The organism is Paenibacillus sp. JJ-100, assembly GCF_948329825.1.
Classification (GTDB): domain Bacteria; phylum Bacillota; class Bacilli; order Paenibacillales; family Paenibacillaceae; genus Paenibacillus.
Genome location: NZ_CAOJCM010000001.1, coordinates 862136 through 977478 on the forward strand (window position 1 = coordinate 862136; position 115343 = coordinate 977478).

General features: G+C 45.0%; 94 protein-coding genes (2 of these 94 running past the window's edge). 76 read left to right on the forward strand and 18 right to left on the reverse strand.

Annotated features, from left to right (window positions below):
* The 11 genes from PQG66_RS04285 to PQG66_RS04335 form a co-directional block, all read left to right on the forward strand.
* A protein-coding gene (locus PQG66_RS04285) for a GNAT family N-acetyltransferase (protein ID WP_272035482.1) crosses the window boundary here: on the forward strand, positions 1-548 show its 3' portion. It extends 4 nt beyond the left edge of the window; the window shows 548 of its 552 coding nt (coding positions 5-552); its start codon lies off the left edge, out of view; it ends in the stop codon at positions 546-548.
* Positions 549-603: 55 nt separating this feature from the next.
* The gene (locus PQG66_RS04290) at positions 604-1641 is read left to right on the forward strand and encodes an alpha/beta fold hydrolase (protein ID WP_272035484.1); all 1038 of its coding nucleotides are present in this window, start codon (positions 604-606) and stop codon (positions 1639-1641) included.
* A gap of 115 nt (positions 1642-1756) precedes the next feature.
* Entirely contained in the window at positions 1757-2959 is a 1203-nt protein-coding gene (locus PQG66_RS04295; RefSeq protein ID WP_272035485.1) for a glycoside hydrolase family 5 protein, read from the forward strand.
* A 148-nt stretch (positions 2960-3107) separates the two neighbouring features.
* Positions 3108-3647, forward strand: a complete 540-nt coding sequence (locus PQG66_RS04300; RefSeq protein WP_272035487.1) for a GNAT family N-acetyltransferase — start codon at positions 3108-3110, stop codon at positions 3645-3647.
* 227 nt (positions 3648-3874) lie between these two features.
* Positions 3875-4150 (forward strand): hypothetical protein, encoded by a 276-nt coding sequence (locus PQG66_RS04305; protein WP_272035489.1) that lies wholly within the window; start codon positions 3875-3877, stop codon positions 4148-4150.
* Positions 4151-4161: 11 nt separating this feature from the next.
* A complete protein-coding gene (locus PQG66_RS04310; protein WP_272035491.1) occupies positions 4162-5013 on the forward strand; it encodes an aminoglycoside phosphotransferase family protein in 852 nt (283 codons plus the stop codon).
* A gap of 115 nt (positions 5014-5128) precedes the next feature.
* Positions 5129-6121, forward strand: coding sequence for an AraC family transcriptional regulator (locus PQG66_RS04315; RefSeq protein WP_272035493.1), 993 nt, complete (start codon positions 5129-5131; stop codon positions 6119-6121).
* A gap of 266 nt (positions 6122-6387) precedes the next feature.
* Entirely contained in the window at positions 6388-6606 is a 219-nt protein-coding gene (locus PQG66_RS04320; protein ID WP_272035495.1) for a hypothetical protein, read from the forward strand.
* A gap of 235 nt (positions 6607-6841) precedes the next feature.
* Positions 6842-7441 carry a nitroreductase family protein gene (locus tag PQG66_RS04325; protein WP_272035497.1) on the forward strand — a complete coding sequence of 200 codons (600 nt, stop codon included), beginning with the start codon at positions 6842-6844 and terminating at the stop codon, positions 7439-7441.
* A gap of 92 nt (positions 7442-7533) precedes the next feature.
* A complete protein-coding gene (locus tag PQG66_RS04330) occupies positions 7534-9168 on the forward strand; it encodes an S-layer homology domain-containing protein (RefSeq protein ID WP_272035499.1) in 1635 nt (544 codons plus the stop codon).
* A 220-nt stretch (positions 9169-9388) separates the two neighbouring features.
* Positions 9389-10303 (forward strand): NAD(P)/FAD-dependent oxidoreductase, encoded by a 915-nt coding sequence (locus PQG66_RS04335; protein ID WP_272035501.1) that lies wholly within the window; start codon positions 9389-9391, stop codon positions 10301-10303.
* A gap of 118 nt (positions 10304-10421) precedes the next feature.
* On the opposite strand, the gene PQG66_RS04340 is transcribed toward PQG66_RS04335, so the two are convergent.
* Positions 10422-10631 (reverse strand): hypothetical protein, encoded by a 210-nt coding sequence (locus PQG66_RS04340; RefSeq protein WP_272035503.1) that lies wholly within the window; start codon positions 10629-10631, stop codon positions 10422-10424.
* 271 nt (positions 10632-10902) lie between these two features.
* Between PQG66_RS04340 and PQG66_RS04345 the strand changes: the two genes are divergently transcribed.
* The 9 genes from PQG66_RS04345 (at position 10903) to PQG66_RS04385 (ending at position 20938) form a co-directional block, all read left to right on the forward strand.
* Positions 10903-11256 carry a DUF3243 domain-containing protein gene (locus tag PQG66_RS04345; protein ID WP_272035504.1) on the forward strand — a complete coding sequence of 118 codons (354 nt, stop codon included), beginning with the start codon at positions 10903-10905 and terminating at the stop codon, positions 11254-11256.
* Positions 11257-11571: 315 nt separating this feature from the next.
* On the forward strand, positions 11572-12141 hold the full coding sequence (locus tag PQG66_RS04350) for a hypothetical protein (protein WP_272035506.1): 570 nt from the start codon (positions 11572-11574) through the stop codon (positions 12139-12141).
* Between the two features lie 182 nt (positions 12142-12323).
* A complete protein-coding gene (gene cyoE / locus PQG66_RS04355; RefSeq protein WP_272035508.1) occupies positions 12324-13184 on the forward strand; it encodes a heme o synthase in 861 nt (286 codons plus the stop codon).
* A gap of 61 nt (positions 13185-13245) precedes the next feature.
* Positions 13246-14310 (forward strand): LacI family DNA-binding transcriptional regulator, encoded by a 1065-nt coding sequence (locus PQG66_RS04360; RefSeq protein WP_334220752.1) that lies wholly within the window; start codon positions 13246-13248, stop codon positions 14308-14310.
* A gap of 271 nt (positions 14311-14581) precedes the next feature.
* A complete protein-coding gene (locus PQG66_RS04365) occupies positions 14582-17131 on the forward strand; it encodes a beta-mannosidase (protein WP_272035510.1) in 2550 nt (849 codons plus the stop codon).
* Positions 17132-17403: 272 nt separating this feature from the next.
* Complete coding sequence (locus tag PQG66_RS04370; protein WP_272035512.1) at positions 17404-18081, forward strand: SOS response-associated peptidase; 678 nt, start codon at positions 17404-17406, stop codon at positions 18079-18081.
* Positions 18082-18362: 281 nt separating this feature from the next.
* Positions 18363-19493 carry an NADH-dependent flavin oxidoreductase gene (locus PQG66_RS04375; RefSeq protein ID WP_272035515.1) on the forward strand — a complete coding sequence of 377 codons (1131 nt, stop codon included), beginning with the start codon at positions 18363-18365 and terminating at the stop codon, positions 19491-19493.
* 155 nt (positions 19494-19648) lie between these two features.
* Positions 19649-20416: a DeoR/GlpR family DNA-binding transcription regulator gene (locus PQG66_RS04380; protein WP_272035516.1), complete on the forward strand. Its 768-nt coding sequence runs from the start codon at positions 19649-19651 to the stop codon at positions 20414-20416.
* Positions 20417-20464: 48 nt separating this feature from the next.
* The gene (locus tag PQG66_RS04385; RefSeq protein ID WP_272035518.1) at positions 20465-20938 is read left to right on the forward strand and encodes an OsmC family protein; all 474 of its coding nucleotides are present in this window, start codon (positions 20465-20467) and stop codon (positions 20936-20938) included.
* 107 nt (positions 20939-21045) lie between these two features.
* Here PQG66_RS04385 and PQG66_RS04390 read toward each other — a convergent pair whose 3' ends face one another.
* A complete protein-coding gene (locus PQG66_RS04390; protein WP_272035520.1) occupies positions 21046-21975 on the reverse strand; it encodes an AEC family transporter in 930 nt (309 codons plus the stop codon).
* A 222-nt stretch (positions 21976-22197) separates the two neighbouring features.
* On the opposite strand from PQG66_RS04390, the gene PQG66_RS04395 reads away from it, so the two are divergent.
* The 12 genes from PQG66_RS04395 to PQG66_RS04450 all read left to right on the forward strand — a co-directional run bounded on the left by PQG66_RS04395 (position 22198) and on the right by PQG66_RS04450 (position 37278).
* Positions 22198-23280, forward strand: coding sequence for a lactonase family protein (locus tag PQG66_RS04395; protein ID WP_272035522.1), 1083 nt, complete (start codon positions 22198-22200; stop codon positions 23278-23280).
* A 442-nt stretch (positions 23281-23722) separates the two neighbouring features.
* A complete protein-coding gene (gene hxlA / locus PQG66_RS04400; RefSeq protein WP_272035524.1) occupies positions 23723-24355 on the forward strand; it encodes a 3-hexulose-6-phosphate synthase in 633 nt (210 codons plus the stop codon).
* Between the two features lie 4 nt (positions 24356-24359).
* Entirely contained in the window at positions 24360-24923 is a 564-nt protein-coding gene (gene hxlB, locus PQG66_RS04405) for a 6-phospho-3-hexuloisomerase (RefSeq protein ID WP_272035525.1), read from the forward strand.
* 231 nt (positions 24924-25154) lie between these two features.
* Complete coding sequence (locus PQG66_RS04410; protein ID WP_272035527.1) at positions 25155-25514, forward strand: winged helix-turn-helix transcriptional regulator; 360 nt, start codon at positions 25155-25157, stop codon at positions 25512-25514.
* A gap of 194 nt (positions 25515-25708) precedes the next feature.
* Positions 25709-27511, forward strand: coding sequence for an oligoendopeptidase F (gene pepF / locus PQG66_RS04415; RefSeq protein ID WP_272035529.1), 1803 nt, complete (start codon positions 25709-25711; stop codon positions 27509-27511).
* 115 nt (positions 27512-27626) lie between these two features.
* On the forward strand, positions 27627-28151 hold the full coding sequence (locus PQG66_RS04420) for a DUF2500 domain-containing protein (RefSeq protein WP_272035531.1): 525 nt from the start codon (positions 27627-27629) through the stop codon (positions 28149-28151).
* Positions 28152-28363: 212 nt separating this feature from the next.
* Positions 28364-29860: a rhamnulokinase gene (locus tag PQG66_RS04425; RefSeq protein ID WP_272035533.1), complete on the forward strand. Its 1497-nt coding sequence runs from the start codon at positions 28364-28366 to the stop codon at positions 29858-29860.
* A 2-nt stretch (positions 29861-29862) separates the two neighbouring features.
* On the forward strand, positions 29863-30624 hold the full coding sequence (locus PQG66_RS04430; RefSeq protein WP_272035534.1) for a DeoR/GlpR family DNA-binding transcription regulator: 762 nt from the start codon (positions 29863-29865) through the stop codon (positions 30622-30624).
* Between the two features lie 126 nt (positions 30625-30750).
* Positions 30751-31479 (forward strand): (Fe-S)-binding protein, encoded by a 729-nt coding sequence (locus tag PQG66_RS04435; protein ID WP_272035536.1) that lies wholly within the window; start codon positions 30751-30753, stop codon positions 31477-31479.
* A gap of 14 nt (positions 31480-31493) precedes the next feature.
* Positions 31494-32978: a LutB/LldF family L-lactate oxidation iron-sulfur protein gene (locus tag PQG66_RS04440; protein ID WP_272036462.1), complete on the forward strand. Its 1485-nt coding sequence runs from the start codon at positions 31494-31496 to the stop codon at positions 32976-32978.
* A gap of 3 nt (positions 32979-32981) precedes the next feature.
* Entirely contained in the window at positions 32982-33707 is a 726-nt protein-coding gene (locus tag PQG66_RS04445) for a LutC/YkgG family protein (RefSeq protein ID WP_272035538.1), read from the forward strand.
* A gap of 397 nt (positions 33708-34104) precedes the next feature.
* Positions 34105-37278: a bifunctional cytochrome P450/NADPH--P450 reductase gene (locus PQG66_RS04450; RefSeq protein WP_272035539.1), complete on the forward strand. Its 3174-nt coding sequence runs from the start codon at positions 34105-34107 to the stop codon at positions 37276-37278.
* Positions 37279-37393: 115 nt separating this feature from the next.
* Here the strand turns inward: PQG66_RS04450 and PQG66_RS04455 are convergent, their stop codons facing one another.
* Both PQG66_RS04455 and PQG66_RS04460 read right to left on the reverse strand, forming a co-directional pair.
* Positions 37394-37819, reverse strand: coding sequence for a hypothetical protein (locus PQG66_RS04455; RefSeq protein ID WP_272035541.1), 426 nt, complete (start codon positions 37817-37819; stop codon positions 37394-37396).
* A gap of 190 nt (positions 37820-38009) precedes the next feature.
* Positions 38010-39299 carry a Gfo/Idh/MocA family oxidoreductase gene (locus PQG66_RS04460; RefSeq protein WP_272035543.1) on the reverse strand — a complete coding sequence of 430 codons (1290 nt, stop codon included), beginning with the start codon at positions 39297-39299 and terminating at the stop codon, positions 38010-38012.
* 125 nt (positions 39300-39424) lie between these two features.
* Between PQG66_RS04460 and PQG66_RS04465 the strand changes: the two genes are divergently transcribed.
* The 12 genes from PQG66_RS04465 (at position 39425) to infC (ending at position 53304) form a co-directional block, all read left to right on the forward strand.
* Positions 39425-40321 (forward strand): AraC family transcriptional regulator, encoded by an 897-nt coding sequence (locus tag PQG66_RS04465; protein ID WP_272035545.1) that lies wholly within the window; start codon positions 39425-39427, stop codon positions 40319-40321.
* A gap of 160 nt (positions 40322-40481) precedes the next feature.
* Positions 40482-40934, forward strand: coding sequence for a RidA family protein (locus tag PQG66_RS04470; protein WP_272035547.1), 453 nt, complete (start codon positions 40482-40484; stop codon positions 40932-40934).
* A 5-nt stretch (positions 40935-40939) separates the two neighbouring features.
* Positions 40940-41542 (forward strand): GNAT family N-acetyltransferase, encoded by a 603-nt coding sequence (locus PQG66_RS04475; RefSeq protein ID WP_272035549.1) that lies wholly within the window; start codon positions 40940-40942, stop codon positions 41540-41542.
* 44 nt (positions 41543-41586) lie between these two features.
* On the forward strand, positions 41587-42408 hold the full coding sequence (locus PQG66_RS04480) for a phosphotransferase family protein (RefSeq protein WP_272035551.1): 822 nt from the start codon (positions 41587-41589) through the stop codon (positions 42406-42408).
* 34 nt (positions 42409-42442) lie between these two features.
* The gene (locus PQG66_RS04485; protein WP_272036464.1) at positions 42443-44587 is read left to right on the forward strand and encodes a class I SAM-dependent methyltransferase; all 2145 of its coding nucleotides are present in this window, start codon (positions 42443-42445) and stop codon (positions 44585-44587) included.
* On the forward strand, positions 44584-45165 hold the full coding sequence (locus PQG66_RS04490; RefSeq protein WP_272035554.1) for a histidine phosphatase family protein: 582 nt from the start codon (positions 44584-44586) through the stop codon (positions 45163-45165). Before PQG66_RS04485 ends, PQG66_RS04490 begins: the two co-directional genes overlap by 4 nt.
* A gap of 85 nt (positions 45166-45250) precedes the next feature.
* On the forward strand, positions 45251-45622 hold the full coding sequence (locus PQG66_RS04495) for a hypothetical protein (protein WP_272035556.1): 372 nt from the start codon (positions 45251-45253) through the stop codon (positions 45620-45622).
* Between the two features lie 293 nt (positions 45623-45915).
* Entirely contained in the window at positions 45916-48057 is a 2142-nt protein-coding gene (locus tag PQG66_RS04500; protein ID WP_272035558.1) for a putative PEP-binding protein, read from the forward strand.
* 104 nt (positions 48058-48161) lie between these two features.
* Complete coding sequence (locus tag PQG66_RS04505; protein WP_272035560.1) at positions 48162-50105, forward strand: LTA synthase family protein; 1944 nt, start codon at positions 48162-48164, stop codon at positions 50103-50105.
* A gap of 190 nt (positions 50106-50295) precedes the next feature.
* Positions 50296-51303 carry an LLM class flavin-dependent oxidoreductase gene (locus PQG66_RS04510; protein ID WP_272035562.1) on the forward strand — a complete coding sequence of 336 codons (1008 nt, stop codon included), beginning with the start codon at positions 50296-50298 and terminating at the stop codon, positions 51301-51303.
* A 398-nt stretch (positions 51304-51701) separates the two neighbouring features.
* Positions 51702-52634 carry a manganese-dependent inorganic pyrophosphatase gene (locus tag PQG66_RS04515; protein ID WP_272035564.1) on the forward strand — a complete coding sequence of 311 codons (933 nt, stop codon included), beginning with the start codon at positions 51702-51704 and terminating at the stop codon, positions 52632-52634.
* Between the two features lie 178 nt (positions 52635-52812).
* A complete protein-coding gene (gene infC / locus PQG66_RS04520) occupies positions 52813-53304 on the forward strand; it encodes a translation initiation factor IF-3 (RefSeq protein ID WP_272036466.1) in 492 nt (163 codons plus the stop codon).
* A 105-nt stretch (positions 53305-53409) separates the two neighbouring features.
* Here infC and PQG66_RS04525 read toward each other — a convergent pair whose 3' ends face one another.
* The gene (locus tag PQG66_RS04525) at positions 53410-54234 is read right to left on the reverse strand and encodes a protein-glutamine gamma-glutamyltransferase (protein WP_272035566.1); all 825 of its coding nucleotides are present in this window, start codon (positions 54232-54234) and stop codon (positions 53410-53412) included.
* Between the two features lie 245 nt (positions 54235-54479).
* Between PQG66_RS04525 and PQG66_RS04530 the strand changes: the two genes are divergently transcribed.
* On the forward strand, positions 54480-57236 hold the full coding sequence (locus PQG66_RS04530) for a PAS domain-containing hybrid sensor histidine kinase/response regulator (RefSeq protein ID WP_272035568.1): 2757 nt from the start codon (positions 54480-54482) through the stop codon (positions 57234-57236).
* Between the two features lie 200 nt (positions 57237-57436).
* On the opposite strand, the gene PQG66_RS04535 is transcribed toward PQG66_RS04530, so the two are convergent.
* Positions 57437-58177, reverse strand: a complete 741-nt coding sequence (locus PQG66_RS04535; RefSeq protein ID WP_272035570.1) for a hypothetical protein — start codon at positions 58175-58177, stop codon at positions 57437-57439.
* Positions 58178-58809: 632 nt separating this feature from the next.
* Between PQG66_RS04535 and PQG66_RS04540 the strand changes: the two genes are divergently transcribed.
* The 4 genes from PQG66_RS04540 (at position 58810) to PQG66_RS04555 (ending at position 64151) form a co-directional block, all read left to right on the forward strand.
* Complete coding sequence (locus tag PQG66_RS04540) at positions 58810-60504, forward strand: M3 family oligoendopeptidase (protein ID WP_272035571.1); 1695 nt, start codon at positions 58810-58812, stop codon at positions 60502-60504.
* Between the two features lie 249 nt (positions 60505-60753).
* Positions 60754-61905, forward strand: a complete 1152-nt coding sequence (locus tag PQG66_RS04545; RefSeq protein WP_272035573.1) for an iron-containing alcohol dehydrogenase — start codon at positions 60754-60756, stop codon at positions 61903-61905.
* Positions 61906-62188: 283 nt separating this feature from the next.
* Complete coding sequence (locus PQG66_RS04550) at positions 62189-63127, forward strand: tyrosine-type recombinase/integrase (protein WP_272035580.1); 939 nt, start codon at positions 62189-62191, stop codon at positions 63125-63127.
* Between the two features lie 43 nt (positions 63128-63170).
* Positions 63171-64151, forward strand: a complete 981-nt coding sequence (locus PQG66_RS04555) for an ATP-binding protein (RefSeq protein ID WP_272035582.1) — start codon at positions 63171-63173, stop codon at positions 64149-64151.
* Here PQG66_RS04555 and PQG66_RS04560 read toward each other — a convergent pair.
* The gene (locus tag PQG66_RS04560) at positions 64126-66426 is read right to left on the reverse strand and encodes a tetratricopeptide repeat protein (RefSeq protein WP_272035584.1); all 2301 of its coding nucleotides are present in this window, start codon (positions 66424-66426) and stop codon (positions 64126-64128) included. The two genes, PQG66_RS04555 and PQG66_RS04560, sit on opposite strands and share 26 nt — an antisense overlap.
* A gap of 744 nt (positions 66427-67170) precedes the next feature.
* Here PQG66_RS04560 and PQG66_RS04565 point away from each other — a divergent pair.
* The 11 genes from PQG66_RS04565 (at position 67171) to PQG66_RS04615 (ending at position 81990) form a co-directional block, all read left to right on the forward strand.
* The gene (locus PQG66_RS04565) at positions 67171-68334 is read left to right on the forward strand and encodes a glucose-1-phosphate adenylyltransferase (protein ID WP_272036469.1); all 1164 of its coding nucleotides are present in this window, start codon (positions 67171-67173) and stop codon (positions 68332-68334) included.
* A 55-nt stretch (positions 68335-68389) separates the two neighbouring features.
* Positions 68390-69493 carry a glucose-1-phosphate adenylyltransferase subunit GlgD gene (gene glgD / locus PQG66_RS04570; RefSeq protein ID WP_272035586.1) on the forward strand — a complete coding sequence of 368 codons (1104 nt, stop codon included), beginning with the start codon at positions 68390-68392 and terminating at the stop codon, positions 69491-69493.
* Between the two features lie 332 nt (positions 69494-69825).
* Positions 69826-72258 carry a glycogen/starch/alpha-glucan phosphorylase gene (locus PQG66_RS04575; protein WP_272035588.1) on the forward strand — a complete coding sequence of 811 codons (2433 nt, stop codon included), beginning with the start codon at positions 69826-69828 and terminating at the stop codon, positions 72256-72258.
* Positions 72259-72682: 424 nt separating this feature from the next.
* Entirely contained in the window at positions 72683-73552 is an 870-nt protein-coding gene (locus tag PQG66_RS04580; RefSeq protein WP_272035591.1) for an AraC family transcriptional regulator, read from the forward strand.
* A 159-nt stretch (positions 73553-73711) separates the two neighbouring features.
* A complete protein-coding gene (locus PQG66_RS04585; protein WP_272035593.1) occupies positions 73712-75412 on the forward strand; it encodes a glycoside hydrolase family 13 protein in 1701 nt (566 codons plus the stop codon).
* A gap of 163 nt (positions 75413-75575) precedes the next feature.
* A complete protein-coding gene (locus PQG66_RS04590; RefSeq protein ID WP_272035595.1) occupies positions 75576-76268 on the forward strand; it encodes a metal-dependent hydrolase in 693 nt (230 codons plus the stop codon).
* 347 nt (positions 76269-76615) lie between these two features.
* Positions 76616-78331: an alpha,alpha-phosphotrehalase gene (gene treC / locus PQG66_RS04595; RefSeq protein WP_272036471.1), complete on the forward strand. Its 1716-nt coding sequence runs from the start codon at positions 76616-76618 to the stop codon at positions 78329-78331.
* Positions 78332-78369: 38 nt separating this feature from the next.
* Positions 78370-80325 carry a PTS system trehalose-specific EIIBC component gene (gene treP, locus PQG66_RS04600; protein ID WP_272035597.1) on the forward strand — a complete coding sequence of 652 codons (1956 nt, stop codon included), beginning with the start codon at positions 78370-78372 and terminating at the stop codon, positions 80323-80325.
* 241 nt (positions 80326-80566) lie between these two features.
* Positions 80567-81421 (forward strand): chemotaxis protein, encoded by an 855-nt coding sequence (locus PQG66_RS04605; protein WP_272035599.1) that lies wholly within the window; start codon positions 80567-80569, stop codon positions 81419-81421.
* Positions 81422-81443: 22 nt separating this feature from the next.
* A complete protein-coding gene (locus PQG66_RS04610; protein ID WP_272035602.1) occupies positions 81444-81713 on the forward strand; it encodes a YkgJ family cysteine cluster protein in 270 nt (89 codons plus the stop codon).
* Positions 81714-81786: 73 nt separating this feature from the next.
* Positions 81787-81990 (forward strand): hypothetical protein, encoded by a 204-nt coding sequence (locus PQG66_RS04615; RefSeq protein ID WP_272035605.1) that lies wholly within the window; start codon positions 81787-81789, stop codon positions 81988-81990.
* A 103-nt stretch (positions 81991-82093) separates the two neighbouring features.
* Here the strand turns inward: PQG66_RS04615 and PQG66_RS04620 are convergent, their stop codons facing one another.
* Positions 82094-83434, reverse strand: a complete 1341-nt coding sequence (locus tag PQG66_RS04620; protein ID WP_272035607.1) for an MFS transporter — start codon at positions 83432-83434, stop codon at positions 82094-82096.
* A gap of 99 nt (positions 83435-83533) precedes the next feature.
* The gene (locus tag PQG66_RS04625) at positions 83534-84259 is read right to left on the reverse strand and encodes a YoaK family protein (RefSeq protein WP_272035609.1); all 726 of its coding nucleotides are present in this window, start codon (positions 84257-84259) and stop codon (positions 83534-83536) included.
* A 209-nt stretch (positions 84260-84468) separates the two neighbouring features.
* On the opposite strand from PQG66_RS04625, the gene PQG66_RS04630 reads away from it, so the two are divergent.
* A complete protein-coding gene (locus tag PQG66_RS04630; protein ID WP_272036473.1) occupies positions 84469-85215 on the forward strand; it encodes a GTP pyrophosphokinase in 747 nt (248 codons plus the stop codon).
* A gap of 44 nt (positions 85216-85259) precedes the next feature.
* Positions 85260-86495: a multidrug effflux MFS transporter gene (locus tag PQG66_RS04635; protein ID WP_272035611.1), complete on the forward strand. Its 1236-nt coding sequence runs from the start codon at positions 85260-85262 to the stop codon at positions 86493-86495.
* A gap of 106 nt (positions 86496-86601) precedes the next feature.
* Here PQG66_RS04635 and PQG66_RS04640 read toward each other — a convergent pair whose 3' ends face one another.
* Together PQG66_RS04640 and PQG66_RS04645 are read right to left on the reverse strand one after the other, a co-directional pair.
* Entirely contained in the window at positions 86602-86832 is a 231-nt protein-coding gene (locus tag PQG66_RS04640; RefSeq protein WP_272035613.1) for a hypothetical protein, read from the reverse strand.
* Positions 86833-86949: 117 nt separating this feature from the next.
* Positions 86950-87270: a hypothetical protein gene (locus PQG66_RS04645; RefSeq protein WP_272035615.1), complete on the reverse strand. Its 321-nt coding sequence runs from the start codon at positions 87268-87270 to the stop codon at positions 86950-86952.
* Between the two features lie 146 nt (positions 87271-87416).
* On the opposite strand from PQG66_RS04645, the gene PQG66_RS04650 reads away from it, so the two are divergent.
* The 6 genes from PQG66_RS04650 to PQG66_RS04675 all read left to right on the forward strand — a co-directional run bounded on the left by PQG66_RS04650 (position 87417) and on the right by PQG66_RS04675 (position 94907).
* Positions 87417-88037: a flavin reductase family protein gene (locus tag PQG66_RS04650; RefSeq protein ID WP_272035617.1), complete on the forward strand. Its 621-nt coding sequence runs from the start codon at positions 87417-87419 to the stop codon at positions 88035-88037.
* A 186-nt stretch (positions 88038-88223) separates the two neighbouring features.
* Complete coding sequence (locus tag PQG66_RS04655; protein WP_272035619.1) at positions 88224-90380, forward strand: MMPL family transporter; 2157 nt, start codon at positions 88224-88226, stop codon at positions 90378-90380.
* A gap of 358 nt (positions 90381-90738) precedes the next feature.
* Positions 90739-91659 (forward strand): ABC transporter ATP-binding protein, encoded by a 921-nt coding sequence (locus PQG66_RS04660; RefSeq protein ID WP_272035621.1) that lies wholly within the window; start codon positions 90739-90741, stop codon positions 91657-91659.
* A 108-nt stretch (positions 91660-91767) separates the two neighbouring features.
* Complete coding sequence (locus PQG66_RS04665) at positions 91768-92451, forward strand: hypothetical protein (RefSeq protein WP_272035623.1); 684 nt, start codon at positions 91768-91770, stop codon at positions 92449-92451.
* Between the two features lie 185 nt (positions 92452-92636).
* Entirely contained in the window at positions 92637-93656 is a 1020-nt protein-coding gene (locus tag PQG66_RS04670; protein ID WP_442955003.1) for a dienelactone hydrolase family protein, read from the forward strand.
* Between the two features lie 78 nt (positions 93657-93734).
* Complete coding sequence (locus tag PQG66_RS04675) at positions 93735-94907, forward strand: rhamnogalacturonan acetylesterase (protein ID WP_442955034.1); 1173 nt, start codon at positions 93735-93737, stop codon at positions 94905-94907.
* A gap of 121 nt (positions 94908-95028) precedes the next feature.
* On the opposite strand, the gene mnhG is transcribed toward PQG66_RS04675, so the two are convergent.
* The 6 genes from mnhG to PQG66_RS04705 are packed head-to-tail and all read right to left on the reverse strand — an operon-like array spanning position 95029 to position 100934.
* A complete protein-coding gene (gene mnhG, locus PQG66_RS04680; protein WP_272035631.1) occupies positions 95029-95421 on the reverse strand; it encodes a monovalent cation/H(+) antiporter subunit G in 393 nt (130 codons plus the stop codon).
* Positions 95405-95689, reverse strand: coding sequence for a Na(+)/H(+) antiporter subunit F1 (locus PQG66_RS04685; protein WP_272035633.1), 285 nt, complete (start codon positions 95687-95689; stop codon positions 95405-95407). The genes mnhG and PQG66_RS04685 overlap by 17 nt, the downstream gene beginning before the upstream one ends.
* Positions 95689-96165, reverse strand: coding sequence for a Na+/H+ antiporter subunit E (locus PQG66_RS04690; RefSeq protein ID WP_272035635.1), 477 nt, complete (start codon positions 96163-96165; stop codon positions 95689-95691). Before PQG66_RS04690 ends, PQG66_RS04685 begins: the two co-directional genes overlap by 1 nt.
* A gap of 6 nt (positions 96166-96171) precedes the next feature.
* Positions 96172-97650, reverse strand: coding sequence for a Na+/H+ antiporter subunit D (locus PQG66_RS04695; protein ID WP_272035637.1), 1479 nt, complete (start codon positions 97648-97650; stop codon positions 96172-96174).
* On the reverse strand, positions 97643-97981 hold the full coding sequence (locus tag PQG66_RS04700; protein WP_272035639.1) for a Na(+)/H(+) antiporter subunit C: 339 nt from the start codon (positions 97979-97981) through the stop codon (positions 97643-97645). Before PQG66_RS04700 ends, PQG66_RS04695 begins: the two co-directional genes overlap by 8 nt.
* A 1-nt stretch (position 97982) precedes the next feature.
* Entirely contained in the window at positions 97983-100934 is a 2952-nt protein-coding gene (locus tag PQG66_RS04705) for a Na+/H+ antiporter subunit A (RefSeq protein ID WP_442955035.1), read from the reverse strand.
* A gap of 307 nt (positions 100935-101241) precedes the next feature.
* On the opposite strand from PQG66_RS04705, the gene PQG66_RS04710 reads away from it, so the two are divergent.
* Together PQG66_RS04710 and PQG66_RS04715 are read left to right on the forward strand one after the other, a co-directional pair.
* Positions 101242-102885, forward strand: coding sequence for a sensor domain-containing diguanylate cyclase (locus tag PQG66_RS04710; protein ID WP_272035642.1), 1644 nt, complete (start codon positions 101242-101244; stop codon positions 102883-102885).
* A 77-nt stretch (positions 102886-102962) separates the two neighbouring features.
* Positions 102963-103493: a hypothetical protein gene (locus PQG66_RS04715; protein ID WP_272035644.1), complete on the forward strand. Its 531-nt coding sequence runs from the start codon at positions 102963-102965 to the stop codon at positions 103491-103493.
* Positions 103494-103591: 98 nt separating this feature from the next.
* On the opposite strand, the gene PQG66_RS04720 is transcribed toward PQG66_RS04715, so the two are convergent.
* Positions 103592-104440 (reverse strand): GGDEF domain-containing protein, encoded by an 849-nt coding sequence (locus tag PQG66_RS04720; protein ID WP_334220753.1) that lies wholly within the window; start codon positions 104438-104440, stop codon positions 103592-103594.
* A gap of 502 nt (positions 104441-104942) precedes the next feature.
* Here PQG66_RS04720 and PQG66_RS04725 point away from each other — a divergent pair.
* The 6 genes from PQG66_RS04725 to PQG66_RS04750 all read left to right on the forward strand — a co-directional run.
* Positions 104943-111656 carry a DUF7507 domain-containing protein gene (locus PQG66_RS04725; protein WP_272035646.1) on the forward strand — a complete coding sequence of 2238 codons (6714 nt, stop codon included), beginning with the start codon at positions 104943-104945 and terminating at the stop codon, positions 111654-111656.
* On the forward strand, positions 111653-113356 hold the full coding sequence (locus tag PQG66_RS04730; RefSeq protein WP_272035647.1) for a DUF11 domain-containing protein: 1704 nt from the start codon (positions 111653-111655) through the stop codon (positions 113354-113356). Before PQG66_RS04725 ends, PQG66_RS04730 begins: the two co-directional genes overlap by 4 nt.
* Positions 113357-113502: 146 nt before the next feature.
* Positions 113503-113760 carry a YolD-like family protein gene (locus PQG66_RS04735; RefSeq protein ID WP_272036477.1) on the forward strand — a complete coding sequence of 86 codons (258 nt, stop codon included), beginning with the start codon at positions 113503-113505 and terminating at the stop codon, positions 113758-113760.
* A 104-nt stretch (positions 113761-113864) separates the two neighbouring features.
* Entirely contained in the window at positions 113865-113984 is a 120-nt protein-coding gene (locus tag PQG66_RS04740; RefSeq protein ID WP_272035649.1) for a YjcZ family sporulation protein, read from the forward strand.
* A 168-nt stretch (positions 113985-114152) separates the two neighbouring features.
* The gene (locus PQG66_RS04745; RefSeq protein WP_272035652.1) at positions 114153-114656 is read left to right on the forward strand and encodes a ferritin; all 504 of its coding nucleotides are present in this window, start codon (positions 114153-114155) and stop codon (positions 114654-114656) included.
* A gap of 470 nt (positions 114657-115126) precedes the next feature.
* Positions 115127-115343, forward strand: partial view of a polysaccharide deacetylase family protein gene (locus PQG66_RS04750; protein WP_272035654.1) — the start only. The gene runs 527 nt beyond the window's last position; 217 of the gene's 744 nt are visible here — the first part of the coding sequence; it begins with the start codon at positions 115127-115129; its stop codon lies off the right edge, out of view.

The window sequence follows — 115343 nt, forward strand, 5'->3', positions numbered from 1 at the left end:
TTACTTACAGAATCATGAATTTGCATGATGTGAAGCAGCTGCATGAAGTTGACCGTTCTGAGTATATTGATCTTATTTATGAGGTAACTGATGAGGGCTTAGTCGAGCATAAACAAAATCACGAGTGTGCGAATTGGGATCAGCAACAGTTACAAGAGATGCAGGATCGTTACATCTATGAATTACAGCAAGGTGGTATGGCGTATGGCGCTTTTGACGGTTTGCAATTGGTTGGTTTCGGTGTGCTTGCTCATCAATTTAGGGGAAAAGAACAAAACCAGTTGCAGTTGGATCTTATGTATGTCTCCAGAGCATATAGACGACAGGGAATTGGAACACGAATTCTAACGTTTATAAGCGAAGAGGCGAAAAAGCGTGGGGCGCAGTTCTTGTATATCTCGTCCACAGAAACGAGGTCTGCTGTATCGTTTTACCAAAGCCAGGGAAGTGAAATGACGGGAGAGGTAGACGAAGAATTGTATACCAAGGAGCCCAAAGATGTCCATATGATAAAGGAGCTTAACGGAAGACTACGGTTGGATTGTTAGGGACGATTCATAATGCAGAATGATTGGCTATATCCGTTAAGTAGAAGGAGAACGTATGCGAAAGAAGATCGTCAAAGTCTGTAGATATACGCTGTTTACCCTTTTAGGCATTATAGTGGTTTTTCTCATTTTCCCTACCTGGACACCAAGGATCGAAGGAGAGAATAGCATTAGCCGACTAGAGCGAATGGTCGTTAACGGCGAGAAGCATGAAGTGATGATCAGAGGCATGGACCTGACGAACCCAGTACTGCTTTTTGTTCATGGTGGACCGGGGTATTCTGAAATTCCTTATGTAAGGAAATATCAGCGTGAGCTGGAGCAACATTTTACAATTGTACATTATGATCAACGCGGGAGCGGAAAGTCATTTCATTTTCAAGGGGATTATTCAAACCTGACTACAGATGTACTCGTTGAGGATCTAATTGCTATAACCAAGCAAATCACAGAGAAACTGCATCAAGAGCAGGTGATTTTGGTGGGTCATTCTTTTGGTACCTATATCGGGATGAAGGCGGCAGCTCAAGCACCAGAACTGTTTCAGGCGTACATCGGGATAGGCCAGATGGCTGATACTATTCAGAGTGAAGTGGAGACATTAGAGTATACAATGCAGAAGGCGAGCGCGGCAGGAAACACAGCAGACGTGCGGAAGTTGGAGCTTTTGCGAGAATCTATTGAACGCGGAGAAGGGTTGACACCTCGAACTTACGTGCAAAAGTATGGCGGATCGGCCAGACTGATTAACGAGAACTTGGATTATGTTACAGGATTTCTGTTCAATTCGGAGTACAATGGACTGGATGTTATTCGTTTTTATGCGGGGATTCTTCAATCGCAAGATCGTCTTGTAGGAGAATCATTAGATAATCCGTTGCCTGAAGTGGTAGATGAGACTCGGATTCCGACTTATTTTTTAATGGGCCAGTATGATTATATGACAACATTAAATGCAGCTAGCGATTATTTGGATACGTTAAAAGCACCAGAGAAAGAACTCGTAGTATTTCAACAATCCGCACATTATCCTCAGTTCGAAGAGAAAGAAAGGTTCGCAGCATGGCTAGTTGAACATTTCAAATCGAATTAAATAATGTTGTAAAATCAGCTCAAAACAAGAAAATTTTGGACTATATTTTCCATAAATGTGTTATTATGTTGTTGTCAGACGGCTAGTCCAAAATATAATAAGCGGAGGTTGAGTGATGATGAGAAAATGGAAGAAAATTGGAATCGCTAGTTTGGCATTGCTCTTCATGGCTACAGCGGCATTTACTGGATGGAGCTCTAAAGCATCGGCAGCAGATATGAGATCGTTAACAGCTGCGCAGATCACAGCGGAGATGGGTGCAGGCTGGAATCTGGGTAACCAACTGGAAGCTACCGTAAATGGGACACCGAATGAAACGTCATGGGGCAATCCAACGATTACACCTGAGCTGATCAAAAAGGTAAAAGCGGCAGGATTCAAAACGATTCGCATTCCGGTTTCTTATCTGAACTATATTGGAAGCGCTCCCAATTATACTGTGAATACGGCGTGGCTCAATCGGTTACAGCAAGTTGTAGATTACGCGTACAATGAAGGGCTGTATGTAGTGATCAATATGCATGGAGATGGGTTCCACTCCATACCGGGTTCGTGGTTACATGTGGACAGCAGCAATCAGAATGTGATCCGCGAAAAGTATCAAAAGGTATGGCAACAAGTGGCTACTAAGTTTAGCAACTATAATGAACGTCTTATTTTTGAATCAATGAACGAAGTATTTGATGGAAATTATAACAATCCGAATACTGCATACTATAGCAATTTGAACGCATATAATCAGATATTCGTCGATACTGTTCGCAAAACAGGCGGTAACAACAGTGCGAGATGGTTGCTCGTTCCAGGCTGGAACACAAACATAGATTACACAGTGGGCAACTATGGTTTTGTTGTTCCAAGTGATAATTTCAGATCTTCCTCCATTCCAAGCTCTCAGAAACGAATTATGATCTCGGCACATTACTATTCTCCATGGGACTTTGCGGGGGAAGAGAACGGAAACATTACACAATGGGGAGCAACATCGACGAATCCATCCAAAAAGTCGACATGGGGACAGGAGGATTATTTGGACTCCCAATTCAAATCGATGCACGATAAATTTGTAACCCAGGGTTACCCAGTTGTGATCGGTGAGTTCGGCTCCATCGACAAATCCTCTTATGATTCTAGCAATAGTACGTATCGTGCGGTGTATGCAAAGGCAGTGACAGCAACAGCTAAGAAGTATAAACTGGTTCCAGTCTACTGGGACAACGGGTTTAATGGTCAACATGGATTCGCGCTGTTCAATCGGTCGAACAACACCGTAACACAACAGAATATCATTAATGCGATCATGCAAGGCATACAATAATGAAGGCCCGTATCTAGGTGGATCATTCCCCTGTGATTGCTCGAATTTTACACAAGCTGCAAACAGAATTCATCGAACACCACACATCCTTGGTTATACTTAATTTTGCTTTGATATAGCGAACTTGAAGGATTGGGTGGTAGACACAATGTTGAAGAAGCGTGAGCTGCATGAATGTCAATCTCTGCATAGCTTAATGATGGATCCCGCAGTTTTCCCTTATGTTCGTTATGCATGTCAGTCACAAGAAGAATTCATGTTTTTAACCAGGCAGTTAATCGCAGAAGAAGAGCAGGGGGCCCTCATTTCGCGCACAATTCTAAGTGAAACCGGAACCGCGATCGGCACCATTGATCTATATCACATCGTCAACCACACTGGATTTTTGGCGACTTGGATTGGAGTCCCTTATTTCGGACAGGGGTACAGTCAGCGAGCCAAATCGGCTTTTCTGACAGAACTGTTTCTGGAACACGACATCCAGACAGTTTTTATGAAAATACGAAAGCAAAATGTACGTTCACGTAAAGCGGTGGAAAAATTGCCGTACGTCTTCTTTTCTAACGATCTGTACCCAGAGATGACGCAGGCCATTAATGTAGAGCAACCGATATACGATCTGTACCATGTTGAGCGTTCTGTTTTTCTCGAATGTCACATGGATGTACATCATAGTTTAGCTACATAGTGGTTGATGTCTGTCATCATGGATCGTTTAAAATGTAGTGAAGTCTTTTTTTCTAAAGTGCTTTTTTCAAAATTCTTATGGTCCAAGCGCCGTCGTGATGACGACGCTTTTTTGATGTGTTTACCTAATATTCCCTAATGGAAGGACATGGATTATACTGGTAATGAACGCTATTAACGAGTTCCATGGGAACAACCGGCTTGAATATGTACAGAGGAGGTTTTGTTTTGCATCAGATGAACAAAGTTTTAGGTGTTGTTTTAATGATTGCGAGTGTGTTCATATCTACCCTTGAGCGAATATCCATTCGATTATCGGCTGCCCTGGTTGAGGCGGGGAGTGGCTCGGAGCAAAGTCTGCGAGAGGTAACCCGAACGGTGGATGTGCCCACAGGGTTGCTCGTATATTTCATGTTTTTTGTTGGATTCATCCTCTTGGCCTCCGGTTTCCCAGGGACGTACAAGAACAAAAATAAACGTAATGGAATTTCAGGCGATTTATAAATAAAGGAGGAATGGATCTGTCTGAACAACAGGAAGAGAAGTTAACAGGTGGTAATGTGAATGAAGTAGTGCGTGTTGGGGAGACGGTTCGCCGGAGTGCTAGCCCAAATCGTTATGTACAGGAACTGCTATTACATTTGGAAAAAAAGGGATTCCATCAGGCGCCGCGGTATCTGGGCATCGATGAAACGGGCAGGGAAATCCTTTCTTACCTTCACGGTATTGTTCCCAGTAATGATTATCCAGAGATCGAGAGTTACATGTGGTCAGACGAATCATTAATTGCAGTCGCTAGCCTGTTGAGAAGCTATCACGATGCAACCCTTCATTTTAACAGTGTGGAACAGCCGACGAACTATTATCCAGGTAGAGATGTACTATTGGAACGTTCAATAGGGGGACGGCAAGAGGAAGAGGAAGTGGAAGTCGTATGTCATAATGATTTTGCTCTATACAATATTGTGTTCAGGGAAGGTGTGCCACAGGGTATAATTGATTTTGATCTGGTCTGTCCGGGTCCGCGAATGTGGGACATTGCCTATACCTTATACACCTGTGTTCCTCTAGCGAATTTTTCCCCTCCAGCTGGAGGTCAAGGGAAATTAGTTACCTCATATGATAGAGAAACACACGGAGCCATTCGCAAGAAACGGATCGAAATGTTTATGGCGAACTACGGACTAAGCATTCCGTCTGACCTGAAGAGTTGGGTAGTATCTCGTATTCGATTTATGTGCAAAACGTTGGAGGAACGTGCTGCTGCAGGAGATGCAGCGTTTGTGAAAATGGTTGACGAAGGACATCTGGCTCATTATGAGAGAGAAGTGATCTTTCTGGAGCAGCATTGGCAGGAATGGTCGTAATTTTTTCTGAATTAAGACTTTGGAATAGCAGAGGTGCAACAATTTTACACAGTACAACCGAACTGACTTCGTATATAATGATAGATAATAACTAACGAAATAACTACATAACTATTTGCGAGGTACATCGGACTTACTCGATGTGAATGGAGAGAACGCGCATCCGAGAGCTGATATAACAAACGATGAATTGGTCAGCAGGTCAGCGAAGCGTGAAGGTCTGATGCTGCTTTCGTTCTGGACAGGAGGTAGTGACGTGCCTAGCATGATGCAGTTTAATGCTCCACTGGCCTATACGTATAGAGCTACAAGTCTGTTTGACCCGGGTAACTCAGATGGTTTCCATTCCCATCCGCACTATGAGATTTATTATTTTCATGAAGGGGAATGCACTTATATTATTGGAGATCGGGTATATGCCTTGCAGCCGGGCGATCTGGTGTTAATGCATGGACTGACTTTGCATCGGCCGCATCCCAAAGTGGGCAAACCGTACGTTCGTACTACACTTCATTTCGATCCATCTGCTATTCGTAACAGTCTGCATCCTGAACGTATCCATGAAGTTCTGAAGCCGTTCGACGAACTGGGTAATTGCCGAGTCAACCTTACAGCTGGGATTCGTGACGAATTCGAAGAACTGTTGCATGATCTGCACCAATTATCCAATCAACCGTCCAGGTTCAGGCAGGAACGCATGAATATCAGAGTCTGTGATCTGTTATATTGTGTGGCGGACATCTGCCAGGGGCATGTGGAGGAACAACGTTCTTCATCGGAAAAAGAAAGACATGTTCAGCATATCATTCGGTATGTTGATACTCACTATATGCATGATATTGGTCTGGATGATCTCGCTCAAGAGCTGCATCTGTCGAAGCCTTATTTGGCAGGCATGTTCAAAGAGATGACTGGGCTGACTATATTCAAGTATCTGTATGACCGGCGCATCAATCAGGCCAAACTACTATTTCAGTTTCAGCCAGAGATGAGTGTGACAGAAGCAGGTCGGTTGTCTGGTTTCAAACGTCTATCCCATTTCAGCCGAATTTTTAAACAAAGTGTGGGCTGTTCACCCGATCTGTATCGAAGTCAACTTCGTCGGTAGATGTTAGACGGGGCAAGACCACAGCGCGAAGCTTAACAGCAAAGTTAAATCGTATTATTCAGAAGTCGACCTGTAGATCACATGGTCGACTTTTTTAATTGTTTTTATACACTGTCGATCTCAAGATGCCAAGAATCATCTGTGGTTCAGAAACAACTGATGTTTAGAATACGAAGCGAACAGGTAAAGAAATGGTAAAGATGAATGGAGAGCATTTACACAAGAACTTACTAAATAATATCAATTAAAAGTACAGGAGGCGAAGAATGATGGATAAGAATAGATCAGCACAGCAACGTAAAAATGAGGGAACAACGGAGCATGAAAGAAAACTGGAGCAACATGAGCAGCAACAGACTGTAGATCCCATTCCAATGCAGGATCTGAATATGGAAGCGAAGGAAGAGAAACTTAAGGATCAGACCAAAAGTAATTCGTCAACAGAAGAGAAGTACCGTGCTGATTACCGGAAGAGGAATGAATGAAATAAGGTAGATGTGGAAGCATAAGTAGTGGGATGTGAAGGAAAACTAGACCTGGCGTGATGCGAGAGATCAACACGGCGAACATAGTGCATTGTGTAATATACGGCCCAAAGTATGTCGTATCACGTATTTATTAACGCTGTGTAAATAAAACAGTTTATTGACTATTGTATGTTACTATATTATAGTTACTTTGTTGGCTTAAACAAACCAATATTTTAGGAGGCGTATACGAATGTCTACTTTTTTGGATGCATTGAAGAACAGAAGATCCTATTACGGAATCAGCAAGGAATCTACAATTTCGGATGCGAAAATTCAGGAAATCGTCGAAGAAGCAGTGAAGTATACACCAACAGCTTTTAACTCTCAAACTTCCCGTGCTGTTGTATTGCTTGGTGAACAGCATGACCGTTTGTGGAACCACACCGAAGAAATTCTGCGTGAAGTTGTGGGCAATGAAGAGGCATTTCAGTCTACAGCAGAGAAGATGGCAAGCTTCCGCAACGGCTATGGTACGGTATTGTTCTTCGAGGACAATAATGTGATTGCACAGCTCCAACAAAACTTTGCCGCATATGCAGATAACTTCCCGATTTGGGCTAACCAATCCAATGGTATGTTGCAATTGGTTATTTGGACAGCTCTGGAACAAGAGGGTCTTGGTGCATCCCTGCAACACTATAACCCGTTAATTGATGAGAAAGTGAAGCAAGAATGGAACATCCCGGAGAACTGGAGACTGATCGCTCAGATGCCATTTGGTAAACCGACAGCAACACCAGGCGAGAAGGAGTTCCAGCCGATCGAAGAGCGCGTTAAGGTACACAAGTAAATCTCGTAATTACCAACATTTAAGCACATACGGCCTCGCTTTAATTTGATACGATGATAAATATCGTAATCTATTAAAGTGAGGCCTTTTCTGTGAAAAAAATAGTTGAAAAAAAATCTGATCACCCTATATGGAAACTGCTCCTAAGCGGAGTGATGATACTGGGTGTCGTGTACGGACATAGCAATCAAATTCAAGCGGCAGCAGTTCAGAAGCCTGCTTTTCAGGATACAAAGGAAAGTTATGCGAGAGAAGCCATCGACCGTCTGGCGTACAAAGGCATTGTTGCGGGAACAACACAGCATACATTTGAGCCTAAAAAAGCGGTCACACGCGCCGAATTCGCCTCTTTCGCGGTTCGATTGCTCGGATTAAAACCGGTTAAGAATAATATTAACCCTTACGTGGATACGCCAATGAATGCTTGGTTTTATGCCGATGTTGGCGCAATGACCAATCTATCCATTATGGAGGGAAAGGGTCAGGGTATGTTCAAGCCCAACGCTTCCATTACACGTGAAGAGGCCGCGGCTATGCTCGTTCGGATGTTAAAGAAAACGCCTTACACAAATAATGGAATATCCAGTACATATACGGACTCAGGAGATATCTCGACCTGGGCTCGTTCGTATGTGCAGCAGGCGTACCAGCTTGGCTTGATGCGCGGAAGCAATGGAAAGTTCCGCCCGGGTGATCAGATCACACGTGAAGAGACTGCTACCGTTTTGGATGCAATTCTGCAGAACAAAGCTTGGGCTGCGCAAATCAACCGAAAGCAGGACTATGGGATTCAATTAGGGTGGCAGTACAACTCATCGACAACAGAATTTATTAAACAAGTGGAACAGTCACCTGTGAACACAGTGGTACCTCGCTGGTTTTTTCTAGACAAAGATATGACAATATCCAATCATGCCAATACGTCACTCATGTCGTGGGCATCCGCTACGAACCGACAACTCTGGCCCATGCTCGGGAATCGTTTTAACAAAGAGTTGACACATCAGATGTTGTCTAGTTCAGCGAACCGAGAAGCGGTCGTCAAACAAGTCAGTGCATTGGTGGAAAAATATAATCTTGACGGCATTAATGTGGATTTTGAAAATGTGGACCCTGTTGACCGTGAAGGGTTTACGGCTTTTGTGACATCACTAACTAAATCTTTGCACGCACTCGGGGCGGTCGTATCCGTAGATGTCTCCCCAAATTTGGGCACAGATTGGACGGAAGCTTTTGATTACGTGCGATTAGGTGCAATTTCGGATTATATGGTACTCATGAATTATGAAGAACACTGGAACGGCAGCCGCACACCTGGCTCTGTGGCATCCCTTCCATGGGTGCAAAGCGCCTTGACCAAGATGTTATCTGAGGTAGAACGATCTAAAATTATTATGGCACTGCCGTTATACACACGGGATTGGTCCACTGTGAATCCAGAGACGGGTTCATGGGATATTACGCTTGGAGTTCAAGGGATTCGGGCAGCCTCATCCGGATCTATCAAACACTGGGATACACGGATTCATCAATATATCATTAACTATAATTCCAACCACACGCCAAGAGCGATCTGGGCAGAGGAAAGCCGCTCACTGTCAGCTAAAGTACAGATGAGCAGTAGACAACATATTGCAGGGCTAGCCTATTGGTACATGGGCGGAGAGACGGCTGATGTATGGGACGCTATAACCAATGCTGTGCAATTTGAATCCTATCAGTTCTAACGATACCTGATCGGTATTAATTTCGTAATGACTTTCAAATGGACCTGAACTTTGCGGAGATGAAGCCGGAGGTTTGGGTCTTTTGTTTTTGGTTTAAGCTATGAGATAAGTCAGCCCGTTTAAGCCTGTTCGTACGGTTTAATGTATAGAAGGACAACTATAGTCCGGGGAATATACCATAAAATTGATGAAGTATGAAATATACAGGAGGAGGAGAAGCATGCGAGAGATGGATTGTATTATTGTGGGTGGAGGGCTCGCAGGGCTTCAGGCAGCCATTCAGCTTGGACGTTATTCTGCACATCAGGTGCTGGTAATCGATGCCGGAGAAGGGCGATCAACCCTGTGTCGAACTTACCATAATATTCTTGGATATCCGGATGGAGTGTCTGGACAAGAGCTCCGAGCTATAGGCAGGATGCAGGCCGAACAGACGGGTGTTATTTTTGAACAGGATCGTATTATAGAAGCAATACGTGTGCCAGATGAAAAAATCAGGCTAAGGGGTTCATCCGGAACTGTGTACCAGGCCAAGACAGTGTTGCTGGCAACCGGGTTATCGGATCGAGTGCCCGATATTCCCGGGCTGAAACCAACCCTTGGCAGAACCGTTTACGTATGTCCAGATTGCGACGGGTATGAAATACAGGGAAGGCGGACCATTCTGTTGGGGGCTGGTGAAGCTGGAGCTAATATGGCAATGACTCTGATTGAACGTACAGCGGAATTGTTATACATCAATCATGAACAAACTGAAATTTCGGCTGATCTTCATCGCCAGATGAAGCAAGCAGGAGTTCGTTATCTGGAAGCGGCCGTACAGGAAGTACAGCAGATCGAAGACGGGCGTATAACAGGTGTGCTGACTGAAGATGGACAGGTATACGAATCGGAGCGTGGTTTTATCGCTTTTGGCGGTAACCGAGTTCACTATGAACTGGCAGAACAGCTGGGAGCTGTCATCGCAGACAATAAACATGTGGAAGCGAATCCTCGCAGCATGCAGGCGGCACCTCAGGTATGGATAGCAGGGGACCTGGGTCTTCATGCAGAACAGGCTACAGTCGCTATGGGAGAAGGTTCGATTGCTGCGATCTGGATTCATAAGGAATTACAACAAATAGTGAGAAAATAACTGTACTGTATGGTTGAAAATAAAAAGAAGAAAGTCCTCCTTAGCGATTAAGCCATAGGGAGGACTTGTTCTGATGCCTTTATTTTTATAAGGAGAGCTGTGCTCCAGTTGGAACTCTTCATTGATCAGACTTGTCTGTTACATTTTGATCTGAAGAATGATCATCCGATTTATGTGTGAAGTCTTTGCGGATGTTATCGATGATGTCACCGACCACACCTTCGATCATATCTGTAGGTCCAGGATTTCTTTTGTCGGGTTCGATAACGGTATTCGTGCCTGGTTCAAGTTCATCATTTGTTTTTTCGTGTTTAGGATTGTTATTCATGTAAACTCCTCCTTATATTCCGTAGTAATCGATGTTTACTAACATAACCAACCATCTGCTTGTATATGTAAAACGATTAACCCAAAGATCATTTTTGAAACGGTTATTTAGCATATGATCTTGAAAAGGGGTTAAAATGCTCTCTCGCTGATTAAACTTCAGCAGGACGTTTATATTATAAGGGACACATGCTTGTGAAAGTATGGGCAAGCTCAACACTCAACATTAGTGAAGTAGATGAGTCAGCACTTAAACTGAGGAGGGAATAATTATGAATGAACAAAATCATGTGATCCACAAAAACGGACAGGTTTCCACAGATCAGGTAGACAACGCGATTGAAAAGATTGCACCAGAGGAAAGAGACCAGATTTTACAAAATTTTGATGCATTCAAAGAATACCTCGGTAAACGAATTGCCATGGGTGAATCCATCGGATTAAGTGAAGAGCAAATGGCTAAAATTGCACAGAAAGTTGCGGATCATCTGGCGGCTAACGAAGAACCGCGTAACCGTGAAGAGAAGCTCTTGCAGGAGCTATGGAACGTAGGTAAAGAAGAGGAGCGCCACATGCTCGCACATATGCTGGTTCGTTTGGCGCAAGATACTAGAACGAGTCACTAAACTTTTTTGGTATAAAGTGTGTGTACAAGCATAGATTAATATAGATGCAGGAGAAACCCCAAATGCAGCTGATTTGGGGTTTCTGCATGATCTTTCCATAGATTAAGTAGTGGACAAGCTTAAGAGATGACGTATATTGTAACTAATTTTAATCTCGATGATACTTTTGAGGAACCGGTATGGATTATGATGAGTACATAGTAAACGAACCGTTGTTCCAAGATGTGCTCGTTTGAGAAGATCAGCATACGTTTAATGATGGATAAGAAGACTTTTATAGTATTGACTAGTAACGTGAATGAAGGAGAGATGAGCATGAAGAACGCGGCGAAACGATGGAGATTACAGATGGTTGGTGCAGTAGTTGCTCTGCTTGGTATCATCGTGCTCACTACGTATTTGCTTACCCCTGCGAATGCAGCGGATCGTACGGATGTTCCGTCCTCTTCTGCCGCGAGTATGGCACAACCGGCGAATTCAGAAGTATACACTGCATATATAGATGAAATGAATGTTGTAGACGGAAAACTAATGTTAACGGTAGACAAGATCGGCTGGTATCAAGGCGAAGAAGCCGATACGATTTTCAATCAACGCAATCCCGATGCTGGCTTAGATGGAGCACCAGACGGGTACTATATTATCAATGACAATGAAGAGCATGAACAAGTTGAGGTTCATACAGACGCTAAAGTTCTAATGCAACTGTATGACCGCGATGGTACCGTTCAGGGAACAGAGATTCAGTGGAATGAACCTGTGACATTATCTAAATTTCAATCTCTGTACGGAGATAAACGGATTATGGATTTGTCCGTTTTTCCATATCATCTGACCATTCAAGATGGGAAAGTAGTTCAAATTGTACAACAGTACATTCCATAATTAGTGTCGATGTTGATGAAGATATGAGAATGAACAATATAGCAGAAAAGCATTCTTTCCGTTCGAATGAGCGGTGAAGAATGCTTTTTATTTTAACAAATAGATGAAAGCGATTGTAATTCGTTGGTGCTGCATGTATCATTATAGGAATGGCGTTTTTACATCGTTCAGGAGGCTTTCTGATGCTTAAAGACATGATTGCATTAACTAAACCCGGACTGCTAAGGCTGAATGTGTTTGCAGTAGCTGCAGGGTTCTGGGTTGCTTCAAAGTGGGATATTTCATGGGGATTGTTGCTACTGGTTGTGCTTGGCTCCACTCTGGTGATTGCTTCGGCATGTGTCATGAACAACTATTGGGATCGTGAACTGGATCAAAAGATGGAACGAACCAAAAAACGGATGGATTACATTAATCATCTGAAGCCCGGATTTGTTCTTGGGTATAGCCTGGTTCTTGGAATCGCTGGTTTAGCGGTGCTGTTTCTACTCGTGAATCCGTTATCAGGCTGGATGGCTTTGCTGGGCTGGTTTGCTTATATTGTCATCTACACGATGTGGTTGAAACGCACCTCGACGTGGAGTACGTCGTTAGGCGGGATTGCAGGAGCAATGCCACCAGTTATCGGCTATACTGCGGTAACCAATGAGATTGATGCAGGAGCTTGGTTATTATTTGCGTTCTTATTTTTGTGGCAGCCTCCACACTTCTGGTCGCTAGGTATTCGGCGCGTAGAGGAGTATCGTGCTGCAGGATTCCCGTTGCTGCCGGTGGTCAAAGGAGTGAAACGTACCAAGATTCAGATGATTCCTTATGTTTTTTTACTAATTCCCTCGGTATTCTTGTTGTACTACTTTGATTACGTTGGCCTTGTATTTCTTATTATATCTCTGATTAGCAGCATCATCTGGTTTGTACATACACTTCTTGGGTTAAAAACACAAGATGATGAGAAGTGGGCGAAGGTTAACTTTTTGATCTCTGTTAATTATCTAATGCTTGTATTCATCGTGATGGTTGCCAATACAACTTGGTCAAGTTAACCTAACAAACCCGGGATAAACAAAACATGTTTTGTTCATCCCGGGTTTTATGCTACACTGGATGGAAAATCAAGAAAATCGGGTGAGCAAGATGGGGAAAAGAGTGACCATGCAGCAGATTGCAGATGCTGCGGGCGTATCCAAGTTCGCGGTTTCCCGTGCACTTACGGGGAAGCCGGGTGTAAGTGAGTACACACGTGACATGATTGTCAGAACGGCAGGGCAATTGGGTTATTTCAAAATAGAACCAAAATATAATGCTATGGAGCCTCAGGCGTCATCAGGTATAAAACGAGGGAAAAAGAACGAAGGCACGGTTCTGATATTGTTTCCGAATATACGGTCCCAAAATTGTTCCTCCTTGTACTGGGGACCTGTATTTGAGGGGATTTCAGCGAGGTTGAATGAGAAAGGAATGGATATTTTAACGCTGACGGAGCCTTCTTCCGATCATATGTTTTCGGTACTCAATCCCGATGCGATTCGGGGTGTTATTACAGTGGGCACGATCTCCACGTCGGTATTGCTCGAAATATACCGCTTACGCATCCCACTCGTCATGGTGGATCATGAGGATTCGGCTATTCATACGGATACGGTGTTTACAGATAATGTGAAAGGGACAAAAGAATTAGTCCTTATGCTGGCTGCGAAGGGATACAAGCGATTTCAGTTTGCTGGGCAATTGCCGGATGCTGTCAGTTTCAGAGAACGATGGCTAGGATACCGGATGGGACTAGAAGAAATGCAAATACAGGTTAATCAGCATGCAGGGTTGTTGGTAGAGGAGTATGAGGAGATGCAGCAATCCATCAGAGATATGAAATTGGAAGATATTCCTGAAGTGATCGTATGTGCGAACGATCATACAGCAGTTATGATCATTGAGGCATTACGAAGTCGCGAAGTGATGGTGCCTGAACAATGTGCCGTGACTGGGTTTGATAATACGCGGATAGATGATCCGATTTTGGCTACAGCACATATTCACAAAGAACATCTCGGAGAACGGGCTGTTGATCAGCTAATCTGGCGGATGGACCATCGGGAAGCTCCATATGAACGCAAGTTAATCAATGCAGAACTCATTATGCGGGACGAGTATCATTCGTTGCGAGCGACGTAATCGACCGAAGTCTGTCAATCTTCAATGGAGCTGTTTAACTAAGGAAGAGCAATCGGTTTTTCAACATATGGAAGAGACATGGGGAAGTCATTCTCTATGTCTTTTTTTTGTAATATGAGAAAAGGATGAATTTAATTGACTAAATACATTGACTGATACGTAGCTAACATGTTATTTTTGTTTTGTAAATTGTTTGCCAATATGATAACAAAACATAACATACCATAACAAAACAAAATGCTTGAAGTACTTTAACACATGGGAGGCTGTCATGAGCATAATCCAATCGAAACTTTTGGAAAACTGGACGTTCAAGGCTTGTGAAGATCAGGAGTGGATGCCGGCTCAAGTGCCTGGATGCGTACATACTGATCTGTTGAGACTAGGTAAGATTCCGGACCCGTTCTACGGCACGAATGAGAGAGAAGTACAGTGGATCGACAAGAAAGACTGGGAATATCGTACAACGTTTGAGGTTGAGGATTCACTCTATGCACAGGAACAGCTGGAACTTGTTTTTGACGGGTTGGATACCTATGCGGATGTCTATGTGAATGATAACCATGTGTTGTCTGCGGACAACATGTTTCGAGTGTGGAAGGCAGATGTGAAAGCGCTTATCAAGAAAAAGGATAATGTACTTCGCATTCATTTTCGTTCTCCTATTCAGGAAGATGTGCCGAAGCTTGAAAAGCTGGGATATGCCTTGCCTGCAACCAATGACCAATCAGATGTAGGTGGTCTCGGGGATAAACGAGTAAGTATCTTTGCTCGTAAAGCGCCATATCACTATGGTTGGGATTGGGGGCCGCGTTTTGTCACAAGTGGCATATGGCGGGAAGTGCGGCTTGAAGGTTGGACTAATGTAAAAATCAATGACCTATTTATCCGGCAAAATGAAGTGAATACAGATTTGGCTGAGCTTACCGCCCTGGTTGAAGTAGAAACTTCGCAACCCATCGATACCGTCATTCGTATCGGTGCAGATGGTCAGCGCTGGGAGAAAACCGTATCATTGATGCCGGGTTCACATACCGTAGAGATCCCGGTGTCGATTCAAAATCCAAAGCTCTGGTGGAGCCGGGGGTTGGGCGAACCTCACCGATACACCTTTGCTGCTGAAGTGCTTCAGGGTGAGCGTGCTGTTGCAGAGTATGAGGTTAGAACAGGACTGCGTTCCATCCGCCTCGTGCGTGATCAGGACGAAGCAGGGGCTTCCTTTTATTTTGAACTGAACGGAGTTGCGGTGTTCGCCAAGGGAGCCAATCATATTCCGAATGATAGCTTTATTACTGAAGTGACAAGAGAGAGATATCTGCATGAGATTGTATCAGCTGCCCAGTCGAACATGAATATGCTGCGTGTATGGGGCGGTGGGTTCTATGAAGAAGATGTATTTTACGATCTGTGTGATGAATACGGTATCATGGTGTGGCAAGATTTTATGTTTGCATGCAGCATGTATCCGGGCGATGAGGCTTTCCTGAATAGTGTAAGACATGAAGCGATTGACAACGTGAAACGTTTGCGTAACCATCCGAGCATTGTACTGTGGTGTGGCAACAACGAGATTGATTCGGCTTGGGCGCATTATATCGAGGATGGGGGCTGGGGTTGGAAAAAGGATTACAATGCCGAACAGCGTGAACGGATCTGGGCAGATTATGAAGCCATCTTCCATGACCTTCTGCCAGAAGTAGTCGAAGCTTATGCACCAGGGATTGACTACTGGCCGTCTTCACCTCTTGTATCGCTGACAGGAGACGAGAAGCAACATGCACATCCGTCTACATCAGAAGGTGATATCCACTACTGGGGGGTCTGGCATAACGTTGAACCTTTTGAAAACTACAACGTGTATGTCGGCCGTTTCATGAGTGAATACGGATTCCAGTCATTCCCGGAATATAAGACGGTGCGCACATATGCGGAAGAAGAGGACCTGGCGCTGGAGTCAGAAGTTATGCTCGCACATCAAAAGAACGGAGCAGGCAATCGACTCATCAAGCAATACATGGATATGGTTTTACATGAACCGAAGGACTTTCCTTCTTTCCTCTATATGAGTCAGGTGTTACAAGCGGAAGCGATGAAAACAGCAATTGAAGCTCACCGCCGGCGCAAGCCATATTGTATGGGTACGCTCTATTGGCAGATGAACGACTGCTGGCCTGTAGCTTCGTGGGCAGGTATGGATTACCTTGGTCGCTGGAAGGCATTGCAATATTATGCGAAACGCAGTTTCAATGATGTATTGGTCTCTGTGGACGGTACACAGAAAGATTCAACCGACATATATGTGATCTCGGATCAGTTGAACAAGGTGCAGGGTCAGCTCCAGATTCGGATGATCGGATTCGATGGAATGGTGCACCGGAATGAGACATTGGACGTAAACGTGGCGCCAAATTCAGGAGAGAAGCTGTTGTCCTTACGTAATTCCGACTGGCTTGAGGGACTTGATCCTGCCAAGACGCTGCTTCGTTTGGATCTGCGGCAAGCCGGTGTACCGGATATTGTGCAGGAACATTATTTTGTGGCGACTAACCAATTGGCCCTGCAGCCCGCGAATATCAAAGTAAGCGGAGGATCTGATGAAGACGGTGTGCATCTGTTGCTGGAGAGCAATGTGCTTGCCAAGCAGGTCTGGCTGTCTTCAGAAGCTGAAGGCGTATTCTCGGATAACTTTTTTGACCTGATTCCGGGTCTGCCAGTGAAGGTGAAGTTTATTTCAAGAGAAGCTCTGCAACTTCCAGATGTGATCTCGAATCCAGGATCTGTTGAGGTGCGGTCTATGGTCGATTTTATACGTATGGTCTGAATGAAACGCCGTATAGGCAAGAGCATCTAAATCCAATGGGAACCGGATAATATCAACTATAATTCAAACGAATGAAACGGTCGAATTCTCTTAATAAAGGGAATATTGACCGTTTTTTTATTCCAAAACGTTCTGGCTGACATGCGACGAATTCAATGTGAACGGCTATGCAGAAGTATATTCATAGGTACATCTCGGATTGAAGTATGCATAATTTCCCTTTCATTACAAACAATACACTCAACCTTACTAGGAAAAAGGAGTGTATGACAATGTGCGAACGCTTTTCACTTGCGGCCGATCTGGACGAGGTTCGGGATCATTTCAAGATACAACGAGTCATGTATTACTATAAAAACCGCTATAATATCAGTCCGACGCAACATACGCCGATTATTCTGCATCAGGACGGAGAGCGTGTTTTGGATGAGTTTCGGTGGGGATTTATTCCGTTCTGGGGACGGGATGCGGTAAATGCGAATTTGATGACGGTGCATGAAAATCCGGCGTACTACAAACTTGTAGAGACCAAACGTTGTGTTATTCCCTGTAATGGGCTGTTCTACTGGCGTCAAGAAGGCAAGAAGCGTTATGCGGTACGTGTGGTGATGCCGGATCGCGGTCTCTTTGGCATTGCAGGATTATATGAGATATGGAGAGACACACGCAAACAACCGCTTCGAACCTGTACGATGCTCATGGCTAGTGCCAATCTGGTGACCCGTGAATTTGGCAGTAAAATGCCGGCGATTCTGATGGATGATGAGATTACGACCTGGCTTGACCCAGCCAATACACGCGTGACACAGCTGCTGCCACTGCTCAAAACGTATAACCGGACAGAAATGAATCTGTATCCCGTCACACCAATGGTGGCGAATGACGAACATGATTGTTATGAATGTGTGGAAGAAATGGATCAGAAGTTGGCGTACGTTCGCAGTTACTGAGGATATAGTTTGGAATAAATGTCGTTATGTAAGTGTAAACATGTAACGATGTATCGCTGTTTCTTGTTTTTGAACCTTAGATATGGTTAAAAGCAGGATAGAGAGTCCTAGGACTCTCTATCCTTTTCTACATTCGCTGATGATTTTTGATTCGGGGGATCGAGGAAAGAAAAAAAAGGAAATGTTGCAATTGAGCTGAAACGTAACTATAATAATTACAGTAACAGATGTATATATCCATATATCTATTTAAAGAGATATAATATCAGGAGGGAATCCAGATGAATCCAAAGTACTCGAAAATGTTTGAACAAGTTTCACTGCCTAGCGGCATTACACTGAAAAACCGGATCGTACTTGCTCCTATGACTCATATGTCTTCTAATCCAGATGGTACAGTATCCGATGCTGAGCTTGCGTACTACGCACGTCGCACAGGCGGAGCAGGGATGTCAGTGACCGCAGTAACTCATGTTACACCAAACGGCATTGGATTTCCTGCTCAATTCGGCTCCTATGATGACAGCTTCATCCCCGGACTGAAACGTTTGGCTGAGACTATTAAACAGCAAGGCTCCGTTGCTGTCCTGCAGATGTTCCATGCGGGTCGATTGACTCCGGAACAAGCTGTTCCTGCGGGCCAAGTGGTTGCACCAAGTGCCGTTGCAAGTGAACGTCCTGGTTCTCCGGAGCCAAGAGAAATGACGGATGAAGAGATCACATCAGTTATCCGTGATTTTGGTGAGGCGACTCGCCGGGCGATTGAAGCGGGTTTCGACGGTGTTGAAATTCATGGTGCTAACGGATATCTGATCCAGCAGTTTTTCTCTCCACATTCTAACCGCCGTGAAGATCGCTGGGGCGGCAGTGTTGAGAAACGTTTGACGTTCCCGCTTGCGGTAGTAGATGAAGTGCAACGCGTCGTTGCCGAACATACGAAACTTCCGTTCATTGTGGGTTATCGGTTCTCACCGGAAGAGCCTGAAACACCAGGGCTGACAATGGAAGATACGTATGCACTTATTGATGCGCTAAAAGAAAAAAATCTGGATTATCTGCATGTATCCTTGAATGAGTTCTGGTCGAAGCCAAGACGTGGCGAAGAAGATACACGATCCCGAATCGAATACATTCTGGACCGTGTTGGCGGTAAGTTGCCAGTGATCGGTGTGGGAGCGATCCACACTGCAGATGATGCTGCAAAAGCACTGGAGACTGGCGTGCCATTGCTTGCGATCGGACGTGAACTGATTGTCGAGCCGGACTGGGTCGAGAAGATCGAAAGCGGACGTGAAGAGGATATTGAGACAGTACTGACCAAATCCGATCAGGAGCGTCTGGTCATCCCTGACGGTTTGTGGAATGCGATTATTCACACACCAGGTTGGTTCCCTTTGGCAGATGATAAATAATAAATCATAGACGAGATGGAGGAGGCGAAAGCCTCCTCTTTTTCATATACGCCTATCCAAGGATTCTGCTGTCAAGGAAATTCTCCTTCCAACTGCTCTATGGTATGATGAGATGACAGGATGACTGGTATATTAACGGTTTGGAGTGAATGTACATGCTTGTTGCGGAACGTTATGAAAAAATTGTGGAATGGGTCGATGCGCAGGGAAGCATGCGTGTGACGGAACTTAGTGAGCGCTGCGGGGTGACGGAAGAAACCATACGCCGTGACCTGGACAAGCTGGAACAGGCGGGCAGGCTCAGGCGCTCGCATGGCGGAGCGGTAAGTGTGAAATATAAGGATGAACTGCAATCTGAGATTCCTTATCCCGAGCGAGCTGTAGCACATGCTGACGAGAAACGCCGTATTGCGGGAGAAGCAGTGAAGCTGGTTGAATCTGGCGACCGAATTGCATTAGATGCGAGCACAACGGCTTGGTATATGGCGGCCGGACTGCCGAATATTCCTCTTACCGTCCTGACCAACTCGATCAAGGTTGCGGCAGAGCTCAGTGCGAAGGAACAGATTCGTGTTATTGCTACAGGTGGACAGCTTGCTTCGAAGTCATTGTCTTTTGTCGGGCCGCTCGCCGAGCGTTCACTGGATGCGTATCATGTGGATAAGGTGTTTTTGTCTTGCAAGGGGGTCCATCTGACCAAAGGCATCAGTGAATCAAATGAATTGCAAGCGCTGGTGAAGCAAAAAATGATCCATATCTCGGATGAAGTGATTTTGCTTGCTGATTCAAGCAAGTTTAATATTCAGGCCTTCACAAGAGTCGCAGGCATAGAGAGCGTCGGGAGGGTTATTACCGATAAGGGTGTCCAAGATGAGCATGTTAACGCGCTGAATGAGCTTCAAATCACGTGTATACGTGTGTAAGCGACACAGTCGTAACGATATTACAATGATTAGAAGGGAATGATGACAATGAAACACCCGTTTCACTTAAAAGCGGTATGGAATGGCGGACGTAATAGTGAGGGTACGATTGATGCAGGAGGGTTGAAAACGGTCATTTCCATCCCGAAGGAGATGGGCGGTCCTGGTACAGGGACGAACCCGGACGAGATGTTGCTCGGGGCAGCAGCAACCTGTTACTTAATCACTCTTGCTGCCATGCTGGAGCGTTCAGATATCACGCCTGACGAGCTGACGCTGGAGTCAGAAGCGACGGTAGATGTAACGAATAACGTATTTACATATGAACGAATTGTGCATCGACCGCGAATTGTTCTTCCACACGATGCATCCGAGTCCGATCTGGATAAGGCTGAGCGGCTTGCGCATAAGGCTGAGGCATCCTGCATGATATCCCGTGCAGTTGCAGGTAATGTGACGATGGAGACACGTCCTGTAATTGTAACCAATGGAGCTGACAGGAATCGATCGGATTTGCATTAGGGTTCGGTCTTGAAGCGGCAGAGCCCTTCATCGGCGGCACGAATGCCGGGTGGAGAAGCGCCGCCAAGCGGCAAACGCTTCTGGTGTTCGCACGGCACCTGACCTGATCAGGAAAACATCACAATCATAATCGGCAAGAAGACCATAGACGCAGCGGTGGTCCAAAGAATGCACCGGGATACAAATTGCGGGGATGCGTTAAACTGTTCAGCTAAAATCACGGCGTTTACTGCCGTAGGCATTGAGGCAAGGATCAGCAGAACAGGGAACAATGTTCCTTCAACTTGCAGTGCTTTTAAAATAATCCAAGCTAGGACGGGGGCTCCGACAAGCCGTACGACAGTCCCTGCCCAGAAGGCCTTATGAACGTTGGGTGCCCACGGTTCTGCATCTCCTTTGGAACGAAGCATCTGTGCGCCGAGAATAGCAAGTACAATCGGAGAATATCCGGCAGCCATCATGGAGACGCCTTCATCCAGTGCTTCAGGCAGTTGAATGCCAGAACTGCGCAGGATTATAGCAACTACTGCAGCGTAGATGGTGGGCATCCGGAAAACGGACAGCAGCGCGTTTTTCACAGTGAACTCGGATCTCGCGGCAAAGAAAATACCTACCGTATTGACGATGATCATCTGTCCAATAACGTATACAGAAGCCTTGTCCAATCCAAGTTGACCAAAGGCGAGTAGTACAAGCGGGAGCCCGTAGTTCACACAGTTGGTGAATGTGGAGACGAGGGTAAGTCCTGCTTTTTCAGGTGCGCCCAGACCAAATACCCTGCTTACCAGCTCAGCTAATGCCCAGAGGGCGATCAGGTTCAGGAGGGAGAACCAGAAGGTGCTCGTTACATCCGACCAAGTGATCTCTGCATGCAGCAAAGTGTGGAAGATGAGCGCTGGACTCAAAATATAGAGTGAGAACGCAGACAGCGGCCGTGTATCCCAATCTCTGAAACGTTTTAACAGAATTCCGCCAATGACTGGCAAGGATATGGGTAAAAACACATGGTACAGCGTAATGAAAAACGAGGTAAACAATCTGTTCAGTCCTTTCTAGATGAAAAACCTATCTTATCATAGCAGGAAATACATATGAGTTGAATGTGCAACGGCATAATGACTGAGAATATACGTTAAATTGCTATAAGCAGCACTCTTTTTGGTAAAGAGTGGACAGGGGTTAGATTGCTATTTTGATATGGCAGATTTATTATAGAAGGAGTGCAACAAGACTACATACACATAGAGGAGGAAACTGTAATGAGTGAATCTAAACGCTTGCTCGTAATGGTCGGCTCTTATGCCGAAGCGGAAAATGAGGGCATTTATGCATATGAATTAAATGAGGATACAGGCAGTCTTGCGAAGCTGGACGGCATCGCAGGTGTGAAAAATCCAACATTCGTAAATGTGGATGCGCAAGCTAACAAGCTGTATGCCATTGGAGAAACGGCATCTGCTGAAGGCAATAAAATGTCAGAAGCGGTGGCGTTAAGCGTTGATCCTTCCACAGGGAAATTGACAATGCTCAATCGCCAAGACTCCATCTCTGCTCCACCATGTCACATTCAGCGTGACCCTTCCGGTAAATATTTGATCCTGTCCAGTTATCACGGCGGACTGGTAGGGCTTCAAGCGATCACAGACAATGGTGAAGTTGGAGCGCTTCTGGATGAGAAGAAACATGAAGGCCAAGGGGCACATCCTGAGCGCCAGGACAAGCCACATGTGCACTCCGCATTCTTTAGCCCGGACGGTAAATATATGATGGTACAGGATCTGGGTGCAGATAAAATCGCCATCTACTCGATTAACGAGGGCACGAATGAACTGGTGCTCCACAGTGAAACGAAAACGCATCCGGGTGCAGGACCGCGACACTTGGCGTTCCATCCGAATGGTCAGTTTGCATATGTGATTAATGAAGTGGATTCATCTATCACCTCCTACAAATATGATGCCGCTGCAGGCACACTGACGGAAATCTCCAACGTTTCAACTTTGCCTGACGGCTATGACGGCAGTGAGAACACAACCGCAGAGATTACGGTTTCGAATGATGGCCGGTTCGTGTATGGTTCTAACCGTGGACACGATAGCATTGTGGTATTCGCGGTAGATACAGACACGGGCACATTAAGCCTTGTGGAGCACGTCTCTACGGAAGGGCAGCACCCGCGTCATTTCGCATTGACGCCTAATGGTAAAATGCTGATTGTAGCCAACCGTGATACGAATAACATGGTTACCTTCACGGTGGATCAAGAGAGCGGTCGCCTGAAATATACAGGACACAGTACAGGTGTATCCAAGCCGGTATGTGTGAAACCTGTATATCTGTAATGCCATGTATGTGAATAGTTAGTGTGATCAACATCCAGCATACGCTGGGATAAAGATGGAGAAGAACCCTGCCGGAGAAGGCAGGGTTTTTCCTTTCTAATAAAAGAGAAAATGAGCCTTGAATTGAAGGGGAGCAGGGGAGGGGCGGCGGATAGAAAGATGCGTTCAGTAGGTGGTAGTGAATTTGATCTAGAGAGTGATGATGCAGTATCTCCGAAATGAAATTCAGATAACAACGAAATGATATCATTAGTTTCTTCGAAGTAACTACCAAACTTCAAAGTGCGTACTTCCTGAAAGGATAGTCAGGGCCTACAATGAACGTACAGCCAAGATACAAGAAACTCGGATACAGGAGTAAGGAACTTTGGCTGAAGAAATACAAGCAATCCTAATTTACATTCATTAACTCATAACTCAACAAGAAAAGGAGACATAAAACATGAAATTACAACTCGCACTTGATTTGGTTAACATTCCTGAAGGGATCGCACTGGTAAAAGAGGTTGAATCATACATTGATATCGTAGAGATTGGCACACCGATTATCATTAATGAAGGTTTGCATGCCGTAAAAGCAATGAAGGAAGCTTATCCTAACTTGCAAGTACTTGCAGACCTGAAAATTATGGACGCTGGTGGATATGAGATTATGAAAGCAGCTGAAGCTGGCGCAGACTTGATCACTGTTCTGGGCGCAAGCAACGATATGACCATTAAAGGCGCTGTAGAAGAGGCGAAAAAACAAAACAAAGAGGTTCTTGTAGACATGATCAACGTGCCTAACCTTGAACAACGTGCACGTGAAGTTGATGCGCTGGGCGTGGATTACATCTGTGTTCACACTGGTTATGACCTGCAAGCCGTGGGACAAAGCCCGTTTGAAGACCTGAAAACAATCAAAGCTGCCGTGAAAAATGCAAAAACCGCAGTTGCTGGTGGTATCAAACTAGACACACTACCAGAAGTAATCAAAGCACAACCTGACCTGGTTATTGTTGGCGGCGGTATTACAGGGCAAGCGGATAAAGCAGCGGTAGCATCCGAAATGCAGCGCCTTGTAAAACAAGGGTAAGCTGATGAGCAGCAGACAATACGCGGCAGACATCCTGAAGGAATTGGAACGGACGTTAAGTCAGATTAACGATGACGAGATGCAGGTTATGGCAGACCAGTTGCTAGCTGCGGAACGCATTTTTGTTGCCGGGGCTGGACGTTCAGGTCTGATGGGAAAAGCATTTGCAATGCGGTTGATGCAGATGGGACTTGTCGTTTACGTCGTGGGTGAGACGGTGACTCCGGGGATCAGCTCAGCGGATTACCTGCTGTTATGCTCCGGTTCCGGGGAGACAGGCAGTTTGGCCGCTATGGCACAAAAAGCCAATCAGGCAGGAGCACCTGTAGGCTTAATCACCATTAAGCCGGAGTCTACAATTGCGCAAATGGCACAAGCGGTTGTGCGTCTGCCTGCCTCGGCGAAAGAGGATACAGCAGCAGCCGGTGCTGATGTCACCATCCAACCTATGGGCTCCTTGTTTGAGCAAAGCCTGTTGTTATGTATGGATGCACTGATCCTCACGATGATGGAAATGAAAGGGATGACGGGTGCTGACATGTTTAGCCGGCACGCTAACCTGGAATAGATCTATCGTATCGTATGATTGTGTAAAATAAGTAATAGAAGAAGTAGACCGGAGTCCTGTGCATGTGCCAGGATTGCGGTCTTTTCTGTCAACAAGGATGAGGAACCTTGCATTCAGCCCATGCTATAGTAAAATGAAGTATTAAGGTTTGATTACGTGGCTATATTGACTTGCGGGGATGCGGCCCGGCGTCAAGATGTACCACTAACGAGATAAAGGGGGCTTGCAGCGATGGCGGCCGAAGTCAAGGAACGCATTAATTTGAAAGAAATCAACTGTGAGAAGGAACTAACGCTAGCGGTAATCGGAGGTAAGTGGAAGCTGATTATATTGTGGCATCTGGGTCTGGAGGGCACCAAACGATTCAGTGAATTGAAACGGTTGATCCCCCATATTACACAAAAAATGTTGACGAACCAGCTGCGGGAGCTCGAGGAAGATAAATTGGTGGAGCGGAAGGTGTACGCCGAGGTTCCGCCCCGAGTTGAATATTCACTGACCGATCATGGTCAGAGTCTGATGCCGGTACTACACGCGATGTACAACTGGGGCAAAAATTATGGTGAAAATGTAATCTGGCAAGCCGATTAAATGATTAAGTGAATAGATGAATCAGACGCCAAATGAGCTGGATATGTCCGGCATTTGGCGTTTTTTGTGCGTTCAAGTCCTATTGAATATGTACAATTAAACCAAAAGTCTCATAATAAGGATATGTCATGTATCGATTGGCAGATTATGATACGATGAGAGATATTGGAAATGCGAGGAGGATGACAAGCTAGATGGAAAAGATACTTACACGTGCCGAGGTTAATGTGGAATCGACTTGGGATCTAAGGGATTTGTTTGCCACCGATGTGGAATGGGAACAGGAGCTTACCTCCCTGCCCGCTGCTGCTGCGGATATCGAAACCTTTAAAGGTACACTGGGTCAAAGTGCAGAGCAATTGCTTGCTTGTCTGGATGCTCGTGAAGCTATGCAGGAACGGATTGGTAAAACGGCTGCTTATGCACGTTTGAAGCAGTCGGAGGACAGTACGAACCCGGTAAATATCGAGAACGCTGCTAAAACAGGTGAACTTCTGTCCAGACTGTCGTCCAGTCTGTCTTTCGTCAATTCCGAGATCGTTTCTCTGCCGGAAGGTAAGATCGAACAATATTTGAGAGAGCTCCCGGGTCTGGAACCTTACAAACGAAGTCTGGAGAGGCTGATCGAGGAAAAAGCTCATCGACTCACGCCTGAAACGGAGAAAGTACTTGCTTCCCTCGGTGAAGTGCTAGATTCACCTTATCGAATCTATCAGCGTGGCAAACTGGCGGATATGACTTTTGATGAAGTTCTGGATGGTGAGAATCAATCACGCCCTCTATCATGGTCTTTTTACGAAAATAATTACGAGATGTCGTCAGATACCCGATTACGTCGGTCTGCTTATGCATCCTTTAGTGAAACATTGAATAAATACAAGAATACATTTGCTGAAGGATATGCTGCTGAGGTCAAGAAACAGGTGGTGTTATCCCGCCTGCGCGGATATGAAGATGTGACGGACATGCTGCTGGCTTCGCAGGAAGTGAGCAAGGAGATGTACCATAACGTTTTGGATATTATTCAGAAGGAGCTTGCTCCGCACATGCGCAGACTGGCTGCGCTGAAAAAGCGTGAGCTTGGACTCGACAAGCTGATGTACTGTGATCTCAAGGCTCCACTTGATCCCGAGTTCAGTCCTTCCATAACATACGATGAAGCCTGCACATTGATTCGTGAGGCGCTGGAAGTACTGGGACCTGAGTATGGCGAGATTGTCGAACGTGCATTTAGTGAGCGTTGGGTTGATTACGCCGACAATGCAGGCAAATCCACAGGAGCGTTCTGTTCTTCAATCTATGGCTCGCATTCGTACATCCTAATCTCTTGGGCGAATAATATGCGCGGAGCGTTCACACTGGCTCATGAGGTGGGACATGCAGGCCACTTTATGTTGGCTGGTAAATATCAGCGAATAACGAACACGCGGCCTTCTCTCTATTTTATTGAAGCTCCCTCTACAATGAATGAAATGTTGTTGGCAGATCATTTGCTACAGCGTTCCGATCATCCGAGGATGCGGCGTTGGGTTATTTTACAGTTGCTTAATACGTATTATCACAACTTCGTTACACATCTGCTGGAGGGTGAGTTGCAGCGCAGGGTGTATGCTCTTGCCACTGACGATAAGCCGATCACGGCAAAGACGTTAAGTGAGTTGAAAGGGATGATCCTTTCCGAGTTCTGGGGTCCTGAACTAGTGGTGGACGATGGTGCTAAGCTGACGTGGATGAGACAGCCGCATTATTATATGGGTCTATATCCGTATACGTATGCAGCAGGTTTGACCGCATCCACAGCCGCAGCGCAGAAAATTAGAGAGGAAGGCCAGCCTGCGGTGGAGCGATGGCTTGAGGCGCTTAAATCTGGAGGCAGTCTAGCACCGCAAGAACTGATGAATCTTGCAGGTGTAGATATGTCCGGACCCGAGCCGATTCGTACTGCAGTTGCTTACGTTGGCGGTCTGATCGACGAACTTGAACGTCTGTATTCCTGATCCGGTTCATATAGTATAAGGACAAGGCAGAGCAGGTTGTCTACTCTGCATGAACCATCTGTTGAATAGGTGAGAGGTGAACTGTTATTTTTAGAGGGGAAAGGATCGATGTGTTATGGCGGTTACGAGCATATTCTCGTCAGAAACCCCATTCAGTTTGGATGGGTTCGGTGATATTGATGATACGAGCAGCGTACCAGGATTTGAAGGGAATCAAAGTGGTTTTTTTTCCGGATTCAATGAGTTAGGAGCAATGGGGACGATTGTCCCTGTTTTGGTTGGCATCGTGTTTCTGATTGTGGCGGGTGGCATTGTATATGCGATCTTCTCAGGAGTACGAACCTGGTCATCCAATAATGCTTCCCCAGTATTAACGCTGCATGCAAGAATCATTACAAAACGAACGGAAGTTAGGGGTGGAAGTGGGGATAGCAGAGCCACAACCAGTTATTATGCCACTTTTGAGTTCGATAATGGGGAACGGCTGGAACTACAGGTTAACGGTCAGACGTATGGCATGTTAGTGGAGCAGGATCGGGGGATGCTGACGTATCAGGGTACACGATTCAAACATTTTGAACGAGATATCCAACCGCAGCCTGGGCAATTCGGTGCGAAGAATGAACAGTTTTATACGTAAAAAATGAAACCGCGGCTTCTCCCGAAAGGGAAAAGTCGTTTTTTTATGGGATAGGAAAACCATTTAACGGGTATTCAAACGCTTACATTGGTGTTATACTCGTAAAATAAAACAAAACAGTATAAAACAAACACAAACAAACATATTTAATAAACTGAATTAAAGATTGAAAGGGTATTTCATGAATAACTTGCTGAAAAGGTGGGAGAACAGTGAGTGTACTGGCATATGATCTGGGGGCAGGCAGTGGTAGGGCTATACTGGGGCATTTGACTGATCGAGAGATTCAAATCCGTGAAATTCATCGATTCAAAAATGAACCAGTAAAAGCCGGTGAACGAATGCACTGGGATATTCTAAGGCTCCACCATGAAATCATTCAAGGTCTGTTACTCGTAAAACAACAAGGTGAATCACCGGTTAGTCTGGGAATCGATTCTTGGGGTGTTGATTTCGGGTTGCTCGGCAGCAACGGTGAACTGCTCGGTAATCCATATCATTATCGTGATACACAGTTCAACGGTGTGATGGATCGGATATGTCAGGAATTATCCAGGAAGAAGATCTTCGAACGAACAGGTATACAGTTTCTGCCGTTCAATACATTGTATCAACTGGCTGCACTGACTCATCGTGCTTCTCCTCTGTTGCGTGAAGCTGAACGTTTCCTGATGATACCTGATCTGCTGAGGTATTTTCTGACCGGTGAAGCAGTGAATGAGTTCACCAATGCAACAACCACCCAAATATACAATCCGGTGTTAGGACAATGGGATCACGAATTGCTTGCCCATATCGGTGCGTCTAATCATTGGTTCGGGGAGGTCGTGCTGCCGGGAACGGCTGTTGGACAGCTGCGCAGCAGCGTAAGTCAAGAACTTGGTCTTGCGTCTATTCCCGTCATCGCAGTAGCCGAGCATGATACAGGTTCAGCTGTGGTGGCAGTTCCAGCGACGGAGCGATCGTTTGCTTATCTAAGTTGCGGTACATGGTCCCTAATGGGCACGGAACTAGAGCAGCCTGTTATTAACGCGGAGAGTCTGGAGCTGAATTTTACAAATGAAGGCGGAGTCGGAGGCACGTATCGTCTGCTTAAGAACATTATGGGACTCTGGATTCTGCAAGAATGTATGCGGCAATGGGAACGTGACGGACAAGGGATCAGCTATGAGGCTTTACTAGCGGAGGCAGAGACAGCACCACCTTTTGTCAGCCTCTTTGACCCGGATGACGATTTGTTTTTGCCTGCAGGAGACATGGTGGATCGTATCCGCCAATACTGCCGCAAGACAGGTCAGCGTGTGCCTGAGGATCAGGGCAGTGTGGCCCGTGCGATTCTCGAGAGTCTCGTTTTGAAATATCGAAGGGTTCTGGAGTGGACAGAACAGCTGTCAGGGCAGTCATTCAGCGGTCTGCATATGGTAGGCGGCGGTATACAGAATCACTTGTTATGTCAGTGGACAGCGAACTCCATCGGCAGACCCGTGTGGGCTGGACCAGCGGAAGGAAGTGCGATTGGAAATATGGCTGTGCAATGGATGGCGAGCGGAACGTTCAAGGATATATGGGAGGCACGAAACGCTATTCGTCATTCATTTCCAGTGAAAGAATATGAGCCGCAAGACAGGTCTGTGTGGGCAGAAGCATATGGTCGATTTTTGCAAATTATTGCTTCTGCACCGAGTTTACACTCTGGAAGTGAGGTGTAAATATGCTTGCGGCAGAACGATATGACCGCATTATAGAGCTTGTGAACATCAAGGGGAGTATACGTGTATCTGAGCTTAGCGAACATTGCCGGGTTACGGAGGAAACGATTCGCCGTGATCTGGACCGATTGGAGCAAGCTGGCCAGTTGCGCCGGTCGCACGGCGGAGCTGTTAGCGTGAAGGAAGTTCAGCCTGAGATTCCTTATCGAATTCGTGAAACATCACAGGCGTTGGAGAAAAAACGAATTGCTGAAGCGGCGCTTGCGTTAATCGAAGCCGGAGACCGGATTTTGCTGGATGCCAGCACAACAGCAGGTTATATGGCAGTGAATATGCCGGATATGCCGCTAACCATATTAACGAATTCGATTCAGGTTGCTACCGAGTTGAGTACACGGGAACAAATAGAGGTTATCTCCACCGGAGGACATCTGGCATCTCGTTCTCTTTCCTTTGTAGGCCCTCTCGCGGAGCGTTCATTAGAAACATATCATGTCGACAAATTGTTTCTATCCTGCAAGGGAGTTCATCTAGAAAGCGGCACCATTAGTGAAACGAATGAACTGCAAGCCAGATTAAAACAAAAGATGGTAGGGATTGCAGATCAAGTAATCCTACTGGCCGATAGCAGCAAGTTCGGCATACGAGCTTTTGCTCGTGTAACCGGTCTGGAGGCAGTACACACTATTATTACTGATCAACCATGCAGTGAAGAACAATCATTCCTGTACAGCACCTATCACTTGAAGATTCAGACGGTGTAACAAGTGCTGGGTTATAAGTTGAAGAGAACTTTCATATTAAGACTTGCATCCGATGGAAGTTTCAAGAATCGAAGAGAAGAACATTTTTTCATGATAAGGTACTTTGTAAAATAGGAGCGTGTAGTGATGAAGGTCTCCTTGTTCATAACTTGTCTCAGTGATGCCATCTATCCCCGAGTGGGAGAGGCTATGGTTCGATTACTGGCCGTTCACGGTGTTCGCTTGGAATTCCCGCAGGTTCAGACCTGCTGTGGTCAGCCCTCCTACAACAGTGGTTACTGGGATGAGACCCGCACAGCGGCCAAGACGATCCTGACAGCATTCGATGACAGTGATTTTGTGGTCTGTCCCTCGGGTTCTTGCACCTATATGATTCATCATTATCCTGAACTGTTTGCAGATGAGCCGATCTGGTTGGAAAAAGCGAAACGTCTTGAAGCGAAAGCTTATGAGTTCACGCAATTTCTTGTACAGGTGCTGGGTATAACGGATATCGGCGCACATTTTCCGCATAAAGTAACGTACCACCCTTCCTGTCACGGGAGCCGCCTGCTTGGAGTGAAGGATGAACCCTTGGCCTTGCTCTCCAATGTCAAAGGATTGGAATTGATTCCGCTACCCCATGCAGAAGACTGTTGCGGGTTTGGAGGTACGTTTGCGATTAAAATGTCCGAGATCTCCGGGGCTATGGTGACCGAGAAGGTGGATCATGTCAAGGAAACACAAGCCGAGGTACTTGTTGGGCTGGACATGGCTTGTCTGATGAATATTGCTGGCAACCTTCGGTACAGAAATGAACCTGTGCGAGTGATGCATCTGGCTGAACTGTTATATGAGGGGGTGCAGACAGGGTGAGTCAACCTGGTGTTATGGCTGAAACAGTCAAATCTCGTGCGAATTTGGCATTGAATGATGATTTCCTTCGTAAAGCCGTGAAGTTCACGACAGAACGATTACGTAATGGCAAGAAAGCAGCCTCGGAAGAACATGGCAACTGGGAAGAGTGGCGAGAGCGTGGACGTCAGATTCGTCTACATACCATCGCACATCTCGATTACTACTTGAATGAGTTCGTGAACAACGCCCGTGCAAACGGAGTGCATATCCATTTTGCAGATACTTCAGCGGAAGCAGCATCCATCGCACTGGATATTGCGGTCCACAAAGAGGCTGCAACTGTGGTGAAATCCAAATCCATGGTGTCAGAGGAAGTCCATCTGAACCAGGTGCTAGAATCGGCAGGTATTGAAGCAATCGAAACGGATCTTGGCGAATATATCATACAGCTTGCGGGTGAAGCACCATCGCACATTGTCATTCCGGCCATTCACAAGAACAGGTATCAGATTGCCGAATTGTTATCTGAGGAAGCTGGAGAGGTGTTGGAGCCGGATACGACGGTGCTGGCCGGGTTTGTCCGGAAGAAGCTGCGCGAGAAATTTCTAGAAGCAGACATTGGTTTGACAGGATGCAATTTTGCCATTGCCGAGACAGGTTCGATGGTATTATTTGAAAATGAAGGGAATGCCCGAATGGTATCTACCGTTCCAAAAACACAGATTACACTCATGGGCATGGAACGGATCATCCCGTCATGGGCAGATCTGGAGGTCATGGCGACCTTGCTACCGCGTTCGGCTACCGGACAAAAGCTCACGATGTATATGTCGGGCATAACGGGTCCTCGCCGTCAGGCAGATGTCGATGGACCAGAGGAGATGCATATCATTATCGTAGATAACGGCAGGTCTTTGCAACTGGGTGATCCCGAGTTTCAGGAACTGCTGAACTGCATCCGCTGCGGAGCATGTCTGAACGCCTGTCCGGTATACAGACACATTGGGGGCCATGCTTACGGAGGAACTTACAGCGGTCCCATTGGAGCGGTGCTGACACCAGCATTAAACGGCAACATTGATGAATGGAATGATATTGCAAGTGCTTCGAGCCTGTGCGGGGCCTGTTATGAAGCGTGCCCGGTCAAAATTCCACTGCATGACATGCTGGTATACTTGCGTAGACGTAAGGTGGAGGAAGGACATGGCAACCGCTTTGAAACTATGGGCATGAAAGGTTTCGCAGCCGTTGTGGCAAGCTCCAAACGTTTTACAACTGCACTCAGGCTCGGGCAGATTGGACAGAAAGCAGTTGTACGGAACAATGGCATCTCGTTAAAGCTCGGGCCACTTAAAGGCTGGAATGCTTACAGAGTGGCTCCAGGTCTGGCCAAGAAATCTTTCCGGCAGCAATGGGAGAGCTTGGATCATGAGGTGAGCCAGCAGCATGCCGTTATGGATTCTTCCATACGTGAGCGTATGCAGCAGATTATTCGTGAGCGAGAGGAAGGGGATTGAAGCATGGCAACGCAACATCAGCAATGGCTTGCAGCGATGGAAGAGAAATCACGGCGCAGACAGGAGAAGTTTATGGACGACATCGCTGCCAGATTGAACAGACCCCGATTGCGTCATGCTCCAGTCCAGAATTTTCGCGGCGCCCCGGATTTCTGGAATGAGCTGGAATGGGACGAAGAGAAGCGAATTCAGGCTTTTACAGAGAACTTTATCAGTGTAGGTGCTCATGTTATTCGGGTGCCGGACATGGGAGAAGTGGCCCATTTCATTACCAGCAAAGTGCATGAATTGAATGCCAAATATATCATTCGACAGAATGAGAATGCTTTGAGGGATCTGGAACTGGAGGGACAGCTTCCCGATGTACAGATTTCCGTCTGGAACAGTGCGCCTGACGTAGATTGGAAATCGAGAGCGGCTGAAGCAGATATCGGCATTGTGATGGCGGATTATGCGACCGCATATACGGGCTCAGTGACCGTACTTTCCTCACCAGAGAAAGGACGTTCCGTCAGCTTGCTGCCGACTGTACTGATTCTGATTATTCCGTTGCATAGGCTGCACACGAGATTGGGGGAGACGTTAATCGACTTCGACGAAGCGGGAAGAAAACAGCTGCCGGCAGGTATTCATTTTATTTCAGGTCCTAGTCGCTCATCGGACATCGAAAATGATTTGACGATTGGCGTCCATGGACCAGGTATTGTATATGGTGTACTTGTAGGTTGATCCGTTTGTAAGGTGAAATAAATTAGGGTGAACAGTTGACTGTCCTTAAGGTGGTTCTGCCTGGGGCAGTTTTTGTATTACTGGAGATCTAGAGATCCAGTTTTAAGGTCCTATGACTTAGGACCGTTGAATCGTAGAAATGGAAATGATATGGTAAATAAGGAAATCAAGAAATACCCATTTTTTTTACGCTAAATTGACCAAATTACGATTACGGTCAATTGGTTTTGGGTATGACATATAAACAGAATAGGTTCTAAGTTTAATGGTTTGTTTGAACCAACCACTAGTCACCATGTGATGAAAGAAGGGGATTCCTACCTAGCTGGTGCTAGCCTGCTAGCAAGCCGCAGAACGGATCATTTCACATTTTGAGAATAAGAAGGAGTGAGAGTCAATGCCACCTATTTCAGTACCTCAGCCTAAAACGTATGGTCCATTAGGTAATCTGCCGCACTTGAACTTTGATGAGCCAATCCAGTCTTTGGTCAAGTTGGCTGAAGAGTATGGACCCATTTTCCGAATGGATTATCCGGGAAGAAGCGAGCTATATATTTCAAGTGAAAAATATGTAGCGGAAGTGACGAACGAGTCCAAATTTGATAAAAGAGTATGGGCGCCGCTCGCGAAAGTGCGTGCTTTTGCTGGGGATGGGCTCTTTACGAGCTGGACAGACGAGCCTAACTGGAGAAAGGCGCATAATGTGCTACTCCCAAGCTTCAGTCAGCGCGCAATGCAGGGATACCACAACAAAATGGTAGATCTTGCTGTGCAGCTTGTTCAGAAGTGGTCCAGACTTAATCCGGATGAAACGGTGAATGTGCCTGATGATATGACGCGTCTGACATTGGACACTATTGGTCTATGCGGATTTAATTATCGATTTAATAGCTTTTACCGGGAGGAGCCACATCCATTCATTACAAGCATGGTGCGGGCATTAGATGAATCGATGAGTTCTTTGCAGCGATTGCGCTTGCAAGATAAATTAATGATCAACAAAAAGAAACAGTTTGAGCAGGACATTCGTTCCATGTTTTCACTGGTGGATCACATCATTGCAGAGCGTAAGTCACAGCCGCAGGAAGGGGCAGATGATCTGCTATCTCATATGCTGAGTGGCAAAGACCCGGAGACGGGCGAAACGCTGGATGATGAAAATATTCGTTATCAGATTATTACATTTCTGATTGCGGGTCATGAGACGACCAGTGGTTTGTTGTCTTTTGCTGTGTATTACCTGATGAAAAATCCAGATAAACTAGCGAAAGCTCAAGCAGAAGCAGACGATATTCTGAAAGATCCGGTGCCAACATACAATCAGGTTCGACGTTTGAAATATATTCGTATGGTGTTGAATGAAGCTCTGCGCTTGTGGCCAACCGCGCCAGCCTTCTCGTTGTATGCGAAGGAAGATACGGTGCTTGGCGGGCAGTATCCTCTTCAGAAAGGCGACAGCGTTAGCGTGCTCATTCCTAAGCTGCATCGTGACCGTGAGGCGTGGGGAGATGACGTAGAAGAATTCAGACCGGAACGTTTTGAAGATCCAAGTAAAGTGCCACATAACGCCTATAAACCTTTTGGTAATGGCCAACGTGCATGTATTGGTCAGCAGTTTGCCCTTCAGGAAGCCACGCTAGTTCTAGGCATGGTGTTGAAACATTTTGACTTCATAGACCACACGAATTATCAGTTGAAAGTCAAAGAAACATTGACACTTAAACCTGATCAATTCATCATTCGCGTACGTCCACGCGGAGTTCAACCGCTAATGGCCGTACCTGGTATGGCTATGCAAGAGCCTGCTACAGCCGTGAAAAAGAAGGAGCAAGAAGTTGTTGATGCACACGACACTCCGATGCTTGTACTGTATGGCTCCAATCTGGGCACAGCCGAAGGCATCGCTCGTGAAATTGCAGATATGGCCAGATATCAAGGTTTTCGCAGTGAGGTAGCTACGCTGGATGATCGAGTGGGCAACCTGCCGCAAGAAGGGGCTGTTGTTATTGTCAGCGCATCCTATAATGGTCAGCCGCCAAGCAACGCCAGCAAATTCGTAGAATGGATTCAACAAGCAGGTCCAGATGAATTCAAGGGCGTGAAGTATACCGTACTTGGATGTGGTGACCACAACTGGGCAAGCACGTACCAACGCATTCCACGGTTGATTGATGAACAGCTGTCCTCACGAGGGGCGAAGCGGCTGTCGTCTCTTGGTGAGACGGACGCCAGCGGGGATTTTGAGAAGCAGGTGGAAGATTGGACGGAACAATTATGGCCTGATCTGGCACGAACACTGGAGCTGCAACTGAATACAGACGCCAAGAAGGAGCGTAGTTCCCTGTCGGTACAATTCGTTAGTGGGATGGCCGTGACTCCGCTAGTGGAAACGTATGACGCATATGTGACTTCTGTGTTGGAGAACCGAGAGCTTCATGACGAAGGTAGTGAACGCAGTACAAGACATCTGGAGATCAAACTGCCCGAGGGAATCACATACAAAGAAGGCGATCATCTAGGCGTACTGCCGCAAAATCCACCTGAACTTGTGGAGCGTGTGCTCCGCCGCTACGGATTCACCGGAACCGAGCATCTGGTACTGGATGCATCAGGGCGAAGCGCAGCCCATCTTCCGCTGCAACGTCCAGTAAACCTCTATGACCTGCTTACCCATAGTGTGGAACTGCAAGAAGCTGCAACACGTGCGCAACTTAGAGAACTTGCGGCATATACGGTATGTCCTCCACATAAGAAGGAGCTTGAGGCGCTGCTGGATGAAACGTCATATATGAAAGAAGTACGCAGCAAACGCATCTCCATGCTGGACTATCTGGAGAAATATGAAGCATGTGAACTGCCCTTTGAACGTTTTCTGGAGTTGCTGCCTTCCTTGAAGGCCAGATATTATTCCATATCCAGCTCACCACGAGTTCAGCCAGAGCAAGCTAGCATTACAGTAAGCGTCGTGAAGGAGCCTGCGTGGAGCGGACAAGGAATATATAAAGGGATCGCATCGAATTATCTATCCGGCTTGAAGTCTGGTGATGAGGTCGTGATGTTTGTCCGGACACCGGAATCCGGCTTCCAGCTGCCAGAACGTCCAGAAGTGCCGATTATTATGGTTGGTCCGGGTACAGGTGTAGCCCCGTTCCGTGGTTTCTTGCAGGCCAGACATGTAATGAAAGAGCAAGGGATGCCGGTTGGTGAAGCCCATCTATACTTCGGTTGCCGCAATCCTGAGCATGATTATCTGTATAAAAACGAGCTTGAAACTGCACAACAGGAAGGACTCGTACACCTTCATACGGCGTTTTCCCGTGTACAAGGGGAAGAAAAGTGTTATGTTCAGCATCGGATGAAAGAGGATGCACATCTGCTGATTCCTTTGCTGGAGGACGGTGCCCATCTCTATATTTGTGGGGATGGCAGTAAAATGGCTCCCGATGTTGAAGCCACGCTGAAGCAAGCCTATATAGACATCAAAGGAAAGACCTCACAAGAAGCAGAAACGTGGCTTGACCAGCTTCAGGAGCAGGGCCGTTATGCAAAGGACGTTTGGACAGGGATTTAGCAATGATCGGTATTAGCCTCGTGGTGAGAGCGGAGACAACCGCTTCTCACCATTTTTCTTTCATCGAGCTGCCGTACAAGAGTTCAATGTTCCATAGTTCTGTACGCAGTTCTTTCTATGAACGACGGACACAAGCACGTTTCCGTTGGAGCGCCCGCTTACGAGGTCGGTAAATCGACTCCACGCTGGAGAGTGGAAACAGAATACGCGAAGGAAATTTTCCTTTTCCTTGCAACTCAATATAATTGAGTCCAACGCTCACCAGTCTGATATTTCTGAATGCATTTCGTGATGGGAACGTCGTGCGAATGCCAACTCTAATCCCTCGTTGTGTGCGTGGAATGTCGAATACCCGAATGGAATTCAGGCTAAGCGGAATAAATAATTGACGATTGATTTTGATAAAATTACGAGGGAATACCCGACGAATCCGCCCAGTCTCCATACCGGAACGTGGGGCGTTAAGCTCAGCAAGATGTCCCTCGAGTTGGGCCAACCGCTGCTGGAGTGTAATGCCTGTTCGAAGATGCTGCCAGCTCATAAATCATCCTCCGTTCGTCATATAGTCCTAGTATATGAATGGAGATATGAGGAAGGTGAGTACTTGACAGCCTATGTTCAACGTTAGATTTTTAGGTACATGAAAAGTGTAGGAAGCGTCTAATTGAAATGAAACCAGAACAGGCGTAAGCTCAGAGATTCCAGATCCCTGAGCTTACGCCTTATTTATGCTAGAATTGCACCAATGTGCCGACTTTCACAGGAAGGCCTGTGGCGATAGCGCGATTGGCTGCTATACCTGTTAGGATCGAGCGGGCACCATCTACATGATTAGCTGCACGATGGAACGGATCTTCTGACGGCGCGCCGAACAGATCGTTCAGCAGCACAGGGTCACCTCCGCCGTGACCGCCTTCTTTTTCCTCCACATCTACTTCATAAGGTGCGCCGAACATTGGCAGCACGCGTAGCGTTTTGCCGATCAGAGCGCCTTCCTTGCTCTTATCGCCCAGTGAATTGACGTAGGATTGCTCCACAATACTCATCTCGATACGTCCTTTAGTACCGTTGATGGCGATGCGATAACCTTCCCACGGCTGATAAGCGACAAGGGAGTAGGTGAGGATCGCTTTGTTTTGATACTGGACTAGAACACCCATCGTATCCTCAATGTTGATGCCGTCTCCAAATACACTTTGATCACGCTGGTATCCATCTGCTGTCTCGGCATCGAGATACATGGATTTCAGATGATCATCCGAATCCAGATGCAGGGCGAATGGATCATCCTGTGCTAGCGGATTGCCTGTAGCACGGCTATAAAATTGAGTGACCCCGCGTTCTTCTGCATTTTCTCTGCCATAGAACATCAGATCTCCAAAAGCAAATACGGTATCCGGTTGTGAACCAATCCAGAAGTTCACCAGATCAAAATGATGCGTAGATTTGTGTACCAGCAATCCGCCGCTATTACGCTTGTCCCGGTGCCAACGACGGAAGTAATCCGCACCATGCCGAGTATTCAGTAGCCATTCGAAGTGTACGGACGTCACTTTGCCTATCGTATCGTTCAGAATGAGCTCCCGTATTTTCGTGTGATGTGGTGCATAACGATAATTGAATGTCACGCGTACGTTCTGTCCGGTACGTTTCACAGCATCCAGAATATCCTGACATTTCTCTTCATTGATGGTCATCGGTTTCTCGGTAACGACGTCACAACCAAGCTCCATCGCCCGTATGATATATTTATGGTGTGTCCGATCCACACTGGTCACGATCACGTAATCTGGCTTCTCGTTTTCAATCATCTGGTCGAATTGATCTGCTAGGTATGTTGGCACTTCAGTATAGTTATATTTTTCTCGCAGCAGCTTATTCGCATAATTCATACGCACCTGATTGATATCACAGAAGCCGACAAGCTCGGAAGTTTCATTAAAATCTCGGGTCAAGGCACCGTAGAAAAATTCAGCACGACCACCGGTTCCGACTAATACATAACGTTTTTTCTTACCCATGCATATCGCCTCCTCCAATATAGGTTTAGCCTATAACAAGGAAGCACTTCTTTCGCCGCATTTCATGCGAAACCGCTTTCAAACACCGCATATTTTGCTATAATTATGAAAAAGGAGAGAGGGATATGACGGAAGCCATTCGTGCGGATTATCAGGATTCAGCGGATTTATTACATATCGAATACGATCGTCGTATCGGATATTTTTCGATGACAGATGATCATTTTCATGAACACTATGAGTTATATTATTTACTTTCCGGTGACCGCATTTATTTTATCAAAGATCGTTCGTACCGGATCAAAGCAGGGGATTTGGTATTTGTAGACCGCAGCACGGTGCATAAAACATTGGAGAGCGGAGTGCCCGACCATGAGCGGATTGTACTGTACTTCCAGCCCGAACTGTTTGCCGCTATGGCCGTCACAAGTGATATGGCCGAGAAATTAACGGAGCCTTTTCGATGGGACGTACCCATTGTGAGATTTCCCTCGCATATCGTGAAGGTGACCGAGGCAATCGTCGCAGAGATGGTGAGTGAGATACGTAAGCCTGACGAGGGAAGTGGAATGGTGCTACGTCATCGTACGTTGGAGCTGCTACTCCACACCTACCGTCATCATCATCTAGGACGTATACACACTGAGGATCAGGATCCCGTTCTTCATCCCAAGATTCAAGTCGTTGTCCGCTTCCTGAATGAAAATTATCAGAATCCACTAACACTGCCTGAGGTTGCAGACCAGTTTCGCATTAGTCCACATTATTTAAGCCGGCTGTTTAAACAAACGACGGGTTTTGCCTTCAGTGACTATCTTAATCTGCTCCGAGTGAAGGAGGCTCAGCGTTTGCTACGAGAGAGTGATGAGTCCGTTACAGACATTGCCATGTTAGCAGGATTCGGCAATTTTTCGCATTTTGGCAAGATGTTCAAACGAGCTGTTCAGATGTCACCCAGGACGTACAGGCAGGAGTATAAGGGACGAAGTGAGATGAAAAAACAAAATCCTATGAAAGTATGAAATATTAGTCAGAGTGAGTAAGGGTTATGAGCATGACGAGCTTCCATTTGTCTTTCATGCATAACATATATTCCTATATAATCATTTATATATTTATGGATCTAATCTAGTCACCTCAGATGCGCTTCATATCTTGGAAAAGAAGAGAGGGGTTCTACTTATGACAAGAGTCGAAACCAGACTACAGGAATTAGGAATCAAGCTTCCGCAATCGAGCGCTCCTGCGGGCAAATATGCAAACGCCGTAATCGTGAACGGAATCATGTATGTATCAGGAAAAGGACCGGCAACGGATGAGCGCGGTAAACTGGGTGTAGAATTCACGACCGAACAAGGATATGACTTTGCCTGGAACGCAGGGCTGGAAGTACTTGCTGTCGTTCAAGATGTGCTCGGATCGCTTGATCGGGTCAAACGAGTCGTTAAAGTGCAAGGGTTCATCAACGCCTCGGTTTCCTATCAGGAACACCATAAGGTGCTGAATGGAATTTCCGATTTAATGATTGAAGTTTTCGAAGAAAAGGGCGTGCATGCCCGGTCGGTCTTGGGTGCCGCATCCGTCAGAGATAATCTGCCGCTGATTATTGATTCGATTTTCCACGTAGAGGAGTAGGATTCATGGCTGATACAGATGTGTTTAACCCTATGATGCTCGAGTTCCCCGAGAGCTTTCATACGGAACGACTTACCATTCGTGCACCCCAGTGGGGGGATGGCAAGCATGTCAATGAAGCGATTCGGGAAAGTGTGGAAGAGTTGCGCCCATGGTTACCTTTTGCCGAGAACATCCCTTCACTAGAGCAATCAGAAATAACGGCACGTAGAGCCAGACTGAAATTTTTGGAACGAAGTGATCTGATGTTGCACTTGCGCGATAAAGTGACGGACGAGTTCGTGGGCAGTAGCGGTCTTCATCGGATAGACTGGAATGCTCGCTGCTTTGAGATTGGTTATTGGGTTCGCACCTCCCGGTCGGGTGAAGGCCTGGTCACAGAAGCTGTGGCTGGGATTGAACAATTTGCGATCATGCATCTTCAGGCTAATCGGCTTGAGATTCGGTGCGATGCCCGTAATGTCCGAAGTGCCAAGGTCGCAGAACGGTCAGGCTACACCCTTGAAGGTGTACTTCGCAAAATAAAACAGGATCGAGCAGGTACGTGGGTGGATCAGATGATATTCTCCAAAGTGAGGGGGATTGAGTTCGGTTCGAGAAAGCAATGATAGAATGTTCAATTAGGAGTTCAAACTCAGAGAGGATGAACCAAATGGAGCTGATGGCACAGGGAAGAACGGCGGAAATCTACGATTATGCTGATGGTCTTATATTCAAATTATACCGGACTGGGTTCTCCGCTGAAGCGGTACGTAACGAATTTCGAATCACTCAATGGGGCTATGAGAAAGGGTTGCCCGTACCTCGAACTGTAAAACGAATGGATTATGCTACGCGCACAGGCATCGTATTTGAACGATTTGAGGGAACAACGCTGTTATCGCTCATTATGCGGCAGCCCGAATTGCTGGAGACGTTATCGTCAAACATGGCAGCGTATCATGCTAAACTGCATACTGTTCAGGATGAGGGCAATACACTGCCTTCTCAAAAAGAAATACTGAAGAACGCGATTCTGCGTGTATCTAGCTTATCCGAGGTTGAGCGGGCAAGACTGATTCACTATTTATCTGAATTGCCTGAGCATCGCGTGATCTGTCATGGTGACTATCATCCTGATAATGTGATGTTGAGCAAAGACGGAAGACAGCATTGTGTTATTGATTGGATGACGGGAATGGCCGGTGATCCTGCGGGTGATGTGGCCCGGACGTGGGTAATATTAAAGTGCGGTAAGCTGCCGGATGATACGGCTGATTCCGTTCGGGAAGGGTTTGAACAGGCTCGAAGTTATATTTTGCAGCATTACATAACGCATTACATCGAATTTTCCGGGATCACCGATGAACAGATCGATGTATGGAAGCTGCCCGTGGCGGCCGCGCGTCTAGACGAAGGTCTATCGGCTTCCGAAACAGAGCACCTGATTCAATTCGTACGGGATAGACTCCGTACACTGGATGAAACAATCTAGACAACATGATGAGATAAAAGAGGGTGAAGAGTACATGCTACACACACTGGAAGCGATCCGAATCTACAAATCAGGTGAATCACAGGAACGATTACATCAGATGCCACAATGGCTGCAATGGCTCGCAGCAGCTGAGAAACCGCGCATTAATCTGGAGCGTATCCATTCCATTGCTGAGCTTCAAGAGACCAATGCCGTATTGGATTATACGGAGCGCACACTTCAGGTACTGGACGGCCTTCAGCTTTCGTTCTGGATTCGGGAGTTGCTGGAGGAAGTTCTGGTCTGGTCGGAGACAGCAAAAGGGGGATCGTCGGATCAGCGCAGAACATGGCAGCATCAGGGCATTAACTTATTTGTACATAATATTGGCTCAGCTCAGCTTTTTAACATGTATACGGATGAAAAAAGTGGGTCGAAGTCGCCGAGACATGAGGTTACTTCTATCTTAATTGCGACGCATGGATTGATCGGACAATACATACGGGGTGAAATTCCCTTTGCGGAAAATGCACCGTTACGGTCTTTAATTACCGATGGATTCGTTACTAGCAGTGAACTGCGCACCATGCTGATGGCTTTGAATGAATGTATCATCGCTGGAGTTGATCCCGGTCTCTGGAATCAGGTACAGGGTGAAGTACAGCGAATTGTAGAGTGGATTGTGGAAGGAACGGAGTATAAGGATTGGAGCATAAAAGAGCGGTTGTCCCGTTTGAGAAGCAGCTCAATCCGGCAGGGTGAACTCATGGACGAGTCGTATGCCAAGCTTGAGCAGCAATTTGCTGTGGAACAACAGTTGGCTCCCCTCGATTCACGTACCTTGTGGTATGTCGAGTCAGCCATGAAGGATTTTTCGCTGGAAGAGATGGTGAAAGTATTTTTGCTCACACTTCACAGCCAGGAATGGAACACAGAGAAGGTGGATTCCAATCATTCTGCTATTCCGTCTTCTGTGACTGATATACGTCATATCAGCTTCGAACCATTGATGAACACGATGGTTTACGACTACAAAGGTGTCAAAAAGCTGAACATCTATAAGAAACGGATGATTGAAAAATATTTGGAGCAGTATTCCTGGGAGCAGATTATCGCCGGCCAGCGAATTCCTTATCCGCATCTAGAACATCGAATCGAACGGCATCCGGACCTGCCGGATACGTTATTTGTCACCTTTGAATTTTCGCCTGCGGCCGAGTCATTGATCGCTTTTTGTATTGAAGCTGAGAAATCTCCGCTATACGAGCAGGCAGTGCTGATGTTATTCGATCTTTTTGGTCTTCGCCGGGATGCATATGATCGGTTTCATAACGAAGAGACATATCTTTCGGATATGAACAGTTCCGGTGATTACAAAAAAGTACTACTGGATTATATGGTTGGCACGCGTGTCCTCGATATCGGCCCGGGTGGTGGTGTGCTGCTAGACTTGATCGAGCAGGAGAAGCCAGAAGTTGAAGCGATTGGCATAGATATCTCCTCCAATGTTATAGAGGCACTGGAGCGCAAAAAGCATCGGGAATCCCATCGCTGGCAAGTCATGAAGGGCGATGCTCTGCAACTTAATCAGTATATGAAGCCTGGCACAGTGGATACGGTTATTTTTTCCTCCATTCTACATGAGTTGTATTCGTATATCGAGTATGACGGACGCAGGTTCAATACAGATACCGTAGCGGCTGCGCTGCAAAGTGCTTTTCAGGTGCTCTCCCCGGGAGGAAGAATACTCATCCGGGATGGGATTATGAGCGAACCTGAGTCTCAGCAAAGGCGAATTCAATTTTTGGAACCAGACGGTATGCGTTGGTTGGAACGTTATAAGGCGGACTTCAAAGGGCGCGAGATTACTTTTGAGCGGATATCGGATCATGAAGTCATTATGCCGATTAATGATGCGATGGAATTCTTGTACACGTATACCTGGGGTGAGGAAGCCTATGTACATGAAATTCAGGAGCAGTTCGGTGTATTTACACCACGAGATTATGAGAAATGTATCCGTGAAGCGTTAGGGGAGCAGGCGGATATCACGTTGCTGCGCCACTTCTTGCAAAAGGGATATACCGAAGCGCTTGCGGAGCGAATTGTTTTTATGGATGTTACGGGTGAACCGGTATCCTTGCCTGACAGCACCTGTCTGATCGTGATTGAGAAGAAGGGAAGGTTGAATGAATGAGCGCAGAAGCTCATACAAGCTTATATTTCGTAAGACACGCAGAGTCCCAATTTATTGAAGGACAAGAACGCGAGCGCGGACTGACTGATCAGGGGCATAGAGATGCGGAGAAAATCACCAATCTTTTGCGTGCAGAGGATGTTGAGGTCTTCTATTCCAGCCCGTACCTTAGAGCCGTGCAGACCATTCAGATGTTGGCTGACGTGGTCGGTAGGCCTGTTCTCATTGAGGAAGATTTGCGTGAACGTGCGTTGTCGGGTTCTCATATCAAACATGATGATTTTTATGATGCGAAACGGCAATTATATCTCGATGCTGCGTTTGCTTTTCCAGGTGGTGAGTCGGGCAGTGATGCTCAGGCAAGAGCAGTGAGAATCATTGAACATTTGTTAAGAAAACACGCCGGAGAAAAAGTCGTGATTGGTACACACGGTGACATCATGACTCTTATTTTTCAGTATTATGATCCCTCCTTTGGTTTCGAGTTTTGGAAGAGTACCACGATGCCGGATATTTACAGGATGGATTGGAATGTGGTTGATCGTAAACTGTTGAAGATTACACGGATGTGGGAGTGAAATAGGTGATAAGTGAATGAGACGTTTTGTTATACCGGAGATGTATTTGAAGAAGGAATAAGAGGGAATAAGAAGGAGTGACCCCATGAGCAGAAGCGATGTGAACACATTATTAGCGGATTTGAAGGAAGGACGGCTGCTTCGTGAACAGAATTTCGAAGGACTGGATATAGAGGCTGTGCTGGATGAACGTGATGAAGCTCCATTTGCTGACCACTGGATGCAGGCTTTTGAACAATATGCCAGCGATTCTGCTGTTACGGAAGAAGAAGTGCTTCGACAGATTAGGGAGATAGCCTTTAAGCGCACATTAACCTTAACGGGGGAACCGGAATTAGCTGGCTATGTCAGCGATGATTTTGGACTGATCGCGAGTTATTTGCTGCAAGAAGGCGAGCAGAATTCTTTTGTGAATCAATTGCTCAATAGCTATACTCAAGGGAATATGCCCCGGTGATCATAGCGTGAATTAGAACGTCATCTGAGATTCATTTATTTAATATCATTATAGCGTTGTAGCCCGTCTAACGTTGACTCGGGCACGAAGCTCCTTCAGCCTAGCTGGAGGAGCTTTTGATGTAAATCGCTCTAATACGGTGGAGATTTAACAAAAAAACAGAATAACGATCACAAAATGCGGCAGCCATAGTCTGTGATACGGGTGTTACAACATAACATTAGAATGAGGGCAGCACTAGGATAGATAGCTGTCATTCAATCACAGCCATAGAGGGCAGATAGGAGACTGCAATGACAAAACGGGTGATGCTGTTAGAGGAAGGTATGGCAGATCAGGAAGAGTTGACTCACAGTATCGGGAATGCACTCGCGGAGCTGATGCAGGCAGGATGGTCTGTTCCGGCAGGAATGGTTGTCACGTCAGATGGCTGTGACGAACTTTGTACCCGTCTTGGATATCTTTCCAATGAGATTAGGGAAGAACTAGGCATTGCCATCCGGCGCGTGGAACAGGCGACAGGAGCAGTCTTCGGGGATCGAAATTATCCACTTCTGCTGCATGTGAGGACGAACCAGACTACGACTTCTATAGGAGTTACTATGTCAGCTGCTGAATCGTATACAATACCTTACGTTGGCTTGAACGACTATACGGTCGAAGGTTTTGCTCGTCAGACAGGTAATCGGTTATATGCGCTTCAATGTTACCTAACTGCATTACAGCATTATGGTCATATGGTTCACGGTATCTCCTATACAGCCACTGTGCATACAGGGAATGAGAAGTCGTGCACTTCAACTGAGGAACAGCTTGAATCGTTAATAGCGGACTGCAAAAGATGGATTCAAGCCGATGGGGGAGAGCCTTTTCCACAGGATGTGTATCTTCAACTACAAGCTGCGATTCGGGCGGTTTTTTGCTCCCCGCGCAAATTGGATCATAAAGCCAATTTCGATAAAGAGAAAGAACATAAGGGAGAGCCAGTTCTAATCCTGACTGCCATAGAAGAGGAGCACAGAGATAGTAAGGGAAGGGTGTATACACGCAATCCGGTAACGGGGGAAAAGGGCATGATGGGAGGCGAGCTCCCGGCAGGAAGCGATGAGGAAAAGGAGAAGAAGAAGGAGAACGCACTTTCTTTACTAAAGAAAAATGATGCTGAACGATACGCTGATCTCCAACAGATCTGCGACCTGTTAGAGAATCGCATAGGAACAGTGCTGGAAATTGCCTATGTAGTGACCGCGTCTTCCATCTGGATTCAAAGTATACAGCCTGCGAGATTAAGTCCAATCGCTGCGGTCAAGAGTGCAGTGGATTTCGTCAACGAAGGATTGATTGCCAAAGAGGATGCCATCCTCCGAATGAGATCAGGTGATCTGAAGGCTTGTATGGAACAGGATTCACCGGAACTAAAGCGTTTACTCGGATGGGCCAATGAAGTAAAAGAGCTTACTATTTTAGCAAAAGTTGAACTTGCAGCTGACGCTTGGCAGGCACGAAGCTGGGAAGCTGAGGGCATTGGTCTATTTACGACCGAGACGATGCTGTTGTCTCCGTCCAGAACGCCATTTGTACAAAAGATGGTGGCGTCACGTACGGAATCAGAACGTAGGCGGGGAATCGAAAGATTACTGCCCATGCAGCAGGCTGACATAGAATATCTCTTTGAGACAATGGACGGACGTCCGGTGACAATTCAATTATTTGATGATTCATGGCTTGAGTTAGTCTCAGATCACATGGTGTTTGAACAGCAGGGCAAGCATCTCCGTGTCGTTTTGTCCGAAATTCATGAAATGCAGGTCGAGGCGATCTTCCGTGCAGCTGTTAAAGGGATTCGTGAAGGGTATTGGGTTCGTCCCGAAATTATGATTCCACATGTAGAGCATGTGCATGAGATGCAAAAGATGCGGGACATGGTAGATCATGTGGCGAACCAGGTGCTTGGTGAAGAACGGCGGCACTGTGTATATAAGGTGGGAGCAGCGATTACATCACCAAGAGCCTCTTTAACGGCTGCACAACTTGCGCGTCATGCGGACTTTATTTCGTTTGACACGGATGAGCTGACCCAATCGATGTTTGGATATACCGGACAGGAAGCAGCCGAGCGGGAACAGATTTTTGGGAATGTTTTTGAAACGGAAACGAACCCCTTTCAATCACTTGATATTGAAGGTGTTGGTCGTTTGGTAGAGATGGCGGCTGTCCATAGCCGGACCCGGAAGCCTCATCTGAAAACAACGATATTCGGCGAACATACCGGAGACGCAGAGTCGATTGCTTTTATTCATGAGATCGGTTTATCGGCAGTCTGTTGCAGACCAGAGCAGATACCTTGGGTTCGTGTTGCGGCTGCCCAGGCAGTTATTCGATTATCGCGCACCGATGCAAACACGAAAAATGAGGATGTACCAACAATCGCATGATTCACACCTGATACGCGATGGAACAGGAAACTGAAAACTGTTATACTGAAATATGCGTTTTGTAAAATGAACGTAAAAATTTCAGATAAGGGTTGAAAGCGACCATGTTCAAATCTACGAATACAAGAAGGCAGACTTCATCGCGGGCCTTATTTATCGTTTTGTTTGTCCTCATGCTACTGAAATTATCGCTTTTGCGGTATTTCTTTTTCAATAACATGTCGAGTCTGGGGCTATTAACCGATGGACTCGCCGCGCTTACGATTGTGTGTGTGCTGGATCTCATTGTGCCCCTAAGCTGGAAGCGATGGGTATACGGGGGATTTAACATTTTGTTCTCCCTGATTTTGTTTGCAGCAACGCTTTATAATGCGCAGTTCAGTTCGGTTCCTACGTACACTGCGCTAAGTGAGCTGGGGCAGGTTGCTCAGGTGAGAGGAAGTATAGGTCCACTGATTCGGTGGCAGCACGTTTTGTTTTTTGCCGATATTATTCTTGCTGTGCCCATCTGGTTGATCAGACGCAGACGCGGCTCAGGAGGATATCGTAACCAGTATAATGAGAGTGGCTTGACGTTTGGCAGAAATCGCAGTCGTTACTGGGGTAAACTGGGCGTTGCGCTGACAGCGGCGTTCTGTATGATTTGGTCGGGCAGTTTTATCGTCAAAGGGGAAGCCATTGATAATGAATTGGTACGCGCAGAAAATATTGGTTTCCTGAACTACCAGGTGTCATCTGCGATACTAACGAGCAAAGAGAACGAAGCTATCGCGAATGGCAACATTAACGAAACGATTGCCAAGATCAATGCACTGGTAAGCCAGTATCCATACCAGAAGAAGACGGATCATGATACCCCGGTGAAGGCTAAATATTTCGGTCAGGCGAAAGGCAGTAACTTGATTGTCATTCAACTGGAGTCTTTTCAAAATTTTCCGATTCATGCTTCACTCAACGGGCAAGAATTAACTCCGGTTCTAAATAATCTTGCGAAAGAAAGCTATTATTTTTCTCATATTTTCCAACAGATCGGTCAGGGGAATACGTCGGATGCGGAGTTTATTTCGAATACATCTATTTATCCTACAGGAGTCGTACCGATGTCTGCTGGCTATAGTGACCGCGACCTTCCAAGCCTGCCCAAACTGCTGGCCAAAGAAGGATATGAGTCCGAGACATATCACGCTAACGACGTAACCTTCTGGAATCGAAACAAGATGTATCCTGCTCTCGGATTCACGCGGTATTACGATAAACCAAGCTTCACCAATGATAGATTTAACGATTTTGGGCCATCGGACGAAGAGTTATACCGGGTAGGTGTGGAAAAAATGACCGCGCATCAGGCTGCGAAGCAGCCGTTCTATGCTCAGTTCATCACAGCGTCGAGCCATTCGCCGTTTACCGTCCCAACTGATCGTGCGCGAATTGAGATTCCCGCAACAGTGACCAACAAATTGCTACATGATTATCTGCAAGCGATCAATTATACTGATTACGCAGTGGGCCAGCTAATTCACGAGTTGAAAGCAAACGGCTTATGGGATAACACCACACTAGTCCTCTATGGAGATCACTTCGGCTTACCTGAAGACAAGGAGATTACTCAGCAGATTCAGGACCATCTGGGTATTCCTTACGACGGAAAAGTGAGCCGATTCAATATTCCGTTGATCATCCATACGCCAAAACAAACCAAAGGGGAAGTCATTGAACAACCGGGGGGCCAACTGGATATGCTGCCTACCGTTATGAACCTGATGGGCGTATCCCTGGAGCAGGAAAAGTTCACAGCATTTGGGCACGACTTGCTAAATATGGATCGTAACGCATTTGGTATCCGTTACTACTTGCCAACTGGATCATTTGTGAACAATGACATCTTGTTCATTCCCGGTGCGGGATTTGACGATGGCACAGCATATTCGCTCAAAACCTATGAACCGGTGACCAATATTGAGCCTTATCGTTCCGATTACGAACATGTACTTAGCCTGATGAAACTATCTGACGAGTATGTGAAGCTTTTACCGAAAAGAGTACCGTAATGAGCATTGTAGGGAAGAAGAACATCGAACGCTGCCAGCATGAAAGCTGGTGGCGTTTTTTAGTATTCTTTTGGATAGACTCTGACTAATCATGGTTAAAGGAAGTTTGAAACTGTAATTTTTAATGTTACAATGAACAAGTAAATAGGCTGAAAATCATGTACTTCACGGATGAGAGGAATGAATATATATGAAACTGAGTGTACTGGAGCATGGACATATTAGTGAGGGGCGGAGTGTACAAGATGCCTTACAGGAAGCTGTGACCTTAGCGCAGCATGCTGAACAACTAGGGTATTCCCGGTTCTGGATGTCTGAGCATCACGGCGGCGGAGCGCTATCGTTTTCAAGTCCGGAGGTGATGATCGCTCATGTGGCTGCTCATACACAACGTATTAAGGTAGGCTCTGGAGGGGTCATGCTACCTCACTACAGCGCCTATAAAGTGGCAGAGAACTTTCGGTTATTAGAGGCTTTGCACCCCGGACGTATCGATCTCGGGATTGGGCGTGCCCCAGGGGGGATGCCTATTGCCAGCAGAGCGCTGAATGAGGGGAAATCATCGAATGTACATTTTTTCCCACAGCAGATTGCCGATCTCGGATATTACTTCCACGAACAGTTGCCTGAAGACCATCGTTTTGCTTCACTTGTAGCCGGGCCATCGATTTCAACGGTTCCCGAAGTGTGGCTGTTAGGTTCGAGTTCGGAAGGGGCGAGGATTGCCGCAGCACAAGGCACAGCGTATGCTTTTGCTCAGTTTTTTGGAACACCAGGTGGAGAAGAAGCGATGAAGCATTACCGTCGCCACTTCAAACCTTCGATTTTGAGTGACAAACCCCACTCTATGATTGCCGTATCTGCATTCTGTGCTGATACGGAAGAGGAGGCTGCTGAACTGGCTCGCAGCAATGAATTATTTTTCCTCCGACTCGGACGTGGACTGGAGCAAAGCTCCTTCCCTTCTCTAGAGACGGTGAATAACTATCCATATACAGCGATGGAATTGGAACAGATTCGTCAGCGCCGCTCCTTCTCCATTATTGGAACACCAGATCAAGTTAGGGATAAAATAATCGCTATGGCTGAACGTCATGAAGCCGATGAAGTGATCATTGCGTCAGCGATTCATTCGTATGAGGCACGCCTACGTTCCTTTAGTCTCATTGCAGAAGCGTTTGGATTACAGCAGGCCTAAAGTAGAAAGAGCTATATAGAGCGATAAAGAGCGATAATATACATGTTTAACGGAAAGATCCATGTGATTGGACTGGAGCTTTGTTCACTAAGATGTTTCGTCAAGGTGACAGAGTTCCCGTTCTTATTTTTACGTTAATCAGATCAAAACAAATCCACTTGCAAGATGTGTCATCCGTGAGCCTCACGGATGTTATGATGTACCGGATACATACGGAATTCTGAACGGTATTTTACAGTAATCGTTGCATAAACCTGGGTAAATGTGCTAATTTATGAACTGTAATTAATTCGCTGTAAAGGGATTGGAATTAAGACGTATAAGCGCTATAATCAGTTAGGTATGATTCAAAAAAGGATAAATTAACTTAAACTCGAAATTGACGGAGGGCGAAGAGTATGGAAAAAGCACTAATTTTCGGCCATAAAAACCCGGATACAGACACGATTTGTTCAGCAATTGCGTATGCAGATCTGAAAAGTAAATTGGGCCATGAAGTTGAAGCAGTGCGTCTTGGCGAAGTGAATGGCGAAACCCAATATGCACTGGATCAGTTCAAAATTGAAGCACCGCGTTTGATCAAAACAGCTGCTAACGAAGTAAACAAAGTCATTCTGGTAGACCACAACGAGCGTCAGCAAAGCGTAAGCGATATCGAAGACGTAACGGTGATTGAAGTAATCGACCATCATCGTATTGCGAATTTTGAGACAAGCCAGCCTTTGTATTTCCGTGCGGAGCCTGTAGGCTGTACTGCAACTATTTTGAATAAAATGTACAAAGAGAACGGCATCGAAATTAGCGCACCCATTGCGGGTCTGATGTTGTCTGCGATTATCTCGGATTCCTTGCTGTTTAAATCCCCAACTTGCACAGAGCAGGATGTAGCTGCAGCACGTGAGCTGGCTGCTATTGCTGGTGTAGATGCAGACAGCTATGGTCTGGACATGCTGAAAGCCGGTGCGGATTTGAGTCAGAAAACAATTGCTGAACTGATCTCCCTGGATGCTAAGGAATTTGCTATGGGAACAGCCAAAGTTGAAATCGCACAAGTGAATGCGGTTGACGTCAACGATGTGCTGGTGAAACAACCAGAACTTGAAGCAGCGATTGAAGCGATTATTTCCAGCAAAGGGCTTGACCTGTTCGTATTTGTCGTTACTGACATTCTGAACAACGACTCTGTGGCACTGGCTTATGGTGGATCTACGAAAGCAGTAGAGAAGGCATACAATGTAACGCTTGCAGATAACAAAGCTCTGCTCAAAGGCGTAGTATCCCGCAAATCACAGATCGTACCTGTTCTCACAGAAGCATTCAATTCACTGTAATTGGATTACGTGGTATCATCAGGTATAACTAGAATTCACCTGAGTTGAGACCAGGTTTCGTGAATAACGTGACTTAGAATCTTGATGTAAGAATTATGGCATTCATACTTAAGCCTGCTCTGATCTCCATTGATCAGGACAGGCTTTTCATGTCAAGGAGGAAGATGGTATGGCTCAGATCATTAAAAATGAAAAGATCAAAGCAACCGAGGTGCAACTCACCGGTCTGAATGGAGAAGATCTGGGGATTATGCCGACACGGGAAGCACTTGCACTGGCCAAACAGCATAAAGTGGACTTGGTGTGCATGTCCCTGATGATAAGCCCACCCCCTTGCAAATTGATCGGCGCAGGTGCAGCCCGTGATGAAGCACAACAAGCGAAGAAAAAGGCAAACAAATCCCCTGATAAACGTAAAATAAAGGAAATTAGACTTCATTTGCAGATGGAGGACCATGACCGGGATGTCAAGCAGTCACAAGCAGAACGCATCTTGAAGAAAGGGGATTCCGTGAAGTTTGTGATTCAAGTACACGGTTCCAAAGAGGGAGAAGCCGGCAAGAGTTGGGCTGAAGAATTATGCAAAGCATTGAAAGAATACGGTAGCAAAACAACGGGAGTACAAGTGAGTGGTAAGCAGGTAGTTGTTCAGCTTGATCCACGGGACTGAATTGCTCAAGAAAAGATGTAGCAGCGATTGTAGTTATATATGAAAGCCCAATCGGAAAAAGTCTAACGGCTGCCTCCGATTGGGCTTTTTGCAATCATCCAGCCTTCACGTACGTAGATAACGGCTACCGCCAATTCGAACGTACAATTGTCCAGGTAAAACAGGTGTAGATATATCTGGATTGCTGTCGAAATTGTTCTTGGCATAACGGGATAAGTAGAGAAAGTCTGGATATATAACCATATCCATTAAATAAGCGGAAGTGCGGCTACCCGGAAATCGGAATTGATTCAGGGTGTGAATAATCTCCTGGCTACTTGCAATGCCAATGCCGTGCCCATAGTATCTGTCCTCCTGTAGCATGAAGACATTTTCACCTTGCCATTCAGGAGTTTCCGGTGAAACATCCGGATTTTTGAAATACAGTACGTCTCCTGGTAGAGCTGTCTCTTTACCATTCTTCTCTGTTAAACGCAGATCACTGTCGTAATGCCAGTCAAACAAAAGCAGATTACGAAATAGTGAATTAAAAGCCTCCTCGCGGATGCTGCCAAGTACTCCTCCGTACAGTACAATGACAGTAGCAGTGGCACACTCAAACGCATACAATCGTCCGTTCTGCCATATATCTCTGATGCCTTCTGCCGGGGTTACATCTGGCCTTAGCTCAAATCCTCCTTCTGTATTACGGTTCCAAAAGGCAGGATTACACCTGGAAGCTTCGAATGAGGCAAAGTTGACTCCACTTCGATTCAATCCTTCGGCTGCGCTCACAAGAGATTCTCTTAAGTTCCATTCAAAATGCAGATGCTCGAGCGATTGATACACATAAGGTGTATTGCGCATCTGCAGCTGCTGTAACCAGTACCACGCAAATGGGGACCACTCAGATGGCGACAGTCGAATGGGTTGATTAGCAACAATGATCATAAGATGATAACCTCCAATCTTCAATGGATTTTCGATATAAAAACGTCGAAAATGTTAACATGTCGATTAATGTCGCTGATTTTTCGATTTGTTTTGTTTAACAACAACAGTATTTCGGGTACTAGTCTATAAGTAAAGGTATGTTCAGGCCGCACTATTCATACGAATAACATTTGGATTTAAGCTATAGTAAATTTCGACTCTAGTTATAGTAACGTTCACATTCTCATAAGGGAGGATATGTAGTGTCAAACTCCATCACACAGAGCCGATCTCTGTTCGAACAATTATATACTTATGCGCCAATCGGCATTGCAGTAGCTTCTCACGTTAACGGACTGTGGTTGCAGTTGAATCCAGCTTTTTGTGAGATGCTCGGTTCAACGGAAGAAGAACTACTGAACACTTCAGTTGTACATATGATCTATGAAGAAGACCTCAGGTACGAAGAGTTTCGCCATAACTTCTGGGAAATGACTAATGGTTCACTGCCTATGTATGAGACGGAGATCCGTTTGAACCGAAAAGACGGTACGTTAATCTGGGCGGCGATCAGATCTTGCATTGTCCGGAATGAGGTGAACGGAGAGCCGTTATACTTGCTTGTGCAAGCTGCAGATATTTCGAAACAAAAAGAAGCAGAGGAACGATTGCTTGAACAGCGTAAGCAGCTGGAGGAGAGTAGTCGTATTCCGCGTCTTCTGGCGGAATCCTCGATGGATCTGATTGCAATTCATGAAGCAGATGCGGAGCGTTCATTTAAATACGTATCAGATGCTTGTAGAAGCATGCTTGGTTACGAACCTGAAGAAATGCTAGGACGGTCAGGAATGTTTTGTATTCACCCTGAGGATATTCCTGCCGTTCGGGATTACATCTGTAGCCAGACCAAGGGACATGCATCAGAACGGCTGATTTATCGATTGCAGCACAAGGATGGGTCTGTGGTGTGGGCTGACACACTTACTCATTACGTGCGTGATGAATCGGGCAAGCTGCTGGAGATGGTCGCGGTCACGCGTGATATTACGGAGAGCAAACAGCAGCAGCTAAATTTGCAGGAGTACAAGTCGCTGTTTGACTGTAATCCGCTAGGAGTAGCCTCCATGGATCTGGATGGGAATTTGCTGAAAGCAAACGCTGTACAAGGACAATTGACAGGACATACAAGCGAGGAATTGTTAAGTCGACCTTTTGATCATCTTATTGATCCGGTAGATCTGAAGAAAACGCAGTATCACTTTGAAGAATCCGTGAAAGGCATAGCACAGAGTTATGAGATTGGTCTGATCCACAAGAACGGCCAGCGGATTGAGACAAGTGTAGTCAATGTTCCTATTTTACTGGAAGACAAGGTAGTAGGTGTCTATGGTATTACGAGCGATGTTACAGCATCCAAACGTTACGTGGAAGAGATCGAGAATCTAAGTTATGAAAGAGCTCTTATCTTGAATGGGATGTCGGAAGGTGTGATCGGGCTAGATTTGGCGGGGAATGTTAATTTTGCCAATCCTGCTGCAGCGGAGATGATGAATATCTGTCCAAGCGAGATGAATGGTAAGCCATTAGAGAAGATGATCATTCAGATGGAGTGCGAAGTTCTTCCATATCCGGCCAAAAGTATGTCTATATTGCAGGCCGTACGCGAAGGAAAAGCACTGTCTCGAACAGAATCGGTATTTTGGCGTCAAGATGGGTCCAGTTTTCTAGCGGAATTCCAATTGAAGCCGATTATGGATCAGGGCACGACACGTGGTGCTGTGCTCGTATTCCGTGATATGACATCGGTAAAAGAAATCATACGTGCCAAGGAAGCTGCAGAGCATGCCGACCGAGCCAAATCAGAGTTTCTTGCCATTATGAGCCATGAGTTGCGTACACCGTTAAACGGGATTATGGGGATGGCACATCTTCTGATGGAAACCGATCTGGATGAAGAGCAACGTGGATTTGCGGAGATCATGATCGACAGCGGCGAGTCACTACTATATATTTTGAATGAAATACTGGATTTCAGCAAAATTGAAGCCGGTAAAATGGATCTGGAGCAAGGCCCAGTAGATATTCGAGACGTACTAAACAGTGTCATAGAGCTATTTTCGATTAAAGCCTCCGAGAAAAATATTGAACTATACAGTGAAGTCTCTGATCAAATCCCTGAACGTGTATGTGGAGATGAGACCAGGATTCGTCAGATTCTTATTAATTTAGTGGGCAATGCAGTTAAATTTACCGAAAAAGGAAGCGTTAAGATTAGTGCAGAGGTGGTGCACTCCGAAGAATATGGACCGGACCATCTTATGCTGTCTTTCAAAGTAAAAGATACAGGGATAGGCATCGCACTGGATAAGCAGCATCAATTGTTCCAATCCTTCTCCCAGCTAGACCCATCCATTAACCGTAAGTTTGGTGGAACCGGTCTCGGCCTTGCGATCAGCAAAAAATTGGTGGAACTGATGGGCGGAGCCATCGGCGTCCAAAGTGAGATTGGCAAAGGTGCCGAATTCCAATTCACGATCGTTCAGGAGAAGTGGAAAGAAGAGACGACTGACGCAGATCAGGAGGTTGCAGCAACCCTGGAGCCTCTGGAAATGTTAGATCGCTCCGATCTTGCACGTGATATTCGCATATTAATTGCCGAAGACCAACCTGTGAATAGTCATCTCTTGGAGGAGATGTTGCGTAGATTCGGTGGTGTATGTGATATTGTTGAAAACGGTGCGCAGGCTTTAGATTTACTCGAGAAAACACCGTATGATTTAATCTTCATGGATATTCAGATGCCCGTATTGGATGGAATTGAAGTGACTTGTGAAATTAGAAAAACCCATCCAGATATCCCTGTGATAGCTGCGATTACAGCTTTCGCGGGGGAGCGTGATCGAGAAGCTTGTCTGCAATGTGGAATGCAAGATTTTATCAGCAAACCTTTTCACTCCGCAGAGATTGTCCGGGTCCTCAATACGTGGGTGCCTTTCATTCGTTCCCGGCAGATGAATTGAGGATAAGATGGGAGTCTACGTTAGCTGTGATGTGCTGTTCTTGATCAGACTCGATAATTTCATAATAGGAATAAAAAAACCTGTGCTCCAATGGAGTACAGGTTTTTGGTAAGAATCAGGACCTCCCGTCCATGCATCCTGAGAACGTTACACGTAAGTTACCACTCCGTCGGAAGAACAGAGGTTATGAAATTTCACGACTAGTGATCGAGTTTGTGCTGCTGTCTTACTCGTCTGCGCCGAATGAAGAACCAAATGAGAAGTGTCAGAACCAATACAAGGCCAGATATGGCAACAATTAGAATGTTCCGGATATTAGGAATCTGTATGGTCAAATCCAACGTATTTTTTTCTAAAGGGGCAATGTCCCAGACGAGCGTTTTGCCACCATCCTGTACTTGATCTGCGTTGGAATCTTTAGCTTTGATCGGGAGAGACAGTTTGAAATCAAAATTCATATCTTTTAACAGAAGTCGCTTGAGAAAACCTGGAACTTGGTTGATCCGTTCTTTGATATCCCCATCCGGCATGGATTCCATAAGATCAGCTTCAACTAATATATGCATTTTCGTTGTGAAAAAACCGGGGGTTTTAGATTGTTCGATCCGAATACCCGGTGGAAGCTTGGAGGATTTGAATGCTGTTGTGTTTCTTTTTTCATAATGGGCGCTTGCTTTCAACAGGTTCTGTTCATCCTGCTTGGTTACTTCGGTCTTAAAGCTATTGCGCTCCAATGCTTGAGCTAGCATGGGCATTAGATTATCTTGTCCAATTTTGCCAAGAGCTGCATCTGACACACTCAGGTTCAGATCCAGATCGGTAGTTCCGTTCATATTTACGGTTACATGGGCTTCTCCATCCGCACAGGCGGTTAACAGAACAAGCATGATACCAAGCATGATAGAAAGCCATAATTGACGTTTGAAAATATGAGTTAACATGATGCTCCTGCCTTTCTGCGTCGCGTAAGTCTATTAAAGTTATGTCCATATCCATCCAATCCAGAAATATAGTATACAACGGAATGCCAGCAGATGCTAACCTGTTGTATAGAGTGAGGTACACAGTGATATAACAAGAATGTTCAATGTTCAGAAGAAAAATAGGGTTTCGAGTTGATTAAAATTAAAGATTTCGTATTTTTGTCAATGTTCGGTCAATTCAAACAGCCATTCCGCGTGTACACTAAGATAGAGATGAATATAGGGACAAGGGGGGTACATACATGACTTATATTATTATTCTAGCTTCAATTTTGCTTGTGGGTATGATTGGAATGGGCTGGTTCTATAAGATCGTTGACGAGGACAAACATTAATCTTAGGACCGTTTGCATTCGTAGCACTTGTAAAATAATAAGCTTACCTCGCGAATAAGAGGTAGGCTTATTTGAGTTGTGTGTTTTTTAGAGCCCACAGTGTTCATATAAACTCTTTCGAGCTCCTGTAAAACCATTTAACCAATGGACAAATATTTTTCGTAAAGTTGGGATTTTTAGGCTTCACTTTTGTATAATAGGGGATAGCTTCTCGGGTTTTCCCGAAATTTGCCAAACAGGAAAGGGTGTACATAAATGAAATTTAGTGAATATTCGTATACACGTCCCGATCTGGAACACATTAAAACCTCTTTCGGTAAACTGCTGAAGGGGTTTGAGGCAGCGGCTACTGTAGAAGAGCAAAGTGATTTTATGGACAAGATCAATGCCCTGCGTAGTGATTTCGAAACACAGGCACAGCTGGTCTATATTCGTCACTCTATTGATACCAATGATGAGTTTTACAAGGCAGAAAACGAGTTTCTGGATGAGAGTCAGCCCGTGGTTCAGGAGTATATTACCGATTATTACCGTGCGCTCGTGAATTCGAAGTTCCGTGCTGAATTGGAGCAGAAGTGGGGGACTCAATTATTCCTGCTTGCGGAGCAGGCTTTGAAAACATTCAGTCCGGAGATCATCGAAGATCTCCAGAAGGAGAATAAACTCTCCACGGAATACAATCAGCTGATTGCTTCTGCTAAAATTCCGTTCGAAGGGGAAGAGCGCACATTGCCACAGCTTCATCCGTTCGAACTGTCTACTGATCGTTCTATGCGTGAACGTGCTTCTGAAGCTCGCTATACGTTCATGGCAGAGAATGAAGCGGAATTCGACCGTATTTACGATGAACTGGTGAAGGTACGTGCACAGATTGCGAAGAAGCTGGGTTATCCTAGCTATGTGGAACTTGGTTATGACCGTATGAATCGTACAGATTATAATGCGGAGATGGTAGCGAATTTTCGTGCGCAAGTACGCGATTACATCGTACCTGTTGCGACCAAGCTCAGAGAGCGTCAGCGTAGCCGGATTGATGTCGATACGCTCTATTTTTATGATCAGGGCTTTAGCTTCAAGACAGGCAACCCAACACCAAAAGGTGATCCAGACTGGATCGTAGAGAATGGTAAACGGATGTATGCGGAGCTTTCTCCCGAAACAGACGAGTTCTTCCAGATGATGACGGAGAATGAATTAATGGATCTGGTTAGCAAAAAAGGTAAACAGGGCGGCGGATATTGTACGTTCCTGAACGATTACAAAGTGCCGTTTATTTTCTCCAACTTCAACGGTACGTCAGGTGACATCGATGTGTTGACTCATGAAGCAGGACATGCGTTCCAGGTTTATGAGAGTCGTAACTTTGCGGTGCCGGAATATAACTGGCCGACTTTTGAATCCGCAGAGATTCATTCGATGAGTATGGAATTCTTCACTTGGCCGTGGATGGAGCTGTTCTTCAAAGAAGATACGGATAAGTACAAGTTCGATCATCTGTCCTCAGCGTTGTTGTTTATTCCATATGGGGTGGCTGTAGATGAGTTCCAGCACTTTGTTTATGCGAACCCGGAGGCGACACCGACAGAACGCAAACAGGCTTGGCGCAACATTGAGAAAATCTATCTGCCGCATATCAACTACAAAGATAACACGTACTTGGAGCAAGGTGGATTCTGGCATAAACAAGGTCATATCTTCTCTTCACCTTTCTATTATATCGACTATACGCTGGCTCAAATCTGTGCCTTCCAGTTCTGGAAACGCAGTAATGAAGATATGAAGTCGGCATGGGCTGATTATTTGACACTTTGCAGAGCTGGCGGCAGCTTGTCCTTCACGGGATTGGTCGAACTTGCAGGATTGAAGTCACCATTCGAAGACGGCTGTGTATCCTCTGTCATTGGTGAGATTGAAGCATGGCTTGATGGTGTAGACGATAAGGCATTGTAATAAGTATTGTCATAAACAAAGACGACTTAGACCCTTTCGGGTATCTAGGTCGTCTTTTTTGGAGTGGAGAACGATTAGAACACGTAACCTTAGTAAGCTAAGCTTTGACAATGAAAAATGAGAATCGTCTACAAGGTACTATAGGTCTGTGTAACAATTAATGAGTAATTGTGATTTATTTCACTATAGCTGGAAACGGATTCAGTTACAATAAAAGTAGTAAATGATGGTTACAGGAGGCTGGTTCAGATGGCAACGCATGCATATGTTGTCCCACCCGTGAATTTAATGGGTATAGGGTGTTTGCAGGATGCAGCTCCAATGATTAAACAAATGGGTATACGTAAAGCGCTGGTCGTTACGGATCAGGCACTGGTTACGTCTGGTGTCGCTGAACGTGTACTGTCTACGCTGCGAAAAGCAGGGGTAGACTATGTCGTATATGATGAGGTACAGCCCAATCCAACATGTCAGCAAGTACATGAAGGGTTACAAGAATTCCAGAACCATGGCTGTGACGCCATTATATCGATAGGGGGAGGTTCACCGCAGGATGCCGCAAAAGCGATTGGGATCGTTGCTGCGAATGGTGGACACATCCGTGAATATGAAGGATTGCATCAATCGAAGACCAAATCGGTCCCGCTTGTCGCTGTGAATACAACAGCTGGCACATCAAGCGAGGTGACCATGAACTATGTCATAACAGATGAGGAGCGAAAAGTGAAAATGGTAATGGTCGATCGAAACTGTATGGTAGATCTGTCGGTAAATGACCCCGAGCTCATGCTGAGTAAACCTGCGAGCCTGACTGCAGCTACAGGTATGGATGCCTTAACTCATGCAGTTGAAGCGATGGTTACACCTGGTGGTTTTACGGTGACCAGTGCGACGGCGGCAGCGGCCGTCAAATTGATCTTTGAATATTTGCCGCGAGCGGTGAAGGATGGAACAGATCTGGAAGCCAGGGAATATATGACCTATGCATGTTTCCTGGGTGGCATTGCGTTTAATAATGCAGGTCTTGGATATGTTCATGCGATGGCACATCAACTTGGCGGGGTGTATGACTTGCCACATGGCGTGTGCAATGCGATGCTGCTGCCTTATGTCGAAGAGATGAATGCGAAGCATGTGCCGGACAAATTCCGTCATATCGCCAAGGCCATCGGTATGGATGTGAAGAAGCACACGGACGAGGAATGTGCGGAATATGTGATCACTTCGATTCGTAATCTCGCCAAAGAAATAGGTATACCTGAAAAGCTGTCCCAACTGGGCGTAGAGGACCCGGATGTGGAACTGCTTGCAAGCAATGCGATGAAAGATGCGTGTGCACCAGGCAATCCGTATCAGCCATCCAAGGAAGAGGTCATGGACCTTTTTCGGAAAATTATTTAAGACTGGATCAATTTTAAAAGATAAGTGAAGATATTTACTCCGATATAGACTATAAAGAAATAAATCATTTTACAAATGAAGTCGTTTGAAGTCGTTGAGATAATCAGCGGCTTTTTTGGCTTGAACAATTGCTGGATCGTAGAGTTGATGAGCGAGTACGCATGTGTCAAGCAACGTTGTTTTTAATCAAGTGTGCCTGAAGACATCTTCACAAATAAGACCTAATGCGTAATAATGTAGGTCGGACTATTGGCAGCATATGACATGCACATCAGGAGGCATCATGAAACTCAGCACAATCGATCTAAACCATTTTTTGAGGCAGTATCAAATTTATTTGAGTGTAGAACGTAACTTGTCCCATAAATCCATCAAAGCTTATTTGTCTGATTTAAATAGACTTGTAACATGGCTTGATTCTCAAGAAATAAACGAAGTAACTAAAGGTAATTTGCGTAAATACCTTGAACAACTAACGAGTGAACAGACACTTAAAGACTCTACAATTAAGAGGAAATACATATGCTTTAAAGCATTCTTTAACTATCTTGTGCAGAACGGAGATATTCAGGAATCACCTATCGATGGTTATGGGAAGAAGTTCAAAACGGCAAAGCGTATTCCAAAAACACTTTCCGTCAATGAGATCGAGAAGTTGTTGAATGCTCCGCAGGAGCATATGAAACAATTAAACACGATTTTTCGAAAGAGAATAAACCTGCGAAATGCCGCTATTATTGAATTGTTATATGTAATCGGAATCCGGATTGGTGAATTGGTTAGTATAGACCTTGAGCATATCGATCTTGAAGAGAGAACGGTGCTTATCTTTGGAAAAGGACGCAAGGAGAGACTGTTGTATATTTCGAGTGAAGAGGTTATTCAAAAGATTAAGAGTTGGCTTGAAGCTCGTGAACACTTTAATCCTCAGAGTGATGCTCTTTTTTTAAATAAGTATGGTCGAAGACTCTCCATATATTCCATTGAGGACATATATTCAAAATTCAGAGACATGTCTAAAGTGACTAAAAATTCAACGCCACATTATCTTCGCCATAGTTTTGCTACACATCTTTTGAATAACGGTGCAGACCTCCGTTCTGTACAGGAGATTCTTGGACATACCAATGTAAGTACGACACAAATATATACTGAAGTATCTGTAGAAAGGAAGAAAGATGTTCTATCGAGATTTAATCCACGAAACAATTTAAAAGTGTAGGGGAAAACCTCCAAATAACTATAAATTATTTGGAGGTTTTGTAGTGATTGATTACAATATAGTTCTTATTACAGATGAAAAAAAAGAATATAATTCTGCCAACTTGTCTAGGAAAGATCTTGAAGGAAATAATGCTTCTTCAACTGAAAGTATAATCGAATCTTTGAATAAAATTTGCAAAAAAGTTATTCATTACACTGATCTAGAAGAATTCACAACTAATATTAAACTACATAGGGATGATATTATATTTCCTATGAGATTTGGAGAGAATTCTCCCAATTCTAAATGCCTCTTACCGGCTATCTGTGAAGCTAACAACTTAAAATACGTAGGAGGAGATGTTTTCACACATTCATTGTGCAATGATAAACATCTATCAAAATTGTATGCACAAGAGTTTGAGATATCTGTGCCCAAAGGCTTTTTAGTTCGAAATCCTAATGATAAAATTCTTGATTACCTTCCCACTTTAAGTACTCCCCTTGTAATAAAACCAAATTATGGTGGTGGATCGACTGGTATTTCAAATAATAATGTGGTCTATTCATATAAAGAGGCAGAAGATTTAATAAATAAACTTTTTGTATTCCATAATATTCCTATTTTGGTTGAAGAGTATGTTGAGGGATACGAAGTTGAATACTCAATTTTCGGAAACAAAAACAATATCATTCTTTCAGGAGAAGCTCAGCTAGAAATAGATGGTAAAACATTTTTTAATAAAGAAATTTGGGGCTATGAAACTAAGAAAATTGATGATTCTTCTGTTGATTTTCTGACTAGTAATTTGATACCCATTAATGTAAGAAAAAAAATGATTAAACTATTTCAGTCTTTCGAGAAAATAGAATTTATGCGCGTTGATGGACGTATTAGGAATGATGAGTTCTATCTTATCGAATTATCTCCAGATTGTTTTTTGGGCAAAGATTGTGCTTTCTATCATGTTTTTTCCCAAAATAACCTCTCTTTTGAGGAAATGTTCGAGGCACTAATCATAAATGCTGCAAATTTCTGCTAACTTCAATATTCCAATATCCTAAAAAATCAAGACGATATACCGTATTTGGAGTTATATAAGGGTTCAAATTCTCAATTTTAACATTTTGCAATTCACTTATTTTTTTAAAATATATAAGATGATGGGAGTGATTTGTCTCCCGATAATAAAAAAATAAGTTTGAATATACAATGTGTAAGAACTCTTCATATTTGTAGTTTTCAAAATCTGATTCTTCAATCTCTCTGCAAAGTTCTTGAGCAATTGCGTAATCCTCGGTAACTGTGTAGAAAATCATAAGGTTACATTTAACTATTATTTTTTCATAAGAATTGGAAGTTAGAAGTAATGAATCTTTTAAATACTTTAGAACTGTTTCCGAGAAAGTTCCGGACAGCATCTCTATTACTGCATAATTATTAAATAGCATATTTTCTTTTATTTGTCCTTCGCTCAGTTTTACTGCCTTTTCAAGATCTTTTTTAGCAGTATCTAGTTCCCCTAGATATGAATGGCACATTGCTATAGATATATATATCTGCGCTTGAAGATCTTTTCTATTAAAGGATTCGAAAATCTCTATACATTTTTGATATAAGTTTAAGCTTTCTTTAGAATCAACAAGTTCAGCATAATTTCGTAAAAGAAATGCAAATTCCATATATCTACTATAACTTTCTACTGAGAGCATTTTTTGAGCGAAAACCTTAGAATCATGTAAACTTTCTGCCTCCATCATAGAAGAAAGTAACATTAGTTCCATTGTTAAGCGACATTGACTTTCAGAAGCTTCATTTTCAATCAATTTCTGAACTTCAAGCTTAGTCTCAGAATCATAATTATTCATTAGCTTCAAGCCAACATTGTAAACTCTATGGAGAGGATTAGCAGGATTATAAATGGTTTTTAATGAATCTTCAGCAAATTGTCCTAATTCCATTTGATATGAAACTTCAAGCAAAGCTAGTGAAATTTCATTACTAATCTTTATGTTTGGATTTTTTTTATCCAATAGTTTATCACGTAAGTACACTAATTTAGATAATATTCTTTGGGGATATTTTTGCTCTAATATCATTTTTTTGATATCGTTCAAAATACCAATAATAGATTCATCATGGAATTTGAGATACAACATAAATAACTTTTCAATTGCTACATTTTTATCAGGCATCTCATCTCTTAATTTATTGTAATAGTTTGTCAGGAGCCGATAGGCAGCAGCTAACGTAGGATTATGACTCTGTCTTTCCAATTCTAAAATAATTGAATCATGGGAAATTTCAATATTATTTGTTATTAAAGAGATTATGTACTTCTCCTCTAATTTTTTCAAAGTTTCAGTTACCTTTTGGTGAGTGTAAAGTAAAAATGGATACTGATCACTTGTTAAAAGTTGTACGAGAAGAGTTGAGTCAATACTACCTTCATTGAGATAGATAATATTGACGATGTATCTCTCACTGCTATTTAATTTTTCAAGTGAATATTGAATAGGACTATTTCGACTTGGTATGTCTGATGTTAATAGCTTCATCCTTTGTAAATTGCCATGTCCGTTATCATATATCTCCCTCACTTTTTCCAAATCAGAAATTAAGGCTGTTGGAGGAATTAATTTTTTTGCTTCGCTGAAATCCATTTTTTTTATTTCATAACATTCAAAAGAAGTAGTTTTGTCTAAATCTAATTGTTCCATAAATCGAACCACAGAAGTCGAAACATCTTCAAGATCTTCAATCTCGTTAGTATATTCAAAGATTAATCTTAAATTCGATACTTTCTTAAGGATGTCCGAAAGTATTTCAATTGATTGAGTATCTATGTTTTGTATATTCTCAATTGATATCAAGAAAGTTTGTGTATTAAACACGTGAATTAAATAATCTTTCTTTCTAGTAATACTTAGATCTTCAGAAAACTCGTAAAGCTTATTCTCATTTTCGATACCAACTTTATTCCTTATAAAATTATAAATGAATAAAGCTATACCTTTAAGATTTTTTAAAGCGTGGCCTTCTGGTGTAGGAATTATTTCATTTTTAGCTAATTCCGATATTTCTTTATACAGCCTATTAATATAATATAAATTCTCAATTGTATCTGGTGAACTTCTACTTACTTTTACTCTCAAGGATAAATGATCTTTAAATTCTTCACTAAATAATTTTTGAACGAGTCCGGTTTTTCCTACACCGCTCGGACTGTGTAACAAAACAATCTTGTTCCAACTTTTCTTATCTTCCATAATTTCAACTATATCTTTTGTTTCCTGTATTCTATTGTAAAAAGTCATATATCTCGCTCCAATCATTTTATATAAAGTTATCTCCAAATAATTTATAGTTATTAGTATGTAATTTCTAAATTGATTGCTAAATGAAAATTGAACTTATTTTCATACTCTCCCTTCTCATTCGACACGTTTCTATATATTCCTCTAAAAATTTACAAATTGACTGGCTTTTTCTGATTCCTAAGACCTGTTTTGTTAGTTTCATAGGAGAAAAGATTAGGTCTCCAATTTCTTTTCCATATTATTACCAAAAGGATTTTAATTCCACTTATCGAATACATTAAAATAACAGCGGCAGTTGCAGGTGCATTCACTATTCTAAATATGGATGCTCTAATTTTTTTACAAAGCCGCGGTTATCGCAAGATTCCCCGAACGAATTCCTGTTTAATGGGTACTAGATGTTTTTTTAGCCCATCTGTTCGATCGTCTTCAACCCAAGTAAAGTCATATCTACAAACCAACACGCTCTAAACCATCTGCACTCATCAACATACCGTCAACATTACCCGCACATCAAAAGAACCAAAGCACTTCGACATAAGCATGTTCCAAGTTTTGATCAGCAGCAACATTCAGTTATTGCAACGCCAAGACGTCTAGTTACATCTGAATGATGTCTTGTTTCGTTACACATCTGTACAGCATGCTCCTAATCAAGACAGCCTTGTGTTCACAACAACATATCGATTATGGGCTCTGAAATTGAATTCAGAAGGAATGCACGTGGAGGAGGCTGTAATGATGGCAAAAAAAGAGGTTGTCGCGATGTTGCTCGCCGGAGGGCAGGGCAAAAGGTTGAAAGGGTTGACGAAATCACTGGCAAAACCTGCAGTTTATTTTGGGGGAACGTATCGTATTATTGATTTTCCACTAAGTAATTGTTCGAATTCAGGCATCGACACAGTCGGGGTTTTGACGCAGTATGAACCGCTTGTTCTGCATTCGTACATCGGTATTGGCAGTGATTGGGATCTGGACCGCAAAAATGGTGGGGTCTATGTGCTTCCTCCACATGAACGTGAAGGCGGCAGTAACTGGTACCGTGGCACAGCGGATGCGATCTACCGTAACATGAATTTCATAGAACAATTCGATCCCGAACATGTGCTGATTCTATCCGGTGATCATATTTATAAGATGGACTATAGTCAGATGCTTCAGTATCACAAAGAAAAAAGTGCCGACTGCACCATATCTGTGATTGATGTACCTCTAGATGAAGCAAGTCGCTTTGGTATCCTGAACACACATGAGGATTACAGCATCTATGAATTTGAGGAAAAACCTTCTCAACCCAAAAGTACACTTGCTTCCATGGGCATCTATCTCTTCAAATGGGACGTACTGAAACGCTTCCTGATCCAGGATGAACAACTGTCATCCACCTCCTACGATTTTGGTAAGGACATCATTCCGTTGCTACTCGAACATGAAAAATCATTATTTGCCTACCCGTTCCAAGGGTACTGGAAAGACGTTGGAACCATTCGCAGCCTGTGGGAATCCAATATGGATCTGCTGGATGAAGAAACGTCCCTTAACTTGAATGACCCCAAATGGCGTATTTCCACACGTAACCCTAATCAGCCAGCTCAATATATATCTCCTCTGGCAAAGGTTCGGAACTGCATTATTAGTGAGGGTAGTATTGTGCATGGAGAGGTGAATCACTCCGTTCTGTTCTATGGAACCGAAGTGGGTGAAAGCAGTGTGGTGATGGATTCTGTCGTAATGCCGAGGGTTAGAATTGGTCGTCATGTATCTATTCGCAATGCCATTATTTCGGAAGGTCTGGTGATCCCGGATGGTGTTCGAATCGCACCTGCACCGGGGGATGAGAGCGATATTTTGCTCGTAGATCAGGACGAACTGGAACGCCAGTTGAAACAGGGGATAACCAATTAATTCAGTGGTGTCATTGTATGGGTTCACAATATGGTCGAATAGGACGGTGCGCGCGATGAAATCATTAATTGGAGTAATTAACCTTGACCATGAACTTGAGGAATTGAAGGAGCTTACGTACTTTCGCTGCGGCGCGGCAGTGCCTTATGCAGGACGTTATCGTCTGATTGATTTTGTTCTCTCCAATATGATGAATGCGGGGATTGAAAGCATTGGTGTCTTTGTACGGCGCAAATACCGTTCGCTAATGGATCATCTGGGTGACGGGAAGCCGTGGGATCTGGATCGCAGACATGGCGGCATGTTTATTCTTCCACCAGATTGGAATGATCCAACGGATACTTCACAGGGGGACTTACAACATTTTCACAATAACCTCGATTTCTTCCATAGGGGCGCTGGACAATACATCGTGCATGCAGGCAGTCGCCATGTGACCAAAGCCGATCTTCAAGATGTTTATCGCCATCACATTCGTACAGGGGCGGACGTAACCCTCGTATGCAAAAGAGTGGACCAGTTACTGCCTGAGCACGATAGTTGCATCAAAGTCGATCATGACGAAGAAGGCAATGTTGTGGACATTCACCAATGTGCTGACCACACGAATATATATACGGAGATTTTCATAATGGAAAAAGAACTGTTCCTCAAACAGGTGCAGCGCTGTATCGAATATGGTGAAACTCATTTCTTCCGTGACGCGATTATGAAAAATCCGAGCAAATTAAAGATTATGGCTTATGCGTATGAAGGGTATCATGCCGTGATCAACTCTATTGACAGCTACTACCGAAACAGCATGAATCTGCTGAATTCAAAACAGTATGAGGAGTTGTTCAAAGAAGATCCTGTGCAGACCAAGATCAAATACGAAGCACCCGCCAAATACCTGGAGTCTGCTGATGTCAAACACTCTTTGCTAGCCAATGGCTGCATTGTAGCCGGCGAAGTTCAGGATAGCATCCTGTTTCGGGGCGTGCATGTTGCGAAGGGTGCGAAGATTAAGGGTTCGATCATTATGCAGAAGTGTTACATTGGGGAAGGCACTGTGCTGGAGAATGTCATTCTGGATAAAGATGTGAAGCTAACCGGTGGACAGACGTTAATTGGTGCTCCATCGAATCCGTATATTTTGGCAAAGAGTACGATTATTTAAAATAAAGCTTATCCGATATGTTTTATAACTATATAAAATAAAATCCTGCGGTTTTGTTTTCAGGTTGGTGTCTTAGGAAACGCATGAAGGGCCACTGTCTAAGTTGCTATGTTGATGCAAACGCAAAGGGTACGAAATCAATTCTGAAGAAGCGAAGCGTTCGCCTTTGTCTCTCCATTTCAACCTTGCAAAAGGTAAATCTGGAAATGGAAGAGACAACAGCGATCGAAAGAATGATTCGTAACCGGAACGGTCACATTGCAGGATGGCCTGAGTAACTAAAATTAAAAAACCGCCCTAAACCCGCAGGATTTCACCGGGAGGACCTACTTTTGTTTGACAACAAAGAAACGTTCAAATCGATCTTTCAACGCAATCTCGTAAGCAAACTGGGCAAACCAATTGAAGAAGTTACGCAGGAAGACGTGTACCACGTGCTTGGCAGCATGATCCGAGAATATGCGGGTCAAGACTGGGCAGCCTCGAATCAAGGATTTAAGCAGCGCCAAGACAAACAGGTGTACTACTTCTCACTGGAGTTTTTGATTGGACGTCTGCTCGGTAACAATTTGCTAAACGTGAATGAACTGGAACTGGTTCGTGATAGCTTGGCGGAGCTTGGATTTTCGCTAGAGTGTATTGAGGAACAGGAGCCGGACGCAGGTCTGGGCAATGGAGGACTGGGAAGGTTGGCTGCTTGTTTTCTAGACTCACTAGCCTCGCTGGGGTATGCAGGACATGGTTGTGGCATTCGTTACAAATATGGTTTGTTTGAGCAAAAGATTATCCATGGAAACCAGGTAGAACTGCCAGATAATTGGCTGGATAAGGGCAATGAGTGGGAAGTCCGCCGCCCGGACAAAAAGGTAGAGGTTCAGTTCTGGGGCCGGGTCGAGGCCTATGAGCAGGATGGGCATTATCATTTCGTGACGAAGGATGCTGAATCAGTTGTTGCTGTACCTTATGACGTGCCTGTTATCGGTTATGGTCAACCCCATGTTAATACGTTAAGACTGTGGAGTGCAGAGCCGAAACGCGAAACATCGATGGGTACTCCTTCGAACTATTATGGATATCTGGATTACAGTCGTTCTGTGGAATCGATCTCGGAGTTCTTATATCCGGATGATTCCCAGTACGAGGGCAAGCTGCTCCGCTTGAAACAGCAATACTTTATGTGCTCGGCGGGTGTACAAAGTGCCTTGCGTACATTCCACAAGCTGGGCCTGCCTTATGATCGTCTACCGGACAAAGTAGCTTTTCATATCAATGACACCCATCCAACGTTGGTTATTCCCGAACTGATGCGAATTCTGATAGATGATAAGGGTTATGGGTGGGATGAAGCATGGGACATTACAACACGAACGGTCTCGTATACGAATCACACCACATTGAGCGAAGCTTTGGAAAAATGGCCGGTATCCATGATCAGCAAGCTGTTGCCACGGATCTATATGATTATTGAGGAGATTAATAAACGCTTCTGCGGTATGCTGCTAGATCGGTATCCAGGGGATACGAATCGCATTGAGCACATGGCCATTGTTGCTGACGATCAGGTTCGCATGGCTCACCTCGCCATCGTAGGCAGTCACAGCGTTAACGGTGTAGCCGCGTTGCATACTGAAATTCTAAAAGAACGCGAGATGGAGCCATTTTACACGCTGTATCCCGAACGGTTTAACAACAAAACCAATGGCATTACACATCGTCGTTGGTTGATGCATGCGAACCCGAAGCTGTCGACTCTCATTACCGAAACTATCGGTAATGGATGGATTACTGAGCCGAGCAGACTGGAACAGCTTGCAGATTATGCTCATCAATCCTCGTTTCAAGAGCAATTCGGTGCAATCAAGCGAGAAAACAAAAATCGTTTGGCGTCTTACATTCTGGATCATACGGGTACAATGGTTGACCCGGATTCCGTGTTTGATGTACAGGTGAAAAGGCTGCATGGGTACAAGAGACAGCTACTCAACATTTTGCATGTGATGCATCTGTATAACAGGTTGAGAAGTGATCCTTCATATGATATGGTGCCGCGAACGTTCATCTTTGGAGCCAAAGCCGCACCGAGTTACTATTTTGCGAAGAAAATTATTAAACTGATTACTACAGTCGCAGATACTGTGAACCGCGATAAAGCGGTGAATGATCGATTAAAGGTGTTTTTCCTGGAGAACTATTCGGTATCTCTGGCTGAGAAGATTATCCCGGCAGCTGATGTGAGTGAACAGATCTCCACTGCAGGAAAAGAAGCGTCCGGTACAGGGAATATGAAATTCATGATGAATGGTGCACTGACTATAGGTACGATGGACGGTGCTAACGTGGAGATGGCGGAGCAGGTCGGTGAGGAGAATATGTTTATCTTTGGCCTTCGTGCAAACGAAGTGTTGGAGTATTATCGTAACGGCAGTTACAGACCTAATGAAATCGTCGATCAGGATGAGCGTATCCGTGAAGTGGTGGGGCAGTTAGTACATCCAGGAGTATTTTGTTGTCGAGATGGGGAGTTCTGGGATATATATGATTCGCTGATTGCTCACGGAGACGAATATTTTGTATTACGGGACTTTGCGGCTTATGCTGATGCCCATGCAGCGATCGATCAAGCGTATCGAGATCCTTCCGGCTGGACTCGCAAGGCTGTGCTCAACACAGCACATTCAGGCATATTCTCGAGTGACCGTACGATAAGTGAGTATGCAGCCGACATATGGGGGATTCATCCTGTGTCTGGACACTGGAACGGTTAGCATATAAAAGAAGCAAGTGGAAAAGTAGTTCATAGAGATCAATTACGAAATTAACTAACGTATAGATCAGCATGGAACATCGTAAAGCGAGTATTTATTCTCTCTTGTGTGACGTCTGCGCCTGGCGATAAGCCAAAGTATGCTGCTGGGCTGCGGACAGAAACAAGGGATTTTTTGTTCTGTGCTAACTATGTTGCATTCATTCATTTATTTATAGAAGAAAAGTAATCGCTAGTTCAATCCGGTGCCTTACTAGATCCTGATATCAGTGCCTGTAGTGTTTCACGAAGCGCGGCGCAATTTAAGTTCGCATTCAGAATCAAAAAGCGCTCATGCATTTCTGTCATACTAATTGAAGATACATGCAAATGTAATCAAGGTACAAAAAGTACATATCCCACATATGAACAGGAGAGCGAGTGTCATGGATCATTATGGACGTATTCAGCTTGCCATTGAGCATCTGGAACAGCATCTGAAGGAGCCGTTTAATATCAAGGACGTGTCTGGGGCGGCAGGTTTTTCGGCTTTTCATTTTCAGCGCTTGTTTCAAGCGATTACAGGTTTTACCGTTCTGGAATATGTACGCAGACGAAGATTAACGGAGGCGGCGTCTGTTTTGCGTAACACGGCGACGGGGATTCTAGAGATTGCCCTCAATCATGGTTATCAATCGCAGGAAGCGTTTACCCGAGCTTTCGATGCTCACTTTGGAATTACACCGGCTCGGTTTCGCAAACTGGAGCAAGTACTTGTAGCGGAGGACACCTGGCAGCAGAGTATAGATTTTAATGAATATCGTTCACAGCTCGAGAACACATTCCACATGAACCCGCCACGTCTGGTGACGTTGGAGCCCATCCGAATCACGGGTTATGAATATCAGACGCAGCTAAATAACGAGCAGCATTATGCAGAGATTCCCGGGTTCTACCATGAATTCGGGCGTGCGCAGAAGTTCATGAAGATTCCAGATCGAATACGTCCGGATATGGCGTACGGTGTTGCGGCTCATTTTCAGGAGGATGGGTCATTCTCATTTATTGTTGGTGAAGAAAGCGCAGGAAGTGGTGATTCTCTGGAACCGGGATATACCTGTCTGGAGATACCTGGCGGGTTATATGCTGAGTTTGTAACGGAAGGCTCCGAGCAAGATGTACGCAGAATGATCTATGGCAGCTGGCTGCCTGCATCCAAATATGAACGCCGGGAAGGTCCGGACTTTGAAGTGACGGATGTGTGGAAGTCAACACCCGAGCGGCTGGACATGAAGATCTACATCCCTTTGAAATAAAAGTTACCACTCATTTCGAGAAAGACTCGAAGCTCATCGTTTGATGCGATGCAGGTTTCGGGTCTTTTTATATAATAACCCGGTTCTGGCGTTTACAAGGGTTTCTTTTCGGATAAAACATATTAACGGGTGAATGACTTCACAAGAGGAGAAAGGGAGGTGGATCTTATCGTTTGGTGGAAAGAAAGTGTCGTATATCAGATCTATCCGAGCAGCTTCAAGGACGCTGACGGAGACGGTTATGGAGATCTGCAGGGAATCTATGAGAAGCTGGATTATATAGAAAATCTCGGTGTTGATGTCATCTGGCTATGTCCCATCTATGATTCTCCAGGACATGATAATGGCTATGATATCCGTGATTATTACGCGATTTTACGAAAGTATGGCACAATGGAGGATTTCGACCGACTTCTTGCTGAAGCGCATAAACGTGGACTCAAGGTCATGATGGATCTTGTGCTGAATCATACGTCGGATGAACATGCCTGGTTTGCTGAGTCCCGTTCCTCCAAAACGAATGCAAGGCGTGACTATTACATCTGGCGTTCGGGTAAAAACGGACAGGTGCCGAACAACTGGGAGTCCTACTTCGGTGGTTCCGTGTGGAAGCATGATCCGGAAACGAACGAATATTACATGCATTTGTACTCAGAACAACAGCCTGATCTAAACTGGAACAATCCGGAGATGGCTGAGGAGATGTATGAAATGGTGCATTGGTGGTTGGAAAAAGGAGTGGACGGTTTTCGCTTTGATGCAGTAGCTCATATCGCTAAAGCAAATGGACTACCCAATGCTCATAATCCCGATAATCTGCCTGTGGTACAGGCTTACGAACTGTTTTCTAATTTGGAGCAGGTGCACTCCATCCTCCGCAACCTGAACAATAATGTTCTCAAACCATATGGTCCGATGACTGTTGGTGAAACCTCCGGGCTTGGACCGGAGCAAGCTTTGGCTTATGTGGGTACGGATCGGGATGAACTGAACATGGTGTTTCAGTTCGAGCACATGTTCATCGATGCCCAATCTTCAGGCATAGGGAAGTGGAATTATAAACCATGGAAGCTGACTGAACTGAAAGAAATTATGAGCCGCTGGCAGACGGTATTACATGGTCGAGGCTGGAATGCCAATTACATGGGTAATCACGATCAGCCACGTCCGGTGTCCCGTTTTGGAGATGATGGTAAGTACAGAATACGTTCTGCAAAGATGCTGGCAACATGGATGTTAACGTTAGAAGGTACACCGTACATCTATCAAGGGGAAGAGATTGGCATGACGAATGTGGCATTCCCTGATATTGACCAATACCGGGATATTGAGACTAAAAATTACTATAACCACTATATAGGTCTAGGGAAATCCAAAGATGAGGTGATGGAGGCCATTTGGCTGAAAAGTCGAGATAATGCACGTACACCGATGCAATGGGATGATTCCAAGCATGCAGGTTTTACAACAGGCGAGCCTTGGATCGAAGTGAATAGCAATTATCCGGATATCAATGTGGAAGATGCAGAGACAGACCCACATTCGATTTTGCATTATTACCGCAAATTAATAACGTTACGCAAGCAACACCATGGGCTAATCTATGGCGTGTATGAGCTTCTTTTGCCAGATGATCCGGAAATCTATGCGTATACCCGTACACTGGACGATGAGCAGTGGTTGATTCTAATGAATTTCAGTGCGAATGAGCCAGAGATGGCATGGCCAGAAGGCTGGAATGCAGAAGAAGTCAAATTAATGATGGGCAACGTAACCAAACGTTATTCTACGGATGACGGGACTATTTTGTTGCAACCCTATGAAACGAGGGTATATCGTAAGCAGCCTGTGAGAGCATGAGAAATCACTCAGAAGAGAAGAAATTATTGGAGATTGGTACTGAATACACAAAAAATACAGCGATAGTGCAGCTTGTCCAATGACAGCTTTGTACTCACAGAGCATTCTGAATTATAATTGACGTTAGAAAAATAAATCATTCAGATGTCAGGAGGAACCTGAAATGTTGAATATTACGTACCACGGACACTCTAGTGTACAACTGGGCACGGCAGAGAAGTCACTTATGATTGACCCTTTCCTGCGTGGCAATGAACTTGCGGTGACCAAGCCGGAGGATATCAAAACGGATGTAGTCCTATTGACACACGCACATATGGACCACATTTTGGATGCTGAACCGATTGCCAAAGCCAACGATGCCAAAGTGGTGGCGATTGTAGAACTAGCTACATACATGTCGTGGAAAGGGTTAGAAACCATTGGCATGAATATGGGCGGAACAGTGGATCTGGGATTTGCCAAGGCGAAAATGATTCAGGCATTCCATACGTCCGGTATTGTTTTGGAAGAAGAACAGCGTATTATGTATGCAGGTTTACCTGCTGGATTTATTATTGATATTGGTGGCAAAACCGTGCTGCATGCTGGAGATACAAGTCTATTTGGTGACATGAAAATGATCGGGGAACGTCACCATATTGATGTTGCATTCCTTCCAATTGGTGGGCATTATACCATGGGACCTGAAGATGCGTTGCAAGCTGCGGAATGGTTTAACGCCAAACTGACGATCCCCGTACATTACGACACGTTCCCTGCGATTCGTCAGGATGCGGAACAATTCGTACAACAGCTGGCTTCTAGAGGATTAGAGGGACGCGTACTGGCACCTGGTGAGTCTATCTCGCTGTAAATCCTATAGAAAATAATACCGAACTCTTAGTATATGGTGGATTAGCGTCAGCATAAAAAGAGGCACTCACGTAATTAATTATAGCTAAAAAGAGGCAAAGCGGATGTGATCCGTTTCGCCTCTTTTTTTATGTTCACCTGTTCAAAACAATACAGATATCAGCGGATTTTCGTGATTTGAGTTCAAAAATAGTTGTTACAGAGCTAACGTTTATGGGGAAGTTGTAGAAGAGAAACATATAAATTCATTTTCGTTTCAACTTGTATATACAGGTTTACTTATGTATTATAGATGATGAAGTTAACAGGGGGTTTGATGTGAGCAATCAATTTATTGGAGGCGTTAACATGAGTTTGACCAATACAGAACATTCATCGTGGTGGAAGAGATCGACGGTATATCAGGTATACCCGAAGAGCTTCAACGATACGACTGGATCGGGTACCGGAGACATTCGTGGTTTAACGGAGAAGCTGGATTATTTGCAGCATCTGGGAATCGACATTGTCTGGTTGCAGCCGGTATACGTATCTCCACAGCGGGATAACGGATACGATGTTGCGGATTATTATCAAATTAATCCGGAATATGGCACAATGGAAGATTTTGATGAATTGCTAGCCGAATTGAAAGCGCGTGATATGAAACTGATGATTGATATTGTTGTGAATCATTCCTCGACCGAACATGAATGGTTTCAGCAGTCCCGCTCATCCAAAGATAATCCTTATCGGGATTATTACATCTGGAGAGATCCTGCCCCGGATGGAGGCGTACCTAACAACTGGCAATCCAAATTCGGTGGCCCTGCCTGGCAATATGATGAACAGACTGGACAGTATTTCTTGACGTTATTTGATAAGACGCAAGCAGACCTCAACTGGGAGAATGAAGAAGTACGCAAGGCCGTTCGCGATATGATCAAGTTCTGGGCGGAAAAAGGAGTAGACGGTTTCCGTATGGATGTGATCAACCTGATCTCCAAAGATCAGCGTTTTCCAGATGACGATGGCAGCGTATCACCAGGAGATGGACGCAAGTACTACACAGATGGACCTCGCGTGCACGAGTACATTACTGAAATGTACGATGAGGTATTTGGACCTTATAACATGGTCACCGTAGGGGAGATGTCCTCCACGACGCTCGAGCACTGCATACGTTATTCCAAACCGTCTTCACGGGAATTCTCAATGACATTTAATTTTCATCACTTGAAGGTCGATTATCCTGATGGGCAGAAGTGGGAGCTGATGCCATATGATTTTGAAGCTTTGAAACAATTGTTCAGTGAATGGCAGACAGGGATGCAGGCAGGTGGTGGCTGGAATGCTCTGTTTCTGAACAATCATGATCAGCCTCGTGCGTTATCCCGTTTTGCTGATGATGGAGACTACCGTTCCGAAAGTGCCAAAATGCTGGCGACAACGCTGCATGGATTACAAGGCACTCCTTATGTCTATCAAGGGGAAGAGATTGGTATGCCTAACCCGGTCTGGAATGACATCAGTGAATTCCGCGATATCGAATCTACCAATATGTATCGGTTGTTACAGGAAGAACGAGGGAAATCAGCTGAGGAAGCTTTCCGGATCGTGAAAGAGAGATCCAGGGATAATTCCCGGACACCGATGCAGTGGGATGCGACGGCTAATGCTGGATTCACAACCGGAACCCCTTGGCTCAAGGTGGATGAGAGGTATCCTACAATTCATGTTCAACAGCAGATGGCAGATCCGGATTCCATCTATCATCATTACCGGAAGTTGATTGCTCTGCGTAAAGAGGTAGATGTTCTGACAGATGGATTGTATGAACGACTCGATGACGCTCACCCGGAAGTGTTTGCATATGCGCGAACGAATGGCAACGAGACGTTGATTGTGGTTTCAAACTTCCGTAATCAGAATACTCAATTTGATGTGCCTGTTGCGGTCTGGAACGATCATATTGCGGGCAAATCACCGGAACTACTTATCGGAAATACGGATGTAGAACCTGAGTTAACGAAGGAAATCTTGCTTAGTCCTTATGCATCTTATATGTGGTTGATCAAGCAATAACAGATATGCCAACCAACTTTTAAATAGGAAGTGACACTATGGCAATTGATAAAAAACAGGTCGAGGAGATCATCCGGGCCGTCGGCGGCAAAGAGAATATCGAAGCAGCAACACATTGCGTCACACGGTTGCGATTTGCTCTGTATGACGAGGACAAAGTCGATACGGAGTTGCTCGACCAGAATGATCTAGTCAAAGGGCAGTTCTCCTCCCAAGGCCAATTCCAAGTGGTCATCGGTCCAGGTCTCGTGGATAAAGTCTATGATGAGATGATTCAGATTACCGGCGGCGAGCGGTCTTCCAAGGATGATGTGAAGGCAGCCGCAGGTAAAAAGCAAAATCCGTTACAGCGAGCAATCAAAACGCTCTCGGACATTTTTATTCCCATCTTGCCAGCCATTATTACAGCGGGTCTGTTGCTCGGAATTAACAACATTTTGACAGGCCCCGGCATTTTCTTTGATGGAAAATCATTAGTGGATGTGTACCCAGCGTGGAAAGATCTCGCATCCATTATTAATACGATAGCGAATACTGCCTTTACGTTCCTGCCAGCCCTCATCGGTTGGTCAGCGGTGACTAGATTCGGTGGCAGTCCGCTGCTCGGGATTGTGCTAGGTCTCATTCTTGTGCATCCCGATCTACTGAGTGCGTACGGTTATGCTGATGCAGTGAACAAAGGTACAGTTCCAACTTGGAATTTGTTTGGTTGGGAGATTGAGAAGATTGGCTATCAGGGTCAGGTGCTACCTGTGCTTGTGTCAGCATATCTATTAGCGAAGATGGAGATCTTCCTTAACAAACGGGTACATGACTCGATTAAACTACTGGTTGTCGCACCCGTTACCTTGCTGGTTACCGGTTTCCTCGCATTTACGATTATAGGGCCGGTTACGTTTGCCATTGCAAACGCCATCACCTCTGGTCTGATCTATATTTATGATTCGTATGCTGCGTTGGGAGGTTTGATCTATGGTGGTCTGTATGCATTACTCGTCATTACGGGCATGCACCATACCTTCCTTGCGGTAGACGTGCAACTGATTGGTAGTCAGGGAGGTACGTTCCTCTGGCCAATGCTGGCATTATCCAATATTGCGCAGGGTTCCGCAGCACTTGCGATGATGCTGGTTCTACGTGAGAAGAAAATGAGAGGACTTGCGGCAACTTCATCCGTATCCGCTTTCTTAGGGGTTACGGAGCCAGCAATCTTCGGTGTGAATATCCGCTATCGATATCCATTTATCTTCGGTATGGTCGGTTCCGCCATTGGCGGTGTGCTGCTCACGATGAATAACGTTCAAGCTACATCTATTGGTGTAGGAGGCGTCCCTGGATTCCTGTCCATTTTCCCGAATAAATGGGGTGTATTCTTCATCGGTATGGCGATTGTGCTGATCGTTCCATTCTTGCTGACGGTTGCATTTGGCCGGGCGAAGCTGAGAAAAGAGGATCGAACCATCTCCACCGAAGCATCTTCTGTTATTTCTGCATCCTCTGCATCTTCTGAAGTAGAAGGAACGAAAACCGCTTCAGTCGAAGTGATGGCACCCTTGACAGGTCAAGCGGTTCCGTTAGAAGAAGTTCCTGACCCTGCATTTGCTGAAAAGCATATGGGCGAAGGGATAGCGATCCAGCCTTCAGGCAATCAAGTGGTTGCACCATTTGACGCGCAAGTGGCTCATGTTATCAAGAGTAAACACGCCGTTATTCTGGAACATGCGAGCGGACTGCAAGTGTTAATTCATGTCGGCATAAATACGGTGTCTCTCAAAGGCGAAGGCTTCTCAATGGTTGTAAATACAGGCGATCGTGTCAGAGCTGGACAGAAGTTGCTTGAGTTTGATCGTAAAGTCATCGAAGCGGCGGGCCACCCTCTGATTACACCCATTATTATCCCGGATGGCCAGGATATGGTCGAACGGGTTGAGGTGTTGACAGGGGATGTAACTTCCGGTCAACGTAGCGTTCTGAGAGTTCATTTTAAAGAATAAAAAAATCGAAGTAGAATCTAAGGGGCTGTATTTTATACAGCTCCTTTTGACGTTAAATGTATTATTTTCCTTAAAAATCATGGTAAAATAGTTTTATGATCAAGAAATACTAATTTTAGAGATCTAACCATTTTAAGGCATCCATATCCCGTGTTAATATTTCTCATCTGTCATGCTGATACCAATTCTTACATCATGTGTGGACGAGAATTGTTCCTAGCCAATGAGAAGGAGGAAAACCATGACTCGGATAGCGGTGATGGTCATTCACGGACTGGGTATGCAAAAAGAGAATTATGCTGACAAGCTAATCTCTTGTTTGAGCAGACAAATGGATCGCGTCATGGTGCTGCCAGGGGCTGCGGATCTGATGCTGGATATTGAACCTGTCTTCTGGGCTGACGTGTTTGAAGAGCGGGAAGATGTGTTGTTTCAACAACTGGTGCGGTCGCAGGGATTGAACTATCAGACTTTACGTCGTTTTATTATTCATTATCTCGCTGATGCGGTTGCCTATCAACCTGTGGAGAACCAGGGTCATAATTATGATGCGGTGCATCGAACATTGAACCGGGCTATGCATGAGCTATCTCGACGGAATGGACCAGAAGCTCCGCTTTGTGTGATCGCCCATAGTCTTGGTGCAGTGATTGCCAGTAATTTTTTCTATGACCTGCAATTCCCTTCTTCCAGCCGAACCCCCTACATTGTGGATACAAACTCGGCTTTGGAGCGGGGAGATACGTTGACCAATTTCTACACATTTGGAACCACTTTGCCATTATGGAGCTTACGTTATGATTATTTTAGTCGGCCGATCCATGTCCCATCCTCTACGGTTGATCGATACTTCCCGGGGCTGGAAGGAGAATGGATTAATTTTTATGAACGCAATGATATATTAGGTTACCCTTTGCGCCCTATTGACCCAGCCTATGCATCTGCGGTGAAAGAGGATATTGAGGTACATGTAGGCGGACCTGTGACGAGTTGGAACCCACTGAGTCATGGGGGGTATTTTACCAGTGAACATATGAATCGTAGAATTGCTCAAGGACTTGCGCGGACGTGGACTTGGATCAATCGTTCGGTATAACGTAGATATTGGAGGAGATCACATGGAATGCAGGGCTGGTTGTGCCGCATGTTGTATTGCCGTATCCATTTCATCACCAATTCCCGGCATGCCCGAAGGCAAAGCGGCAGGTGAGCGCTGTGTACAGCTAACCGTTGATAATCGCTGCGGTATTTTCGGGCGAGCCGACCGCCCTGCGGTATGCAGTGATTTGCAAGCCTCAGAGGAAATGTGCGGCATGAACAATCAGGAAGCTTTTCTTATTTTGACACAGTTAGAGATTCAAACGACGCCAAAAAGTGAGATGACTTGATAGGGAATATAAAGTTAATTATACTTAATATGGAATCTAATGTAGAAAAATAATGTAGATAGGAGATACGGTTGTGGACTGGATAAAACGTCTGATCAAGGTCGTTGGTAATATGATGAGTGATCTGTGGATAGGGTCTTATCGCCGCAATTCGGATTACTATGATGAACAGGCTCCAAGTTCAGAAAATAAACCGAAATATTATGCGTTTGTCATTATAGCCGCTGTAGTGACCGTGGGTATTATCGTTTTCGTCTATAATCCAAAATACTGGTAGTTTAAGAAAAATAAAGAGGGTATCCTGGTTATGCATCGCATTGTAGGATACCCTCTTTGATATACACGATGAAAGCACCTGCACACTCAACTCCTGATTATGATTACGTGCTTCCTATACTAACTGCGGTAAGCTTAGGCTCTTTGAACATATAGAAGTACATTAGAGATGAGATCACATAGAGGCTGCCTGTAATGCTGAAGGTGATCGCGTAGCCCCAATAGGTTCCATATGTGGTCACCAGATAAGACTGCACAGGTCCCATGGTGGCCCATCCAATCATAAATGCGGTTTGCATCATGGAATTGGCAATCCCACGGCGTTTGTCCGATATTCGGTCAACCAATATGGCGGAATGGATTGGGTTGGCAGCATTCATCAATGCTTGTCTAAATAAAAAACTGATCGATGCAATGATCAACAGATTCGTAAAACCTGTTAATAACAGGAAAGGTAGTGACAGGACCTGAAAAATGACAACGGCTCTTACACTACCCACTTTGGCTGCTAGAGTCGGGCCAATCAGCATGGAGACGATGGTCATAATCTGCCCAAGTGCAATGAGGAAGCTCATGCCGCTTAGAGATACTGTGAAGCGATTAGTGAAATACAGATTAAGATAAGGCACTACCAGTCCAGAGCCCAGTCCGATCAGCAGTTGTGTGACCACAAACTGACCGATGAGTTTTGTATCTCGTGTTTTAACGGATGTATCTTGATCTGTCGACATCATGGATTGTCGTTGTGTAGATGCCTCTTCCTTAACTTTCTGAAGCTTAGGATCAAGCTGAACCTGTGATTGTTCCGAGGAACTGTCGCTAATAGTCTGGGACACCGCTCTTTCAGTTACAAAAAGCAGCGGGATAAATGCAGCAAGTGTTGCTGCACCGCCCATAAACAGGACCATTTGCAATCCGCTGACTTTGGCTACTCCCAAGGAGTGAAGTAAGTCAGCCAGTATACCACCCCCAAGGCTGCCAAGAACCTGTGAGGCTAGAACCAGTGAGGAGTAGTAACTGAACATTTTGAGGCGTTCTCTTTTATTGACGTTCTCTGCGAGATAGGGAATGGCTAGCACCTGAAACACACCAGCGAACAGGCCGGAAAATACAGCAAACCAGAGCAATCCGCTGGCAGCATAGTCGAAAGAGCGACCGATGAGAAATGCTCCGCTCAATAGCGCCCCGATAATTAGCAGTTTTTTACGGCTGAACTTGTCACCGCTCAATCCAATAGGAATAAACATGATGGCTGTAGCGAGAGATTGGATACTAACAATCTGGCCATTCATCGTGTCATCGTAACCCAGGCCCTGAATGTATAGATTGTATAGGACAGAGAACATACCGTTTCCGATCTGATATAGCAGACTTGCCAGAAAGAAGAGTTGAATATTGCGAGACCATCCGCGGATTTCAACCTGTATCTGTCGTAATGCTCTCAAGTGATTCCCTCCAGTCTGCCTTTGCAGTGATACTAGTGTAACAGGAAAGGCAGATTTTCGGAAGAATTGACCAGTGTTTATTTTTAGCTAACTGCTGTGTTAAGCATCCGTTTTCCCCCAAGAAGCAAATCTTGCTTGAAGTGTAACCCCCGCGATGATGAGTACTGGAATCCAAACTGCAATGGAGGGCACATGATGAAAAAGGAGTGCAGCCAGAATCACCCCGCCCAGATAAATCATTACTGCCCCTGCCCGAAGGTAAGCGTCGGTAGGCAGTTCCTTGAATAAAGAACGGATAGTGGCATGTCTTAACCGATGCAGAATGCTTACAGTATCTTCAATGACTGCTGCTAGGTTATTGGTGAGTACGGTAGTCGAAATTCCAGCGATACCGATGCGCCGGGCAGCTGTTGTCTGCATTCCCATGGCAATCGCCAAGAGTACGATTAAGAAATAGGATATTTGATCAGCGATTGGACTGATCATCAGGATAGCAAAAACAAGCAGCAGTATGCTTTCGAGGGTGAGAACAGCGGTGACTCGTACTGACCAACCATTTTTGCTTCTGACCTGTCCAAGGATATGTGCTGCTAAGGCGTTACCTGCAATAAAACCGGCGAGTGCAAGAAGGGCCCGAAATATTACAAATTCCTGAGCACGAGCAATAGCAATGCCAAGCAGCACGATGTTGCCTGTCATGTTGGCTGTAAGTACGTGACCCAGTCCGAGATATCCGAGCACATCAACCATGCCCCCTGACATACAGAGCAGTAACGTAGCGTATTTCTGGAGGTGAGTATGCATCATCATTTCCTTTCTTTTCAAAAAAAATAGCTTCTCCAGTATACAGCTATAGTGCCACCTTCTTCAAAATCACATTCAAACTGTACAGTAATCAGCTCTGTAAATTCGTTTATTTGTGTTAGATGTTTTATAATGATATGGAAGACATGTGGCAAGACAACTGTCACTATGAAGTGATACAGTTCAATAAACAAATTCAAGACGCGTCAGAAGAAAGGAAGAAATTGATGATGAATGCCCCACATCCGATTGACCAGTTCAAGAAATTCAAATATGAAATTACACGATTTATGATGATTTATAAGTTTGCGCTGGATCAGATGGAAACGAGAATAGAGGTCTTGAAAGAGGAATTTCAGTCCCTTCATGACTATAGTCCAATCGAGCATACCAAGTCGAGATTGAAGTCTCCTGAGAGCATTATGAACAAAATGTTCCGTAAAAACCACGAGTTGACGTTTGAAAGTATCAAAGAAAATATTAAAGACATCGCCGGTGTACGGATTACATGTTCTTTTCTTTCGGATATTTATCGCATCAAGGACATGTTGTGTAATCAAAGTGATTTACGTGTGCTGGAAGTGAAAGACTATATTGAAAATCCAAAACCGAACGGTTATCAAAGCTTGCATCTGCTTGTTGAAGTTCCAGTATACATGTCTAATGGCGAGGAACGTGCCTGTGTAGAAATTCAGATTCGTACGATCGCTATGGATTTCTGGGCGAGTCTGGAACATAAAATCTTTTATAAATACAACAAAGATGTTCCGGAACATCTGACAAGAGAATTGAAGAATGCCGCGGATTCTGCCAATGCACTAGATCATCAGATGGAGCGACTGCACCGGGAAATCCAGGAAATCAAGGACGCGGATAACGAGCGGGATGAAGAGGAGCTACGCCGGATTATTATTAATAATCAACAGTTCACCTTACCTAACAACCTGCTCAGATTGCTTGGAGATGGAGAAAATTAAGGACAACGATTACAGCATGATTGGAAGAAAGAGGAACTGTTTTGATGAAAAGTAAACCAGCTTCATTACACACCACTGCGACGCCGCGAGTGAGAATGGCGCTAATTCTTGGCACACTCTCCGCCTTCGGACCACTGTCTCTGGATATGTATCTGCCAGCTCTGCCAATGCTGGCGGATGAATTTGGTTCATCCACATCGTATGCTCAGCTTAGTCTGACGGCGTGTATGATCGGACTTGCTCTTGGACAGTTGCTTGCTGGGCCATTAAGTGATGTTCGAGGTCGACGAATACCGTTGATCGCGGGACTTGTGCTCTACACGATTGCCTCTGTCCTCTGTCTCGTCAGTCCAACGATGGGCTCATTTGTGATATTGCGCTTCATTCAAGGTTTGGCTGGAGCCGCCGGGATTGTGATCTCACGTGCGATTGTCAGAGACGTGTACGAAGGACCAGAATTAACCCGTTTTTTCTCCCTGCTTATGCTCATTAACGGGGTAGCTCCCATTGCAGCACCCATTATTGGTGGACAAATACTGACGTATACTTCGTGGCGGGGCGTATTCATCTTGCTAAGTCTTATCGGTGTACTAGCGCTTCTAGCGGTCATACTTGGTCTGGGTGAGACACTTCCTATGCAAAAAAGATCAAGCGGTGGGTTGAAGCAGACGCTGATGACATTCGGCAGGATAGCCAGAGATCGACGTTTTATGGGGTATGCTCTCTCACAGGGCTTCGCAGCGGCAGGAATGTTCGCCTACATATCAGGATCACCCTTCGTGCTTCAGAAAATATATGGGGTGTCCCCGCAAGTATTCAGTATCTGTTTTGCCGTTAATGGACTAGGCATTATTCTCGCTAGTCAGATTGCAGGACGACTTGCTGGAAAAGTGTCAGAGACTCGGCTGTTAATCGCTGGATTAATTATAGCAGCTGTAGGAGGCACATCGTTGCTAATCTCCATCCTCGCAGGAGGCGGATTGATGTCAGTGCTCATTCCATTATTTCTGGTCGTTTCCAGTGTGGGTCTAATTAATACAGCTTCATTTGCGCTTGCTATGGCGAATCAGGCCCAATCGGCCGGAAGTGCATCTGCATTGATTGGCGTGATGACCTTTTTGTTCGGCGGGCTTGTTGCTCCCCTTGTTGGTCTTGGAGGAGAACATACCGCTGTGCCGATGGGGATTGTAATTGCATGTGCTGATCTAGGGGCTTTGCTTCTGTATTTCTGCATGATTGGCAGGATTAGATCAACAGAAAACCATAATATAACTGCGTGATAGTCTTGGCATAAGCGCAGATGGCCCGCACGGAAGCTTAGTTTCCAATGCGGGCTGTTTGAATTAGGAGCGGAAAAAATTTTGAAACGTAAAGCATTACGACCTATTAACAAAGAGCGAATAAAATTTGTGTATTTAACAGAATTCCTGGTGTTTGGAACGGATAGAAGTAACCCACGACGAAGCCAAACAGATTAATGGCAGGCCACATCAGAAACACATCATTATACGTAAACACCAGAGACCAGCGGTTATAACAGAAGTTCGGGAGTATACGTTGCTCTTGATCACGAGGTGAGACTGCGCCAGTTTGCGCAAACTGAACTGCTTGTGTCAAGCTCTGCGGCTGCTGCTGGAGGAAAAGTGACAGTAGACCCGGACGGCTCTTGATGAGGTTATATAAAAATATCATTTCGGCTGGTGGTTGACCAACCGGACGAGGATAGGCACTGAGCTAGGAAGGGAGATTCCCCTGAGCTAGCTGTGCTGGTACGCCTGGAGCTGGGATTGCACCAGTGCCAGCACCTGGGACACCGCCAGGGAAAAAAGGGCCTGAAGGTGTTCCGCCACCGGGAATGAACGGAGGAAACAGGCCTGGACCTCCGGGGATGTTTGGCACAGTCTGCCCCCCTGTAAAACTGCCTCCACCAGGGAAAAATGGAGGGAACTGAATTGAGCGGTTTTCTCCATAACTAGTGTAACCCTCATCACTATAAGCAGCATAAGGGTAATTTCCATAGCCCACATATGAGGGGAATACATAATTCATATTCATAGACATCCTTCCTGTCAATCGTATTCTGTGACAGCATATGACGGCTCTTGCCTACGTGTGATTGTGTATAGAATGGGTGATATAATAACGATGAACGACCAAACGGAACAGACTTGCTGCCAAGAGGCAAGAGAGGGGACTTACCTATGTATTCACTTAATCCGGAAGAACTTACGGCTAAAGATAACTATAAATTGATGAGTGGTTCGATTGTACCTCGTCCAATTGCCTTTGTGACTACAAACTCAGATCATGATGGTGTTATCAACGCAGCACCATTCAGTTTTTTCAATGTAGTGAGCTCTGATCCGCCATTGTTATCCATCTCGGTTGGACGTAAAAATGGTGTCATGAAGGATACTGCGCGTAACGTACTCAATCATAATGAACTGGTCGTGCACATTTGTGATGAGAATATTATTGAAGAGGTGAATGAAACTGCGGCTATGTTGGAACCTCATGAAAGTGAGCTGAAGCGGACCCGTCTGACAACAACACCTAGTTCCATCGTCGCTGTACCCGGAATTCAGGAAGCTCTTATTCGGATGGAGTGCAAGTTGTATCAGCATATTCCAATCTCGAATGATGAAGGCATGCCTGTAAGTGACCTGTTGCTGGTACGTATTGTGCAATATCACTTTAGCGAGCAAGTCTATCTTGCTGAAAAAGGGTATCTTTTGATGGATCAGTTAAAACCAGTCAGTCGCTTGGCTGGTAATGATTATGCCAAACTGGGTGAGCGATTCACCGTGATTCGCCCGGAATAATAAGATGTGATATTAGCCTATAAGGACGAACAGCCCATGCAACAAGCGAGTGCATGAGGGTGTTCGTCTTTATTGCGTTATAAACATAATCAAGTTACTTCACGAATAGACTTGTACTATATGAAGTACGTGTCGTGATGTTGTATTCAAAGAAGGAATTCAATTTATGTGCAGAGGAGCTTAGGTATGGGGTATCGGAGCCTGGCTGCCTTCATCAGCCGATATCCTCGATTTATTATACTCTGCTGGGTATTTATCATCGGGATGTCAGCCGCCTGGGCATGGAAGCTGCCGGACATTGTTCAGGATCATGGATTGAAGTTCGTACAGGGACAAGCTCAAGCAGTAGAACGGATATTGGAGGAAGACTTTAACTCCCCTCCTGATCCGGTCGTGTTACTTTTTAATAAACATCCGGATACTTCTGGAGTCAAGTTCAACCAGTGGATTCAGGAAACACTCACGGCAATTCATACGTTGCCAGCCATATCCGCGGTCATTTCTCCTCTCGATGCGAACACACAAGGAAGAATGTTGCATGAAGATCAGGCTTATGCACTAGTTCATATGGACATTGCATCCCATCAGATGAGACTTCCATTAGAGCAACTGCGCAAACTTCTTGAAGAGGAGGACAAGCAAGCTCACCCTCCCGGAACCGTGCAGTTGACTGGAAAAACTGTTGTGCAACAGGATGTTAATCAATTAAGCTTTCGAGATTTAGAACGGGCAGAGATGGTAGGGTTGCCTATTGCGCTACTTGTTCTTTGTTTTGCGTTCAGAGGAGTATTAGCGGCAATAGTTGCTGTCACGATGGGGATCAGTGCAGTGATTACAGCGATGGGCATAACTTCGTTTCTAGGTCATTATCTGGAACTGTCCAACTTTATTATTAACGTGATTCCGATGGTGGGTATGGCGCTAAGCATTGATTTTGCACTTATTATATTAAGCAGATATAGGGAAGAGTTTCAGCAGAGTTACGTCCATAAAGCCATGCTGATGAATGAACAAACCAAAATCCAGCAACGGGAGCGATTACAAAAGACATTACGCACTGCGGGTCGTGCTGTGTTGTTCTCGGCTGCATGTGTAGTCCTCGGTCTGCTGGGGTTACTCTGGATTAGACTACCGATGTTTCTCAGTGTGTCGCTAGGAGCCATGATTGTACTGATCCTGTCGTTACTTTTAAACATAACGTTATTACCTGCCATACTTTTGCTGAGTGAAAAACGAATATTCGGTCGGATGATCTTTCCATCCAGCATTTCAGAGTTTGAATCTAAGCATAAAGATCAAGAACGCAGTTTCTGGCACCGCTGGTCGGCAATGGTGATGAAACGCCCTATATGGATGGGAATCACAGCTACAATTCTTCTATTATGGTGTGTATATCCCGTTACACGGATGGAATTGTCTGTTCCCGATGCTTCTTCGCTACCTGAAAGAATGGAATCCCGTCAAGCATCCGAGCAGATCCAGCGTAATTTTGGTCAGGAGCGCATTTCAATGATGGATATTATCATCGGGGAACAAGGAACGCCATTAACAGCCAAACAATGGGAGAAGGCTAATCAGAAAATATACATGCTTCAACAGGACCCGAAAGTGGTAAGTGCCGGCTACCCGATTAGCTTTTCCGATTCGTTTATCCGACTGATGGTGGGTGTGCAGGGGGAACCAGGTTCAGAGGAGATAACAGACTGGTTGTGGCAGACTAGAGCTGATGATTTAACAACCGGGCAAGATGGCATTCCAGTGATTTATGGCGGTGAAGCCGTTTATGAGGATGAGATCATGCACGAAATTGTACAGCAGTTACCCAAGGTACTTGTATTTGTCATTGTAAGCAATTATTTGGTGCTGCTTCTGGCATTTCGCTCCCTATTGATCCCACTAAAGGCTATTCTGATGAACCTGCTCAGTTTAGCTGCTTCGTTTGGCATACTGGTATGGGTATTTAACGAAGGACATCTGGGAATGGAGTCGTCAGCCGTCGCGATTATGATCCCTGTGTTCATTGCTGGGTTAGTATTTGGCATATCAATGGATTACGGTGTTTTTATGTTAAGCCGCATCCAGGAAGTATATCGACGAACAGGGGACAGTGATCAGGCCGTTCAACACGGTTTGGCTTCAACAGGTCGTTTAATTACGTCTGCTGCTGGTATTTTACTGGCAGTTACGATTCCTTTTGCTTTTGCTGAAGTGGAAGGCGTAAGACAGTTGGGAATCGGTATAACCTCAGCCGTATTTATTGATGTTACAGTAATCCGCCTTGTGCTTGTCCCGTCTCTAATGAAATTGATGGGGAGGTGGAACTGGTGGCTGCCAGGTCAATAACAATAAAAAGCATAGAAGAAACTTGAAGAAGATGGCTTCTATCTACACCAACAGATATGAAAATTTCAAAACCAAAAAATAAAGGATATTCCGAAGCCCTTAATGAGGGGATGGAATATCTTTTTTTTAAAATCAACCATCACCTTTTAAAGAAAACCTTATATTCAATTGAAGTGTAATCTCAATAACATCGTTCAGAAGAGAAAAATCTGTAAAATTCAGGATGGAAGTGACTTATATTACATAACTATAATAATAAATATTCTATTATTTGGTTTATTTAATGTTTTTCAATAATATAACTAGTTTTATATGAAAAATGAAGAGCCTTGGTAGTCATCCTTAGAGGAGGGAATTTATGGGGTCTCATATTATTGAAACACGCGGATTAAATCTGAACCTGCAGGGAAACCATGTACTCAAAAATATTGACATCACTACGCACTCCGGGCAAATCTGCGCTTTGATCGGGGAGAACGGAGCGGGCAAAACGTCAACGATTCGCTGCATTACAGGGCTTTACCCTCCAACGACAGGGGGATGTACCATTTTTGGCGAGCCGGCGTATAACATGGGCCAGAAGAATAGGAACCGATTTGGTATCGTGTTTGACGAGGGAGGGCTGTATAGTGAAATGTCGGCTTGGGAGAACGTCCTTTTTTTTGCAAGCCTGCGAGGAATGGAAAAAGATAAAGTTGCAGAACGCTACAACAGACTTGTGCAACATTTCGAATTAAAGACTTCTTTGAAGGTTGGGCGTTTTTCCAAAGGTATGAAACAAAAGCTTATGATTATACGTGAATTAGTGCACGAGCCTGAGCTGCTTATTCTGGACGAGCCCTTTAACGGCCTTGATCCAGACTCCAAAATTTTTTTAAGAGACAAACTTAGTGAAATCTGTTCCGAGCAGGGCACTTCGATTCTCATCAGTTCTCATGATTTATTTGATTTAGAGAAGATCGCGGATCAGGTTATTATGATACACCAAGGCCGAATTGTAGCAGATCAAGCACTTCAGGCCATCACTGGAATCACCGAACGTTACATCGTTACCTGTGACAACCCACAACTGGTGGTGAGTATTCTTCAGGATATTGAAGGAATTACGGTTGTGAATCATAATGAGCAGTCTGTGACATTTATGGTTGAATCGGAGGTTATTAAACAGCCGTTACAAGTTCTTCTGCAGCACGGCATAGAAATTCAGGAATTTTTCAAGGAAAAGAGCTCATTAGAGGACTTTTACAGAACTACCAAACAAGCGGCTGTACAAAACTGACGTATAAAGTAATCTTTTTGGGGAAGGGAGAGGCTGTACTTGCTGCCGTTATTAAGAAAAGATGTACAAACCCTCAATTGGAAAAGGTCTTTGACCATGCAAGTATTGATGTTTGGAATTTTTTTTGTGTTTACGATCGGTCAACTGGGGGAGTTGGAAGCAAGTCTGGGTTTGACGATCGATGGTGTTGTTCCACTGTTGCACAAGTTGAATGAGACCCGGGAACATCGTGTCATGTTTACCAATTCATTGATTGGTGTTGGTCTCCTGTCTTCTGCATTGGTATTTGCATTGTATGTCGGTATTCCTCACGTTCTCCAGTTTTTCACGAAAGAAAAAGCTGAGAAGAACCTGAGTTTCCTGCTGGCGGTGGTTTCAAAACCCGGTAAAATCATGCTGGCAGTATGGTTATTTGCTCTAATCCGTGTTGTAGCTATGGCTATCATTAATGGTGTTCTAATCTGGTTTATCTTTACTCTGCTTGGGTTTAGATCGGTGTGGACGACGAGTCTTTTCTCTTCGGGTCTGACCATTATTTTGTGTATAGCTGCTTTTTTGTATATGGCCAATGCTATTGTTTGGGCAACAAATGGAAGTGAAGCCGTGCTGAAAATTTTCAGAATATTCATTCTGGTGGGTATTGTCGCAGCATTTCCAGCGGTTAACTATCTTCGGATGGATTTCAGTTTTCTGGATTTTCGTTATGTTGCATACAGTGGAATGATCTGTATCGTGGCAGCGTTCGTGTCACAGTTTCTGATGAGGTTATTTAAGGTTGAAAAAATTATCTAGATCATGTCTAATGTGATTTTTAGTTAGTTAAAATGAATTCTCATCTGATCAAGAATGGGAATTCATTTTTTTTATGTGTGCAAGAGATTCCTTATTTTTACTTTTGGTTTTATAATAGACGAGAATCATATAAAAAAGGTCAATTATCTAATATAAACCAATACCGACAGGAGGGGCACAAGTTAATGCAGGACATTGATCACTACCTGTATCAACAGACCAGACTTCATGGGCGCTCGGTTTACCATCCGGATGTGGATTTTGCATCATGGCGTAAGCAATTACAAGACAGAGTTCAAGAGCGGCTTGGCGGTTTTCCTTCGGAAGTTGCTGATCTTAACCCTGTGTTGCTGGAACGTACATCTTGCGAAGGTTATACCCGTGAGCGGATTGAGATCACAACCTATTCAGGGCTGCGTATGCCTATTTATCTTTTAATACCTGATGATGTAAGCGTTATCTCAGACAGGAAGCCAGCTATTATCGCCTGTCACGGGCACGGCTATGGAAGTCGTGAGATTTGTGCTATGGAGCCGGATGGTTCACCGCGCACTGGGGAACCCGGGTTGCACAAGGACTTTGCAGTAAAGCTTGTACAGCGTGGATATGTTGTAGCTGCTCCTGAACTGCTCGGGTTTGGGGAGAGAAGGTTGGACGAGGATCTCGAGGCACCTCCAGGCACAAGTTCTTGTACGAAGATTGCTGCGCATCTCCTTATGGTAGGTCAGACCCTTGCTGGACATCGAGTCTATGAGACAAAACGTGTACTGGACTATGTACTGACTCGGTCTGAAGTGGATCCAGAGCGAATCGGAGGCATGGGCATTTCAGGCGGTGGACTGGTTATTGCTTTTACAGCGGCACTCGATGAACGCTGTAAAGCTACCGTTGTCAGTGGTTACGCAAGCACGTTCCATGGTAGCATTCTGGATCGCAACCATTGTCTCGATAATTATATCCCGGGGATTTTGCAGGAAGCAGAGTTGCCGGATATAATCGGTCTGATTGCTCCGCGCGCTCTCTTTTTGGAGATTGGAAGCAAAGATCTTGTTTTTCCGCTTCATTCTGCACGTGAGGCTCATGAACGGTTGAAAGCGATTTATATACATGCAGGTGCAGAAGGAGCGCTGGGTGCAGATTATTTTGACGGCGGGCATGAGATTAGCGGGGCAAAAGCATACGACTGGCTTGACCATGTCTTGTAGTTATTCAGCAGGAACAGGGTACGGAAGAGTAGAAAATGGTTCATGCATCATCATCTAATCCGAAAGGGGAGTTTTATGATGAAATGGTCTAGTTCTTTGCGAATGATGTTATGTGGTGTATTGGCTGCAAGTATAATTGCCGTGGGATATGGAAGTGATCGGGTAGAGGTTGCGGAGGCTGCATCCGATCAATACAAATTTGATTTTGGTGCAGGATCAGTGGAGAACGGATATATTGGAGTTTCAGCATCAACCGCCTACGCCTCTGCAAAGGGGTACGGTTTCAACACACCGGCTAATATGAGGGATGTCTCAGCATCAGGCAGCGGTGTTGGAAGCGATGCTGTGCAGTTTCTGAAATTTGGTACGAAGAGTGATAATACCTTTAATGTTGATCTGCCCAATGGACTATACGAAGTCAAAGTTACCCTGGGCAACACGTCTAGAGCGAGCGTAGCCGCAGAAGGGGTATACCAGATTATGAATATGACAGGCAACGGAGCGACTGATCAATTCCAGATTCCAGTGACGGACGGACAGCTGAATCTCCTGATTACGGAAGGCAAGGCTGGTACCGCGTTTACGCTGAGTGCTCTTGAAATTCGAAAGTTGTCCAGCCAGCCTGTTACCAATCGTACAATCTATATTGGTGGAGACTCCACGGTGTGCAATTACTACCCGCTTGATAGCAGTGTCCAAGGAGGCTGGGGACAGTTGCTTCCTTCATATGTAAATAGTTCCACCTTTCAAGTGCGGAATATGGCAACAGGTGGCCAGATCGCAAGAGGTTTCCGAGATGATGGTCAGATGGAGGCTATTCTGAAATATATTAAAGCAGGAGATTACTTTATTTTACAATTGGGAATTAACGATACTAATGCCAAAAACAATACAACGGAGGCAGAGTTCAAGGAAATCATGCGGGATATGGTACGTCAGGCGAAAAACAAAGGAGCGACGGTGATTCTCTCTACACCGCAAGGCAGAGCAACGGATTTCAATTCGGCTAATGTGCATCAAGCGGAAAGTCGCTGGTATAACGCGTCTACACGAGCACTGGCTCAGGAGGAAGGAGTAACCCTCGTAGATCTGAACAAGCTTAGTTCTGCTTATTTCACTTCCATTGGCCCGGCGGCAACCCTTAATTTGTACATGAATGGCGACAGCCTGCATCCTAACCGGCAAGGGGCTGCACAACTAGCCCGTATTGTAGCTGCCGATTTGAAACGACAAGGTTTAAACGGCTTCTGAATGGATTCTTCCAGACAGATTCTATGTAAAAAAGGATGTTAAAACACCCCCGAAGTTGAACCGCGACATGCGGACTTCATCTTCGGGGGTGTTTCCATTTTTTATTTTTAACTTATATAACCTACTCCATCATGTCCTTCTCTTCGTATTTCATCTTTTTCCCTTTTAACAACGGCTCCAGTTCGTCTTGCACACTTTGTTCCCAGAGAGGTACATCGGTACGATAGGCAGCCCGGCCATTCAGATGTCCTGCAATAGGCGCCGTGATGAACACAAACAAAATACCGAGCAACAGGCGAGCACTAATATAGTTGTCAAAATACCAAAAGAAGAAAAATGCACCGCTCAGGACACATAACACACCGAGAGTCGTACTTTTCGTCGCCGCATGTGCTCTCAAGTATACGTCGGGTAGACGGAGAAGTCCGAAGGCGCTAAAAGCACTGAACAAAGCCCCGATCAGGACGAGTAGCCCAATCACTATTTCGACGGTGCTACTAACGATCTCCATCATTTCTAAACACCGCCCCTCGTTCAATATATCGTGCAAATGCGACCGTACTTAGAAAAGCCACTATACCAATCAGCAAAATGATATCTAGATAAGCTTGCGTTTTCTGCATCATCGATAGTACAGCCACGATGGCTATAACATTGATACCAATCGTGTCGAGTGCAGTAATCCGATCAGCCATGGATGGGCCACTAAGAACGCGGTACAAGCAAGCCATAATGGCCACAGACAGAATAAGCAGGGAGATAAACAATAGTGAAGATAACATTAACGTGTCACCTCCATAATTGCTTTTTCGAATGTATTCCGAATGTCGTTTCTCAATTTTTCTTCATCCTTGATATCCAGTGCGTGGATAAAAAGCTTGCGTTTGTTGCCCGAGATTTCAAGTGGAAGTGAACCAGGGGTTAAGGAAATTAACATACACAGCAGGGTAACCTCCCAATCCGAGGACAACTGTGTACGATAACTGAATATACCTGGGCGAATATGGAGCTTGGGTCTAATAATCTCTCGAATCATCTCGAGGCTTGCTCGAACGAGCTCTTTTAAAAAGAGCAGGATTAGCTTGACTATAGCCCACACCCGAACAATGTATAAGCGCTGCGGGAAAAAACGCCGCATGGCTCCAATTAAGAGAAGACCAAGTATATATCCAGTAAGAAAAGCAATACCGTTCCATGTAGTGTTCAGAAACATCCAGACAAAGGCAATGATTAGATTGAGTACAATCTGAAAGGCCATAGACATCTACTCCTTCAATACGGCATCTATATAAATATTGGGATGCAGCAGAATATCGCCTGCTCGGGAAGTAAGCTGGAACATACCTTCAGCGCCCAAGCCAATTACGATGATAAATACTAACAGAATTCCTGCAGGGACCAGCAGACCATTCACCGCGTAAGGACGTCTAGCCATGCCTGCAGGGGCCTCACCCCAGAACGCCTGAATGAAGATGCGCAATACCGAATACAACATGAGTAGACTGGATAGCACGGCTACCCCGGTCAGACCATATAATCCGGCCTCAAAGCCCCCTTCAAAAAGCATTAGTTTTCCTGGAAATCCACTGAATGGAGGCAGACCAGCAAGTGCAAGTGCGCTGATGAAGAACATCCAACCAAGTACCGGATATCGTTGAATCAGTCCGCCCATATTATCGAGTCGGGATGTACCGGCTACGGCGATTAATGCACCACCGAGCAGGAACAGCAGTGTTTTGATCAGCATGTCATGTAACATATAGAACAGTAATCCTTCTAGGGCAGTACGGCTTGCAGCAGCCATCCCGAAGGCAACAAACCCAACGCCTGCAACTACGTTATAGACCAGAATTTTATTCACATCACGATAGGAGATGGCTCCAATCACTCCTAGAATCATCGTCGCACCAGCCATCCATCCAATTAAGGAATTGAAGAAGTCAGGGTCATGATAGAAGATCAAAGTGAATGTTCGCACAATCGCATACAGGCCAACCTTCGTTAGCAAACCTGCGAACAGCGCTGTAACGACAGCAGGCGGAGCCGCATAAGAGCCGGATAACCAGAAAAATAGAAACAAGCCGGCTTTGATACTGAATACGATCAGGAAAAGAACCCCAATCAATGTGATAACTCCACTTTGTCCCACTTCAGCAATTCGTACAGACAAGTCAGCCATATTCAACGTACCTGTAACGGAATATAAAAAACCGATGGAAGCTACGAATAAAGCGGAAGACACAATGTTAATCAATACATATTTGATGGTCTCACGTAACTGTCTTTCTGTACCACCAAGCACGATGAGGGCGTAAGAAGAGATCAGCATCAATTCAAAACTGACGAACAGATTAAACAAATCACCTGTTAGAAATGATGCGTTCACGCCGGCAATCAGAAAATGAAAGAAGGGATAAAAGTGATGCTGCTCCCTTTCTTTATTGATGCTTCGAAAAGCGTAAAACAGACATGTCAGCGCTATAATGGAGGCAGTCACCACAAGCAGTGCAGCTACCATGTCGGCAACAAGAACAATTCCGTAAGGAGCTGACCAACCACCCATATTCAAGGTCAAAACGCCAGATTGTGCGACACGTGTAATAAGAATCGTAGAGGCGGTCGCTGTTGCCAAAAGGCCAATGACACTCATTAAACGCTGTATATTTATACTACGGAAGAACAAGATGGTGACCACACCGGTTATCAACGGGAGCAAGATCGGCAGAACAACAAGGTTATTCATATGGGCGCCTCCTCACTTCTTCCAAATCGGCGGTTTTCAGCTTGAGATAAGAACGATAAGAAAGAACGCAGAAGAACGCAGTCAGTCCAAAATTGATGACGATGGACGTCAGAATTAAGGCTTGAGGGAGCGGATCAACGTAGCTTTCAGCCATTTCTCCAAGAAGCGGAGGCGCCCCAGTTTTGAGCCGGGACATTGTAATTAACAGCAAATGTACCCCATGTGTCAAAATAGACATGCCGAGTACGATACGGAGCATGCTCCGTGACAAGATTAAAAAGACGGCAACCGCAAAAAAAACGCCTACGGCTACACACATCAATATTTCCATATCATCGATCCTCCCCGATCTGTAGAATGATAGTCATGGTGACGCCTAGCACTGCGAGGAATACGCCAAGATCAAACAACATGGCTGTAGCAAGCTCCGTTTCACCCAGCAGAGGAAGCTCGAAGTATCCAAACGTTTGGGTGAGGAATGGAACACCGAACAGAAATGAACCTGCACCGGTGAGCAAGGCAATACCTAAACCGATAGCTGTCATGCTTCGGAAGTCGATGGGGAGAGCTTTGCGTATTGTATCTGTGCTGAACGCCAGTGCGAGTAGTACCAGGGCTGCTGCTGTCACGAGACCCCCGATAAACCCACCACCAGGATTATGATGCCCTGCAAAGAACAGGTGCATTGCGAAAGTCAAAATGATAAACACAACAACTTTTGTCGTCGTTTTCAACAAAACGTCATTACTTTGTAACGGCACCGTATCCCAAGATAAACTGCTGCGTTCGGAGTTTCCGTATTTCTTCGTATTGTCTTCATCATCATCCAACTCGGGTTCTTCATCTGTTTTCTCTTCTTTGCGAAATTTCAGTCTCGCTCCGAGATCCTTCGCTTCGAGATTCAGATTAATCATGGAGTAGATGGATAGAGATGCTACGCCAAGGACCATGATTTCCAGTAATGTATCATAGCCACGGAAATCAACAAGCAATACATTCACGACATTTTTACCACCTGCTGAATTGTATGCTTCCTGTAGAAAGTAACCAGAGATGCTATCCAGAGATACTGTTCCACTTGCAGCAAGAGCAACGAATGTCATGACGACACCCACAGAGATCGCCACAATCAAATTCACTGTGAGATAACGTCGACTTGACTTACCACGTTGTAGCTCGGGAAGATGATAGAAGCAGAGCAGGAATAGCGCAACGGATACCGTCTCTACAATCATCTGTGTTAGCGCCAGGTCAGGCGCCCGGAACAGTACGAACAACAAGGTAACGAGGAAACCAACAGCTCCGGTCATGATAACAGCGGACAAGCGGTTTTTGGCAAATGGAATGGACACCGCAGCTGCAATCAAAGTGACCAGCAACACGACCTCATAGAGAGAGAATGGTGCGTTTTCTTGTACATTCCAGTTAATATGCTCACCAGTACGGAAGAAAGCGTAAACCAATAAAGCAACCGTGAACGAGAGAATATAAACCAGATAATTACGGACCGAGCCATTCATGTATGCTTCTGTCCATTTACGTGCATAGTGCTGCAAGTTGTCCAGTACAACATGATAGATGTTGTTAATCGTTAAACCTTGTGGATAATGCTCATAAATATTCCTCCATCGTGGCAGTAACTTGTAGAGTATGACACCGAGTGCAACTACACCGATTGTCATAAACAGTTCAGGAGTCCAGCCATGCCATAAGGAGAAATGTACATCGAAGCGTTCGTTCCCATTCAACAGGGAGGGAAGAACAGCAGCCATTGCCGGTTCAATTAGTGAGCCAGACAGGAGGTCTGGAAAGAGTCCAAAACCGATAACCAGCACACCCAAAATGATCGGTGGAATAAGCAACCCGGCAGGCGCTTCATGTAATTTCTCGGCAGGTAGCTCACTTCGGCTACGACCGAGGAATGTTTTGAACACGAATATTAGAGCATAAATCAATGTGAACACACTGGCTAGCCAAGCAACAATAGGCAACAGGATGCTCCAGGAACCCATTCCAAAGATACGGAGATCAGTGATCTGTACCATCGCTTGGAAAAACAATTCCTTACTGAGGAATCCGTTAAAAGGCGGGATACCTGCCATAGCGAGTGAACCAATGAGAGCGAGACTGAATGTGATCGGCATGAATGTTGCCAATCCGCCAAGCTTTCGAATATCACGTGTGCCTGTCTCATGATCAACAATGCCGGCTACCATAAACAGTGCGGCTTTGAAGGTCCCGTGATTAAACAGATGGAGCAGTGCAGCCGTAATTGCTACGGTGTACATTGCAGAGGATTCGCCATATCCGAAATATAAAGCAGCAGATCCAATTCCTAAGAGGGACATAATCAGACCCAGTTGTGAGATAGTCGAATAGGCGAGAATTGCTTTGAGATCGTTTTTCTTAACAGCCAGAAACGATCCATAACATAACGTGAGTAATCCTACACCAGTCACGAGCCAGAACCAAAGTCCCTGTCCACCGAAAATCGGTGTGAAACGGGCAACAACGTAAATACCGGCTTTAACCATCGTGGCTGAGTGCAAATAGGCACTGACAGGTGTTGGGGCTTCCATGGCATCCGGTAACCAGATGTGAAATGGGAATTGCGCGGATTTCGTAAACGCTCCAATCAGAATGAGAACAAGAGCGGGCAGGAATAGCGAACTCTCCTGAATCTGACTCAACTCAGTAATAGTGGCACGAATACTGAATGTACCTGTCATTAGATACATTAACATGAATCCGGCAAGCATGGCGAAACCGCCAAAGACCGTAATCAGGAACGATTTCTGTGCACCAGATGTGGAAGCTTTGCGCTTGTAATGAAACGCAATTAACAGAAAGGACGTAATGCTAGTAAGTTCCCAGAATGCATACAGTACAATCATGTTGTCTGACAATACAACGCCAAGCATGGCTCCCATGAACATTAACAAATAGAGATAGAAGCGGTTCAACGCTTCAGTCTTACTCATATAGAAAATGGAGTAAAAGACGACAAGTACGCCAATGCCGCTAATAAGAAGCGTTAATAGTAAACTTAGTCCGTCCAAATAAAGATTAAATCCGATGTCCAGAGACGGAATCCAAGGAATCTGTCCGGATACCGGATTACGTTGGGACACCGCAGAAATCAGGCTTGCAAAATAGACGAACAATGACGCTGGAACAAGTAGTACCAGCCATCCTAGGTGAATTTTACTGAATAGTCTGTGCATCAGGGCAAGAAGGATCCCTGCTGCGAAAGGCAAAATTACAGCAATGTGAAGCAGGCTCAACATAACACCCCCAATATTTGTTTTTCTAGTCTTTTCTTTATGTGACATACAGGCGGCGCGATCATCTCAAGAATATGCTTACTCTCTCTCTATTCTTAACCCAAGTTTATATATGCAGAATCGTAACAATTCTTTGAATAGAAGAAACTCGGTGTTATGTTCGATCCATTTTGTATAGGCACATATAAACTATATACGGATGAAACCCGATATAGATTCAAAAATAATGAATAAATATTAATATCCTTTTATTTACAATAGGATTATTAATATTTACAACCGAAATTTCGATTCGCAGGAGGCGACCATGTCATTTAAAATAAGGACGGTGCTTACCGTCATCTTTGCTCTAATATCTTTACTAGTAATATTGACAATTGGAGCTATTTTCAGCCAAAAATCATCTAAAGTTGTAGAAAGTGAGATTGGTCAATCCCTGGAATCCACAGCTGTGCAGGCAGCAGACAAGTTGGATTGGTTCATGTACTCTCGTTCGGGAGAAATGAACCTTTTGGGAAGTATGGCCTCAATGGATGATAACTATAACCCTGCTCATATCCAAATATTGCTGGATCAATTGCAAAATAGCTTTCCCTCATTTTCCTGGGTAGGATTCATGGATCCGGAAGGGAAAGTATTAGCGGCAACAGACGGAATTCTTTTGGGAAACGATTTATCGGAACGACCTGTATTTCAAGAGGGGATCAAGGGTAAGTTTATTGGAGATGTACATAACGCAGTCCTACTTGCCAAATTACTGCCGAATCCTTCTGGAGAGCCATTACAATTTGTAGATATCAGCTTCCCGCTCAAAGATAGCCTGGGTCAGACTCGAGGTGTACTAGCTGCACACCTTAGCTGGGCATGGGCGAAAGAAGTGGAGGATTCTGTACTTGGCCCGTTGAAGCAGGAGGAGAAAGATCTTGAATTTTTTATCGTCAGTCAAAAAGAACACACCGTCTTGCTCGGTCCCAAAGAATGGCTGGGCAAGCAACTCCCACTAGAAGGGATTACCAAAGATGGAGGCCATAGGAGTAGCGGTTGGTCCAGTGAAAGATGGCCAGATGGCAAGGATTACGTTACGGGTCTTGCTTATAGTCAGGGCTATGAAGATTATCCCGGGCTTGGATGGAAGGTCGTTATCCGACAAGTCAAATCAACGGCTTTTGCATCTGTAGTTGATTTAATGTGGTTTAACATCTATGCTGGCCTTGCTGTTACACTACTTTTTGCCTTGATTGGCTGGCTTCTATCCAGAATGATCACGTCACCTTTAGTTCGGTTAACCAGAGTTGCGGACCGTCTCGGCGCGGGTGAGAATGTCAACATCCCTGAGAACAAAGGGGTTAAAGAGATTGAAGCATTGTCACGGTCACTTCGTAATATGGTATCTTCCATAACGGATAAAGATTCTGAACTGGTTGTGATGCAGAATCTGGCACACTATGACCAACTGACCGGATTAAGGAATCGTACAGCGCTTGAGATCTACCTTGAGGAAACATTGCAAATGGAAAGCGAGGACCATACGCTAACCTTCCTTTATCTGGATTTGGACGGCTTCAAAAGTGTGAATGATACGCTAGGACACCAGACCGGGGATGTATTACTCCAAAAGGTTGCTCAACGTCTTAATGTGCTTAGCCATGAGAAAGGTATAACGGTACGACTAGGAGGAGACGAGTTTCTAATTGTTCTTCGCTCTGTTGGAGATCAGCCGCGGCTAGAAGCGACCCAGTACGCGAATGACATTATTCAAAGTATAAATAAACCGTTTATTATTGATTACGAGCGGGTTCATATTGGATGCAGTATTGGCGGGGCTGAATATCCAACAAACAGCGACAATCCAAGTGATATCATACGAATGGCAGATGAGGCATTATATCGTTCCAAACGTGCTGGCAAAAATAGAGTAACCTTTTATTCCGATTTAGATGAGGCACTTTAGCATATAATAGTTCCATGATTAATGCGTGATGATATTCAATTTCGGTAGAGTATATGACTTAAGGGAGGAGGGGGAGAATGTCTGGAAAATACACTAATGTACCCTTTGGCTATGAACCTCCTGTGCCTAGTCGCAAGGGAACATTGATCTTCTATGACTCGTTTGAACATGTGACGGACGAACAGCTTGAACGTGCAGCTTCGATGATGGATGCAAGAGGCTTTAAACAGCTGGTGCTTTACCCTCTACATGAGAGCACAGTGAGGCGAATGAGCCGAGATGCAGTGCAGTCTTATTACAAGAGGGAAGATCGCCTTCATGCATGGCGGCGTGATCATGCCTCATCAACCGTACGAGTAGAGGGTTTGGAAGGGAAAAGGAAAAAATATACCCCGATCGATACAGCGCTGCGACATATTCAAGCTGAATACCCGGCGCCTCTTTTTCTTTATATGACCTCTGAGATGGCTAATCTATTTGCCTCTTTTGACTCTTTTACGGATTGGATTAAGGAGCTACGGCTCATCATTGATGGTCATTCCGTAGATATGCATCCTAGATTGGAGCAATTTCAACACCGCTGGGAAATGGCAGAGAACGGAGTGTGAGATGTAACCAAAGTTACATCGTCATGAAAGTAAAAAAGTTGTGTAGTACTCCGAATGATCGGTGTACACACAACTTTTTTGTATTACCTGCGCCTGATTTAAGCAGGGCTGATCGAGGTAACGGTTTTATTTTTACCCGTACGTTTGGCGGTATACAAGCAGGCATCCACTTCTTCAAATAATTTGTCTTTGCTCAGATCTCTGCTGTAGCTTCTTAAACCAATGCTTACTGTAATCGAAGCGCCCCCAAGTTCAAGATGACGCATCAATGAAATCTTTTGGCGAATAAGCTCTACCAGATCATACGTTTGTTCGGAAGATTGTTCAAACATTAACAAAGCGAATTCCTCGCCACCATACCGCGCAGCAATATCACTTGCCGTAATATTCTCCTGAATAACAAGAGATACTTTCTCCAAAATGATATCACCCACACGGTGACCATACGTATCATTGATATATTTAAAATCATCAATGTCAATTAAGGCCAAATGCAGACTCATCCCAAGATTGGCATACTCGAATGCATTCTCATAAAAGTCTTTAAACGAGCTCTGGTTATAGAGGTTCGTTAAACCATCTGTTTTGGACTGTTTCGCCATAATAGCATTTCTCACAATCAATTCCTTCTTCGCGATCATGCTGGCTTGCAGGTCGTCCAGCACTTCGACACCACTGGTCACAATAATCTGGGCGACATAGGTTGCCAGGATCAGGAAGAATGGAATAGATATCATGTCAAACGTGCTAAGGTATGTGCGATAAGCCGGATCAATGAGAAGAAGACCATAACCTGCCAATTGTAAAATGCTAATGAACCATACACGCCTGCTGTTAAAAAACAGCACAGAGGCAAAAATCGGTAACAGACATATGGCTGGCATAATCCGTATGTCATAATTGACATGGATCATGCTCCAGGCAATCACTGTACTGGTTATGGACATCGTATAGAACGAACAAGTAGGAAATTTTCGATCCACATAACTGGTGAGTAAAATACAAAAAACAGCTATAGCCGTTGGCCAAAACAGGACGTTTACGATGAAATCCAGGGGAGTACGATCATAATTTAGAAAAAGATAACAACCAATTTGAATAAAAAAATGTACAGCAACAACTACCGAATAAGCAAGAAGCATTTTACGGATCCACTTGGAATGCTTCATCATATATTCACGTGGAATGTGGCTACTATGTTCTGATGGACTATTCATATATCACCGCTGACTGCATCAAAATGAAACGACAGACTTCTCTCGTATAAGTAGATTATAAGATACAATCGGCAAAACGCAAGTGATTAAATGATAAGCACAACGATGTAACTAACATTAAATTCCATATTGTGTTTTAAATTATTGAAAGAGGACATACAAATTCTCTTGTCTTGCGTCATAGACTCATAACAGGCACTGTTGCAGAATTATTATTTTTGCTGAAGGGGAGGTGAAATCCATTCCTCTTGTCGTGCGTTCAACCGTTAACGCTACAGGTGCAATTACGTTTACAGGCAATACACTTGGATTAAGCCGTTCTGATACAGCTGGAGTACCTGGAACACAGGACAGTATCGGCGGATTTACAACCATTAATACAGCATCAACTTATGGGACGTATCCACCAGGTACAACCAGTCTATACCAGAGCAATAGTTCAGCGGCAATTTTGGTTCTACCAGCAGGGAGTACGGTTCTTTATGCGGAGTTGATCTGGGGCGGAAGTTATATTAATGGAACGGTCAACCTCAGCGCATCGATAAACAATCCGGTTACATTCACTACTCCCGCGGGTACGTTCAGTGTTACGCCAGACCCAGTCACATACAATCAGTTCGATCTTGGCAACAATGCAGCCGGGTACGTACGCTCAGCTAATGTCACCACCCTTGTTCAAAATGGAGGAGCAGGTACATATGTCACTGGTGGAGTTGTGGGAACGATTGTCATTACGAATGATTCCACAGCTAACCATGCAGGCTGGACATTAGGCGTCATCTATCAAAATGGCAATCTGCCTTTTCGAAACATGTCATTACGTGCAGGAGGAGTACTGGTTCAAGCCTCTTCAGCTCCTGTAGTTACGACGCTGACTGGCTTTGCAACCCCTCTATCTGGAGCATTGGGTGGCAGAGCGCTATTCAGCGCACAGGAGGGGGATGCGAATCGGACTGGAGATCAGGCTTTGTTTGGAGCAACTTCTGCAACCTCGGTTGCACTGTCCGGGCCAAACAATTTAGCAGCCAATTTTTTTGCGTCACAAATTAATGGCGACACCGGTGCGCTGAATACAACAGGTACCTTCGGAACCCGCAATCAGACGAATGGAGCACCCGGAACGAATATTATCGGAGGACGTCAGGGCTGGGATATCACGAATGTGGATGTGTCTGCACGGCTCATCAATAATCAGTCCTCGGCGGTATTAACACTAACCACTTCTGGTGATGCGTATATTGTTAATGGCAACGCTATACAGGTGGACATTAATGCACCAAGGATTACCGTGGCCAAGTCTTTTACTTCAACGGGAGCTGTCGCAGGGGATATTGTCACGTATACAGCCACGATCACGAATGGAGGGTCGGCTAGTGCAGCCAGTGTCGTATTGACGGATACCTTGCCAACAGGTCTGACATTTGTTCCTGGCAGCATTACGGTTGGCGGAGTGGCAAGACCTACATTAGATGTAACATCGGGTATCCCGCTAGGTTCTTTGAATCTGAACAGCAGCGTTGTGGTCACTTATCGTGCACAAATCACTAACGACACAGGTATTCTACAACTTGTTAATTCCGCGAATGCAGCTTTTACATTTCAAAGTGTAGCGGGTGGTTCCATCATTAGTGGAGTGGTTCCTTCAAATAATGCAACACTTCCTGTATATTCTCCGAATCTTTCCATTGTGAAATCTGCTAATTCAACCAATGCCACGGTGGGCGATCAAGTAACGTACACGCTTCAGGTGACCAACGGAGGAAATATAGGAGCAACTGTAACCATTGCTGATAATATTCCGGCTGGCAGTTCGTTTGTAGCTGGCAGTTTTCGTATCAATGGAACAGTCGTTCCAGGAGCGAATCCTTCTGCAGGTGTGAGTTTGGGTACACTGGCTGCAGGAAGTGTGACTACGATTACATTTCAGGTACTGGTGACCAGTCTTCCGACTCCGCCGACATTGGTTGACCAAGCTACTGCAACGTATTCCTTTAACTCTCCAGACGGACGGACCATCACGGGATCGGTAGCATCCAATGCACTTACCATTCCAGTAACTTTGCCCAATGTTACGGCTATTAAGACAGCAACGGTTACAGATGTTGCAGTGGGAGAGACTTTCACTTATTCCGTGGTTACAACCAACGGTGGCATTCAATCAATCAGCAATGCTATTCTGTCAGATAACCTTCCAACGGGCCTGAGCTTTGTGCCTGGAAGTGTGACGGTTCGGGGTACAAGTGTACCATCGGCCAACCCGGCCAGCGGAATCTCCCTGGGAACATTAAATGCGTCAGCATCAGCAACGGTGACTTTTCAGGTGAGTGTGCAATCCGTGCCAGCAGGCGGGGTACTTGTCAACCGGGCTTCAGTTTCGTACAGCTCAGGCGCATTTACCGGTATTTCGAATTCAAATTCAATAACAACTCCTGTATATCAGCCTATAGTCAACATTGTTAAATCAGCAAGTCAAACGAATGCAACACTGGGGGATCAGATTGCCTATACACTCGTGGTCAGCAATACCGGAAATATTGCCGCGCAAGTGAATGTAACAGATACGATCCCTGCTGGACTGACCTTTGTTCCCGATTCGGTGACAGTTAACGGTACAGCAAGACCGGGAACGAGCCCATTAACCGGCATTACCGTTGGAAATCTTGTTCCTTCTGGAAGTGCAACGGTGGTGTTCCGTGCGTCACTCGTGTCATTACCTTCGCCCCCTGTTCTGGAGAACCAGGGTACGGCTACGTATACGTATCAGCTTCCAAGTGGACGGAACCTGTCGGGCAATGCACTCTCGAATGTAGTGCGCATTCCAGCTTCAGCGCCGAATATCAGTATATCTAAGACGGTAAATACGCCGGATGCTACCGTCGGGGATGCTTTAACTTATACGGTTGTACTCACGAACGCAGGAACAAGTGCTGTGCAAAATCTCGTGCTTTCGGATACGCCATCAACGGGTTCAGAATTTATAGCAGGGAGTGTCACGATTAACGGAACAGCGCAGCGAAATGCAAGTCTCGTTACAGGGATTACGATCGGAACCTTGAATAGTTCGTCAAGTGTAACGGTGACATATCAGACGAGGGTCACTGCTGTCCCCGTATCCGGAGTGGTGAGCAACAGGGCGAGTGCCGCTTTTTCCTCAGGTAGCTTTAACGGTGTATCTTCATCAGTGACGGTAAGAACACCTATCTATCAACCGGTCATTCAAGTGTTGAAATCGGCAAGTACGTCGAGTCTGACCGTCGGAGATACTTTCACTTATAATGTTCAAATTACAAATACAGGCAACATCGCTTCACTGGTTACTTTGACTGATCCGGTACCTGCCGGAGCCATATTTGTTACGAATAGCGTTCTGATTAACGGGAATCCGACTCCAGGAGTTAGTCCCAACTCTGGAATCAGTCTCGGGACACTGGCTGCTGGAGCAACCGTAACGGTGTCATTCCTTGCTACGGTCACAAGCCTGCCAGACCCAAGACAGTTGATCAACCAAGCGGTTGCCTCGTACAGTTACACATTACCGAGCGGAAGAGTTATTGCAGGCTTTGTTTCTTCGAATACGGTCTCCATTCCAGTCTCCTTACCCAACGTCAGTATTGTTAAAGGTGTTAACGCGGACTACGTGGTATCGGGGGATGTAATCCGTTATAGTTCTTTGATTCGAAATAATGGAACAACCGCTGTCAATAATGTCATTTTTATTGATCCACTACTTTCGTACACCCCATTTATACCCGGAAGTGTCCTGGTGAACGGCATTGCATCACCGCTCTCCAATCCGACCGCCGGCATTCCAATCGGTACTTTGGCCTCGGGAGCTGAAGTTACCGTAACTTTTGAGGTGAGGATAACTATGGCGATTCCTTCCCAGATCAACAATCAGTCGACGGTCAGCTTTACTTCCGGTTCTTTTTCGGGATCATCATCTTCTAATACAACGCAGACCCCAGTTATACAGCCGCAGATTGCTCTTGTCAAAACGGCAAACACTATCAATGCAACCGTAGGCGATACAGTTGTTTATACCGTAACAGTGAGCAATACAGGCAACCTTCAAGCGAATGTTACTGTAACAGATACGATCCCGGCTGCTACAACTTTAGTGCCAAACAGTGTTGTTGTCTCAGGTTTGCCTCAACCAGGTGTTAATCCAGGCACTGGTATCCCCGTAGGTAATGTAGCTGCGGGTGCAACGGCTATTATCACGTTTGCGGTTGTTGTGGATTCTTTACCATCTCCGCAGCAACTTAGTAATTTTGCATCATCGACGTATACATTTACACCACCTGATGGACGAACACTGACTGGAACAGCAACGTCCAACACACTTACGTTCCCTGTGTCATCACCCAATGTAAGTGTCGTTAAAAGTACAACATCTACAGCAGCAACGGTTGGAGACACCGTCGTTTATTCCGTATTGGTGACGAATAGTGGTATTGCACCCGTGAACAGCGTTCAGTTCTCAGACCCTATTCCATCCGGAGCTTCTTTTGTTACAGGCAGTGTAACGGTGAACGGTGTTACACAACCGGCTGCAAGTCCATCAGGTGGAATACCGCTAGGTACTCTCGCGCCAGGCGGAACCGCAACCGTTACGTTTAGCGTGAATGTTACTGATATTCCTCCGAACAATCAGCTGAGCAATCGTTCAACGATTACCTTTACCTCAGGCACATTCTCGGGTACAACGTTCTCGAATACAGTCATAACCCCAGTGTTTCAGCCAGTATTAACGGCACAGAAGACGGCCAGTACACAAAATGCGACTGTAGGAGATACCGTTAGTTACACCATCACTGTAAACAACCAAGGTAATTTCGGTGCACAGATTAACTTGACTGACAATTTGCCGGCAGGTACCGTGCTTGTGCCGAACAGTGTAATCGTGAGCGGGCAGCCCCTACCAGCAGCAAGTCCGACAACTGGTATTCCTGCTGGGACTGTTGCAGCTGGAGCTACAGCGACGATTACTTTTTCCGTTGTCGTTGAGACGCTTCCCAGCCCGCAACAATTGGTAAATCAGGCTTCCGTTGCATTATCGTTCACCTTGCCAGACGGTAGAATTATCACCAGATCGGTACTTTCGAATGTTTTAACGATACCAGTGTCTGCCCCTGACGTTGATGTTGTCAAATCAACAACTTCTACCGCCGCTTCTGTTGGGGATATAGTGACATACAGCATTGCAATCACGAACAACGGTATTGCTAACGTCAGTAATGTTATATTTACGGATGCTCTTCCAGCAAGTACGGTGCTTGCACCAACTGGTGTCTTTGTGGACGGTGTGCTGCGCCCCAATGCCAATCCTTCGACAGGAATTACGCTGGGCTCTATAGCACCGGGAGTCACTGTAACGGTTGTGTTTAGTGTGAGAGTTACCAGTCTGCCGTTAACGGCTGTATTGAACAATCAATCTACAGTAAGCTTTACTTCTGGAGCGTTTTCGGCGACTACCTTCTCCAACACAGTTACAACTCCGGTATTTCAACCTATTTTCACTGCAGTCAAAACGGGGGATCAAGCGATAGCCACGGTAGGGGACACCGTGATCTACAGTATTGCCGTCACGAATAGCGGAAATTATGGTGCAACGGTAACGCTGACCGATACCATCCCTGCAGGTACAGAGTTTGTACCGAATAGTGTCATTATTAACGGGGCTTCGGCACCAGGTGCTGATCCTGCTTCAGGTATCTCCCTTGGCGTGGTATCTGCCACGACTATCGTTACATTCTCAATTGTCATTACAACGCTACCGGTAAGCCAGTCGATCACGAATCAGGCATCTGCTACTTATACCTATACACTACCCGATGGAAGAACGCTCGGGGGAAGTCTTACATCTAACTCACTTATTATTCAGGTCTCTGCACCGAATGTCACTGTCGTGAAAACAACGACATCGACAGATGCAGTCGTAGGCGACACCATTGTGTATGAAATGGTCGTGACGAACAGTGGTATTGATCCGGTAAACAATATCGTGCTGACGGACCCCATAGATCCAGCGACTAGTTTTGTTACTGGAAGTGTGCTGGTTAATGGCACACCTCGTGCTTCGGCGAATCCTGCACTCGGTATAGCGCTAGGTACACTAGCACCCGGAGAGTCTATTGCAGTATCCTACGCGGTTCGCGTCAACTCTTTACCAACGCCGCCACAAGTCAGCAGTCAATCTTCTGTCAGCTTTACTTCCGGAGTATTCTCTGGTGCAGCGTATTCCAATACGATTGTCACTCCGATCTACCAACCGATTATTACTGTGTCCAAAACAGCCAATACATCTAATGTTACGATAGGTGATGATTTAGTTTATTCCTTCTCCATCAACAATAGCGGCAACCTTGCTGCCAATCTGACATTAGTCGATGATATTCCTACAGGTGTAGTGCTGCTTCCGAACAGTGTGCTCATTGATGGTATACCTCAGCCAGGAGCCAATCCTGAAGCGGGTATTGTTATAGGCGTCATTCCTCCTGGTGGAACCGTTAATGTGAACGTTACTTTAGGAGTTACGGTGGATTCTCTGCCTCAGAATCAACAATTGAGTAACCAGGCTATTGCGAACTATTCATACAGTCCGCCGGATGGACGTGTTTTAACTGGAACCGTATTGTCTAACGTACTCATTATTCCTGTCTCGGCTCCGAATGTAGTTGTTGTAAAGAGCACAAGTGCCATCGATGCAGTGGTGGGTGACGTTATTACGTATACGGTGGTTGTGACCAACAGCGGTATAGAAACGGTCAATAATGTTGTCATGGTTGACCCTGTACCAGCCGGAACGGTGTTTGTGCCGGGAAGTGTAGTGGTGAATGGGGTCGCGAGACCAACGGGTAACCCGAATACCGGAATCACACTAGGTTCCATCGCCGCTGGAGCTTCTACCACGGTGACATTCAATGTAGAGGTTGTGACCATATGAGTAAGCTTCCAGGACCGTTGTCCCACTGGTTAAAGAATCAGTCCCTGGTTCGATTCAGCTCGGGTACGACTGAACTGGAACAGGTGGCTTATTCCAACACCGTTGTTACGCCATGGGTTGGTCCTCGAATCAAAGTAAACAAAAGATGTAGTGAAACAACAGCAGTTTTAGGACAGTTTTTAACGTACCAGATTGAGATCCTTAATACGGGAAACCGCACGGCAATTGTCCGTGTGGTGGACCCGATCTCATCGGATACTTCTCTTTTGCCTAACAGTGTGTTACGGGATGGTATCCCGTTGCCAGGAGTGTCACCAGAACAGGGGTTGCCACCGTCAGAAATTGCACCGGGAGCAGTGCTAACCTATCACTTTCAGGTTGTCATTGTACGGGTACCCTCTGATCTCAAGCTACTGAATCAGGCAGAAGTGAATTATACATTTATGACTACAGAGGATAGAAGGGTCAACGGATCGGAGAAATCCAACGTTGTAGAAGTGCGGATCGAGACGTCACAGCTTGAAGTGAGCTTGCAAGTTGATCGAAGTCATACTTTCGCTGGAGATATCCTGATGTACACGGTTGTAGTCAACAATCCGGGTTTTGTCGCAGCGACAGCTGCTGTGTTATCTGTGAAGTTTCCTCAAGGTGTTCTGTTTATTCCGGCTAGCGTAACGATTAACGATATGTTCTCACCACAGGTCACACCAGATACTGGAATTGAACTTGGAGAGATTGAACCAGGAAATGTTGTTCGGGTGCAATATCGGGTACAGGTAACCGGGGGGCCAGGGGTAGATCAACTATCAAGTATAGCCGTCCTGAAGTATATGAGTGCAGGCAGACAAGAAGTTGTGTATTCCAACGAAGTTACACTGATTATTGTTGAACCTCAGATCTCCATTGTCAAAAAAGTATCAGCAACGGTAACGACACCCGGAGAGAGGGTGCAGTATCATCTAACGATATCAAATCATAGTAATTATGCAGTGGATGCCAAACTACAGGATGCTCTTCCTTCAGGGTTGTTCTTTGTTGAAGGCAGTCTTAGCTGGAATGGAGTCAAACGTCCGGGAACAAACCCTACTACAGGAGTAGATTTGGCTACTTTAACCGCCCGCTCCGAGCTACATATTCAATTTGAGGCTCAAGTTGAAGGGGAGTTGGGTGGTCCAGCGGGAGCGAGCTTCGCACAACGCAGTTATGTAAATCGTGCAGTATTGTTGTACACATTCCGTTTGCCGGATTCACGTACTGTTCAGCGAAGACTTGTATCCAATGAAGCTGTACTAGAGCTCCGTGCGCCTGTAATTCAGGTATATGTGGAAGTCTTTCCCGCCAGTGTCGAGCAAGGTGGAACAGTAACCTTCCAGGTGAAAATCACAAATGTCGGTTCACTGCCTGCACGCGTACAATTGGGGAATATTCTACCTCCAGGAGCCAAATGGGTAGGGCAAAACTCTGGTCAGATGCAGTTACATGTTCCGGAGTATTCAACTCCAAGGTACCTCCACATCGGTGAGCTGGGTGCAGAATCGGAAAAAGATCTAGTGTACCTTGTGCAGCTGGCTCCTGATCAAACGGGAATATTGCGGGGGGATCTCACGGCTATCTATACCTATGAATGGAATGGACATAAGCGGTCAGGAGAAGCAAGATCGAACGAATACAGGATCCTGATCGAGGAGAGAGAGGAATAGAAGCTTGGAATTTGGAGTGAGTCACCGTATTTTGCTGAAAAAGGTGTAATGACATTACACAAACGTAAATGAATGGTATACTAATTGAATATGCGCTCGGCAAACTACCGTGGAATCGGGACGATGAAGTAGAGGAGGCAGCCGCATTGGCCAAAGCAAAAGTCGCAAAAAGACCTACACGGGATGAGTTTGAGCTGGAGGAACTGGGGAATCAGCTGGTAGAAGCTTTTCACGAACGTTCAGAAGTTCTTCTGACGGTTTGGGGGAGAGAAGAGCAGGTGCAGGGCATTATTGTAAAAATGGATTCTCGCACCAGACTTGTTCATGTAGAGCATGTGGAAGAAGAAATTACGGCGAAAGTGCCATTTATGGATATTATGCAGGTACAGTCGCCACGATACTGATTCAAAAATAAGTAAACCACTTTTGAACAATAGGGCATTCGCCCTGTCAAAGTTTCGTTCTCTGCATAAGATACTCTATACCTGTTGCAGAGGAGGTACAGTCAATGAGCGAAGTATTAGGTGGAGAAACAAGAGGTTATGGCTACGGTGGTTTCACTTCCGTAGGCGCAATTTTGGTTCTGTTCATCTTGTTGGTGATCATCTCCAAAGCGTTCGTGGTATAATCATCTCTTATTATGAAGATGAAGAAAGAAGTTCTGCCGTTACGGCAGAACTTCTTTTCTTTGTCTGTGCGTATATTCAGACCTTGAGATAGAACGCAGTAAATCGAGTGCAAGTCGCTTTCGTATTATGTTAAAATGGAACTATTCCCACAGAAAGAGGTGCTTACAATGAGCCAAGAATTAACTGCGTCTTTGAACGAGCAGATGAACTTTGAGTTTTATTCCGCTCATGTATACATGGCAATGGCTGCGTATTGTTCCAGCAAAAGTCTGGACGGCTTCGCTAATTTCTTCCTTGTACAAGCTGAAGAAGAACGTTTCCATGGTATGAAAATCTATAAATTCCTGAATGACCGGGGACATCGTGCTACACTGGCTGCGATGCCTGAACCGAAGAATGAATACACTTCCATGCTAGATGTGTTTGAACATGGATATGCACATGAGCAGCAAAACACGAAAAAATTCTATGCTCTGGCAGATATCGCGATGAACGAGCGTGAGCACGCTACAATGTATTTCCTGAAATGGTTTATCGATGAGCAGGTCGAAGAGGAAGCTTTGTTCGATAACATCATTCAGAAGCTGCGCCGGATTGAAAATGATAGCAACGCCTTCTACATGTTGGACGCAGAGTTCAGCAAACGGTCATTTACGGCTCCAGTGGAGTAAGTAGGCAGCACGTGTATGTAGGTTTTTTGCTGCGAGTTAGACATGAAGAATGCCACTGAATTAGTACATACCGTATAAAATGTTCTTAACCTGCACGTAGGGTTATTCGTTATTTTGCGAACTGACCAGTCTAAGGTTTGCACATATACGGAAAAGAAGCTTGCACATGTGCAAGCTTTTTTGCTGTGGGAAATCGGAGTAAATATGAATAGATGTCTATCAAAACGTGAAGATCGGGTAATAAGTATATGTCAACTTTGATCTATTCTAACGGGCGTATGTCAGAAATCAAATCTATCAAAATCACTTTCAATCATAGTTTATCTGACAAAAGTGTAACTCTACCGTAGCCTTTGAAGCGAGAATATCAGGTGGTGTCTCTGATACTATTAAACTTAATCGCCAAGGGATACGCGTAAAATTGCTTTACACACCCGGGGAAAAACACACACGTAAGGGAGACAGTTATTATGCCGCATATTCGTAAATCATTCATCACCGCACTTGCTATTTTACTTTTATCTCCATTATTATTCATGCCTCAGTCTAATTTGGCTTCCGCATCATCTATCGAAAAACAAACAAGCAAGACGAATACAAAAATAATATATTTAACATTTGATGATGGTCCCACAGCACATACAGGTCAGCTCCTTGATATTTTGGATCAATACAACGTTAAAGCTA

Coding starts and splice junctions, on each gene's coding strand:
- PQG66_RS04655 (WP_272035619.1), top strand. CDS start 88,224: ATGGGGTATCGGAGCCTGGCTGCCTTCATCAGCCGATATCCTCGATTT.
- PQG66_RS04605 (WP_272035599.1), top strand. CDS start 80,567: ATGACTCGGATAGCGGTGATGGTCATTCACGGACTGGGTATGCAAAAA.
- PQG66_RS04410 (WP_272035527.1), top strand. CDS start 25,155: ATGGCGGCCGAAGTCAAGGAACGCATTAATTTGAAAGAAATCAACTGT.
- PQG66_RS04535 (WP_272035570.1), bottom strand. CDS start 58,177: ATGTTAACTCATATTTTCAAACGTCAATTATGGCTTTCTATCATGCTT.
- PQG66_RS04715 (WP_272035644.1), top strand. CDS start 102,963: ATGTCTGGAAAATACACTAATGTACCCTTTGGCTATGAACCTCCTGTG.
- PQG66_RS04475 (WP_272035549.1), top strand. CDS start 40,940: ATGGCTGATACAGATGTGTTTAACCCTATGATGCTCGAGTTCCCCGAG.
- PQG66_RS04430 (WP_272035534.1), top strand. CDS start 29,863: ATGCTTGCGGCAGAACGATATGACCGCATTATAGAGCTTGTGAACATC.
- PQG66_RS04560 (WP_272035584.1), bottom strand. CDS start 66,426: ATGACTTTTTACAATAGAATACAGGAAACAAAAGATATAGTTGAAATT.
- PQG66_RS04690 (WP_272035635.1), bottom strand. CDS start 96,165: ATGGCCTTTCAGATTGTACTCAATCTAATCATTGCCTTTGTCTGGATG.
- PQG66_RS04580 (WP_272035591.1), top strand. CDS start 72,683: ATGGATCATTATGGACGTATTCAGCTTGCCATTGAGCATCTGGAACAG.
- PQG66_RS04515 (WP_272035564.1), top strand. CDS start 51,702: ATGGAAAAAGCACTAATTTTCGGCCATAAAAACCCGGATACAGACACG.
- treP (WP_272035597.1), top strand. CDS start 78,370: ATGGCAATTGATAAAAAACAGGTCGAGGAGATCATCCGGGCCGTCGGC.
- PQG66_RS04545 (WP_272035573.1), top strand. CDS start 60,754: ATGGCAACGCATGCATATGTTGTCCCACCCGTGAATTTAATGGGTATA.
- PQG66_RS04710 (WP_272035642.1), top strand. CDS start 101,242: ATGTCATTTAAAATAAGGACGGTGCTTACCGTCATCTTTGCTCTAATA.
- PQG66_RS04660 (WP_272035621.1), top strand. CDS start 90,739: ATGGGGTCTCATATTATTGAAACACGCGGATTAAATCTGAACCTGCAG.
- PQG66_RS04465 (WP_272035545.1), top strand. CDS start 39,425: ATGACGGAAGCCATTCGTGCGGATTATCAGGATTCAGCGGATTTATTA.
- PQG66_RS04310 (WP_272035491.1), top strand. CDS start 4,162: ATGGATCTGTCTGAACAACAGGAAGAGAAGTTAACAGGTGGTAATGTG.
- PQG66_RS04455 (WP_272035541.1), bottom strand. CDS start 37,819: ATGAGCTGGCAGCATCTTCGAACAGGCATTACACTCCAGCAGCGGTTG.
- PQG66_RS04300 (WP_272035487.1), top strand. CDS start 3,108: ATGTTGAAGAAGCGTGAGCTGCATGAATGTCAATCTCTGCATAGCTTA.
- PQG66_RS04480 (WP_272035551.1), top strand. CDS start 41,587: ATGGAGCTGATGGCACAGGGAAGAACGGCGGAAATCTACGATTATGCT.
- PQG66_RS04645 (WP_272035615.1), bottom strand. CDS start 87,270: ATGAATATGAATTATGTATTCCCCTCATATGTGGGCTATGGAAATTAC.
- PQG66_RS04635 (WP_272035611.1), top strand. CDS start 85,260: ATGAAAAGTAAACCAGCTTCATTACACACCACTGCGACGCCGCGAGTG.
- PQG66_RS04510 (WP_272035562.1), top strand. CDS start 50,296: ATGAAACTGAGTGTACTGGAGCATGGACATATTAGTGAGGGGCGGAGT.
- PQG66_RS04720 (WP_334220753.1), bottom strand. CDS start 104,440: ATGTCCATAACCAGTACAGTGATTGCCTGGAGCATGATCCATGTCAAT.
- glgD (WP_272035586.1), top strand. CDS start 68,390: ATGAAATCATTAATTGGAGTAATTAACCTTGACCATGAACTTGAGGAA.
- PQG66_RS04550 (WP_272035580.1), top strand. CDS start 62,189: ATGAAACTCAGCACAATCGATCTAAACCATTTTTTGAGGCAGTATCAA.
- PQG66_RS04325 (WP_272035497.1), top strand. CDS start 6,842: ATGTCTACTTTTTTGGATGCATTGAAGAACAGAAGATCCTATTACGGA.
- PQG66_RS04360 (WP_334220752.1), top strand. CDS start 13,246: ATGGAAAATCAAGAAAATCGGGTGAGCAAGATGGGGAAAAGAGTGACC.
- PQG66_RS04290 (WP_272035484.1), top strand. CDS start 604: ATGCGAAAGAAGATCGTCAAAGTCTGTAGATATACGCTGTTTACCCTT.
- PQG66_RS04420 (WP_272035531.1), top strand. CDS start 27,627: ATGGCGGTTACGAGCATATTCTCGTCAGAAACCCCATTCAGTTTGGAT.
- PQG66_RS04350 (WP_272035506.1), top strand. CDS start 11,572: ATGAAGAACGCGGCGAAACGATGGAGATTACAGATGGTTGGTGCAGTA.
- PQG66_RS04370 (WP_272035512.1), top strand. CDS start 17,404: ATGTGCGAACGCTTTTCACTTGCGGCCGATCTGGACGAGGTTCGGGAT.
- PQG66_RS04375 (WP_272035515.1), top strand. CDS start 18,363: ATGAATCCAAAGTACTCGAAAATGTTTGAACAAGTTTCACTGCCTAGC.
- PQG66_RS04495 (WP_272035556.1), top strand. CDS start 45,251: ATGAGCAGAAGCGATGTGAACACATTATTAGCGGATTTGAAGGAAGGA.
- PQG66_RS04365 (WP_272035510.1), top strand. CDS start 14,582: ATGAGCATAATCCAATCGAAACTTTTGGAAAACTGGACGTTCAAGGCT.
- PQG66_RS04590 (WP_272035595.1), top strand. CDS start 75,576: ATGTTGAATATTACGTACCACGGACACTCTAGTGTACAACTGGGCACG.
- PQG66_RS04565 (WP_272036469.1), top strand. CDS start 67,171: ATGGCAAAAAAAGAGGTTGTCGCGATGTTGCTCGCCGGAGGGCAGGGC.
- PQG66_RS04440 (WP_272036462.1), top strand. CDS start 31,494: ATGGCTGAAACAGTCAAATCTCGTGCGAATTTGGCATTGAATGATGAT.
- pepF (WP_272035529.1), top strand. CDS start 25,709: ATGGAAAAGATACTTACACGTGCCGAGGTTAATGTGGAATCGACTTGG.
- PQG66_RS04525 (WP_272035566.1), bottom strand. CDS start 54,234: ATGATCATTGTTGCTAATCAACCCATTCGACTGTCGCCATCTGAGTGG.
- PQG66_RS04740 (WP_272035649.1), top strand. CDS start 113,865: ATGAGCGAAGTATTAGGTGGAGAAACAAGAGGTTATGGCTACGGTGGT.
- PQG66_RS04485 (WP_272036464.1), top strand. CDS start 42,443: ATGCTACACACACTGGAAGCGATCCGAATCTACAAATCAGGTGAATCA.
- PQG66_RS04650 (WP_272035617.1), top strand. CDS start 87,417: ATGTATTCACTTAATCCGGAAGAACTTACGGCTAAAGATAACTATAAA.
- hxlB (WP_272035525.1), top strand. CDS start 24,360: ATGAGCAGCAGACAATACGCGGCAGACATCCTGAAGGAATTGGAACGG.
- PQG66_RS04670 (WP_442955003.1), top strand. CDS start 92,637: ATGCAGGACATTGATCACTACCTGTATCAACAGACCAGACTTCATGGG.
- PQG66_RS04700 (WP_272035639.1), bottom strand. CDS start 97,981: ATGGAAATATTGATGTGTGTAGCCGTAGGCGTTTTTTTTGCGGTTGCC.
- PQG66_RS04385 (WP_272035518.1), top strand. CDS start 20,465: ATGAAACACCCGTTTCACTTAAAAGCGGTATGGAATGGCGGACGTAAT.
- PQG66_RS04450 (WP_272035539.1), top strand. CDS start 34,105: ATGCCACCTATTTCAGTACCTCAGCCTAAAACGTATGGTCCATTAGGT.
- PQG66_RS04695 (WP_272035637.1), bottom strand. CDS start 97,650: ATGAATAACCTTGTTGTTCTGCCGATCTTGCTCCCGTTGATAACCGGT.
- PQG66_RS04490 (WP_272035554.1), top strand. CDS start 44,584: ATGAGCGCAGAAGCTCATACAAGCTTATATTTCGTAAGACACGCAGAG.
- cyoE (WP_272035508.1), top strand. CDS start 12,324: ATGCTTAAAGACATGATTGCATTAACTAAACCCGGACTGCTAAGGCTG.
- PQG66_RS04630 (WP_272036473.1), top strand. CDS start 84,469: ATGAATGCCCCACATCCGATTGACCAGTTCAAGAAATTCAAATATGAA.
- PQG66_RS04665 (WP_272035623.1), top strand. CDS start 91,768: ATGTTTGGAATTTTTTTTGTGTTTACGATCGGTCAACTGGGGGAGTTG.
- PQG66_RS04380 (WP_272035516.1), top strand. CDS start 19,649: ATGCTTGTTGCGGAACGTTATGAAAAAATTGTGGAATGGGTCGATGCG.
- PQG66_RS04500 (WP_272035558.1), top strand. CDS start 45,916: ATGACAAAACGGGTGATGCTGTTAGAGGAAGGTATGGCAGATCAGGAA.
- PQG66_RS04730 (WP_272035647.1), top strand. CDS start 111,653: ATGAGTAAGCTTCCAGGACCGTTGTCCCACTGGTTAAAGAATCAGTCC.
- PQG66_RS04675 (WP_442955034.1), top strand. CDS start 93,735: ATGAAATGGTCTAGTTCTTTGCGAATGATGTTATGTGGTGTATTGGCT.
- PQG66_RS04745 (WP_272035652.1), top strand. CDS start 114,153: ATGAGCCAAGAATTAACTGCGTCTTTGAACGAGCAGATGAACTTTGAG.
- PQG66_RS04460 (WP_272035543.1), bottom strand. CDS start 39,299: ATGGGTAAGAAAAAACGTTATGTATTAGTCGGAACCGGTGGTCGTGCT.
- PQG66_RS04335 (WP_272035501.1), top strand. CDS start 9,389: ATGCGAGAGATGGATTGTATTATTGTGGGTGGAGGGCTCGCAGGGCTT.
- PQG66_RS04395 (WP_272035522.1), top strand. CDS start 22,198: ATGAGTGAATCTAAACGCTTGCTCGTAATGGTCGGCTCTTATGCCGAA.
- hxlA (WP_272035524.1), top strand. CDS start 23,723: ATGAAATTACAACTCGCACTTGATTTGGTTAACATTCCTGAAGGGATC.
- PQG66_RS04345 (WP_272035504.1), top strand. CDS start 10,903: ATGAATGAACAAAATCATGTGATCCACAAAAACGGACAGGTTTCCACA.
- PQG66_RS04540 (WP_272035571.1), top strand. CDS start 58,810: ATGAAATTTAGTGAATATTCGTATACACGTCCCGATCTGGAACACATT.
- PQG66_RS04685 (WP_272035633.1), bottom strand. CDS start 95,689: ATGTTATCTTCACTATTGTTTATCTCCCTGCTTATTCTGTCTGTGGCC.
- treC (WP_272036471.1), top strand. CDS start 76,616: ATGAGTTTGACCAATACAGAACATTCATCGTGGTGGAAGAGATCGACG.
- PQG66_RS04295 (WP_272035485.1), top strand. CDS start 1,757: ATGATGAGAAAATGGAAGAAAATTGGAATCGCTAGTTTGGCATTGCTC.
- mnhG (WP_272035631.1), bottom strand. CDS start 95,421: ATGATGGAGATCGTTAGTAGCACCGTCGAAATAGTGATTGGGCTACTC.
- PQG66_RS04320 (WP_272035495.1), top strand. CDS start 6,388: ATGATGGATAAGAATAGATCAGCACAGCAACGTAAAAATGAGGGAACA.
- PQG66_RS04340 (WP_272035503.1), bottom strand. CDS start 10,631: ATGAATAACAATCCTAAACACGAAAAAACAAATGATGAACTTGAACCA.
- PQG66_RS04445 (WP_272035538.1), top strand. CDS start 32,982: ATGGCAACGCAACATCAGCAATGGCTTGCAGCGATGGAAGAGAAATCA.
- PQG66_RS04470 (WP_272035547.1), top strand. CDS start 40,482: ATGACAAGAGTCGAAACCAGACTACAGGAATTAGGAATCAAGCTTCCG.
- PQG66_RS04610 (WP_272035602.1), top strand. CDS start 81,444: ATGGAATGCAGGGCTGGTTGTGCCGCATGTTGTATTGCCGTATCCATT.
- PQG66_RS04435 (WP_272035536.1), top strand. CDS start 30,751: ATGAAGGTCTCCTTGTTCATAACTTGTCTCAGTGATGCCATCTATCCC.
- PQG66_RS04505 (WP_272035560.1), top strand. CDS start 48,162: ATGTTCAAATCTACGAATACAAGAAGGCAGACTTCATCGCGGGCCTTA.